This is a genomic window from Dermabacter sp. HSID17554 (assembly GCF_003989295.1).
Classification (GTDB): domain Bacteria; phylum Actinomycetota; class Actinomycetes; order Actinomycetales; family Dermabacteraceae; genus Dermabacter; species Dermabacter vaginalis.
On record NZ_RBLW01000002.1, the window covers coordinates 458336 to 573678 of the forward strand.

97 protein-coding genes and 3 tRNA genes (2 of these 100 running past the window's edge) are annotated in these 115343 nt (G+C 64.2%); 65 read left to right on the top strand and 35 right to left on the bottom strand.

Annotation, left to right across the window (positions count from 1 at the left end):
• Both D8M36_RS05130 and D8M36_RS05135 read left to right on the top strand, forming a co-directional pair.
• A protein-coding gene (locus D8M36_RS05130) for a DEAD/DEAH box helicase (RefSeq protein WP_126847232.1) crosses the window boundary here: on the top strand, positions 1 to 6604 show its 3' portion. Its footprint begins 140 nt before the window's first position; the window shows 6604 of its 6744 coding nt (coding positions 141–6744); its start codon lies off the left edge, out of view; the stop codon is at positions 6602 to 6604.
• Entirely contained in the window at positions 6601 to 8898 is a 2298-nt protein-coding gene (locus D8M36_RS05135) for a UvrD-helicase domain-containing protein (protein ID WP_126847234.1), read from the top strand. The genes D8M36_RS05130 and D8M36_RS05135 overlap by 4 nt, the downstream gene beginning before the upstream one ends.
• Before the next feature lie 2 nt (positions 8899 to 8900).
• On the opposite strand, the gene D8M36_RS05140 is transcribed toward D8M36_RS05135, so the two are convergent.
• From D8M36_RS05140 to D8M36_RS10480, 6 genes are all read right to left on the bottom strand, one after another.
• Positions 8901 to 9581 carry a response regulator gene (locus tag D8M36_RS05140; protein ID WP_061211627.1) on the bottom strand — a complete coding sequence of 227 codons (681 nt, stop codon included), beginning with the start codon at positions 9579 to 9581 and terminating at the stop codon, positions 8901 to 8903.
• Complete coding sequence (locus tag D8M36_RS05145; RefSeq protein ID WP_126847236.1) at positions 9578 to 12142, bottom strand: DUF4118 domain-containing protein; 2565 nt, start codon at positions 12140 to 12142, stop codon at positions 9578 to 9580. Before D8M36_RS05145 ends, D8M36_RS05140 begins: the two co-directional genes overlap by 4 nt.
• Position 12143: 1 nt before the next feature.
• A complete protein-coding gene (locus D8M36_RS05150; protein WP_126847238.1) occupies positions 12144 to 12731 on the bottom strand; it encodes a potassium-transporting ATPase subunit C in 588 nt (195 codons plus the stop codon).
• Positions 12732 to 12823: 92 nt separating this feature from the next.
• Positions 12824 to 14911, bottom strand: a complete 2088-nt coding sequence (gene kdpB / locus D8M36_RS05155) for a potassium-transporting ATPase subunit KdpB (protein ID WP_126847240.1) — start codon at positions 14909 to 14911, stop codon at positions 12824 to 12826.
• The gene (gene kdpA, locus D8M36_RS05160; RefSeq protein WP_126847242.1) at positions 14908 to 16545 is read right to left on the bottom strand and encodes a potassium-transporting ATPase subunit KdpA; all 1638 of its coding nucleotides are present in this window, start codon (positions 16543 to 16545) and stop codon (positions 14908 to 14910) included. The genes kdpB and kdpA overlap by 4 nt, the downstream gene beginning before the upstream one ends.
• Before the next feature lie 2 nt (positions 16546 to 16547).
• Complete coding sequence (locus D8M36_RS10480; RefSeq protein ID WP_082628504.1) at positions 16548 to 16673, bottom strand: potassium-transporting ATPase subunit F; 126 nt, start codon at positions 16671 to 16673, stop codon at positions 16548 to 16550.
• Positions 16674 to 17020: 347 nt separating this feature from the next.
• Here D8M36_RS10480 and D8M36_RS05170 point away from each other — a divergent pair.
• The 4 genes from D8M36_RS05170 (at position 17021) to pabB (ending at position 21164) form a co-directional block, all read left to right on the top strand.
• Positions 17021 to 17093: transfer RNA gene (locus D8M36_RS05170), tRNA-Lys, on the top strand.
• 671 nt (positions 17094 to 17764) lie between these two features.
• Positions 17765 to 18043 (top strand): hypothetical protein, encoded by a 279-nt coding sequence (locus tag D8M36_RS05175; protein WP_126847244.1) that lies wholly within the window; start codon positions 17765 to 17767, stop codon positions 18041 to 18043.
• Between the two features lie 116 nt (positions 18044 to 18159).
• Complete coding sequence (locus D8M36_RS05180) at positions 18160 to 18999, top strand: aminotransferase class IV (RefSeq protein ID WP_126847246.1); 840 nt, start codon at positions 18160 to 18162, stop codon at positions 18997 to 18999.
• Positions 18996 to 21164, top strand: a complete 2169-nt coding sequence (gene pabB / locus D8M36_RS05185; protein ID WP_126847248.1) for an aminodeoxychorismate synthase component I — start codon at positions 18996 to 18998, stop codon at positions 21162 to 21164. The genes D8M36_RS05180 and pabB overlap by 4 nt, the downstream gene beginning before the upstream one ends.
• 74 nt (positions 21165 to 21238) lie before the next feature.
• On the opposite strand, the gene D8M36_RS05190 is transcribed toward pabB, so the two are convergent.
• Both D8M36_RS05190 and D8M36_RS05195 read right to left on the bottom strand, forming a co-directional pair.
• Complete coding sequence (locus D8M36_RS05190) at positions 21239 to 22543, bottom strand: dicarboxylate/amino acid:cation symporter (protein ID WP_238638389.1); 1305 nt, start codon at positions 22541 to 22543, stop codon at positions 21239 to 21241.
• A 99-nt stretch (positions 22544 to 22642) separates the two neighbouring features.
• Positions 22643 to 23350, bottom strand: a complete 708-nt coding sequence (locus D8M36_RS05195) for an IMPACT family protein (protein WP_126847250.1) — start codon at positions 23348 to 23350, stop codon at positions 22643 to 22645.
• A 50-nt stretch (positions 23351 to 23400) separates the two neighbouring features.
• Between D8M36_RS05195 and D8M36_RS05200 the strand changes: the two genes are divergently transcribed.
• The gene (locus tag D8M36_RS05200; RefSeq protein WP_126847252.1) at positions 23401 to 24861 is read left to right on the top strand and encodes a mycothione reductase; all 1461 of its coding nucleotides are present in this window, start codon (positions 23401 to 23403) and stop codon (positions 24859 to 24861) included.
• A 35-nt stretch (positions 24862 to 24896) separates the two neighbouring features.
• Here the strand turns inward: D8M36_RS05200 and D8M36_RS05205 are convergent, their stop codons facing one another.
• Entirely contained in the window at positions 24897 to 26861 is a 1965-nt protein-coding gene (locus tag D8M36_RS05205) for an LCP family protein (protein WP_126847254.1), read from the bottom strand.
• A gap of 104 nt (positions 26862 to 26965) precedes the next feature.
• On the opposite strand from D8M36_RS05205, the gene galE reads away from it, so the two are divergent.
• Positions 26966 to 27931 (top strand): UDP-glucose 4-epimerase GalE, encoded by a 966-nt coding sequence (gene galE / locus D8M36_RS05210; RefSeq protein ID WP_126847256.1) that lies wholly within the window; start codon positions 26966 to 26968, stop codon positions 27929 to 27931.
• 177 nt (positions 27932 to 28108) lie between these two features.
• Here galE and D8M36_RS05215 read toward each other — a convergent pair whose 3' ends face one another.
• Positions 28109 to 28414, bottom strand: coding sequence for a PTS sugar transporter subunit IIB (locus D8M36_RS05215; RefSeq protein ID WP_126847258.1), 306 nt, complete (start codon positions 28412 to 28414; stop codon positions 28109 to 28111).
• On the bottom strand, positions 28414 to 28896 hold the full coding sequence (locus tag D8M36_RS05220) for a CarD family transcriptional regulator (protein ID WP_055089928.1): 483 nt from the start codon (positions 28894 to 28896) through the stop codon (positions 28414 to 28416). Before D8M36_RS05220 ends, D8M36_RS05215 begins: the two co-directional genes overlap by 1 nt.
• Before the next feature lie 232 nt (positions 28897 to 29128).
• Between D8M36_RS05220 and D8M36_RS05225 the strand changes: the two genes are divergently transcribed.
• The gene (locus D8M36_RS05225) at positions 29129 to 29614 is read left to right on the top strand and encodes a hypothetical protein (RefSeq protein WP_126847260.1); all 486 of its coding nucleotides are present in this window, start codon (positions 29129 to 29131) and stop codon (positions 29612 to 29614) included.
• Positions 29615 to 29776: 162 nt separating this feature from the next.
• Here D8M36_RS05225 and D8M36_RS05230 read toward each other — a convergent pair whose 3' ends face one another.
• Both D8M36_RS05230 and phoU read right to left on the bottom strand, forming a co-directional pair.
• Complete coding sequence (locus D8M36_RS05230; RefSeq protein WP_126847262.1) at positions 29777 to 30154, bottom strand: DUF4235 domain-containing protein; 378 nt, start codon at positions 30152 to 30154, stop codon at positions 29777 to 29779.
• A 761-nt stretch (positions 30155 to 30915) separates the two neighbouring features.
• Positions 30916 to 31593 (bottom strand): phosphate signaling complex protein PhoU, encoded by a 678-nt coding sequence (gene phoU, locus D8M36_RS05235; protein ID WP_126847264.1) that lies wholly within the window; start codon positions 31591 to 31593, stop codon positions 30916 to 30918.
• Positions 31594 to 31747: 154 nt separating this feature from the next.
• Here phoU and D8M36_RS05240 point away from each other — a divergent pair, with 154 nt between their 5' ends.
• The gene (locus tag D8M36_RS05240) at positions 31748 to 32923 is read left to right on the top strand and encodes a sensor histidine kinase (protein WP_126847266.1); all 1176 of its coding nucleotides are present in this window, start codon (positions 31748 to 31750) and stop codon (positions 32921 to 32923) included.
• Between the two features lie 5 nt (positions 32924 to 32928).
• Positions 32929 to 33639, top strand: coding sequence for a response regulator transcription factor (locus D8M36_RS05245; RefSeq protein WP_126847268.1), 711 nt, complete (start codon positions 32929 to 32931; stop codon positions 33637 to 33639).
• A 13-nt stretch (positions 33640 to 33652) separates the two neighbouring features.
• Here the strand turns inward: D8M36_RS05245 and trmB are convergent, their stop codons facing one another.
• The 5 genes from trmB to D8M36_RS05270 form a co-directional block, all read right to left on the bottom strand.
• The gene (gene trmB / locus D8M36_RS05250; RefSeq protein WP_126847270.1) at positions 33653 to 34456 is read right to left on the bottom strand and encodes a tRNA (guanosine(46)-N7)-methyltransferase TrmB; all 804 of its coding nucleotides are present in this window, start codon (positions 34454 to 34456) and stop codon (positions 33653 to 33655) included.
• On the bottom strand, positions 34449 to 34919 hold the full coding sequence (locus D8M36_RS05255) for a QcrA and Rieske domain-containing protein (protein ID WP_126847272.1): 471 nt from the start codon (positions 34917 to 34919) through the stop codon (positions 34449 to 34451). Before D8M36_RS05255 ends, trmB begins: the two co-directional genes overlap by 8 nt.
• Positions 34920 to 34993: 74 nt before the next feature.
• Positions 34994 to 37516: a glycoside hydrolase family 65 protein gene (locus D8M36_RS05260; protein WP_126847274.1), complete on the bottom strand. Its 2523-nt coding sequence runs from the start codon at positions 37514 to 37516 to the stop codon at positions 34994 to 34996.
• On the bottom strand, positions 37513 to 38271 hold the full coding sequence (locus D8M36_RS05265) for an HAD family hydrolase (RefSeq protein WP_126847276.1): 759 nt from the start codon (positions 38269 to 38271) through the stop codon (positions 37513 to 37515). The genes D8M36_RS05260 and D8M36_RS05265 overlap by 4 nt, the downstream gene beginning before the upstream one ends.
• Positions 38272 to 38350: 79 nt before the next feature.
• Positions 38351 to 39034 (bottom strand): NAD(P)H-binding protein, encoded by a 684-nt coding sequence (locus tag D8M36_RS05270; protein ID WP_126847278.1) that lies wholly within the window; start codon positions 39032 to 39034, stop codon positions 38351 to 38353.
• Between the two features lie 98 nt (positions 39035 to 39132).
• Between D8M36_RS05270 and D8M36_RS05275 the strand changes: the two genes are divergently transcribed.
• The 7 genes from D8M36_RS05275 (at position 39133) to D8M36_RS05305 (ending at position 52406) form a co-directional block, all read left to right on the top strand.
• Entirely contained in the window at positions 39133 to 40503 is a 1371-nt protein-coding gene (locus D8M36_RS05275; RefSeq protein WP_161970210.1) for an MFS transporter, read from the top strand.
• Positions 40504 to 40604: 101 nt separating this feature from the next.
• The gene (gene lepB, locus D8M36_RS05280; RefSeq protein ID WP_126847282.1) at positions 40605 to 41378 is read left to right on the top strand and encodes a signal peptidase I; all 774 of its coding nucleotides are present in this window, start codon (positions 40605 to 40607) and stop codon (positions 41376 to 41378) included.
• A 201-nt stretch (positions 41379 to 41579) separates the two neighbouring features.
• Positions 41580 to 43286 carry an isopeptide-forming domain-containing fimbrial protein gene (locus tag D8M36_RS05285; protein ID WP_126847284.1) on the top strand — a complete coding sequence of 569 codons (1707 nt, stop codon included), beginning with the start codon at positions 41580 to 41582 and terminating at the stop codon, positions 43284 to 43286.
• A gap of 14 nt (positions 43287 to 43300) precedes the next feature.
• Positions 43301 to 44212, top strand: a complete 912-nt coding sequence (locus D8M36_RS05290) for a class C sortase (protein ID WP_126847285.1) — start codon at positions 43301 to 43303, stop codon at positions 44210 to 44212.
• Positions 44209 to 45330 (top strand): Cna B-type domain-containing protein, encoded by a 1122-nt coding sequence (locus tag D8M36_RS05295; RefSeq protein ID WP_126847287.1) that lies wholly within the window; start codon positions 44209 to 44211, stop codon positions 45328 to 45330. Before D8M36_RS05290 ends, D8M36_RS05295 begins: the two co-directional genes overlap by 4 nt.
• Positions 45323 to 51784 (top strand): prealbumin-like fold domain-containing protein, encoded by a 6462-nt coding sequence (locus tag D8M36_RS05300; RefSeq protein WP_126847289.1) that lies wholly within the window; start codon positions 45323 to 45325, stop codon positions 51782 to 51784. Before D8M36_RS05295 ends, D8M36_RS05300 begins: the two co-directional genes overlap by 8 nt.
• 4 nt (positions 51785 to 51788) lie before the next feature.
• The gene (locus D8M36_RS05305) at positions 51789 to 52406 is read left to right on the top strand and encodes a sortase (protein ID WP_126847291.1); all 618 of its coding nucleotides are present in this window, start codon (positions 51789 to 51791) and stop codon (positions 52404 to 52406) included.
• Positions 52407 to 52414: 8 nt separating this feature from the next.
• Here D8M36_RS05305 and D8M36_RS05310 read toward each other — a convergent pair whose 3' ends face one another.
• The 3 genes from D8M36_RS05310 to D8M36_RS05320 form a co-directional block, all read right to left on the bottom strand.
• Entirely contained in the window at positions 52415 to 53158 is a 744-nt protein-coding gene (locus tag D8M36_RS05310; RefSeq protein WP_126847293.1) for an ABC transporter permease, read from the bottom strand.
• On the bottom strand, positions 53155 to 54054 hold the full coding sequence (locus D8M36_RS05315; protein WP_126847295.1) for an ABC transporter ATP-binding protein: 900 nt from the start codon (positions 54052 to 54054) through the stop codon (positions 53155 to 53157). Before D8M36_RS05315 ends, D8M36_RS05310 begins: the two co-directional genes overlap by 4 nt.
• Positions 54055 to 54309: 255 nt before the next feature.
• Positions 54310 to 54383, bottom strand: a tRNA-Gly gene (locus tag D8M36_RS05320).
• 187 nt (positions 54384 to 54570) lie between these two features.
• Here D8M36_RS05320 and D8M36_RS05325 point away from each other — a divergent pair.
• From D8M36_RS05325 to D8M36_RS05355, 7 genes are all read left to right on the top strand, one after another.
• Positions 54571 to 54644 (top strand) — tRNA-Pro (locus D8M36_RS05325).
• A 74-nt stretch (positions 54645 to 54718) separates the two neighbouring features.
• Complete coding sequence (gene tig / locus D8M36_RS05330) at positions 54719 to 56251, top strand: trigger factor (protein WP_161970211.1); 1533 nt, start codon at positions 54719 to 54721, stop codon at positions 56249 to 56251.
• A gap of 102 nt (positions 56252 to 56353) precedes the next feature.
• Entirely contained in the window at positions 56354 to 57601 is a 1248-nt protein-coding gene (locus tag D8M36_RS05335) for an alpha-amylase family glycosyl hydrolase (protein ID WP_126847299.1), read from the top strand.
• A gap of 137 nt (positions 57602 to 57738) precedes the next feature.
• Positions 57739 to 58323, top strand: coding sequence for an ATP-dependent Clp protease proteolytic subunit (locus D8M36_RS05340; RefSeq protein ID WP_065248815.1), 585 nt, complete (start codon positions 57739 to 57741; stop codon positions 58321 to 58323).
• 27 nt (positions 58324 to 58350) lie between these two features.
• The gene (locus tag D8M36_RS05345) at positions 58351 to 59007 is read left to right on the top strand and encodes an ATP-dependent Clp protease proteolytic subunit (RefSeq protein WP_126847301.1); all 657 of its coding nucleotides are present in this window, start codon (positions 58351 to 58353) and stop codon (positions 59005 to 59007) included.
• A 134-nt stretch (positions 59008 to 59141) separates the two neighbouring features.
• Positions 59142 to 60446 carry an ATP-dependent Clp protease ATP-binding subunit ClpX gene (gene clpX / locus D8M36_RS05350; protein WP_065248296.1) on the top strand — a complete coding sequence of 435 codons (1305 nt, stop codon included), beginning with the start codon at positions 59142 to 59144 and terminating at the stop codon, positions 60444 to 60446.
• Positions 60447 to 60498: 52 nt separating this feature from the next.
• On the top strand, positions 60499 to 60843 hold the full coding sequence (locus tag D8M36_RS05355; RefSeq protein WP_126847303.1) for a chorismate mutase: 345 nt from the start codon (positions 60499 to 60501) through the stop codon (positions 60841 to 60843).
• A 104-nt stretch (positions 60844 to 60947) separates the two neighbouring features.
• On the opposite strand, the gene D8M36_RS05360 is transcribed toward D8M36_RS05355, so the two are convergent.
• The 7 genes from D8M36_RS05360 to valS form a co-directional block, all read right to left on the bottom strand.
• On the bottom strand, positions 60948 to 61562 hold the full coding sequence (locus D8M36_RS05360; RefSeq protein WP_126847305.1) for a sarcosine oxidase subunit gamma: 615 nt from the start codon (positions 61560 to 61562) through the stop codon (positions 60948 to 60950).
• Positions 61555 to 64524, bottom strand: coding sequence for a 2Fe-2S iron-sulfur cluster-binding protein (locus D8M36_RS05365; RefSeq protein ID WP_164497572.1), 2970 nt, complete (start codon positions 64522 to 64524; stop codon positions 61555 to 61557). Before D8M36_RS05365 ends, D8M36_RS05360 begins: the two co-directional genes overlap by 8 nt.
• 2 nt (positions 64525 to 64526) lie before the next feature.
• Positions 64527 to 64844 (bottom strand): sarcosine oxidase subunit delta, encoded by a 318-nt coding sequence (locus D8M36_RS05370; RefSeq protein WP_126847309.1) that lies wholly within the window; start codon positions 64842 to 64844, stop codon positions 64527 to 64529.
• Positions 64845 to 64868: 24 nt separating this feature from the next.
• Positions 64869 to 66086 (bottom strand): sarcosine oxidase subunit beta family protein, encoded by a 1218-nt coding sequence (locus tag D8M36_RS05375; protein WP_126847311.1) that lies wholly within the window; start codon positions 66084 to 66086, stop codon positions 64869 to 64871.
• Between the two features lie 220 nt (positions 66087 to 66306).
• Positions 66307 to 66618 carry a type II toxin-antitoxin system PemK/MazF family toxin gene (locus tag D8M36_RS05380; RefSeq protein ID WP_074298159.1) on the bottom strand — a complete coding sequence of 104 codons (312 nt, stop codon included), beginning with the start codon at positions 66616 to 66618 and terminating at the stop codon, positions 66307 to 66309.
• Positions 66615 to 66938: a hypothetical protein gene (locus D8M36_RS05385; protein WP_065248284.1), complete on the bottom strand. Its 324-nt coding sequence runs from the start codon at positions 66936 to 66938 to the stop codon at positions 66615 to 66617. The genes D8M36_RS05380 and D8M36_RS05385 overlap by 4 nt, the downstream gene beginning before the upstream one ends.
• Positions 66939 to 67106: 168 nt before the next feature.
• Positions 67107 to 69779 carry a valine--tRNA ligase gene (valS, locus tag D8M36_RS05390; protein ID WP_126847313.1) on the bottom strand — a complete coding sequence of 891 codons (2673 nt, stop codon included), beginning with the start codon at positions 69777 to 69779 and terminating at the stop codon, positions 67107 to 67109.
• Positions 69780 to 69976: 197 nt separating this feature from the next.
• Between valS and D8M36_RS05395 the strand changes: the two genes are divergently transcribed.
• From D8M36_RS05395 to D8M36_RS10335, 4 genes are all read left to right on the top strand, one after another.
• Positions 69977 to 71284: a PAS domain-containing protein gene (locus D8M36_RS05395; protein ID WP_126847314.1), complete on the top strand. Its 1308-nt coding sequence runs from the start codon at positions 69977 to 69979 to the stop codon at positions 71282 to 71284.
• Positions 71284 to 72066: an SDR family oxidoreductase gene (locus D8M36_RS05400; protein WP_126847414.1), complete on the top strand. Its 783-nt coding sequence runs from the start codon at positions 71284 to 71286 to the stop codon at positions 72064 to 72066. The genes D8M36_RS05395 and D8M36_RS05400 overlap by 1 nt, the downstream gene beginning before the upstream one ends.
• Positions 72063 to 72704, top strand: a complete 642-nt coding sequence (locus D8M36_RS10330; protein WP_238638390.1) for an ABC transporter transmembrane domain-containing protein — start codon at positions 72063 to 72065, stop codon at positions 72702 to 72704. Before D8M36_RS05400 ends, D8M36_RS10330 begins: the two co-directional genes overlap by 4 nt.
• Before the next feature lie 117 nt (positions 72705 to 72821).
• Complete coding sequence (locus D8M36_RS10335; RefSeq protein ID WP_238638391.1) at positions 72822 to 73850, top strand: ABC transporter ATP-binding protein; 1029 nt, start codon at positions 72822 to 72824, stop codon at positions 73848 to 73850.
• Positions 73851 to 73855: 5 nt separating this feature from the next.
• Here D8M36_RS10335 and D8M36_RS05410 read toward each other — a convergent pair whose 3' ends face one another.
• From D8M36_RS05410 to D8M36_RS05420, 3 genes are all read right to left on the bottom strand, one after another.
• Entirely contained in the window at positions 73856 to 74131 is a 276-nt protein-coding gene (locus D8M36_RS05410) for a 2Fe-2S iron-sulfur cluster-binding protein (protein WP_074298151.1), read from the bottom strand.
• A gap of 62 nt (positions 74132 to 74193) precedes the next feature.
• On the bottom strand, positions 74194 to 74859 hold the full coding sequence (locus D8M36_RS05415; protein WP_126847316.1) for a LuxR C-terminal-related transcriptional regulator: 666 nt from the start codon (positions 74857 to 74859) through the stop codon (positions 74194 to 74196).
• A complete protein-coding gene (locus tag D8M36_RS05420) occupies positions 74852 to 76261 on the bottom strand; it encodes an ATP-binding protein (protein WP_126847318.1) in 1410 nt (469 codons plus the stop codon). The genes D8M36_RS05415 and D8M36_RS05420 overlap by 8 nt, the downstream gene beginning before the upstream one ends.
• Before the next feature lie 14 nt (positions 76262 to 76275).
• Here D8M36_RS05420 and D8M36_RS05425 point away from each other — a divergent pair, with 14 nt between their 5' ends.
• The 3 genes from D8M36_RS05425 to ileS all read left to right on the top strand — a co-directional run bounded on the left by D8M36_RS05425 (position 76276) and on the right by ileS (position 81492).
• Positions 76276 to 77709 carry a PspC domain-containing protein gene (locus tag D8M36_RS05425; RefSeq protein ID WP_126847320.1) on the top strand — a complete coding sequence of 478 codons (1434 nt, stop codon included), beginning with the start codon at positions 76276 to 76278 and terminating at the stop codon, positions 77707 to 77709.
• The gene (locus D8M36_RS05430) at positions 77706 to 77930 is read left to right on the top strand and encodes a hypothetical protein (protein WP_126847322.1); all 225 of its coding nucleotides are present in this window, start codon (positions 77706 to 77708) and stop codon (positions 77928 to 77930) included. The genes D8M36_RS05425 and D8M36_RS05430 overlap by 4 nt, the downstream gene beginning before the upstream one ends.
• A gap of 262 nt (positions 77931 to 78192) precedes the next feature.
• Positions 78193 to 81492 (top strand): isoleucine--tRNA ligase, encoded by a 3300-nt coding sequence (ileS, locus tag D8M36_RS05435; protein WP_126847323.1) that lies wholly within the window; start codon positions 78193 to 78195, stop codon positions 81490 to 81492.
• Here the strand turns inward: ileS and D8M36_RS05440 are convergent.
• Positions 81489 to 83066 carry a WXG100 family type VII secretion target gene (locus D8M36_RS05440; RefSeq protein ID WP_126847325.1) on the bottom strand — a complete coding sequence of 526 codons (1578 nt, stop codon included), beginning with the start codon at positions 83064 to 83066 and terminating at the stop codon, positions 81489 to 81491. The genes ileS and D8M36_RS05440 overlap by 4 nt on opposite strands.
• A 253-nt stretch (positions 83067 to 83319) precedes the next feature.
• On the opposite strand from D8M36_RS05440, the gene D8M36_RS05445 reads away from it, so the two are divergent.
• From D8M36_RS05445 to trmD, 12 genes are all read left to right on the top strand, one after another.
• Positions 83320 to 84687 carry a bifunctional folylpolyglutamate synthase/dihydrofolate synthase gene (locus D8M36_RS05445; RefSeq protein WP_126847327.1) on the top strand — a complete coding sequence of 456 codons (1368 nt, stop codon included), beginning with the start codon at positions 83320 to 83322 and terminating at the stop codon, positions 84685 to 84687.
• 5 nt (positions 84688 to 84692) lie between these two features.
• Positions 84693 to 85091 carry a DUF4233 domain-containing protein gene (locus D8M36_RS05450; protein WP_082738765.1) on the top strand — a complete coding sequence of 133 codons (399 nt, stop codon included), beginning with the start codon at positions 84693 to 84695 and terminating at the stop codon, positions 85089 to 85091.
• A gap of 10 nt (positions 85092 to 85101) precedes the next feature.
• Positions 85102 to 85530, top strand: a complete 429-nt coding sequence (gene ndk / locus D8M36_RS05455; protein ID WP_065248271.1) for a nucleoside-diphosphate kinase — start codon at positions 85102 to 85104, stop codon at positions 85528 to 85530.
• Between the two features lie 117 nt (positions 85531 to 85647).
• The gene (locus D8M36_RS05460; RefSeq protein WP_126847329.1) at positions 85648 to 85938 is read left to right on the top strand and encodes a hypothetical protein; all 291 of its coding nucleotides are present in this window, start codon (positions 85648 to 85650) and stop codon (positions 85936 to 85938) included.
• A gap of 120 nt (positions 85939 to 86058) precedes the next feature.
• A complete protein-coding gene (gene ftsY / locus D8M36_RS05465; RefSeq protein WP_126847331.1) occupies positions 86059 to 87621 on the top strand; it encodes a signal recognition particle-docking protein FtsY in 1563 nt (520 codons plus the stop codon).
• A gap of 138 nt (positions 87622 to 87759) precedes the next feature.
• Positions 87760 to 89349 carry a signal recognition particle protein gene (ffh, locus tag D8M36_RS05470; RefSeq protein ID WP_065248268.1) on the top strand — a complete coding sequence of 530 codons (1590 nt, stop codon included), beginning with the start codon at positions 87760 to 87762 and terminating at the stop codon, positions 89347 to 89349.
• Positions 89350 to 89354: 5 nt separating this feature from the next.
• The gene (locus D8M36_RS05475) at positions 89355 to 89990 is read left to right on the top strand and encodes a hypothetical protein (RefSeq protein ID WP_126847333.1); all 636 of its coding nucleotides are present in this window, start codon (positions 89355 to 89357) and stop codon (positions 89988 to 89990) included.
• Positions 89991 to 90211: 221 nt separating this feature from the next.
• Positions 90212 to 90712 (top strand): 30S ribosomal protein S16, encoded by a 501-nt coding sequence (rpsP, locus tag D8M36_RS05480; protein WP_065248266.1) that lies wholly within the window; start codon positions 90212 to 90214, stop codon positions 90710 to 90712.
• A 2-nt stretch (positions 90713 to 90714) separates the two neighbouring features.
• Positions 90715 to 90957 carry an RNA-binding protein gene (locus tag D8M36_RS05485; RefSeq protein ID WP_074298123.1) on the top strand — a complete coding sequence of 81 codons (243 nt, stop codon included), beginning with the start codon at positions 90715 to 90717 and terminating at the stop codon, positions 90955 to 90957.
• An 87-nt stretch (positions 90958 to 91044) separates the two neighbouring features.
• Positions 91045 to 91959, top strand: coding sequence for a hypothetical protein (locus D8M36_RS05490; RefSeq protein WP_074298121.1), 915 nt, complete (start codon positions 91045 to 91047; stop codon positions 91957 to 91959).
• Positions 91952 to 92518 carry a ribosome maturation factor RimM gene (gene rimM / locus D8M36_RS05495; protein ID WP_274542643.1) on the top strand — a complete coding sequence of 189 codons (567 nt, stop codon included), beginning with the start codon at positions 91952 to 91954 and terminating at the stop codon, positions 92516 to 92518. Before D8M36_RS05490 ends, rimM begins: the two co-directional genes overlap by 8 nt.
• Before the next feature lie 6 nt (positions 92519 to 92524).
• The gene (gene trmD / locus D8M36_RS05500; RefSeq protein WP_126847339.1) at positions 92525 to 93283 is read left to right on the top strand and encodes a tRNA (guanosine(37)-N1)-methyltransferase TrmD; all 759 of its coding nucleotides are present in this window, start codon (positions 92525 to 92527) and stop codon (positions 93281 to 93283) included.
• On the opposite strand, the gene D8M36_RS05505 is transcribed toward trmD, so the two are convergent.
• A complete protein-coding gene (locus D8M36_RS05505) occupies positions 93280 to 93906 on the bottom strand; it encodes a hypothetical protein (RefSeq protein ID WP_065248261.1) in 627 nt (208 codons plus the stop codon). The genes trmD and D8M36_RS05505 overlap by 4 nt on opposite strands.
• A gap of 282 nt (positions 93907 to 94188) precedes the next feature.
• On the opposite strand from D8M36_RS05505, the gene rplS reads away from it, so the two are divergent.
• The 11 genes from rplS to D8M36_RS05560 all read left to right on the top strand — a co-directional run bounded on the left by rplS (position 94189) and on the right by D8M36_RS05560 (position 103880).
• Entirely contained in the window at positions 94189 to 94539 is a 351-nt protein-coding gene (gene rplS, locus D8M36_RS05510; protein ID WP_065248260.1) for a 50S ribosomal protein L19, read from the top strand.
• A 50-nt stretch (positions 94540 to 94589) separates the two neighbouring features.
• Entirely contained in the window at positions 94590 to 95117 is a 528-nt protein-coding gene (lepB, locus tag D8M36_RS05515; protein WP_342342900.1) for a signal peptidase I, read from the top strand.
• Positions 95118 to 95127: 10 nt separating this feature from the next.
• Positions 95128 to 95982, top strand: a complete 855-nt coding sequence (lepB, locus tag D8M36_RS05520) for a signal peptidase I (RefSeq protein ID WP_126847341.1) — start codon at positions 95128 to 95130, stop codon at positions 95980 to 95982.
• A gap of 5 nt (positions 95983 to 95987) precedes the next feature.
• Entirely contained in the window at positions 95988 to 96761 is a 774-nt protein-coding gene (locus tag D8M36_RS05525; protein ID WP_223845762.1) for a ribonuclease HII, read from the top strand.
• Positions 96762 to 96830: 69 nt separating this feature from the next.
• On the top strand, positions 96831 to 97130 hold the full coding sequence (locus D8M36_RS05530; RefSeq protein ID WP_065248257.1) for a DUF2469 family protein: 300 nt from the start codon (positions 96831 to 96833) through the stop codon (positions 97128 to 97130).
• A gap of 104 nt (positions 97131 to 97234) precedes the next feature.
• Entirely contained in the window at positions 97235 to 97633 is a 399-nt protein-coding gene (locus D8M36_RS05535; RefSeq protein WP_126847343.1) for a YraN family protein, read from the top strand.
• Positions 97630 to 99177, top strand: coding sequence for a YifB family Mg chelatase-like AAA ATPase (locus D8M36_RS05540; RefSeq protein ID WP_126847344.1), 1548 nt, complete (start codon positions 97630 to 97632; stop codon positions 99175 to 99177). The genes D8M36_RS05535 and D8M36_RS05540 overlap by 4 nt, the downstream gene beginning before the upstream one ends.
• Positions 99174 to 100511 carry a DNA-processing protein DprA gene (locus D8M36_RS05545; RefSeq protein ID WP_126847346.1) on the top strand — a complete coding sequence of 446 codons (1338 nt, stop codon included), beginning with the start codon at positions 99174 to 99176 and terminating at the stop codon, positions 100509 to 100511. The genes D8M36_RS05540 and D8M36_RS05545 overlap by 4 nt, the downstream gene beginning before the upstream one ends.
• Positions 100512 to 100583: 72 nt before the next feature.
• Positions 100584 to 101066, top strand: coding sequence for a MarR family winged helix-turn-helix transcriptional regulator (locus tag D8M36_RS05550; protein ID WP_126847348.1), 483 nt, complete (start codon positions 100584 to 100586; stop codon positions 101064 to 101066).
• Positions 101067 to 101127: 61 nt separating this feature from the next.
• Entirely contained in the window at positions 101128 to 102444 is a 1317-nt protein-coding gene (locus D8M36_RS05555) for an MFS transporter (protein ID WP_126847350.1), read from the top strand.
• 434 nt (positions 102445 to 102878) lie between these two features.
• The gene (locus D8M36_RS05560) at positions 102879 to 103880 is read left to right on the top strand and encodes a tyrosine recombinase XerC (RefSeq protein WP_126847352.1); all 1002 of its coding nucleotides are present in this window, start codon (positions 102879 to 102881) and stop codon (positions 103878 to 103880) included.
• A gap of 117 nt (positions 103881 to 103997) precedes the next feature.
• Here D8M36_RS05560 and D8M36_RS05565 read toward each other — a convergent pair whose 3' ends face one another.
• Positions 103998 to 104633, bottom strand: a complete 636-nt coding sequence (locus D8M36_RS05565; RefSeq protein ID WP_238638393.1) for a M23 family metallopeptidase — start codon at positions 104631 to 104633, stop codon at positions 103998 to 104000.
• Positions 104634 to 105012: 379 nt separating this feature from the next.
• On the opposite strand from D8M36_RS05565, the gene rpsB reads away from it, so the two are divergent.
• From rpsB to D8M36_RS05610, 9 genes are all read left to right on the top strand, one after another.
• Complete coding sequence (gene rpsB, locus D8M36_RS05570) at positions 105013 to 105909, top strand: 30S ribosomal protein S2 (RefSeq protein WP_126847354.1); 897 nt, start codon at positions 105013 to 105015, stop codon at positions 105907 to 105909.
• Between the two features lie 50 nt (positions 105910 to 105959).
• Positions 105960 to 106784, top strand: a complete 825-nt coding sequence (gene tsf, locus D8M36_RS05575) for a translation elongation factor Ts (RefSeq protein WP_065248249.1) — start codon at positions 105960 to 105962, stop codon at positions 106782 to 106784.
• Positions 106785 to 106946: 162 nt separating this feature from the next.
• Positions 106947 to 107711 carry a UMP kinase gene (gene pyrH, locus D8M36_RS05580; protein WP_065248248.1) on the top strand — a complete coding sequence of 255 codons (765 nt, stop codon included), beginning with the start codon at positions 106947 to 106949 and terminating at the stop codon, positions 107709 to 107711.
• 50 nt (positions 107712 to 107761) lie between these two features.
• On the top strand, positions 107762 to 108328 hold the full coding sequence (gene frr, locus D8M36_RS05585; RefSeq protein WP_065248247.1) for a ribosome recycling factor: 567 nt from the start codon (positions 107762 to 107764) through the stop codon (positions 108326 to 108328).
• Between the two features lie 21 nt (positions 108329 to 108349).
• Complete coding sequence (locus tag D8M36_RS05590) at positions 108350 to 109345, top strand: phosphatidate cytidylyltransferase (protein ID WP_238638394.1); 996 nt, start codon at positions 108350 to 108352, stop codon at positions 109343 to 109345.
• Positions 109338 to 110603, top strand: coding sequence for a 23S rRNA (adenine(2503)-C(2))-methyltransferase RlmN (gene rlmN / locus D8M36_RS05595; protein WP_126847356.1), 1266 nt, complete (start codon positions 109338 to 109340; stop codon positions 110601 to 110603). Before D8M36_RS05590 ends, rlmN begins: the two co-directional genes overlap by 8 nt.
• A gap of 121 nt (positions 110604 to 110724) precedes the next feature.
• The gene (locus D8M36_RS05600) at positions 110725 to 111273 is read left to right on the top strand and encodes a DivIVA domain-containing protein (protein ID WP_126847358.1); all 549 of its coding nucleotides are present in this window, start codon (positions 110725 to 110727) and stop codon (positions 111271 to 111273) included.
• Positions 111273 to 112610 carry a M50 family metallopeptidase gene (locus D8M36_RS05605; protein ID WP_126847425.1) on the top strand — a complete coding sequence of 446 codons (1338 nt, stop codon included), beginning with the start codon at positions 111273 to 111275 and terminating at the stop codon, positions 112608 to 112610. The genes D8M36_RS05600 and D8M36_RS05605 overlap by 1 nt, the downstream gene beginning before the upstream one ends.
• Entirely contained in the window at positions 112607 to 113476 is an 870-nt protein-coding gene (locus D8M36_RS05610; protein ID WP_126847359.1) for a GNAT family N-acetyltransferase, read from the top strand. Before D8M36_RS05605 ends, D8M36_RS05610 begins: the two co-directional genes overlap by 4 nt.
• Here D8M36_RS05610 and D8M36_RS05615 read toward each other — a convergent pair.
• Positions 113473 to 114225 (bottom strand): GTP pyrophosphokinase, encoded by a 753-nt coding sequence (locus tag D8M36_RS05615; protein WP_126847361.1) that lies wholly within the window; start codon positions 114223 to 114225, stop codon positions 113473 to 113475. The genes D8M36_RS05610 and D8M36_RS05615 overlap by 4 nt on opposite strands.
• Positions 114226 to 114370: 145 nt before the next feature.
• On the opposite strand from D8M36_RS05615, the gene D8M36_RS05620 reads away from it, so the two are divergent.
• A protein-coding gene (locus D8M36_RS05620; protein WP_126847363.1) for a proline--tRNA ligase crosses the window boundary here: on the top strand, positions 114371 to 115343 show its 5' portion. Its footprint extends 794 nt past the window's final position; 973 of the gene's 1767 nt are visible here — the first part of the coding sequence; it begins with the start codon at positions 114371 to 114373; the stop codon falls past the right edge of the window.

The window sequence follows — 115343 nt, forward strand, 5'->3', positions numbered from 1 at the left end:
CTTCGATGGCCCCTACGTGCGCACACGCCTGCCCTTCGTTAGGGCCGAAGAAGCGCCCGTACCGCCACTTCCCACGCTCCCCGCGTGGTTCACCCCGTATGCCCACCAGGCTGCAGCCTTCGCGCGCCTCTCCACGAACTCCGCACTCGACGGCGCGCGAGACAAGCATGGCTTCCGCCTCCCCGCACCCACCCTCGTCACCACCGGAACGGGCTCCGGAAAAACCGAATCATTCCTCTTTCCAATCCTCGACCACGCCGTCCGCGCGCGCGAGGCCGCACGCAAAGAGGGCAGAAACGCGGGCGGCGTCAAGGCGCTCATTCTCTACCCCATGAACGCCCTCGCGAACGACCAGGCGGCGCGCCTCGCGAAAACCATCACGAGCAACCCCGCCTACGGCGAGGTCACGGCCGCGCTCTACACGGGCGAAGCCTCCGTGACCTCTCGCACCCAGGTCGATGCCGAAGGACTCATCACCGAGCGCAACACGATCCGCTCCGAAGCCCCTGACATCCTCCTCACCAACTACAAAATGCTCGACCAGCTGCTGCTTCGCGAAGCCGACCGCGAGCTGTGGGCGGCAAGCGCCGAAACCCTGCGCTACGTGGTGCTTGACGAATTCCACACCTACGATGGCGCGCAGGGCACCGACGTCGCAATGCTCCTGCGCCGCCTGCGCCTTCTGCTGAACCGCCTCGCACCCGGCGCGGTCCACTACGCCCCCGTCGCGACCTCGGCAACCCTCGGCGATGGCGATGCCGGTGACTCGATGCTTACCTTCGCCACCGCCGTGTTCGGCGAGAGCATCGAGGCTTCTGCGGTCGTGGGCGAGAGCCGCCAAAGCCTCGAGGAATTCGGGCAAGCGTCGGAACTGAGGCTGCGCGCCCTTACCGAGCAGGTGCGCCCCACCCGGCCCGGCGCCGAGGCCGTGCGCGAACTCGCGCGCACCTACCTCCACCCAAACTCCGATCGAAGCCCAGAAGACCTCACGCGCGCCGTGCTGAACGCCCTATGGAGCACGGACGGTGACCTCGAAAGCTTCGCCCGCGCCCACGACCTGAGTGAGGCGGACCTCCTCACCGCCCACCCCCTCGTGCGGGCAATCCTCGACCACACACGCGAAGCCCAACCCACGCGAGCCCTCGCCGAGCGGCTCCTGCCCACGCTCGCCCCCAACACACGCCTCCAGCACGATGCGCTTACCCTCCTCCTTGCCGCCCTCAGCCACGTGCGCGCACAGCTGAGCCAGGGCGATCCCGCGAACCGCAACGCATTTCCCACCCTCGAAATCCACACGTGGATCCGCGAAGTGAGCCGCATCAATCGCGTTGTGGCGACCGCCCCGCACTTCGCGTGGGGCGATGACCGCGGTCGCGTGAGCAACGACGAACTCGAAGGAACCCTGCAACTACCCGCAATCTTCTGCCGCCACTGCGGACGCTCCGGCTGGGCCACGCGCGTCACCAAAGCAAGCAACGCCTTCGAAAGCGACGTGAACAAGATCCGCCGCGCCTCCCTCGTGGGTGACGAGGGCTACCGCCCACTCCTCCTCGACACCCCCGACGCGCGCGGCACCGGCGATCCCTCCTCGATCGGCGCGAGGCTCTACCTCAACATCGAAACTCACACCCTCGAAATTACCGAACCCGACGACGCGAGCGACGAAGACTCGGGCGCGATCATCCCCGTTCTCACCTACGGCGGCGCCAAGGTGGGGGAGAGCGTGCGGAACTCGACGTGCCCCGCGTGCGAACAAGCCGAGGGAATCCGATTCGTGGGAAGCGCCGTGGCGACCTTGCTTTCGGTGTCCCTCACCTCGCTTTTCGGCTCGCGTGCCCTCGACGCGAACGAGAAAAAAGCTCTCGTGTTCACCGACTCTGTGCAAGATGCGGCCCACCGCGCGGGCTTCGTCGAATCGCGAAGCCACGCGATGACCTACCGCTCCGCGATCCTCGACGCGTTGACGAGCGAAAACGCCTCGATCGTCGAGATCTCCGAGCGCATGATCGCGCGTGCGAAAGCCCGCGACGACGGCGGCGCCGCGCGCTACCGACTGCTCCACCCCGAAATCGTCGATGCGAACGACGTGCGAGCCTTCTGGGCTGAGCATGCGCCGGGGAGCGGGCGGCGTTATAGCGAAAAACAGCGCGAGAGGGCCGAGCGAAAGGTCGCGAAACGACTCACGTTCGACCTTGCCCTCGAGTTCGGCCGCACGGGCCACGTGGGTCGCACCCTGCTCGTCACGGGCGCCGCGCACGCGGGCGTTGCCGTGAGCGATGACGAACTCGAAGCCGCGGCAGCGGTGGCGTTCGCGAAGAGCGGCGTGGGAGCGAGCGCCTTGATTGAGGGGTTCAAAAGTTTCGGCGGTACCCGCGAGCAGCGTGGGCGCGGCACATCACGCGAGGCGATGTGGGTGCGCGGCGTGCTCGAGCGTCTCCGGATTCGTGGCGCGATAAGCCACGAGTGGTACGAGAAGTTCCGCACGCGCGACGGCAAGCGGATCTGGATCTGGGGTAGGCGGCCCGAAAGTGCGATCATGCCAGCCTTCCCCAAGGGCCGCGGAGCCGCGGGTTTCCCGGCCTTCGGAGCGCTCGCGGAAAAGAGCGAATTCGACTCGGTCAGTAGTAGCCAAAGCTGGTACCTCGATTGGACGAGGCGGGCCCTTAAGCTATTTCGCCCAGAGGCGGCCTCGCTCGTGCGGCCACTCTTCGAAGCGCTCGCCGCGCACGGGATCCTCGATGCGGTGCGCGCCGAGCGTGGCGCGGTGACGTACGCGCTCGTGCCAGAGCGGCTCGTGGCGCGTCGAGCAGCTGCCGTCGAGCAGGGTGGTGAGACCCCGAGCCTCACGTGCACGACGTGCGGCGACACATTCCTCGGCCTCGAAGCGGCGCTTACGTCCTTCACCGGCGGGCCGTGCATGCGCGCCCGCTGCGCGGGAAACCTCGAGCCGAGCGCGATCGGTGAAAACTACTACCAGAGCCTTTACCTTTCCGACATGCGCCGCGTGATCGCGCGTGAACACACCTCCCTCCTCGAAACCGAGGAGCGCCTCGACTACGAGCAGAAGTTCAAGGAATCCGCCTCGAGCCCCGGCGCCCCCAATGTTCTCGTGGCGACGCCGACCCTCGAGATGGGTATCGACATCGGCGACCTCTCGACCGTCATGCTCGCCTCCGTGCCGCGCACCGTCGCGAGCTACCTTCAGCGCGTGGGCCGCGCCGGGCGCCTCACGGGCAACTCCCTCAACGTCACTTTCGTGCCCGTGCGCGGTGGGCTGAGCGCGTTTAGCAGCAACCCCCTCAGCATGATCAACGGCACCGTGCGCGCCCCCGGCGCCTACCTGAGCGCCGAAGAGATCCTGCGTCGCCAATACCTCGCCTTCCTCATGGACCTCCTCGCGGGCGATGCTCGCGTAGAAAAACCCGCCTACGGCAGCCCCGTGCTCGCGAAAACCGGGCCCGGATCGTTCCTCGGCGCCGTGATCGAAGTGGCGCGCGAGCGCGGTGAGCGGCGCGTTGAGGAATTCCTCAGCGCCTTTTCCGTGGCCGAGCGACCGTGGGAGGGCCTCACTGCCGAGGCACTCGACGCATTTCGCGCGTGGGCGCTTCCCGCGGATGGCAAGCACGGCCTCGAGGCGAGCATCAATAGCGCCGCGGAGCGCTGGAAGATGGAGCGCGAAGAGCTTGTGCGGCGCCGACAGAAACTCACCGAGAGCCTTGCGAGCCTCGAATCACTCGCGCTCGATACAGCCGAGCAAGCCGAGGAGAACAAGGCGCAGCTGAGCTCTGAGCTCTCCCTCCTCACGCTCGAAGAGGAAAAACTCGGGATCGCCTCTCCTGCTGAGGGGGAAGACGAGGAGCTCGATATCGAGGGCGAAAAGAAGCGCCTGCGCGGCCAATCCGGGCGCCTTCGCCGCGAAATCGCCGAGCTCGACCACAGCCACTGGATTAGCGTTCTCGAACGCTTCGGTCTCCTGCCGAACTACACGCTCGTGGACGACTCCGTGACGCTTGACGCAACCCTCATTTGGCAAGACGACAACAAGAAGTGGCGCCACGAAAACGAAACCTACGACCGTGCCGGAAGCGCGGCCCTGCGCGACCTTGCCCCAGAATCACGCTTCTACGTGCACGGCAAAGCCCTTACGATCGACACGATTGATCTCGGTACCGACGGCAGCAACCGCACGCGCGTGGCCGTGTGCCCGGACTGTTCGCACCAGGTACCAATCGAACAGTACGCTCCTGAAACATGCCCCGCGTGCGGGCAACCGGGCATTTCCGACGCGAGCCAGCACCTCACCGTCGTGGACCTTCGCAAGGTGTACTCGACCATGAAGCGCTCGCACGCCGTCATCTCCGATGCGGACGATGACCGTGCAATGAAACGCTACGAAGAGCGCATCCTTGTGGACGTCTCGAACGCCGAGATTCGCGACTCGTGGCACGAGACCGCGTTCGGTATGGGCTTCACCTTCTACCGCGCCGCGCGCCTTACGAGGCTGAACCTTGGCCAGCCCACCGAGGCCTCGGCGACCCTTACACTTGGAGGGCTCACCGCACCCGTTGAAGGGTTCGTGGTGTGTAGCGAATGCGGGCATGTGGACCCCGATACGAGCGACAACAAGCCCTCCGAGCACCAGGCGTGGTGCTCTCTGCGCCGCGAGCACAAAGGCAAGAACACGAGCATCGTTCTCGCGCGCGACATAGTGAGCGAAGCCGCCGCCCTGACCCTCCCCACGTTCCTTCGCCAGGAAAAACCCGATTCGGAGGAGCTTGCAGGCTTTGGCGCCGCACTTCTTCTCGGTATTGACCGCCTCTTCGGCGGAAGCATCGCGAACATCGCGATCGACATCGTGGGCGACCCCACCGGCGGGCCCGGCGAGAAAACCCCGGCGCTCCTCCTGCACGACACCGTTCCGGGCGGCACAGGGTATCTTGCCGAACTCGCGATTGCCCAGGGTGCGCGCCGTGTGCTCGAGGCAGCCCGCGAAGCCCTCGCAGAATGTGCGTGTGCCGACGGTTGCCCCGCGTGCATCGCCGCCTTCCCCGGAGGGCGCACCGCGCGCAAAACAAAGGTGCTCCTCACCCTCGAGAAAATCCTCCACGTGAGCGCCGAAGCCCCCGAGGGCACGGATTGGGCGATCAAGAATGGGCGCGAACGAGGAGGCCTTGCCGTCAAGGGCTTCAGCGGCGACTCGAAGTTTGAATCCCGCTTCCGCGCCCTCCTCGTGGAGGCATGGGAAAAGACCCCTGGCCTTCAGGTCACGAGCCGCTCCACCAATACGGGCGAAGAAGTGCGTATTACGACGCCTCAAACGGCATTCACGCTCAGTACCCGCACGCGCGTGGGCCCCGCCGAACCTGACTTTGTGCTCACATGGGGTGGAAGCGATATTCAGGGAATTGCCGTATTCACCGACGGCGAGCAATACCACGCGAGAGCCGCGCACAATCGCCTCGCCGATGATGCAGTGAAACGCCAGGCGCTGCGCGACATGAACTACTGGGTGCTCTCCTCCGCCTGGGACGACCTCGAGGAATTCGAAAAGACTCACGGTCTTAATCAAACCTCCGCTAACTCCTCGCGCACCCAGCGCGCAGCCACACAGCCGCCCTTCTTCATCAACAATGCCGTGCTGAGTGCGTGGGTGAACGCGCGGCAACTTCCGCCTGAGGCGACCACGCTCATCGGTGGCTCGGCGCTCGACATACTCTTCCACGTGGTCGCGAGCGGAAACCTCGACGTGCCCCGCGCCATGGGCAAAGTGATGCCGTTCCTCATGTCTAGCGGGACGGCATTCATCGAAAGCGACGTGAGCGGCTTCGAATCTGCCGCGAGAGCGTTGCTCGAGAGCAAGGAGCGAAGCAGCGAGGTCGTTGTGGAAAACCCGGCCCTCAACTCGGCGTTTTCCTCCGTGATCCGTAGGGGCGCGTTGCTTGCCTTTGCGACTCAACGAGCCGCCGAGGAGCGAAGCGGCATCATGGCCGTGCTCGACGATACGCCGAACGCCCTCGAAGAATCGGGCTTCAGCGAGCAGTGGCGCGCGTGGCTGCGCCTCTCGAACCTTGCGCAAACGATGCCGGAGCACGTGCGCTTCACGATGACCACAACGAGCCTGATCCGGGGCGATAGAGCGAAGGCAGGCGTCGGAACCGGGGCAGTAGCGGGTGCCGAATCCGCGGACCGCCGTGGTGCTCGCGCCGGAGAGCCGGGCGCTCCGGGCTCCGCCATCGCGCCCGTACCGGCCGATGCTTCGAGCGCTGCCCCCGCGCCCTCCCGTACCCCGTCGTCCACTCCATCCTCCGTCGCGCCCGTGCCCCCCGAGTGGCAGGAACTTCTCGATGAAGCCCTGACCGATACTGAGGGCCGTGTGCTTCGAGACCTCGCCACTCGCGGTGTTTCCCTCCCCGCGCAAGGTGAGGAAATCGAAGGCATCATCGTGGACCTTGCGTGGCTCGATGACGAGATCGCCTTCGTGGCCGATGAGCTCGACGCCGGGTCTCGTGCGGAACTCGAGCAGGCCGGCTGGCGTGTGATCGATGGAAGCGAAGACGACACCGCAGCTGCCCTGCTTCTCGCGTTGAAAGGTGAGCGCCCATGAGCTCGATGCTGTACATCCCGCCGACATTCTTTACGTCCGTACCGAAGCAGGTCTCGGCACAAACCACCGAAACCCTCCGCAAGCTCCAGGAATCTGCCGACCTGCCGGGCCTGCACGTCGAACCCATGCAACAGCCCGCCGACGCGCGTGTGCGCACAGTTCGAGTGAACGACCAATTTCGCATGGTCGTGTTCAAGATCGATAACCCCGACGGCGGCGAGCCCACGTGGATCCCCACGGGCGTGTACAACCACGACGACGCGATCAAAATTGCTCGCTCATCCGTGTGCACGCTCAACCCCGCGACAGGAATCCCTGAGATCCGGTCGAACGGGGACTCCGAAGCGGATTTCGAGGCGCGACTTCGCGCCCACACCGCGAAGCTTGAGGCACGGCACAAAGCCGAACTCGCCGCCGCGCGCTCACATATACCCGAAGGAACCGAGCACACCCCGCTCGAGCACTACGACGCCGCGCATCTCGTGAGCGACCTCGGCATCGATCACGACCTCGCCTACGCCGCCGTCAAAGCAAACGAAGCACAGCTCGAAGCGCTTATTGACGCCGCTGAAATTCCTTGGCAAGCCGAAGCGCTCCTCGCGCTCGCCGTGGGGGATCCGTTCGCCGTCGTTCTCGAACGATACTCGGCAGCGCCGGCCAATGAGGCGCGCAAGGAAGGCGAAGTGGCGTCGGACCGTGCTCTCCTCGAGGCCCTCGCAACCGACACCGCCCGCAGCAACTTTGCCGTGTTCACGAGCGATGACGACCTACAACGCGTGCTTGAGAGCGGCGACTTCGAGGCATGGCGGCTCTTCCTCCACCCCGAACAACGGCGCTACGTCACGCTTCACACAAACGGCCCCTACCGCCTCACGGGCGGCGCCGGAACCGGCAAAACCGTGGTGCTCGTGCACCGCACCGTGGAGCTCGCGCGTCGCAACCCCGAGGCGCGCATCATTGCGACGACCTTCACAACGAACCTTGCCGAACAGCTGCGCGCTCATATTCAGTCACTCGACCCCGACGTGCGCATCGCCGAAAATCTTGGCGATCCCGGCATCTTCATCGCCAACGTTGACCAGCTCGCGACCCACATTGTGCGGCCCGGCGCTGATCTCTCCGAGGCGATGCGCGAGGTTCTTGGTTGGTCGAGCGATGTTCCCCGCGTGCGCACCAATGAGAACGCCGCGTGGAGCGATGCGGTCGCGACCGCGAGCCTGCGGACACCGATCGAAGGCGTGCTTGAAGAAGTTCCGTTTCTCACCACCGAGTACGCGAGCGTGGTTCTCCCGTTCGCCCTTACGAGTGCCCACGAGTACATGCGCGCCTCGCGCAAGGGGCGTGGTGCCAAACTCGGCCGGAAGCAGCGCACGGCAATGTGGAACATCATCGAGGCATTTCGCGACAGCGGACAGCTTGCGGATGAGGTGACCTTCACCGAGCGCATCGCGATTGCTACACGCATGCTCGACCTGCACGCCGAAAAGAATGGTCGCGTTGCCGACCACGTGCTCGTTGACGAAACGCAAGACCTTGACCCCGTGCGCCTCATGTACTTGCGTGCACTCGTCGCCGAGGGGCCCGACGACATGTTCCTCGCGGGCGACGAACACCAGAGGATCTACTCGACCGCTGTGCGTCCGAGCCACTACGGCATCAACATTCGCGGGCGCTCGCGCCGCCTCCGGCTCAACTACCGCACCACAGCACAAAACCTCGACCTCGCGCTGTCAATCCTCGACGGCGGCGACTACTCGGGTGCCCTCGACAGCGATGAGGCGGGAAGCGATGAGCTCACGACGCGGCACGGCACCTATCGCTCCCTCATGCGCGGCCCCGCTCCCGAATTTTTCGGAGCCGAAACGCTGAGCGAGGAGTGCGACCATGTTGCACACGTTCTCCGGGCGTGGCTTGAGGACATGGGCGAGGACGAGCACGCAAGTCCCCGCATCGGCATTCTCACGCGTACAAAAACGCAGCGCGATAATCTCGTGCGCGCGCTCGAGGAACGCGATTTGCGCGTGCAGAACATTGATCGCGGCGGCTACCTCAACTCTCGGCCTGCGGTCATGACCCTCCACCGCTCCAAGGGCACCGAGTTTGAACGCGTGATCCTCTTCGGTATCGACGACCAGCACGTGCCTTACGCCGTGCGGGGATACAACTTCGATCCTGACGGGCACAATGAGGCGATGCTCCGCGAACGCTCCCTGCTGTACGTGGGGGCGACTCGAGCCCGCGAACGCCTCCTCGTCACCTGGACGAGGCAGCGCAGCGCCTACCTGCCGCGCTGACGCTAGCTGCCAAGCACGAAGCGGTGGCCGAGGCCCGGCTCGGTGAGGAAGTAGCGCGGGGCGGAGGAATCTTCCTCGAGTTTCTGGCGGATCTGCGACATGTAGACGCGCACGTAGCCGGCCTCGTTCGTGTATTCGGGGCCCCACACGTTCTCGAGCAGTTCGTCCTTGCGCACGAGCTGATTGGGGTGGCTCACGAGGTAGCTCACGATGCCCCACTCGTGCGGGGTGAGGCGCGCCGGCGTGCCGTTGACGGTCGCGGTTTTTGCAGCGAGGTCGATCGTGAGGCGCCCGTCGGTGGTGGTCACGACGGGGGAGGGGGAGCCCGACGTTCGCCGCCTGAGGTTGGCGCGCAAACGCGCAAGGAGCTCCCCGAGCGCGAAGGGTTTGGTCACGTAGTCATCGGCGCCGCGATCGAGCGCCTCGATCTTCGTGTGGGTTTCGTGGCGGGCGGTTACGACGATGATCGGGACGTCTGACCAGCCGCGGATCCCGTCGATGACGTCGAGCCCGCTCATGTGCGGGAGGCCGAGGTCGAGGAGAACGGCCTCGATTGGGTTGTCGGCGGCCATGACGAGCGCCTGCTCCCCGGTCGTTGCCGTGAGCACCTGGTATTTGCGGGCCGTGAGGTTCACGGTCATGGCCCTGGCCAGTGCCGGATCGTCCTCGACGATGAGAATCATGACGCGCTCCCAACGGTGGTGGTCTCGTGAGCGGGGGTAGGTGCACTGTCGGCGGCGGCTGGGGTGATCGTGAGCGGCAGTGACAGCACCATTGTGAGCCCACCTCCCGGAGTGTCGTCGGCGGTGAGGGTGCCGCCCACGCCTTCCGCGAGCCCGCGCGCGACCGCGGCGCCGAGGCCGAGCCCGTGGCTGTTCGTCGTGTCACCGAACCGCGTGAAGGGCGTGAACAGGCGCGCCTTGCTCTCCTCAGTGAGGCCGGGCCCGTAATCGATCACGCGAATGAGGATACGCTCGCCATCCTGTGTCGCGTCGATCGTGACTCCCGCGTCGGTGTGTTTGGCCGCGTTGCTGATGAGGTTTTCGAGCACGCGCTCCATGAGCGCCGCATCCGTCGTGATCGCCGGTAGCTCGCGCGGAACGCGCACCTCGAGCGAAGGCGGCACGAGGGAGGGGTCCATGTGGTGGAGGGTCTGGGCAACCAGCTCGGCGGGTCCGACGGTGACTACCTTAACCTCGAGCTTATTCGTGTGAATGCGCGACATATCCAGGAGGTCCGCGACGATCCGATCCAGCCTGTCCGAGGACGATTCGATCGTGCGCAGAAGCTCCACCTGGGCGTCGCGGGGAAGATCAACATCGTCGAGGAGGAGACCGGAGACGGCCGTTTTAATCGTCGCGAGCGGGGTGCGAAGGTCGTGCGAGACGGCCGTCAGAAGCGCCGTGCGCACGGAGTTCGCGGCCTCGAGCTGCCGGGCCTGCGTACGGGCCCGGTTGAGCTGCGCCTGGGTCATGAGGCTCACGAGCCGGCCCGAATAGGCCTCGAGGAGTTGCTGCTCGCTCGACGTGAGCGGGCGGCCAACGAGGGCGAGAACGTGCTGGTCGTCGAGCGAAAAGGCTTCGTCGGCGAGCGTGACCGATTCGATCGGGATGCCTACTTTGTACTCGGGCACGAGCGCCGTGCCCTCGACGGTGGCGAGGGCGACGCCATCCTGGCCGAACGTCGTGGCGATCTGTTCGAGGATCTGCTGGATCCCGATGCCGTCGCGGATCACGGAGCGGGCAAGCTCCGTCATGAGCTGCGCGTGCCGGCGCGCCTCCTGGGACTCGCGCTGGCGGCGCACAGCGCCATCGACGACCTGGGCGACGAGGACCGCGACGAGCACGAACACGATGAGCAGGAAGATGTTCTTCGGTTCCGTGATGGACAGCGTGTGCGTGGGCGCGGTGAAAAACCAGTTGAGCAAGAGCGCGCCGCCGATGGCGGTCGCGAGGGCCGGCCACAGGCCACCCACGAGCGCGACGACGACGGAGGCGAGCACGAAGCTCATGATCGCCGTGGACAGGTGCGCCGTGGGATCGCCGAGCGCGAGGTTCGCGAGGGTGACGACGATCGTAAGGACGGTCGCGAGTGCCCAGCCCGTCGCGAGCCGCGCGGGGGAGAGGCTCGTGGGCGGCGCGGGAGCCGACCAGTGCGTGGCGGGCGGGTCCACGGCGACGATATGCACGTCGATGTCGCCGGCACCGTCGATAATCGCGGCGCTCGTGGACCGCATGAGCAGCCGCTGGGCGAAGCCCTGACGCGAAGCGCCCACAACGAGCTGGCTCGCGTTCACGGTCGTGGCGAAATCGAGGAGCGTGCGCGGGACGTCATCGCCCGAAAGTACGTGCCACGAGCCGCCGAGAGATTCGGTAAGGGAGCGCGCCTCGCTCATCTGCTCGGGCGACATGCGCGGCGGGCCATCCGCCGCGAGGACGTGAACGACGAGGAGCTCGCGGCCGGCGATGCGCCCCGCGATGCGGCGGCCACGGCGAATGAGCGCGGCAGTCTTCGGGCCGCCGCCCACGGCCACGAGAATCCTCTCGCGCGCCGCCCACGGCTCCTTGATGCCCTCCTCGCTGCGGTACTTCTCGAGACCATCGTCGACCTGATCGGCGAGCCACAAAAGCGCGAGCTCGCGAAGCGCCGTGAGGTTCCCCTTGCGGAAGAACTTGCTGAGCGCCGCATCCACGGTCGCGGGTCCATACACCTGCCCCTGCCGCAGCCGCACGCGCAGCGCATCGGGGCTTAAGTCGATCAGCTCGACCTCCTCCGCTTCGCGAAGGACCGGATCGGGAATCGTCTCGTTTTGCACGTGGCCCGTAACGTTCGTGACCACGTCGTTGAGGGACTCGAGGTGCTGAATGTTCACGGTCGAGATGACATTGATGCCCGCATCGAGCAAGCGGTGAACATCCTGCCAGCGCTTCGCCGTCGTATCCTCGCCGTGCACGGTGTGAGCGAGCTCATCCACGAGAACGACGTCGGGCTTGCGCTCGATAATCGCCGGAACATCAAGTTCGTCATACGTCGAACCGCGATAGCTCACCCGCCGAGGCGGAATCACCGGCAGCCCCTCAAGCCTCGCGGCGGTCCCCGAACGTCCGTGGGTTTCAACGACGCCCACGACGACGTCCTCCCCGCCCTTCAGGCGGTCATGGGCCTCCTCGAGCATCGCGCAGGTCTTACCTACGCCGGGGGCAGCCCCCAGATACACCTTGAGTGCACCGCGCACCGTGTTCATGTCAGTCCTTCGCCGCAAGCAGGTCGAGGTTCAGCTCATTGACGTTGACGACCTCTTCACCTGCAAAGCCGAGGGTTCGACCCTGGGTGTGCTTCTTGACGAGCTGCGCAACAGCCGACCGCGAAAGCCCCGAGTTCTTCGCCACTCGTTCGATCTGGAGGTGAGCATACTCCGGGCTGATGTGTGGATCGAGACCGGAACTGCTCGCGGTCACCGCATCCGCGGGGACAACTGCCTCGTCAACACCGTTCTCGCGGGCGATAAGGGCGCGCTGCTCAGCGACCTGAGCGGTGATCTCCTCACCGACAGGGCTCAAGTTCGAGCCGCCCGAAGCCAAACCGTCGTAGTCGCCCGCCGACATCCGGGGGTGGAACAGGGCGGGATCCTTCGACGTGTCCTGAGCGATCAGGGACGACCCGACGGTGCGGCCATCGAGGCTCATCATGGAACCGTCGGCATTGTGAGCGAACGCCCGGCCCGCGACCCACACGGCCGCCGGATAAAACAGGCCAAGCACAACGAGAAGGGCAAGTAGAACGCGCGTGGAGCGCCACACGGCGGAGACGATGCCCGAGAGTGTCGAGTTCATGAGTTTTCCAATCGAGAGAAAAACGACAGTGGTGGTGGGGCCGAGCCGGAGAGGTCACTCAAAGCGTTGCCCTCGCGGCTCGGCCCTCATGGTTAGATCCCGGGAATGATGCTCACGACAAGGTCGATGAGCTTGATCCCGATGAACGGAACGATGAATCCGCCAAGGCCATAAATGAGCAGGTTGCGGCCGAGGAGCTGGTTCGCAGAACCCGGTCGATACTTCACGCCCTTGAGCGCGAGAGGAATGAGCGCAACGATGATGAGCGCGTTGAAGATCACGGCCGAGAGGATCGCCGACTCGGGTGAACTCAGGCGCATGACGTTGAGCAGATCGAGGCCGGGGAACACGCTCACGAACATCGCGGGAACGATCGCGAAATACTTCGCAACGTCGTTCGCGATCGAGAACGTCGTGAGAGCGCCGCGCGTGATGAGAAGCTGCTTGCCGATCTCAACAATCTCGATGAGCTTGGTCGGATCCGAATCGAGATCGACCATGTTGCTCGCTTCCTTCGCGGCCTGCGTGCCCGTATTCATGGCCACGCCGACGTCGGCCTGCGCAAGCGCCGGAGCGTCATTCGTGCCGTCACCGGTCATCGCGACCATGTTGCCGCCGCGCTGCTCACTGCGGATCAACGCGAGCTTATCCTCGGGCTTTGCGCCCGCGAGATAGTCGTCAACACCGGCCTCTTTCGCGATCGCACGCGCCGTCAGCTCGTTGTCGCCCGTAATCATGACGGTGCGAATGCCCATCTTGCGAAGGTGCGCGAAGCGCTCCGTCATGCCTTCCTTGATGACGTCCTTGAGGTGCAGGCTGCCGAGCACGCGGCGGGCCCCGGCCTTCTCTTCGGCCACGACAAGAGCCGTGCCACCGTCGGAAGAAATCTCCCGCACAGTGTCGTTGACATCCTCCGTGGCGGTCCCGCCCTTCGCGGCGACCCACTTGAGGATCTCGGAAGCCGCGCCCTTGACGATGCAGTGCTCGGGGGTGCGCTGCACGCCGCTCATGCGCGTTTCTGCGCTGAACGGGATGAACTCGGCGTTTCGATATTCGCTTTCGGGAATCGGGCCCACGCCCATGGTCGTCGTCGCGAACTCCACGATCGAACGACCCTCGGGGGTCTCGTCCGCGAGAGAGGACAGTAGCGCGCCGTAAGCCATCTCGTTCTCGCTCACGCCCTGGGCGGGAATGAACGCGCTCGCCTGGCGATCACCCACCGTGATCGTGCCGGTCTTGTCCAACAGCAGAGTCGTCACGTCGCCAGCGGCCTCGACCGCGCGGCCCGACGTCGCCATGATGTTGCGGCGCATGAGCCTATCCATGCCGGCGATACCGATCGCCGAAAGAAGCGCGCCGATCGTCGTGGGGATGAGGCACACGAGCAGGGCGATGAGAACCTCGATCGGCTGCTTCGCGCCCGCGTAATCGGCCATGGGGACGAGCGTCGCGACGACGAACAAGAAGATGAGCGTGAGCACCGAAAGGAACGCCGAAAGGGCGATCTCGTTCGGGGTCTTCTGCCGCTGCGCGCCCTCGACGAGGTCGATCATGCGGTCCACGAACGTGTTGCCCGGCTCCGAAGTGATGCGCACTTCGATCTCGTCCGAAAGGACGCGCGTGCCGCCCGTGACCGCCGAACGGTCGCCGCCGCTTTCGCGGATCACGGGAGCGGATTCACCCGTAATCGCAGACTCATCGACCGTCGCGGCGCCCATGACGACATCGCCATCGCCCGGGATCGTCTCGCCGGCACACACCACGACGATGTCGCCGGGGCGAAGATCCGCAGCGGGCACTTCCTCGATGCTTCCATCCTCGCGGCGCACGCGGCCCACGGCCGCTGTTTTCGCGGAACGGAGCGCATCGGCCTGCGCCTTACCTCGCCCCTCGGCAACGGCCTCGGCGAGGTTCGCGAACACGACCGTGAGGAACAGCCAGATCGCGAGCGAGAACACGAACACGCTCGGCTTGAAAAAGCCCACGATGATCGTGATGAGCGCGCCCATCTCGACGATAAACATGACGGGCGTGCGCACCATGTGCGCGGGGTTCAACTTGCGCAGCGCCTGCGGGAGCGCCTTGGCAAGAGAGCGCGGCGTGAAGCCTGATCCGGAATTCGCGGTCTTCTCCTCGTGAGGCTGCGAAGAAACGCGGTCGGTCACCTGTACCTGAGTCATTTCATGAGTCCTTCAGCAAGTGGTCCAAGAGCGAGCGTCGGAAGGAAGGACAGGCCGGTCACGATGAGCGCGATGCCGGCCATGACGCCTGCAAAGAGAGGTGTGTGAGTGCGCAGGGTGCCGCGGTTAGTCGCGACAACCTCCTTGGCGGCGAGCTTGCCCGCGAGCGCCACCACGAACAGCATCGGCAGGAAGCGGCCAAGCAACATGGCGAGGCCGAGCGCCACGTTGAAGAACGGCGTGTTCGCGTTGAGGCCCGCGAAGGCGGATCCGTTGTTGTTGGACGCCGACGTGAACGCGTACAGCACCTCGCTGAAGCCGTGGGGACCGCCGTTGGCGAGCGACGCCGCCGTCGACGGCAGGGCAATGGCGACCGCCGATCCCACGAGCACGAGCACGGGCACGACGAGGATGTACAGGCTCAGAAGCTTGACCTCGGTCGGGCCGATGCGTTTGCCCATGTAGACCGGCGTGCGGCCCACCATGAGCCCGCTGATGAACACGCTCATGATCGCGATGACGAGCATGCCGTACAGGCCGGAACCGACGCCGCCTGGCGCGATTTCACCGAGAAGCATGTTGAAAATCAACACGCCGCCCGAGATCGGCTCGTAGGAGGAATGCATCGAGTCCACGGCGCCCGTTGAGGTAAGCGTTGTCGCGGTCGCAAACAGGCTCGAACCGACGATCCCGAAGCGCGCCTCCTTGCCCTCCATCGCGGCGAGGTGATCGCCCGCGAAGTGAAGCTGGAGGGCGGTCGTGGCGGCGAGCGAACCGATCGCGAGAACAGCCATCGCGCCGAGAACGGCCCAGCCCTGACGCTTGTCGCCCACCATGATTCCGTAGGTGCGGGGGAGGGCGAACGGGATAAGCAGGATCAAGAAGATCTCGATGAGGTTCGTGAGGCCGTTCGGATTCTCGAACGGGTGCGCGGAGTTCGCGTTGAAGAAGCCGCCACCGTTCGTGCCGAGCTCCTTGATCGCTTCCTGGCTCGCGACGGGCCCGCCGGGGATGATCTGCGTTCCACCGGTGAGAGTGTGCACGTGTTGGGCGGCGTTGAAGTTCTGGATGGCGCCGCCGGCGATCAGAAGGATCGCGCCGATGAACGCGATCGGCAAAAGGATGCGGAAGTTACAGCGCACGAGGTCAACCCAGAAGTTGCCGAGCTTATCCGTGCCGTGGCGGGCAATACCGCGAATGATCACGATAGCCACGCAGATTCCGACGGCGGCCGAAATGAAGTTCTGGAACGACATGCCCAGCATCTGCGTGAGATGGGACATCGTCGTTTCGCCGCCATACGACTGCCAGTTCGTGTTGGTCACGAACGAGGTCGCCGTGTTCCACGCCTGCGTCTCTTCGACGGGGCCGAGGCCGTGTGCCATGGGCAGCCACTGCTGAACGCGCTGCAGGATGTAGAGGCCGAGCACACTCAGGAGAGAGACGGCGAGGATGTTTCGAAGGTAAATTCGCCACGAGTGCTCGCGGTCTGTTCGGATCCCCGCGAAGCGGTACACGAGCCGCTCCGGCCACAGGTGGCGCTCAGAGGTAAAGGTGCGCGCCATGTACGCGCCGAGCGGTCGATGCACCGCGACGAGTGCCGCGATGAGAACGAGGACTTGCACGAAAGCCATGACTACCCGAACCTTTCCGGTCGAATGAGTGCATAGGTCACGTAGACGATTGCGGCTGCGCAGATGAGCAGCCAGGCGATATCGAGGATGGTCACAGCAGGCTCACCGCCGATGCGAGGCCCAGGCATCCTCCGAAGAACACGGTCGTCAAAACGACAAACACAATGTCGAGCACGGTATGGCTCCTGAATGGTGCTGCCGGAAAACCTCCGGCGTAGCGGATCCGCACGCGGGGTACCCGGTGTGCGAAGTCGCTCGGTTGAGCGGCACTGCTATCGAACGTCGAGGTCGCCCGGGCCCGAATGAAAACTGACGCGTTCTTGACGCGGCGCCGATTTTTCCTGACACATTCTTGACACCACCTGGTCAGGGCTCACATTTTTGCCTGTTTCTCGCCGTGACCGTTCGTGAGATGCGCCCCGCGAACTTGGAGGCGGGGCGCGTGGCCGCTAAACTGTGGTAGTTCGAGTAACAGGGGCCTTTAGCTCAGTTGGTAGAGCATCGGACTTTTAATCCGCGGGTCGCGGGTTCGATCCCCGCAGGGCCCACTCGACGAAGGAGCGGGCGGCCCGGTCACAGCGACCGGGTCGCCCGTTTTCTGTGCTCGCCAGGTCTTGGTCGCCCGTTTTGAGCCGCCGTCCGTGCCCCGCTGCCGGCCTCTGCCGGCTACAGCCCCGCCCCGCCTCGCCTCCTGCCTCCGCCCTTCCTTGCCCCATCGTTCTCTTTCCTTTTCGCCGGCTTCCCGTCTCTGTTTATGAAGAATCTGTCGCATCCTGGCACTGCCGTCGCTTGGGTTGGCTGGTTTCTTCATAAAGTGCGACCGGCTGGGTCTGCTGCTGCCTTCTCCCGCCGCCAGCGCTCCGCCGGAGGGGGCACCGAATCGTGCGAGAGTACGGAGCAGTTCAAGCTCGGCGTGACTGTTCCGCGTATTCCTCGAACGCCTCGGGTACATCGCTGGCGTGACGGGCGACGTGAGGTGACGCCGCGGGGAACTTCCCATCTTTCGGACGGCGCTCAACTGGAGGCACAGTCGAGGATCTGCTCCTCATGACCATCCTTACGATCACTTTCTTCGAAAAGTGATCGTAAGACCAGCCGATGTCGTCACTTTCTGTGGATGCGGCGAGGTTCGGCAGATTCGCGAAAGGGGTTGCGCCCCGCGAAGTATTTTTTTATTGTTACCTAGGCCACACGTGGTGACGACTGAGAGGGAACTCCAATGATTAATTACGACCACCTTCGCGACAACGACGACTTCATGCGCGTGCTCTCGGCCATCCGGGAGCACTGCCTCGCCGGGGAGGACGAGATCGCCGAAAGAGAAGACATGGATTACGGAGTTGTTCGCGAGCACTACCACCTTGCGCAGGCGATCGTCGCCGAGGAAATCGATCACGGCATCGTCCACGACCCGTACGGCGCGAGTATCGCCCAGGGGTTCATGACCTGGCTGCGCACCGAGTACCCACAGGGAGCACAGGCCCAGAAGGAGGAGTAGCGAGCGCCGTCGCGGCCCACGCACGGGCGGGTGTACCTTTATCACTGCAGCCAGCAACAATGCCGCTAGCATCCCTTGCCTACCCGCCCGCGCGATCACTGTGAAGGAGCCCCGCCGTGCCACTCGTCGATTCCTTTCTCGTGAGGGACGGCCTCGCGGTGGCCCCGAGCGCGCACCGCGAGCGCATGCGCGAGTCGGCACACGAACTATGGGGCGCCGAGGTGGACCCGAGCGCGATCGACGAAGCCGTCGCGGCGGTCTACGCACAAGCCGCGCACACACTCGGGGGAGAGGCGGGCCTGTTCTTCCCCAAACTCACCCTCGAGCAGGTTGGCGGCGAGCTCCGATTCGATGTCAACGCGCGGCCAATCACGCAGTCTCGCCTCGAAACGACCGCGCACCTGATCGCCTATCCCGGCAGCGACGAACGCATGCACCCGCGCCTCAAAGGCCCCGACTTCGCGTGGCAAGAGGGCGTGCGGCAGTGGGCCGTGAAGAGCGGCGCAAGCGACGCCCTCGTGCGCGCACGCTCGGCGCGGGTGAGCAGCGCAGGCAAGTCCGACGGCCCCTCGCACCCCCTCGCCCCTCAACTCCACTACAGCGAAACCGCGTACGGGAGCGTCGCCCTGTGGTCGAACGGCGTGCTCGTCACCAGCATCGACACCGACCGCCTGCCGAGCATCACCGAACGCCTCATCGTGGAGATCGCGCGCGAGCGCGGCCACGAAACCCTCGCGGCTCCTCTCACCAAACAGCGCCTCCTTGAGGCCGACGCCGTGTGGCTTCTCAGTTCCCTGCACGGTGTGCGCGAGGCAAGCGTCGGACTTACGGACCTGCCTGCCCCGCGCGTGGCCGATACCTACGCCCCACCCCGCGGCCCCTTCGCGCCCGCCGCGCGGGATTTCCAGGCGGCATTGTGGGAGCGTGCCGAGCCTCTCCGGGAGCTTTGTGCATGAGCGTTCTTCTTCTCGACAACCACGACTCGTTCACGTTCAACATCGCGCACCTCGTTGCCGAAGCCTCGGGCAACCTGCCGAAAGTTGTACTCGCGAGCGCATCGTGCCCGAGCCTCGACGGCGTGAGCCACGTGATCATCGGCCCGGGCCCCGGCACCCCGCACAATCCAGGCGACCTCGGCTGTTCGCTCGACGTGTATCGCGAAGCCCTCGAGCGCGATATTCCCGTGCTCGGTATTTGCCTGGGCCTGCAACTCATGGCCGTCGCCCACGGCGGGCGCGTGGGAAGTGCGCCCACCCCCATGCACGGCCTCGAGGATGCGCTGCGCTTCATGGGTGCTGCCGCAAGCGACCCGGTGTTCGCCGACCTTCCACGTGAGCTGCGCATCGTGCGCTACCACTCGCTTGCGATCGATAAATGCCCGCGTGAACTGGAGGTACTTGGCACCACACCCGACGGCGCGATCCAAGCCGCGCGCCTGCGTGGGAAGAACGCGTGGGGTGTGCAGTTCCACCCCGAATCGATTCGCACCGAGGGCGGCCTTGACCTCATGCGCGCCTTCCTCAACGTGCGAGGCGGGGCCGACGCTTGCCCGGCTACCGTCGGGCCCGAAGAATCTACGGTGATGACCGGCCAGACTCCGGACCCGGCGGCGGGGCAACCTGGCTCGGTGCCAGCGACCCAATCCGGCCAGGCGCCCGCGACCCACACCCTGCTGCTAGGCAGCGAGGTGACGGTGAAAGACGTTTTCACCGAGGCCGAGGCGCTCTACCGCGACCTCTTCGCACCGCACGAACGGGCGGTGTGGCTCGACTCGGCAAGCGAGGATCACCGCTCGCGCTTTTCGATCATGGGCGCGTGCGACGGCCCAGGCTCGCACGTTTTCGAGTATCGAGTTCCCGAGGTGGAGCGCGTGGAAGGCGTTCCCGCGAAGGGCGGGTTCTTTGATGAACTTCGAAGCAAACTACGCCAAGTGCGGCTCGATGAGTGCGGGCAGCGCGCCGCGCAAAACCTCGGCGGTTTCGCCCTGGGGTATGTGGGCTACCTCGGCTACGGGCTCGGTGCCGAAACCCTCGGCCTCGAGCGCGAGCCTCGCGCGGGCACGGAAAGCGATGCTCACCTGGTGTTTCTCACGCGCGCGCTCGTGATCGACCACGATCGCGGAACGGCGCGGGCCGTGGCGCTCGCGGAGCTCGACGCCGGTGCGGGTCATCCCGGAACCGTGGGGGAGCAGCAATCGTGGATCGGCGAGACGACTCGGAACATGGTCAGCGTGCTCTCGGAAGCGAGAGAAGCACACGGGGGAAGTCGGGGCGACGAGGCGGAAGCTGGCGTCGGAACGGCACCCGCGCCCACCTACCGGCACGCCCCCGCCCACTACGCGACGCTCATCTCCCGCTGCCAGGAACTTATTCACGAAGGCGAAAGCTACGAACTGTGCCTCACGAACGAGGCTCATGTGCCGGGGGAGTTCGACCCGGTCGAGGTGTACTCGCGGCTCAGGCGCGTGGCGCGTGTGCCGTATGGCGCGCTTCTTCAATGTGGGAAGTGGAGCGTGGCAAGCGCGTCGCCCGAGAGGTTCCTCGAGGTGAGCGCCGCAGGTGAGGTCGAATCGCGCCCGATCAAGGGAACGGCGCCGCGCTCCGAAGATCCCGAGGAGGATGCGAGGCTGCGCGCCGAGCTCGCCTCAAGCCGCAAGGACCGAGCCGAAAATCTCATGATCGTCGACCTCGTGCGGCATGACCTTTCTCGTGTGTGCGAGGCCGGAAGCGTGAAGGTTCCACGCATCTACCAGGTCGAATCCTTCCCCACTGTGCACCAAATGATCTCGACCATCACCGGCAGACTCGCGACTGGCCGCACCGCGCTCGACGCGGTCGAAGCGGCCTTCCCCGGCGGCTCCATGACGGGCGCGCCGAAACTCCGCACGGTGCAGCTTCTTCGCGAACTCGAGGGCGGGCCGCGCGGCATCTACTCCGGGGCGATCGGCTGGATCTCGCCGAACGGGGCGGCATCGCTCAGCATCGTGATCCGCACGGCGGTGCTCGATGAAGCCCGTGCCCGATTCGGGGTGGGTGGTGCGATCACGCGCCTGAGCGATGCCGACGCCGAAATTAAGGAAACGTTCACGAAGGCCCGCACGGTGCGGGCAAGCCTCGCGTGAGCGGAGCGCGACACAAAAGAGGCGCGGCCGAAGCCGCGCCTCCAGTGAGGTGAAAGAAGAAACGAGGAAGCAAACTACGCCCGAGCGGATCCTCCCGAGACGCGCTCGGTCGATTCCTCCACGGGGCGCTCAGGCGCGTCGGTGGCCGCCTCCGCCTTAGCCCCAGCTTCCGCTTTCTCGGCATCGGCATCGGTATCGGCATCAGCATCATCGGTGACCTTGCCACCCGAGAGACGGTCCACGATCGCCGCGATCGCACCATCGCCCGTGACGTTCGTGGCGGTGCCGAACGAGTCGAGCGCCACGTAGAGGGCCACCATGAGGCCCACCTGCGATTCATTGAAGGCAAGCTGTTCGGCGAGAAGCGCCGAAGCCGTCACGATCGCGCCGCCGGGCACGCCGGGAGCGGCGATCATCGACACGCCGAGCATCGCCACGAAGCCGAGCAGGCTCGCGAAGCTGTAGTCGCCGTTCGTGGTCCACAGGATTGCGAAAGCGAACAGGGTGATCTTCACGGTCGAGCCGGAGAGGTGGATCGTGGCACACAGCGGGATTACGAAGTTTGACACGGGTTTCGACACGCCGGCATCCTCAGCGCAGCGAGTCGTCACGGGAATCGTCGCGGCACTCGAGCTTGTGCCAAGCGCGGTGGCGTAGGCGGGAAGCATCTTGCCGAGCATAACCAACGGGTTCCTGCCCTTGGCAACACCGGCCGCAGTGAATTGAAGAACGAGCATGATCGCCGTAAGCACGAAGGCGAGCACCACGATCGGGAGCATCTTCATGATGATGTCCCACACTTCTTTCTTCGCGGTCATGTTCTCGAAAATGGTGAAGATGTAGAGCGGTAGAAGTGGCACGATGATCTTCGAAATTGTCGTGTTCACGATCTCGCGCAGCTCGAGGAAACCCTCGTGAATGGTAGTGGCGCGCACCGCCACGATGCCCAGACCGATCACGAAGCTCGTGATGAGAGCCGTCATCACGCCAAAGATGGGATCCATGGCGATCTCGAAATACGGCTCGAAGCTCGTTTTCGGCTCGGTCACCCCGCCGAGCTGCGTGCTGCTCCCAAGCAGCGCCGGGAAGGCAAGGTAACCGGCGGCGATCGCGTAAGTGCCGGCCACGAGGGTGGAGCAGTAGGCGAGCGCGGCAGTCACGCCGAGCCACTTGCCGGCGCCTCTACCGAATTCGGAAATGGCGGGAGTGATCAGGCCGATGATGATGAGCGGAATGATGAAGCTCAGGAAGTTGCCGAAAAGCTTCGAGAACGTTGCCGCTCCTCGCGATAACCAATCGGGCGCCACGAGCCCCACGAGGATGCCAAGCACGATCGCGATGGCAATCTTCATCAACAGCGAATTCAGGACCTTTTTCATCAAGACTCCATTGTCAGCGGTGGGCGCGCGGTTCCGCGGCCTCCAAGCACTATAGGCCCGGCCGGGACTTTTCGCACACCTAGTACTGTTTTCATTGGTTTAAAATCCGGCTGGCACATCGGCGTAGGTGTATCCGACGCTTGCCGCGCCCACGGCGCCGCTCGAAAGTTCAGCGGCGGCACGCTCCAGGTCAGCGGCGGTTTCTACGCGATGCACGAAGCGGAGGGTGAGGCCACTCGCGGTGTAGTTGGCCCCCTCGATGCTCACGCCCTTGGCGTTGTCGGCCCAGGCACGGATCGAGGCCTCGAACGTGCCTGCGAGTTCGTAGCCGACCTCGAGGTCGGTGACTTGGCGAACGACTCTTTCGCGCACGAGCTTCTTCGCCGCGGCGGCATCGAGGGCATCGGTGACGGCGCTTCCGTAGGCGCGCACGAGGCCGCCCGCCCCGAGCTTGATGCCGCCGAAGTAGCGCGTCACCACCGCGAGGATGTTCGTCATGTGCCGCCCTCTCAGGGCCTGTGCCATGGGCATCCCGGCGGTGGAACTCGGTTCACCGTCGTCGTTGGAGCGCTGGAGGTGTACCGGCGTGCCGAGCGTGAGGGCCGTGCAGTGATGCCTCGCGTGTGGATGCAGTGCTCGGCGTTCGCGAATCAGGTGATCGGCCTCCTCGACCGTTTCAACGGGGGAGAGGTACGCGAGGAACCGGGACTTCGTGACCTCGAGTTCATGCTCGATAGGTGCCGTGAGCAGCAACATTCGTTCGCTCGCTTCAGGCATGGTCTCGAGAATCTCGTGCATGCTGGTCATTGTGTCACGGTGCGCGAACACTGCGTTCGGCGGCCCGTATCCTTGAGACCATGATCGCCCCAGAACACTTCGACATCGCCCTCATCGGCTCCGGCTCCGGCAATTCTTTCCCGGGACCCGAGTTCGCCGAGAAATCCATCGTCTACATCGACCGCGGCGTGGGCCCCGAAAACATCTTCGGTGGAACGTGCCTCAACCTCGGGTGCATTCCCACAAAGATGTTCGTGCACACGGCAAACATCGCCCAGAATGCCCGCCGTGAACACGCCGAGAAATTCGGGGTCGATGCTGAGCTCGGTGGCGTCGGATTCCCGGCCGTGCGCGAGCGAATCTTTAGCCGGATTGACCCGATCTCCCACGGGGGTGAGGAGTACCGCGCCGCCCACCCCGATAACGCGAATGTGACACTCCTCCGTGGCACCGCCCGCTTTGTGGCCCCGAAGCGCCTTGCCGTGGAAACCGACAACGGCACGCGCGAGATCACGGCCGACACGTTCCTTCTCGCGGCGGGCTCTCGTCCCGCGATTCCCGCCATTCCCGGGCTCCACGAGGCGACACCGCTCACGAGCGACACGCTCATGCGCCTTGAGGAGCTTCCCGAGTCAATCGCGATCCTCGGCTCGGGCGTGATCGCCCTCGAGTTCGCTCACATTCTCGACGCGTTCGGCGTGGACGTGCACCTCATTGCCCGTTCTGGAACCCTCCTTCGGGCCTTCGATGAGGACATCGCGCGCCGCATCACCGAGATCGCCTCCGCGCGCTACACCGTGCACCTCACCACCGCGACCACCGAGGTGCGCCGCACAGAAGAGGGGGTCGAGATTGACCTGCAACCGTCGGACCCCGCCGACGAGGCGGCCCGCACCCTCACCGTCGCCGACATTCTCGTGGCGACCGGCCGCACGCCCAACAGTGATCTGCTGGACGCCCCGGCCGGGGGCATCGGCGTCGATGATGCCGGCCGGGTCATGGTTGATGCCTGCCAGCGAGCTCTCGACCCGCGCGGCCAGGTGCTCGACGGGATCTACTCGATCGGCGACCTCAGCTCACCGGCGCAGCTCAAGCACGTCGCCAACCACGAACTGAAGGTTGCGCGTCACAACATCCTCAACCCGCACGATTTGCGCCGAAGCGACGACATGCCTATCCCCGCCGCCGTGTTCACCTCGCCACAGATCGCGACCGTGGGCATGAGCGAGCGCGAGGCGCGCGAGTGGGCGGCAACGACCGGGCGGGAGATCCAGGTGGCGCGCCAGGAATTTGCCGACGTCGCCTACGGGTGGGCGATGGAGCTTGAGGCACCGGGCGACTTCGTGAAGATCATCGCCGAGGCTGAGACCGGGCGGATCCTTGGCGCGCACATCATCGGCCCCGAGGCTGCGACGCTCATCCAGGTGCTCATCCAGGCGATGAGCTTTGGGCTAGATGCGCGCGACATCGCGACCAAGCAGTACTGGATTCACCCCGCCATGCCCGAAGTTATTGAAAACGCCCTGCTGCAGCTCGCCTAAGAGAGCCGCAGCAGGGCGCTATTCGCGGGTAGGGGTTAGCCCATCGGGTCTTCGTTGCCCGGCATGCACGGTGCAAGCGGATCCTGGTTAACAGTCGGGTTCTTGGTCTCGCCCGAGTCTGTCGAGTCATCGTCGCTTGAGTCGCCATCGGTGGTCGGCTCAAGCGGAAGCACGATCCGGATTCGCTGCGGCGCCGAATTGCGAGCACCTCCACCCACGCCCGTGCCGGAGCCCGCCTTGCCGCCCGGCTTCCCGCTCACGGGAACCTCGCCGTAGCCCGCCATCGAATCGTCAATCGACGCCTGCACCCACTTCTTGATGTACGGGTAGTCAGGGTTGCCCGAATGCGTCACGGTCGGGTTGATCGGATACGACTTGAAGCCACCCTTTTGGATGCGCTGTGCGAGATTCGCAAACGCCTCGACCTGACTGCGCGGGATGTCCGTTTCGATATTGCGCTCGGTTGCACCGATCAGCTTCGGGATGTTGAGCGCGAGCGAGGACACGTTCGCTTCTTCCGCGACGGTGCGCACGATGCGCTGCTGGCGGCAGTTGCGGTCGAAGTCGTTCGAGCCGTGGCGCGAGCGGGCGTACCACAGGGCGTGGAAACCGTCGAGATGCTGCCAGCCCTTCTTGACGTAACCCTCGACCTTCGACGCGCCGCCGCCGATTGGGATGTCGCGCTCCACTTCGATATCGACGCCGCCGATCGCATCCACGAGGTCGGCGAAGCCCTGAAGGTTCACCATCGCGTAGTAATCGACCTTGAGGCCAAGCGTTTCCTCGACGGCCATCGTGGTCGCGGTCAGGCCCGGGTTGTCGTCGCCCGGGAACAGATCGGGGCGCACGCCCTCGGCCCACGACCAGACCGCGTTAATGAGGTTCTGATCCTTACCGAAGTACGTGAAACCGTCGGGGAACTCCTCCGCCGGAGCCGAGCCCTTCGGGAAGCGCACGTACTGGAGGTTGCGGGGGATCGAAAACAGTGCCGTGCGGCCCGTTTTCGTATCGATCGAGGCGACCATGATCGTGTCGGGGCGCGTGCCCGTGCGGTCAGGGCCCGCATCCTGGCCTAGCAACATGATGTTCACGCGCTCGCGGTTCGCCCACGGATCCTTGCCTGGCGCGAGCTTGTGCGCCTCGGAGCCGGCGAACACCTTCGAGTTGCCGAGCAGCGCCTGGGTCGCATAGAGACTGTGCGCGGTGTACACGCCGGGAAGCGCCACGATGAGGGCGAGCGTGTAGGCGAGGGCTCGCGAGGCGTTGCGGGCGGGGCCGCGGAGCTTCTCGCGCACGTTGTGGAGCTGGTTCGTGACGAAGATCGTTGCCACCCACACCAGGGTGCCCACGGCAACAGCTGCGAGCGCGCCGATCACAATCGGGCGGCGCGTGCCGTAGCGGAACACAAGCGTTGTGGGGTCGCCGAAGGCGAGGAGCGCAGCAATCGCGCCAACAACGAGGATCACGATCGCCATGAGCGCAATGCCGAGCCCGCGCCACCTGGTGGGGATGAGGCCAAACCCGGGGAAAATGCTGCCGCTCGCCGTCCACACCGACGCGCGCGCGAGCGAGCCTTCCTCGAGGCTCGTGCGGCGGCCAATGCCGATGCTCGCGGGAGCCCCGGTAGGAATCGAATCGTCATTCTCGCGCGCCGCAGCGTTCTGGTGGTCACGCGGGCGCAGGTTCGGCAGCGGCTCGGTGCGCATCACGCCATCGCCGAGCGGGGTCACGGCCGCACCGGCGGCGAGGCGGGCACCGGAGCCCGGCTTCGCGGTTTCGGTAGCGGTTCCGACGGCAGCCTCGGCCCTCGTGCTACCGGGCTTCGGGAATTGAGAAGCCTGCCTGCGGGAGAGGTCGAATCCATGCTCCCGCTGCGCCTCCTCATGGCGCCTCTTGGCGTTTTTCTGTGCGATCGAATCGGCCTTGGTAGGCCTCACGTATCGGTGTCGACCCGCGCTGCGCTTAGGCAACGTGGGTTCGGGCGATTCTGGCACGGTCATGCTGGTCAGTTTACGGCGGGATTTTTCGAGTTTTTGGTTGCGGCGTGTGATTTGCGTAGAGATTTCGGGGAGGTTCGGCCGAGGCCAGTGCTTAGACTGGAGTCATGACGACTTTGGTTATTGGTGGCGCAGGTTACATTGGCGCACACGTTGTACAGCTTCTTCTCGAGCGCGGCGAGTCCGTCGCGGTTGTCGACGATCTCTCGACGGGCTTTCGCAACCGCATCGGCGATGCCCCGCTCATTGAGCAGGACGTCACCGCCGACGGTGCCGTTGAGGTTCTCGAGCGCGAGATGCGTGAGCGTGGCGTGAAAGCCGTGATTCACTTCGCGGCCCACAAGCAGGTGGGCGAATCCGTGGAAAAGCCTGAGATGTACTGGCACGACAACATCGGCGGCCTCGCGAACGTTCTCGACGCCGCCGCCCGCGCGGGCGTGCGCGATTTCGTGTTCAGTTCCTCCGCGGCCGTGTACGGCATGCCCGATGTCGACCTCGTGGATGAGGAACTCGAGTGCCGCCCCATCAACCCCTACGGCGCGACCAAGTACGTGGGCGAATGGATGCTTGCCGACGCCGAGCGCGCTCACGGCATGCGCACCGTCGCCCTGCGCTACTTCAACGTGGCCGGCGCCGGTTCCCCGGAACTCGCCGACACCCTCGTGATGAACCTCGTGCCGATCGTGCTCGATGCCCTCGAGAGTGGCAAAACCCCGAAGGTGTTTGGCAACGACTACAACACTCCCGACGGCACGTGCATCCGCGACTACGTGCACGTCGAGGACCTCGCCGACGCGCACGTCGCGGCCCTCGGCTACCTCGACAACGACGAGCGCGAGCACCGCGTCTTCAACGTGGGCACCGGCAAAGGCTCAAGCGTTCTCGAAGTGATCGACGCGATCGCCCGTGCCAAGGGCGTGGAGATCGAACCCGAAATGGCGCCGCGCCGCGCGGGCGACCCCGCTCGCCTCGTGTGCTCGACCGAGCGCATCGAGAACGCGCTCGGCTGGAAGAGCTCGAAAGATCTCGATGACATCGTGCGTTCGGCGGTCGAGGCGACGACCTGCCACTGAACTGGTGAATTTCTGATTGCTGAGGGCGGCGGCTCGCCACTGTGTGGGCCGCCGCCCTCCGTGTTTTTCGAACGCGACACGATGGGGGCGGGGCAGCCGTCGGACCGCGAAGCCCTCGCCAAGGCGCGCCCTTGAACCCACCGAAACTACGCGACGACCAGCCCGCGCGGCACAGGGCTAGGCCTGCGGATCCTCGCGGCGCGAGGTGAAGCCGAGCAACTCGTCGAGCGCCTCGAATGTCACGCTTGAATCTGTGCCGAGCAGAAGCGGCATGCCGCTTAGCTGCGGGATGCCAATCGAGGAAGGGATGGTGACCGTCGTGACGATCGCGTCGGCAGAAAACTGCGGCGAGAGCATATCCATCACGGTTGCCTGAGTAACGTTCAGGTCGATGCCGCGAGCGTCGTAGTGCGCTTCAATGCGTTTGCGGATCACCGACGAGGTGGCTACCCCGGCGCCGCACACAACCGCAATGTGTTTCATCAGGAGGCAAGAACCTCGTCGAGAATTTCCTCAGCGCGCTCTTGCGAGCAATCCTCGGCAAGCGCAAGCTCCGAGGTGAGGATCTGGCGGGCCTTCGAAAGCATCCGCTTTTCGCCGGCGCTCAGGCCACGATCCTGATCGCGGCGCCACAGGTCGCGCACAACTTCGGCAACCTTCTTGATGTCGCCCGAGGCGAGCTTTTCCACGTTCGCCTTGTAGCGGCGCGACCAGTTCGTGGGTTCCTCAACGTAGGGCTGGCGAAGCACCTCGAAAACCTCTTCGAGACCTTCCTGATCGACGACGTCGCGAACCCCCACCATGTCAACGTTTTCCGCCGGGACCTCGATCGTGAGATCACCCTGCGCGACCTTGAGCTTGAGGTACTTCTTCACCTTGCCCTTAATGGTGCGCTCGTTGACTTCTTCGATGAGTGCCGCACCGTGGTGCGGGTAGACGACCGTTTCGCCGACATTAAAGTTCATGAGTTGAGGTCCCTTTCGTCCGGCAGCCATTCTAACATTCGCTCGTGTGCTATATTTCGCCGCCGCAGAATTGGGCGGCGAGGGCGCCTTGTGGGGTAGTCTGTGAGGGAACTGCTAGCGCGGCGGCGCTCCTTCCGGGTGGGCTCTAAGTCCCGGCTGGATAGTCCCGCTTCGCGATGCACACCATTACGTCATCGATCATCACGTGACCTCACGAATCGCAGGAGCCAGAGTGAAACTTCGTCCCCTCTCCCGCGCTGCCGCGCTCATGGGCATTGCCGCTTTTAGTCTCAGCGGCTGCGCCTACTTCAACCCCATGCAGACCCACCACTTCTACCAGCCGGCCGAAGGTGCCCTGGTGAACTTCACCCCCGAGGGTGCCGCCCAGCCCATCGGTGTGCGCAACCTCCTCGCGGTGGAAGGCGCGAACGGTGTGCAGGTCACGGGCGCGGTGGTGAACCAGTCGTCGCAGGATTACACGGTTCGGTTGAACTTCGTTGAGGGGGCGAGCGGTAGCGCAAGCATCAACGTGCCTGCCGGCGAGACCGTCATGATCGGTGGCGAGGGGGCTGAGCCCATCGAGGTGACGACCTCGAAGAAGCCCGGCGACAACGTTCTCGTTGATGTCACGGTAGGCGAAGAGACGCAGCGCCTGACCGTGCAGCTGCTCGACGAATCACTCGAGTATCTCGCGCCCGAGGAACAGCAGGCGCAGTAAGCCTTTCGGCACTGACAAGCTGTGGCGGCCCCGCGGTGCGGGGCCTCCCGCTTTTAACGGTGGCAGCGTGTTGCTGCTGCCTGGGGCCCGAGGGCCGCGAGGTGCGGACAGCGTGAGGGCCCGACCCCACCGTGGGGGCCGGGCCCGAAAACAAGGGGCTGCTTAGCCGCGGTTCGCGCGCGGGCGACGCGCCACGAGACGCTCCGCACCCGACTGCGCGCCCTTCCTCGCAGCCTGCTGCAGCGCGGTAATCACCACGCCTGAAAGGATCGTGAACAGCGCGACCTTCCAGGCGTCGACGTCCTCGTATTCGCTCGTCATTTCCTTGAGCTCAGCTTTCGAGGCGCCGTCCTTCTTGGCCTGCTTCTTGCGTTCCTTGAGGTCCTTCTTGGCCTGCTTCTCGAACTTCGAGTCGGGAACTTCCTCATCGAAGGCGCGATGCCAGCCGGCAGCGAGCGCCTTCTTCGCGAGGATCGACGTGCCGATCCCGGCGACCGTCACGATAGCGCCGACCAAGGGATTGCTGGGCTTCGAGGGCATGGGAACTCCTGTCGCTTTTGATGCGGGTACCGCACCAGGCTACCGGGTGAGCCTGGAACCAGTTGGGATTCCGACGGTTGCCCGGCCACCGTCGGCCCTCCACCTGCTTACCTTTGTCGGCCCTCCACCTGCTTACCTTTTCTGTGCCATCCAAAGTGGTGATAAACCGCCACCTCGCGTTGAAAATTGCTGGTTCAGCGCCGTTTTTGACCACTTTCGTCGAGAAGGGGGTGAGGCGGGTGGAGCTGAGGGGGAGGGGGAGAGATGAGGTGGGGGTCAGAGGGGGTAGAGGTGAGTCTGGAGGCAGCTGGGATTCCGACGGCTGCCTGGCCACCGTCGGCCCTCCATCTGCTTACCTTTGTCGGCCCTCCACCTGCTTACCTTTTCTGTGACCTCCAAAGTGGTGATAAACCGCCACCTCGCGTTGAAAATTGGTGGATCAGTGCCGTTTTTCACCACTTTCGTCGAGAAGGGGGTGGGACAGAGGCGGCAGAGGTGAGGGAGGGGAGGAGTGGAGGTGAGGACTAGAGGTGAGGAGGTGTGGAGTAGAGGTGAGCTGAGGGGGTATTGGGGAGAGAGGAGGGTGGAGGGGAGTGGTGGCGGAAAAAAGGGGTGCAGCTAGAAAGGGTGGCAGCCAAAAAAAAAGGGGGAGGCAGCGAAATGCGGGGTCCCGGCTCGTGCCGGGACCCCGCCAAAGGAGAAGTGCGGCTTCGCGAAGGCTGCCTAGGCCCCTTGCGCCGCGTCAGCGAGAAAGCTGAAAATCAGAACTCGGTGACGTCCGTGTGGGGGGTGTGCGAGTCGAGCGCGTCGCCCGTCACGAGGAACACCACGCGGCGCGCCACCGAAACGGCGTGGTCGCCGAGGCGCTCGTAGAAGCGGGCGAGCAGCGCGAGATCCACTGATTCCTTCACGGAGTAGGAAGCATCATCGGCAGAAAGGGCGGCGTAGACCTCGTCCATCGCGCGGTCGAGGTTGTTGTCGCGCTCCTCAACGACGGCAGCGAGAGCAACGTCGTAAGTGTCGAGGACCTTGCCTGCATCCTTCACGGCGTTGAGGCTCAGATCGGCGAGGGTTTCAATGGCCGACTTCAGGTCTGCGGGGATGACCTCATTCGGGTGGCGGCGGCGCAGCACGAGAGCGATGTGGGCGGCGAGGTCGCCCATGCGCTCGAGCGAGGCGCTCATGCGGAGCGTGGCGACGACTGTGCGCAGGTCGGTGGCAACGGGCGACTGGGTCGCGAGAATGTCGACCGACTTCTCGTCGAGCTCGGCCTGGAGGTCGTCGATCTCCTGGTCGCGAACAATGACCTGTTCGGCGAGCGCGAGATCGCCGGTGAGCAGCGCCTTCGAGGCATCCTCAAGCGCGGTGGCCACAAGGGAGTTCATTTCCATCAGGCCCTCGCGCAGGACCTGAAGTTCATTCTGGAATGCGGCACGCATCGGATCGTCCTTTTCTCTAGAGGCAATACTGTGATCCCATCTTCCCGGCGAGAGGTGAATGTATGCAAACCTCAAGGTGAATAACCAGGAAACGAAAGTGGATTCGATGGGGTCGGGGCAAGCGTCGGAATGCGTGAGGCCGTACCCTTAGAGGGTGAATTCTGTTGCCCTCCTCATTGCCGCCGCCCTCTGCGGGCTCGTGGCGGGGGCCGTGGCGATGTACGCGGCGATGCGCGGCAGTACCCCCGCAACCGAGCCGCCGAAGCCGAGCATTGCGGAGCCGACCTCCGAGGTGCTGTCGATCCTCTCGAGCGCGTACGTGCTTCTTGATTCAAGTGGCGACGTGCTGCGCGCCTCGCCCCTCGCGTATAGCTACGGGCTCGTGCGCACCACGGGCGGCGACTACCCGAGGCTCGCGCACCGCGACCTCATCGATATCGTCACGCAGGTGTCGCGCCAGGGCGGTTTCCGCGAGCAGGTGCTCACGAACGCGAAGAACACGCGGTCCGATCAGAACACGCCCACCGTCGTGAGCGTGCGCGTGGGCGCCCTCAGTAGCTCGCGGCGCATCCTCGTGCTCGCCGACGACCTCTCGAAGCAGTCCCGCGTGGAGGAGACCCGGCGCGATTTCGTCGCAAACGTGTCCCACGAACTGAAAACTCCCGTGGGTGCACTCACGCTTCTCGCCGAAACAATGGAAGATGCCGCCGATGACCCCGAGGCCGTTCGACGCTTCGCGGGCCGCATGCAAACCGAGTCGCGGCGCCTTTCCCTCCTCGTGCAGGAAATCATTGAATTGTCGCGCGTGCAGGGCGCGCAATCTTTTGCCGACGCCTCCTCGGTGGACGTCGATTCCGTGATCGCGGAAGCGGTCGCCCTCAACCAGAACCTCGCCTCGGGCCACGGCATGACGATCCAGTCTGGCGGCACGCCGAACCTCGAGGTGTTCGGAAGCTCGACGATGCTCACCACGGCGCTTTCGAACCTCATCATGAACGCGATTACGTATTCACCGCCGAACACTCTCATCGGTGTGTCGACTCGCCGCCATAACGGTATGGTCGAGATTTCCGTGAAGGATGAGGGCATCGGCATTTCGCCCGAAAACATGGAGCGTATCTTTGAACGCTTCTATCGCGTGGATAAGGCTCGCTCGCGCGCGACCGGCGGCACCGGTCTCGGTTTGTCGATCGTGAAGCACATTGCGAGCAACCACGGTGGCGACGTCACAGTATGGTCGAAGGAGGGCTCGGGGTCGACGTTCACGCTTCGCATTCCCGAGCTCGCCGACGATTCACCCAGGGACCTGCCCGTTCACACAGGAGAATAGGAATCATGGCACGCATCCTCATTGTTGAAGACGAGGAGAGTTTCTCCGACGCGCTCAGCTACTCGCTGCGCAAGGAGGGATACGAGGTCGCTGTCGCGAACACGGGCGACCGTGGGCTCGCGGTGTTCCAGGTGCACGGCGCTGATCTCGTGCTTCTCGATCTCATGCTTCCCGGTATGAGCGGCACCGACGTGTGCCGCGAGATCCGTAAAACCTCGAGCGTTCCCGTCATCATGCTCACCGCGAAGGACGACGAGTTCGATAAGGTTCTCGGCCTCGAGCTCGGCGCCGATGACTACGTGACGAAGCCGTATTCTTCGCGTGAGCTTCTCGCCCGCATTAAGGCGGTGCTTCGCCGCGGCGAGCAGCAGAAGGCCACAAACCAGGAAGGCGACGAAGACGAGGCGGTTCTGACGGCCGGCGGCATCGAGATGAACGTTGACCGCCACGTGGTGCGCGTGCGGGGTGAAGACACGCCGCTGCCGCTCAAGGAATTTGAGCTGCTTGAGATCCTCCTGCGTAACGCCGATCGCGTGCTCACGCGCGGCCAGCTCATCGACCGCGTGTGGGGCTCGAACTACGTGGGCGACACGAAGACTCTTGACGTGCACATTAAGCGCTTGCGCGCGAAGATCGAGGTCAATCCGAAGAGCCCGGAACTCATCGTGACGGTGCGCGGCCTCGGTTACAAGTTCGAATCGCCCGCGGAGGCCTAACCAGCCGGCGCGTTTACGCCTTTTGGTAGGCGAACTCCCACACGAGCCGGCCCGCGGCGGTCGCTTTCTTCTCGAAGGCGGTGCGCACGCGCCCATCGAACCGAGGCGCGAACCCCACGCGCGGCATCGCCTCGCTCACCGGGTCCGAGGCCGTGCCCTCGGGCCGAGGCCCTTCGGGGTGCAGGTTCACGAGCAGCCCTTCGCGGGCGACGGTCTCGAAGGCGGCGTGTTGATGCTCGGCGTAGTCGGCCCAGTCGGTTGCGGTGCGGATGATTCCGCCCGGCTCGAGTAGCTCCGTGAGCACGCGCAAGAACTCGGGGGAGATGAGGCGGCGTTTGTGGTGCTTCGTTTTGTGCCACGGATCGGCGAAGAAGATCCACACTTCGCGGATCGACTCACGCCCGAGAAGCGTGGGGAGGGAGTTTTCGGCGTCGACCTCGAGCATTTTGACGTTGTGGGGGAGGCCGAGCCGTTCGAGGTGGAGCATCGTTTGGGCGAGGCCCGGCTTGTACACCTCGAGGGCGAGGAAGTTCTCGCCGGGGCGTGAAGCGGCAGCTGCGGCCACGCAATCGCCCTGACCGGAGCCGATCTCGACAATGAGCGGGTGACGGTTTCCGAACAGTTCCGGGACCGAGAGTCGCACCGAGGGATCAGCGAGGGTGGAGCGTGCCCCGCGGGGCACGTCCACGACGTACTGCTGCGCGTGCGCCTGCCACGCTCGCTCCTGGGCCGCATTGAGGCGGGAGCCGCGCCGCACGAAGCTCACGACCTCGCGCCGCACGCGCCCGTCGCTCGTCAGTTCAGGCCGCTCAGGCACGGGTGACCTTGCCGTTCGCCACGGTGAGCGCGACCTCCACGAGGGGCTCCTCGGCGGGGCCGCCCTTGACGTCACCCGTCTGGGAGTCGAACGTGGAATCGTGGCATGGGCAGTGCAGCACGGGCCCTTCGGGGTTGAGGGCGCAGCCCTGGTGCGTGCAGTACGCCTCGAAGCCGTGAAGGTCCTCGCCGCTTCCGCGCACAACGGCAACAAAGGCCCGCTGCCCGCCGAAGTTCACGATTGTCGTCTGGTTTTCGGGAAGGTCCTCGAGCGCCACTGCTCCCGACTCATCCACCTGCACTTCTTCGGCCTTGAGGCCACCGCGATCGGGCCCGCAGCCGGCGAGGGCGAGGGCGGCGGCGCCCGTGAGGCCGAGTGCACCGAGGTCGCGCCGCTTCACGCACGGCGGCAGCTCGCGGGTGGGCTCTGCGGGAAGGTCAGCACGGACGATGCGCGGTTTCATGGCTCTCTTTCGATGAAAAAACGGGGTCCGACGCCTGCCAAGCAACCGTCGGACCCCAATCTTAACCCCGCGACCTAGCCTTCGGTGCCCTCAATCGCCGCCTCGGGGTATTCCCACGGGGCGTTGGGGTCGGGCACGGTCGAGGTGATCACGGAGCCGTCGGCGCGCGTGTCGCCAACGTAGTGGGCTTCAAGGTGGCCGTCCTCGAGGAGGGGGCCCTGGCCGCGGAGCGCCACGCTCACGCCCGCGGTCGTGATGCGCACGGTTTTGCCGCGCACGCTCACGTCAAGCTCATCGCCTTCTTCGAGCACGAAGCTGATCTCGCCCTTCGTGATGCGCACGGTGAAGCGGCTTTCGCGGACGGTGAGGGGGAATTCGAGGGCGGGCCATTCGTCGGGAAGGCGTGGGTCGAAGCTGATGGCGCCGTCGTTGAAGCGCATGCCGCCGAACCCCGCGACGAGGCCGTTCCACACGCCGCCCGCGGAGGCGATGTGCACGCCGTCTTTCGTGTTTTTGTGGAGGTCGGCGAGGTCCACGTAGAGGCCCGTGAGGAAGTAGTCGAGGGCGAGGTCTTGGTGGCCCACTTCGGCGGCCATGATCGATTGGACGACTGCCGAGAGGGTTGAGTCGCCCGTGGTGATCGGGTCGTAGTATTCGAAGTTCGCCTTTTTGTGTTCGGTTGTGAACTCGGCGCTGCGCAGGTAGGTGGCGAGCACAACGTCGGCCTGTTTGATGACCTGGAAGCGGTAGATCACGAGCGGGTGGTAGTTGAGCAGGAGCGGGAATTTTTCGGGCGGGGTGGCTTTGATATCCCACACTTCGCGGTCGAGGAAGCGGTCGTCCTGCGGGTGGATGCCCATCGTTTCGTCGAACTCGATGTACATGCCTTCGGCGCACGCTTGCCATTCGTCGATCTCGCGCTCGTCGAGGTCGATCTTCTGCACCAGCGCGCGGTAGGTTTCGGGGAGGCGTTCGCGCAGGTCACGCAGTGTGCGGGCGGCCCGCTCGAGGTTGTATTTCGCCATGACGTTCGTGAACAGGTTGTTGTTGACGACCGTCGTGTATTCGTCGGGGCCGGTCACGCCGTGGATGTGGAAGGTGCGATCGCCGTTTGTGCGCCAGAAGCCGAGATCGGCCCACATGCGCGCCGTTTCGGCGAGAACTTCGGCGCCCTGGAGGTCCAGGAAGCTCGTGTCGCCCGTGATGTCGTTGTAGGTGGCGAAGGCCCACGCGATGTCGGCATCGATGTGGTACTGCGCGGTTCCTGCCGCGTAGTACGCGCTCGCCTCGTCGCCGTTAATGGTGCGCCACGGGAAGAGGGCGCCGCGTTGGTTGAGCTCGCGGGCCCTCTCGCGCGCGGCATCGAGCAGATTGACGCGGAAGCGCAGGGCGTTGCGCGCCCATTCGGGCGAGGTGAACGTGAGGAACGGGACCACGTAGATGTCGGTGTCCCAGAAGTAGTGGCCTTCGTAGCCGGAGCCGGTCATGCCTTTCGCCGGCACGCCGGCCTGGTCGGCTCGAGCGGCGGCCTGCGCGAGCTGGTAGATGCACCAGCGGCTCGCTTGCTGCACGGCGCTTTGCCCTTCGATGCGCACGTCGGAGCGCTGCCAGAAGCCTTCGAGGAACTCGCGTTGCGCCTCGTGGTAGTGCTCGAAGGCGTGCTTGTGCACGCGGTCGAGCGTGCGGCGGCAGCGGTCCTGAAGCTCACGCACGGGTACGCCCGCCGCGTAGTGGTAGGCCACGGCCTTCTTGACGAGGAATTTTTCGCCTTCGGGCAGTTCGCCGCGCATGATGAAGCGGCCCATGTCGTCGTCGATTTTGACGAGGCTCTGGAAGCCGATTTCGGTGTCCACTTCGTGGTCGGCGGCAACGCCAATACCGATTCCGGAGTGAGCGGTGCGGTAGCCCATGAGCACGCGGTCGCCGGAGGCGTGGTTGTCCTCTGGCACGAGCACGCGCGTATCAAACGACGTGGTTTGCCGCGGATCGTGCTTGTTTTCACCAGCGAGCGGGGCGGTGGCGGGCGCGGCATCGAGGTCGAGATCCTGGCGGTTGATGATCTGTGAGGAGATGGCGATAGGGGCGCTGCCCTTGACCATCTCGACCTCGAGGGACATGAGCGCAAGGTGGCGGTCGGTGAAGCTCACCATGCGGCTCGAGCGCACGCGCACGTGGGCGCCGCTCGGGGTGCGCCACAGCAGGTCGCGGCGCAGCACGCCTTCGCGAAAGTCGATCCAGCGCTTGTATTCGAGCAGGTCGCTTGTGGAAACGTTGAGCGGTTCATCGTCCACGTACAGCTTGATGACGGTCGAATCGGGCGCGTTGACGATGGTCTGCCCGGTTTTCGCAAAGCCGAAGGCGTTTTCGGCGTGCTTGATGGGCCAGGTTTCGTGGAAGCCATTGAGGAACGTGCCGTGGCTTGCCACGTCGCGGCCTTCTTCGGGGGTGCCGCGCATGCCGAGGTAGCCGTTCGCGGTCGCGAAGATCGTTTCGAGGAAGCCGAGCTTGGCGCCGGGGCGCGCCTCGACGAGCTGCCATTCATTGACGGGCAGGTGGACCCTGTCCATGGGGTCGGCGGAAACTTTGTGGAGGCTCATGCCAGCTCCTTGAGGTCGTCGACGACGATGGTGGCACCGGCTTCCGCGAGAGCCTCTTGGCCCACACCGCGGTTAACGCCGATCACAGCGCCGAAGTTGCCGGCGGCGCCGGCCTGCACGCCGCTTGTGGCATCTTCGAGCACCACGGCCTTTTCGGCGGGCACACCCACGAGTTTCGCACCGTAGAGGTAGGTGTCGGGTGCGGGCTTGCCGGGGATGGAGTTTTCGGCGGCGACGTTGCCGTCCACGATCACCTCGAAGCGTTCGAGGAGACCCGCGGCCTTGAGCACGGTGCGGGCATTCTTCGAGCTGGACACGATCGCGACTTTCGCGGTTTCGGGAAGGGAATCGAGGAAGGCGAGCGTGCCGGGGTAGGGCTCCACGCCTTCCTGTTCGAGGATCTCGAGCACGAGGGCGTTCTTGCGGTTGCCGAGCCCGCACACGGTCATCGCGGCGGGGGCATCCTCGGGCGTGCCCTCGGGAAGTTCGATGCCGCGCGAGGCGAGGAAGCTCCTCACGCCGTCGTAGCGGGGTTTGCCATCCACGTACGTGAAGTAGTCCATGTCGGTGTATTTGGCCTGGCCCTCGTAGTCCACGAGCACTTGGTTGAACATGCGGGACCATGCGCGCATGTGCACGTCGGCGGTGGGGGTCACGACCCCGTCGAGGTCAAAGAGGTAGGCATCGAAGTCGGCCGCGTTGAAGGAAGCGGCGGGCTGAAGATTCTGGGGTGCGTTTGTCGCGTTCTCAGTCACGGCACCACGATAGGGGCACGGCCTGGATGGCGCTGCACAGTTCCTCATGGGGGCCGGGATTTTTGACTTTTCTCTCGACTCAGCCTTCGCTCAGCACGTCTTCGGCGCCGATCGAGGAATCGGTGCGGGCGGAAAAGATCGCGCGGGCGGCGTTCGCGGCGGTGATTTCGGCGCTCGCGGTGGGGGCGTAGGCGGCGGGGGTTCGGGTGACGGTGGCGGGACCGGGGGCCACGAGGATCGGCGGGTGCACAAGCAGGGTGGTGCTCAGGCCCGAGCGCCGCACGAGCTCGAGGGCGCGGCGGGCAGCCAGGAGGCCGGGGTCCGGGGTTCCGACGCTTGCCCACGCCTTCTTTGCTCTTTCGGTGAGGGGGCGCTCTCGGCGGGGAGCTTCGGCATCGCGCGTGCCATGAACGGTGTAGGCGAGGGCATCGAGGGGCGCTGCCGCGATGAGCCGCCTCACGCCTGCGCGCCGCATCGCGCGGATTGTTCGGGTGGTGAGGGCTTCGGCCTCTTTGTTGTTCTCGATGACGAGCAGGAGGGCGCTCGTGCCGCCGAGCGTGAGGGCGTACTCGCCAAGGTCGTGGGGGATTGCCTCGTAGCTGATCGCGCGTGAAAATCGTGTGAGGTTTTCCGGGTGGGCGCTCAGGGCCTTAACCTCGCCGTTTCCTTTGAGGGCGAGGTAGGACTCGCTCACGAGGGCGTCGCCGAGTGCACTTGCGGCGTCGACGATCGTGAGAACTTCGCGGTGCTCGGGTGTGCTCATGGCAGAATCTTTCTGCGCGGCCGTGCCGCGCGGGCGGGAAGCGCGAGAATGCGGCGCGAGGGCCGCTTCGTGGCGAGTCTATGAAAGAAGGAGCGGGTGTGGCGAAAAACGAGCCTCACACGCCGCACCTCGGCCGCGGCAGCTCCGAAGCCGCCGCGGCGCTCAGGCCTCTCATTCTTCCCGTGTATGTGCCTACGGCGCTGCAGTTCTCGGGCAACGCCGCAATCTTGCCGATCCTCCCGCTCATCGCGATCCGTATGGGCTTTTCCGTGTCGGGCGCCGCGGCCCTCGGCCTCATCGCGGGCATCCTTTCGGTCGTGGGCACCGTTCCCGCCGGCAAGCTCATGGCGCGCGTGGGGGAGCGCCGTGCGATCCTCGCGACGGGGGCCTTGCTCATCGTGCTCAACCTCGGTCTCGGGGCGGTTGTGGGGGATGCGCTCGCGGGCTCGCCTTCCGCGTGGCACAGATGGGTGCTGATTGGCGCGCTCGTGGTGCAGGGCGCGTGCATGATCGTGTGGAATCTTGGCCGCCAGGCTTACCTTGGCACTCACCTTCCGCCGCGCGTGCGCGCTCGGGGCATGACCTCCTTCGGCGGCGCGGTGCGCATCGGTGAGATTCTCGGTCCGCTTCTCTCCTCGGCAGTGCTGTGGGTGGGGCACGCCCCGTGGGTGTTCTACCTCTATTCCCTGCTTGTGGCGGTCGCGGTGTGGTGCGTGTGGGCGCGCATGCTCGAGGGCGATGCGTCGCCGGGAGAGAAAGTGTCCGACGCTCGCCCGGCAATCGTCGGACCTGAAGGCGGTGAGGCGAAGCCCGCCGCCGTGGAAAAACCTCGCGAACCCGAGACCGTGACCGGAGCCCTTGGGCGCCAACTGACGTTTCGGGACATGCTGCGTGTGGCGCTCGGGGTGTTGCCGCTTGCCGCGGCGCGCACGAATCGGCCGATCATCGTGCCGCTCATGGCGGTGGCGATGGGGCTCACGGAGAAGGACGTCACGCTCATCTTCGGCACTGCTGCCGCGATTGAGATTCTGCTGTTTTACCCGGCGGGCGTGATCATGGATCGCTGGGGGAGGGTCGCGGCGATCGTGCCGTGCATGAGCATCCTTGGGCTTGGTTTTGCGCTCGCGGCGCCGTTTGCGCTCGGTGAGGCGGGCCTTTCGGCTGGTGGTGCCGGGTTTGCGGTGCTGCTTGTCGCCCAGATTGTTGCGGGGATTGGCAACGGGCTCGGGTCGGGGATCATGATGACCCTCGGGATCGATCTTTCCAATAGCGCGACGCGCACGCGCGACCTTGCCCGCTGGAACACGCTCATGGGTGCGGGGCGGCTTTCGGCGCCTCTTCTCGTGTCGCTGGTGACGCTCGCGTTGCCCGTGGGGTGGGCGGCTTTGCTCACGTCGGGGCTCCTGTGGGGTGGGGCCGCATGGCTGCATCGCGTGCTTCCCGAGTACGCGCCCGTGAAGTTACCGTGACTCGCGCCAAGCGGCGCACTCGCCTGCGCGCACTCCCGCGCCTCGCATGGTTATTCTTATAGCTACCACGCAATCGGAGACACTGGAGAGGGAAGGCGCGCATGGCGACTCATCGCGGCTCAGCGAATGCCAACGAGCCTCGCCCCGATCTCGGTAACAATGCAGTTGAGAATAAGCCGAAGGGGAAGCGCCGCGCGCCGGCCCCGAAAGTGAATGAAGAGAAGCCGGCTGCCGGGGGCGATGCGTCCGAGCCACACCGCAAAGGTAAGCGTGCTGCGGCGCCTGCCGAGACCGTCGGTGAGACCAGCTCGGAGCCCGCGAATCAGAGCGCGAAGGGCGCAAGCGAGGCCCCGCGCAAAGCCCGCTCCCGCTGGAAAATCCTCGGCCGCGTGCTCGAAGTTGCCGTGGTCACGGCCGCCGTGGGCATCCTTATTTCCACCTTCTTCCTTTCCGTGCTGCAAATACGCGGCACGTCCATGGAGCCGACTTTCCATGACGGCGACCTCGCGGTTGCGACGCATTCAAAGAGCCTCGAAACCGGCGATATCGTGGCCTTTTACTACAACAACAAGGTTCTGCTCAAACGTGTGGTGGGCTTCCCGGGGGACTGGATCGACTTCGCGGAGGATGGCCGCGTGATCGTGAACGGCGAGAAGCTCGACGAGAGCTACGTGCTCGATCCCGGCGAGGGCGGCAACGTGGACATCACCTTCCCGTATCAGGTTCCCGAAGGTCGCTACTTCGTGCTTGGCGATCACCGCAGCACGTCGATCGATTCACGCTCAGAGCACCTCGGCACCGTTGCCGAGGATCAAGTCCTGGGAACCGTGAAAGCCGTCGTGTGGCCGCTGACTCATGTGACGTGGGTCGACTAAAACGGTTGTCATTCGGACAGTTGCATAACAATTCGATAAATATTTGCTGAACAATTAGCCTCGCGGTAACTCTGGGTATAACCTCGAAATGCTCTGCCGCGAGTGGCCGTGCGTAATAGCCCCCGCCCCGGTGAGCGTGACCTTTCGATATCCCCGCGCGCACGAGGCGTGTGCGCTTACGACAGATAGGAAAAGAACCACATGTTTACGCATGCTCACCGCAACGTGGCGAAGGGAGGCCTGCTCACCGTTCTCGTCGCACTCTTCGCGGCGCTCGCTGTGCTCGTCTCGCCCCTCGCCCACGCTGCTCCCGTCGGTAATGACGAGGATCCGGCCATCACGATCAAGTCCAAGCAGCACGACCAGGACCTCGCCGCCTACCAGATCTTTAAGGGCCAGCAGTCGCCGCTTCCCGAAGAGGGCGCAGACCCGACCGAGCCGACCGGCCTCACGATGATCTCGTGGGGCGAGGGCATCGATAAGGGCGGGCTCCTCAAGGAGCTTGGCGACTCGACTGATCCGGCGTTCGCGGCCATCACCGGCGAAGAAAACGCTGCCGAGCTCGCCGCGAAGTTCTCCGGCCTCACCGGGGCGGATGCCACCAAGCTTTCGAAGATCGTTGCGAAGCACATCGTGCGCGACGGCTCGTACGCCCCGGTAGACTTCACCCTCACGCCGTCGGAGACCGAAAAGGGCATTTACGAGTACACGGCGAAGACCGTGGATGCTGGCTACTACGTTGTGGTGGACCGGGACCCGGCGAACGTCACGGCTGCCACCTCCCCGATCCTCAAGGTCGTGGGTCCGGTGACCGTTGACGTGAAGACCTCGGTCCCCAGCCACGACAAGCAGGTCGAGGAAAACTCCACCGGCGAGCCCGGTGAGACCGCCGACTACAACATCGGCGACGACGTGCCCTTCGTTCTCCACGGCACGCTTCCCTCGAACTACGCCGACTTCGACACCTACAAGTACGGCTTCCGCGACACCCTCTCCAAGGCTTTCGACGACCCGCAGAACGTTGAGGTTTTCGTTGACGGTAAGAAGATCACCGAAGGCTTCACGGTTTCCGCAGTGAAGCCGGCTTCGGACACCGAGGGCCACTATGCGGGCGGCAAGACCTTCTCCGTGGACTTTGCTGACCTCAAGAAGGCTGCCCCGAACGCCACCGCTGATTCGAAGATCGACGTCAAGTACACGGCAAAGCTTAACGACAAGGCCGCGATCGACGACAAGGGCAATGGCAACAAGTCGCTTGTCTACTTCCAGAAGAGCGCCCTTGAGGGCGAAGGCGACCACGAAGGCGAGACCCTCGAGGATCACACCTGGGTGTTCACCTACACCGTTGAGAACACCAAGGTTGATCAGTGGACCGGAGACAAGCTTTCCGGTGCTGAGTTCGTGCTGACCCGCGGCTTCACCTACAAGAAGGACGGCTCGCTTGACTCGAGCGAGAACGGCGAATTCGCCATCCTCGACAAAAACGAGAAGGTCACCGGCTGGACCACGAACCAGGACGAAGCGACCACCGTCAAGACCAAGGCTGATGCCCCATTCTCCTTCAAGGGTCTCGATGCCGGTAACTACGCCCTTCGCGAGACGAAGGCACCGACCGGCTACCAGCTCCCGGCGAACGACATGCGCTTCGGCATCAGCGCTAAGCACCAGGAAGACGAGAACGGCAAGGGCGAGCTCACGGAGCTTTCCCTCGCGACCGTTGACGGCAAGGGAGCCCCTGGTGACCTCCAGACTGCGACCATGAAGCAGAACGTCACCAACTCCTCCGGCTCGGACCTTCCGTCAACCGGTGGCATGGGTACGGTGCTGTTCACCGCAGGCGGCCTCGCAGTGATGCTGCTTGCTGGCTTCGGCATCGTTGCTCGCAACCGCAAGCGCGCTGAGGCCTGAGAGTCTCATTGCGCATGAGTGAGAATGTCGCTCAGGATTCTCGCCCGGCACCTGCCGGGCGGGAATCCCGCGCACCCAAGAAGCGAAAGCGCTGGCCTGATCTTCTTCTCGCAGGCGTTTTCCTTCTTGGGCTCGGCATTCTGCTCTACCCACCCATCAGTGACTACTGGAACTCCCTCAACCAGGGCCGTGCGATCGCGCGCTACGACGACACCGTGGCGCACATGAGCGCGGACGACTTCACGCAAATCTGGCGCGACGTTGACACCTACAACGAGGGCCTCCGCAATTCCACCGCGGGCTTCCACCTCAGTGACGACCAGCTCGCCGAGTACAACTCGCTGCTCAACCCCGCGGGCACAGGAATGATGGGCCACATCGAAATCCCCAAGATCGGTGTTGACCTGCCGGTCTACCACACCGTGGAAGATCCGGTGCTTCAAGCCGGCGTGGGTCACATTCCCGGCTCTTCGCTTCCCGGCGGCGGCGAAGGAACCCACGTAGCCCTTTCCGGGCATCGCGGCCTTCCCACTTCTACGCTTTTCACCAACCTCGACAAAATGAGCGAAGGCGACGTGTTCGTGCTCCACACGCTCGACCGCAACCTCGCCTACCAAGTCGACCAGATCCGTGTCGTCGAACCGCACGAAGTTCAGGACCTCGAGATCGTCGACGGGCAAGACTACGTCACCCTCATCACGTGCACGCCGTACGCGATCAACACGCATCGCCTCCTCGTGCGTGGCCACCGAGTGGACTACGTCGAATCCCAATACCTTCCCGCGGACGCCGTGCGCATGGACCCGGTCCTCGTGTCCATGTTCGTGTCCGTCCCCATTCTCATCTGCCTGGGCGCGCTTTACGTGATGCACTCACGCCGCAAGCGCACCCGCGCCACGACCTCACGCGAGGGGAACGCCTCATGACCATCCTCCAGCGCGCCATAACCGGCGCCGCCTCACGCTTCGCGCGCCTCGGCGCCCTTGGGCTCCTCGCCCTTGCGCTCGTGCTCGCCCTAGCTCCCCTCACCGCGCCGGCTCATGCCGACGGTGGCAACGCCGCCATCGACCTCGGACAGGTAGACGAGACCCGCGACTCCTCCCTCACCCTCGAGCTTCACCGCGCGAACGGGGAAGCAATTGAGGGCGTGCAAGCGTCGGCCTACCGCGTTGCCGAAGCGAAACGCGGCCTCCCCGCCGCACCCGGCTACGCCGCGCTGCTCGAGCGCACCGGATGGGCAGAGGTGACCCGAACCGGGGACCTCACGCAGGGCACCTGGACCACTCTCGCCCGCACCCTCGCCGACTACGTGACCACCTCCGGAAAAACCCCCGATGCTGCCGGCGCAACCGATCATGCTGGAGTGTTCCGCGCCGAACACCTCACGCCCGGCGTGTACCTCGTGGTGCTCGAGGATCGCGTTCGCGAAACGGCACGCAACACCGAAACTCTCACCTTCACCCCCGCGCTCGTGTCGATCCCCGCACGCGACGCCGAAGGGCAGATCACCTACGACGTCGTGGTGAAGCCCAAGTTCAACGCGAGCACGAAGCCACGCCCGCGCGAATACCGCGTGGTCAAGCACTGGAGCGACCGCGGCGCCGAAAAACAGCGCCCCGCGAGCATCTCCGTGGACCTCTTCAAAAACGGTGCGCTCGCCGAAACCGTGACCCTTAGCTCCGCGAACAACTGGAGCTACACGTGGAGCGACGCCAGCGGTGCCGAGTGGACCGCCGTCGAAAAACTCGACGGACTCACCTACACCGTGACCAACACCCGCGAAGGCGCAACGTTCCTCATCACGAACACCCTCACGCCCGGCGAAACGCCCACCCCGACCCCGGAGCCGACGCCCTCCACGACGCCGGAACCGACCCCAACCCCCACGCCGAAAAAGACACCGCTGCCACGCACGGGCTTCGACCCCAGCACCTACTGGCTGAGCGCCGCACTCCTTGGCACTCTCGGCATCACCATGCTCGCCCTGAGCGCACCGCGCCCTCAGCGAGCACGCACCGCACGGAAGGGAGCGCACAATGACTAACGCGCGACACCAAGCAGAGCAGCGCAGCACCTGGCGCTCCATCACCGCCTTCCTTGCGGCATGTACCCTCATGCTCACCATGCTCGGGCTCACGCAGCCGTCCTTCTCCGTGGACGGAGCAAACGCTGACGCCGTTGGCGTGGGGGAGTGCACCGCCGGAAGCGGCGCCGTGATGCACAACCTCACTGACGGCGACATTTCCATCGAGGTCATCGATCAGCGCACCGGCGCTGAGAAGAACGAAGAGACGATCAAGACCGACGCCATCGTCAAGAAGGTCTCGCAGCGTTGGAGCGGCGAGGGCTACGGGCAGCGGTTCGGCATCTCGAACACGACCGCGAACGACGACCGCACCTTCCGCATCTACTTTGAGTTTGCGAATGCGAAGCAGGGCGAAACTGAGCTCCCATATCTCGTTGCGGGCGACTCCAAGACCAAGCTCGAGGTTGGCGAAACCTACTACCAGCAGCGTGAAGCGCAGAAGAATAAGTACACGCTGAAGAAGGCCGACGGCAACGGACTCGTGTACTACATCGAGGTGCCCGCTGCCGAGGTTGGCGAAACGTTCGCGCTCGATGTGCAAGCCGCGTATCCCGCGAAATCCGCGGGAGGCACCCTCAAGTCGTGGGTGGAAGAACTGACGTCCGAGCAGCTCAAGGCGCGTGGTGCGAAGGCGAGCGCTCCCGAGTGCGGCGTGCATCAAGCGACGTGGGGCGTGGATCGAACCGAGTACAACGCGAAGAAGGTGCTGCTCGATTCCACTCAAGCCGCGAACTACACCACGAAGAAGACGTGGGGCGACACCACCGATCCAAGTTTGGCGTACGACGCGAAGAGCGGCCGATACTACATCCACAACCTTCGCTACCTCATCCACAACGAGCGTGATGACGCGACTCTCGCCGGGAACGTTGACGAGAAGAACAAGAACGCCTGGAAGGGCGATGTCGGCGAAGATCCTGCCGTGGAGATGGTGTACAAGGACACCTTCACCGTTCCCGAAGGCTTTGAGATCAACCCCGACATCGTGAAGAAGCTGGGTTCCAAACTCAGTGGCGGCCAGAAGTCGAATGGCACAGGATTCGATTGGTTTACTACCGAATACCCCGGCCAGAGCAATGGGTATGCGTATTTCAACACCCTGGTCGCCGGCGGTACGCCCGTGCTCACGGTGTATAACCCTGGCGATCACAACGAAAACGGCAAATTCAGGTACGAATTCTCGAAAGATTTCCGGACCATCACCATCACGATGCCGCACGCGCCCACCACTCCCACTACGAGGGTTGATGGCCCCGCATTTCGCGTGAAGTTTGCGGACAACGTGCTCGTGAAGAGTGGGGATCAGGCTCCGGATAGCTCATTCAAAGTAGAGATTGCCAACCACCTGGACGTGACGACGAAATACCGCCACAGCGCGGAGAGAGCGACCAAGGCTGACGCGCCGGCCACGATCCGTGCAAAAGGTGTCGAGCCCAAAGTTTCAAAGTCGCACGACAGCAACAAGCAGTACTTCCGCGGTGACCCCATCGACTTCACCATCACTGCTGAAAACCAGGGCACCGCGCCCTGGAAGGTCAACGAGGGTCGTGAAGACGAGGGCAAAATCGTCGACGCCCTCCCGAAGGCGTTTTACGTGACGCCCGCGCAGATGGTCGAGATGTTCAAAGCCGACGGTGGCGACGCCCTCACCATCGACATCAAGAATGTAGAAGTGTGCACGGCCACCGTCGCCGGCCGAACCGGCACGTCGGGGGGTAGCGTCACCCCGTCGGCGCAGACGTCGGAAGACTGCGTCAAATCCCAGAGCCATAACTTCACGGTGACGAAGAAGGCCGATGGCACACTCACCGTCAAGCGCGACGGCGCCGCTCCCACCACGGTGAAAGCGACGGAAGCGGCGCTCTCGAAGGCGCTCGGGACATTGATCGTCACGCCAAAAACCACCTACACCCTCACCTGGGCCCTGCCGAACGGCACGATCAACGGTGGCGAAAAAATCCAGCGCGTGGTGAAGGCCACCGTCAAGGACCACTTCATGGCGGGCGATCTCACTGCTGAGGATGCGACGAACACCGTGCACCTCGGCAAGGACGTGCCAGACGTCGCGAAGATTGAGAACGCGATCGAGCTCTCCAAGCATGCGTTCGTGAACGGTAGCGAAGTGACCAGTAATGGCACCGAGATTCCCGCTGGCACCGTCGTGGACTACTCCTTGACGCTCGAACGTAAGGGCGGGCAGGCGACGTACGATTCAGTGCCCCTCATCGACGATCTCACCGGTGCCCAGGTGCTGCTGGCAGAGGTCGATCTGAACAAGGCGCTTGCGGGAAAGGGCTTGCCCACCATGGAGGTGGAGGGCACTCAGTACTACGTGCTGAGCAAGCCAGGCACCTATCAAGGCGTGCGGTTCCGCGCCGAGGAGAAAGCCGGCGGACGCACGACGGAGAAGATCTTCGTGGCCGATCGCGTCAAGATCACGGACCTTGGCGACAAGGGAGTCCAGACCAACACCTACTGGTACATCGCCTCGCAGGATTTCCAGAACCCGTCGGTAATTTCCGTGCGCTACAAGGCGGTCACCGATCCGAAAGTCGCGGGGTACAAGAACGCAGGGGTGAAACGCGACGACGTGATCAACGTTGGACGTGGGGGGCACCGCGACTTCCAGGCCAGCGATTCGAAGACGTTCAATATCTCGAAGCTCGGCTCTGACAAGCGCATCGTGACGGACAAGAAGAACGTCACCAACCTGAGCGACGACGCAACGGTGCAGCAGAGCAAGATCTCCGACGGAGAGACAGTCACCTACCGGGTGAGCCTCTCGCAGTTCGGCGAGCAGCCATATACCGTCACCGGTAAGGACATCTACGACGCCCTGCCGAAGAGTCTCAAGGGCAGCCCCTGGTCCAAGGCGAACGTGCACATTGAGTTCCCTGAACAGAACACTGTGAAGGTGGAGCACGGCAGCCTCAAGAGCTGGAGCATCACGAACAAGAACCCTGTCGATCAGAAGGCTGATGACACGCAGCAGTACATCGTGTGGGGCGAGGACCTGAAGCTCAGCGTCACCGGCAATGTGTACTGGTACGTGACGCTTACCTTCCCTGCGGGCGATCAGTGGCAGGAGTATGTGGGGGCGTACAGCTCCGAGACGCTGTACAACACCTGGTACGTGAAGGACGCGAAGTCGCAGGTTTCGCACTACCTCGAGAGCGGGCTTCAGGCCACGTTGCAAAAGGGCGTCTCGTCCACCGGTTCCTACGGCACTGCGAAACCCTTTACCTCGATCTGCAAGGTTTCGCCGAGCGGCGGAACATCCTGTTCCGGCAGCTCCAATCCGAAAGACAAGGTGCTGCAAGTAGACGGAAGCAAGGACGGCCGCACGAGCTACGAGGACCAGAGCGGGTTCGTCATGTACTACGCCGTGCTCCACAACGACGGTGCGTCGCGCATCTACCTCAACGACATCGAGGACGTGCTGCCCGAGGGCTTCACCTTCGGCGGATCCGACGCAACAAAGTCATATGTGAGCGGATCTTCTCACAACCTCGTGTTCCCCACCGAACAGGATCGAATGAACTCCTGGAACTGGGTGGCTGACGCCTCCAAGGTGCCGGTTTCCGTTTCCGGCACCTCGTCGAAACCCAAGATCGGCACCGTTCACGCGAGCACGGACCCGAGTAGCCCGCGTAAGGTGAGGTTCCAGATTGACAACTCTGGTGAGGGCTCCAACCTCTCCTACGACAAGGCCAAGCAGAAGTACTACCTCAACGCAGGCGAAACCCTCGCGTTCCGATACTTCGCCCTTGTGGACGACAAGAGCAAGCTCACGAATGTCGCCACCAACTGGGTGGGTATGCCGCACGACGGCGGCATGGCGAACCCCATGAGCGTCAATCCTGACGTCACGATTACCAGCAACGCCTTCAAAAAGAACCCGCTGAACGACGGTACTCGCGACGTGGTCGACGGTGCAGGCGCCGCCAAGCTCGGCATGAGTGGCAAAGACGGCGAGCAGTGGCTTGTGTCCACAGTCGACGTGCAGCGCAAGCTTTTCGTTCCCGGGGTGACCAAGCAGGTCACCGCGAAATCAGCGCTCGGTAAACGCGTGGATGGGCCTGAGTACGCGGGCTACGAAGACACGCTGGAGTGGACGGTCACCGGCCATAACGATTCGACGGTGCCGATCTCCGACTATGTGATGTCAGATGTGCTCGATGAGCACTACGAATTCACCGGCCCCGTGCAGTTCCATACCGAGGATGCCAACGGTAAGAAGAGCACTGGGAGCTATGACACCACTCTCTTCACTTTCGGGAAATGGAGCACCGATAGCAACGGCAAGAAATCGGTGAAGATCACCTATACGGCACCGTACTTCAGCGAGGTCACGACTACGTTGACCGTCGATGGAAAGGCGCAGGTCCTGAAGTACCCCGCCAACTTCCTGCACCCGCAGATCTATGTTTCGCTCAGCTCGGTGCCGGAGGGCGGTGGCGTGCGCCTCGACGTCCGCGCACCCATCGACAGCGAAGGCGTGCGCCCGCCGGGTCGCGGCAACGCGTTCTCCGGGATGCCGCTCGAGCCCGGCGGAAAGGCCGTGCTTGTCGTGAACGGCAAGCGGAAGGCGAGCGCCAAGCAGGACTATCGCGTCGCGTTCAACACCGGCTATCTGACGCCCCTGTCGAAGGACTGGGATCCGCGGGCTGTAGAGCACGGCTCCGTGACGAAGCAGACGGTCAAGGCCGCAGAGGAGTACTTGAAGTACAACAGCTACGGCACCCCGCAATCGGCGCCCAAGGTGTACCAGGATCAGCCATCGGTACAGTCGGTGGCCCAGATTCCGATTGCGGATGACCTGTTCACCAAGTCGATTGAGCGGGTCGTCGAGGTCGCGGATGCTGACAACGATGCGACGTCGGTAAGCGACCCGAACTACATCACGCTTCCCTCGAAGGACTCGGTGTTCCGTTACGAGATGAACGTGACGAACAAGAAGAGCGAGCCCATCAACAAGATGGTGCTCATCAACAACCTTCCGCAGATGGACGACCAGTACACGTTTGCGACGGCGCCCGAACGCCTGAGTGAATTCAAGACTGCCTTTGGCGATCAGCTGAACCTCAAGGTGGAACTCGTTGACAAGGACGGCAACGTCCTGCGTGCGATTGACCCGTCGAAGTACAGCATCGATTTTTCTAAAAAAACAGGTTTCACCGACGAGGATTGGGCCGGGAGCACCGCCTCTGGTGCGTGGTTGTCTAAGCCCGCTGATATGAGCTCCATGCGTTCCATGCGCATCAGCCTTGCTGATGATGCGGGCGTCATCCCCGGCAACGGCACCCTCCGTGTGAGCTTCGATTCGAAGATTCCCGACGATGCCGATGCGAAGCCCGGAGAGATTGCGTGGAATACCTTCGGCTACCGCTACCTCGCACCGGGATCCAGCACCCTCACGCTGTCGTCCATCCCGCTCAAGGTGGGCGTGCGCATCCCGTCGGCACCCACGCTCGCGAAAGTGCTCGTCGATGAAAAGGGAGCGCCGCGTACGGCTGCGGGTGATTCGACGTACCAGTTCCTCGTCTATTCCGGGCAGGCGCTGACGCCGGCGCAGCTCGAGGGCAAGAGCCTCGCGCAGGCGCTTGCCGACGAGAAGCGCCAGGTGGCCCTCGTCGAGCGGACCGTTGCCAAGGGCGAAACCGCATCCAAGGCGTTGCCGATCTTGCCCGGAACGACGTTCCAGTACGACGCTAAGGCCAAGGCTTGGAAGCCCACGGATACCAAGTGGCAGTGGGAAGACAAGGCGCAGTACACCCTCGTCGAGATTGCTGCGAGCGACGGCTCCGAGCTTGCGCGCATTGAACAGGCTGTGCCCGAGAGTGAGCCGCGCGTGACCGGCAACCACACGACGTTCACCTACCGCAAAGCCGAAAATCCGGAGTTTACCGCGGTGAACCGTAACGGCCAGTGGGCCGCGTCAATCCGCAAGCTTGATGGCGGCAACTGCACCACGGACACAGAATGCGCCCCGCTCGAAGGCGCGACCTTCGGTCTTCTCACGCCGAACAAAGCCGAGAGCGACAAGGTCAAAGCCACGCTTCCCGAATCGTTCAAAAACCAGATCATCAAGGACGGCGAGACGCGCTACTATCCCTTGAAGGTCGTGACGACCGACAGGAACGGTCACGCCGACCTCCCGGGGCTCAAAGAGGACTCGTACTGGGTGATGGAGCTTTCCGCACCCGCGGGCTACACCAAGAGCGACGATTTCCGGAAGATCAGCAAACCCGAAGCGGGAGCTGCCGCTCCCGTGGTCACGGTCAAGAACTTCCCGAATTACGAGCTGCCCGATTCCGGCGGCGACGGCTTCCGCCCGGGCTACGCTCTCGCGGGGCTGCTGATCGCGGGCGCGATCGGCGGGCTCTACTGGAGGAGGCGTTCGGTACGCTAAACAGGTGACCTCGAGACCCCGCACCAGAGCGAAGGTTCTGCTGCGCGTACTCCTCGCCGCAGGCGCGATCCTCGCGATCGCCCTCGTCGCAAGGGCCTACGTGCAGCAGAACCGCGATCTCGAGAGCGCCCACGGCGACCTCGCCAAGCTCGATGCGCTCATCCCCACCGAGCGCACGAGCGCCAACGTCGTTCCCGAAGGCGAAAGCACGCCGAGCCCCGTCGTCAACATTGACGGCCAAGACTACGTCGGAATCCTCGAGATCCCCTCCCTGGACGTGCGCCTCCCGATCACCGCGAGCTGGCGCCCCGAAAGCCCCCGCCCCGGCGCCTACGCCGGCGTGCTCGAGCGCGGCACACTCGCGATTGGCGGGCCGAACACGGCCGGGCAACTGGGGCGGCTCACCGAAACGTCCGACGGTGACCGGTTCACCATTACCGACGTGACCGGCAGAGTGTTCACCTTCGAAGTTGCCACAATCGAGACGGTCAAAAGCGATGAGAAGGCAAAAATCCTCGAGAAGGTCGAACCGTGGGACGTGTCGCTCTTCGCCGACACGTTCAGCGGGCAAGAAATCAGGGTACTTCGCGGGACCGCCGTGCCAGTGTTCAATGAAAACTAGCTGCGGGTTTACTTCCAGCGGAAGAACCGGTGGGCAAGCGGCAGCAAAATAGCCGACGCCACCAGCAAATACACGCAGCCAAGTCCCGCGTCGCCCCACGTGCCAAGATCAATAAGTGGCTTGCTGAGCGCCACACGCATCTGGAAAAACGGCGTGTACGGCGCAATGTTCTGCACCCACCTTGGGAGAAGCTCAATTGGCATCATCGCCCCGCCCGCATAGCCGAGGGGAACAATGATGAGGTTCGCGAGCATCGACACCGCTGCGAGGGACGGCACGAAAACTGCGAGAAGCACGCCAAGGAAATAGAACGTGAGATAGCCGAGTGCGAGCGGCACGATTCCGAGCGGAGCCCACGGGGAAAGTTCCATGCCAATCCACGGCGTGACCGCAAGAGCAATAAGCAATACAGCTTGAATAAGTGCAAGGCACGCCCCCACGAGCGCCTGCGCGAGAAGAATCGACCCCGTGGAGAGCGGAAAAGCGCGAAGCACCTGCACCATGCCATTTTCACGCCACTGCGCGATATGCAAAGCACCCGCAAAAATCCCCACGTACGCCACGCCAAAACCCAGCACGTTGACACAAATCGGCGACACAAAATCCATGCCGGGAAGTTCCGGCATCGTGCCAAACGCGCGCACCAAAACCACGAGAAGCGCGAGCGGAAAAACGAACGACATGATAATCGTTGACGTGTCGCGAAGGTCAGTCTTGAGCAACACCCGGCTCAGTGAACGCACCGTTTTCATCGCGAAATCTCCCTCCCCGTCACCGAGAAAAACACGTCCTCGAGAGTTCCCTGACTCACCACTGCACCCGCCGTCTCAATGCCGTTGCGGGTCAAGAGAGCAAAAGCCGAAGCTGCGTCATCGGTGCGCACCAGGAGAGCGTCGGACCCCTTCTCGACCCCCGAAAACAGAGCCCGCACCTGCTGCTCCTGGTGCAGGGCGCCCGGCAAAAGCACCGTGGTGCCAAGATTCGCCTTCGTGATGAGGGAGCGCGGCGAATCCGTCACGAGCACGTGGCCCTGATCGAGAATCGACACCACATCGCACAAGCGCTCCGCCTCCTCGAGGTAGTGCGTCGTGTACAGCACCGTCATTGTGCCGAACTCCGTGTCCCGCAGCAGCTCCACGAGCGACTTACGCGCGGCCGGATCGAGCCCCGCCGTGGGCTCATCCAGAAAAAGCACCTCCGGGCGATGCACGAGAGCCGAGGCGAGCGCGAGGCGCTGCCGCTCACCACCCGAAAGTTTCGTGCAACGCGTGTGTGCCGCAGCCGTAAGATTGAGCGCCTCGAGAACCTCATCAACATACGCCGAAGGAACATCGAAAATACTCGCGACAGCCCGCACATGCTCCACAAGAGTCATCTTCGTGAAAAACGCCGGAGACTGATGCTGAATACCGATCCGCCGAAGCAACTGCGGATCGCGCGGCCAAGGATTCGAATCGAGAAGCCGAACCGTGCCCGACGTGGCCTTGCGGAAACCCACGAGCGTATCGAACAGCGTTGTTTTGCCCGCCCCATTCGAGCCGATAATCCCGTGGAAGGCACCTTTCTCAACATCGAGGTTGAGATCCTTTAAAATACGTTTCTCGCCGATCGTGACGGTGAGTTCGCGTGCACAAACAGCGGTGGCCATCGCTCGGCCTTTCTCGCGTAGCAACGGGGGTGATCTAAGTCTAAGAGCCGGCGCCGTGTGCGGGGAGGGACCTCCCGCCCCACGGGAATTGCATAGGGGCTGCGGGGGTTTGGGGAGGCGTGACGGGTTTGACGCCGAATGATGTGAAGCGGGCAGGGTGCGGGCGTGGCGCCGACCGAGGTGCGCAGTTGAAGGCGATAGGAGAGCTAAGCGTGGGTGAAACCCCCACAACCTCTATGCAATTCGAGAAGGAAGTGGAGCGGACGACGGGAATCGAACCCGCGTAATCAGTTTGGAAGACTGAGGCTCTACCATTGAGCTACGTCCGCGAAAAGCGCTCGAAGCGCTTCAGGGATCCATCTTGCCACATACTGCGCCATGCCCCAAGGCGAGTACGGGCCGGGGCGCGCATGTATCTCGTCACATCACGCGAGCGATGCCCGAGCGCCCTCAGGTGGAGGCGGGTAAACTTGGTGGGGTTGCCTCATCGGCCTTCGATGGCCGCACGGCCTCGACCGGGATGTAGCTCAGCTTGGTAGAGCGTCCGCTTTGGGAGCGGAAGGTCGCAGGTTCAAATCCTGTCATCCCGACGTCGCAGGGGCCGCCTCACGGCGCCCCGGTTACCGACTTTGAAATACGAGAACTACCACGAGGAGACTTGCACGTGAAGACTGCAGTCGAGAAGCTGAGCGCCACCCGCGTGAAGCTCAACGTTGAGGTTCCTTTCGAGGAACTGAAGCCCGCGATCGATCAGGCCGCGAAGAAGATTGCCAAGGATGTGCAGCTTCCCGGCTTCCGCAAGGGCAAGGTTCCTACGTCGCTCATCGAGCAGCGTTTCGGTAAGCCCGCGATCATCCAGGAAGCCGTGAACGACGCGCTTCCGGGCTACTACCAGCAGGCTGCGGCCGAGGCCGAGCTCAAGCCGGCGGGCCGCCCCGAGGTTGAGGTCACGGAAGTTCCGGGCCTCGACGGCTCGGAAGAGGGCAACCTTGTTTTCGTGATCGAGCAGGATGTGCGCCCCGAAATCGAACTGCCCACCTTCGCTGACCTCGAGGTGGAGATCGAAGAGCCCACGGTTGACGACGACGCCGTGGACGTGCGCCTCACCGCGCTGCGTGAGCGCTTCGGCACCCTCAAGGGCGTGGACCGCCCCGCCGAAGATGGCGACTTCGTGTCGATCGACATGGTCGCGAAGATCGATGACGAGCAGATCGACACCGTCGAAGGCGTGTCGTACAACATCGGCGAGGGCAACATGCTCGACGGCCTCGACGAGGCCCTCATTGGCCTCTCGGCTGGCGAGACCACGACCTTCGCGTCGAAGCTCGCCGGTGGCGACCGCGCCGGCGAGGAAGCACAGATCACCGTGACCGCGCAGAGCGTGAAGGTGCGCGAGCTTCCCGAGGCTGACGATGAATTCGCCGAACTCGCTTCCGAATTCGACACCATCGACGAGCTCAAGGCCGATCTCAAGGCGCAGGCAGAGAAGGACGCCGAGGGCAACCGCGTGGCGCTCGCCCGTAACGCGCTCATCGAAAAGCTCCTCGAGGACATCGAGGTCGAGGTTCCCGAGCAGCTCGTGAAGGACGAGATCGAGGCGCACCTCGAAAACGAGGGCAAGAGCGCTGACGATCCGCACGGCGAGGAAATCAAGGACGACACGGTCAAGGCGATCCGTGCGCAGTTCCTCCTCGACGCGATCCTCGAAACGCGCGAGGTTGAGGTGGGCCAGGAAGACCTCATGAGCTTCATGTCCCAGATGGCCGCGCAGTACGGCATGGACCCGAACACGTTCCTCCAGGCTGTCGCCCAGGGCGGCCAGCTCGAACAGATCTTCGGCGAGGTGCAGCGTTCGAAGGCTCTCGATGATGTGCTCGCCGAGGTGACCGTCAAGTCGACCGAGGGCAAGGTTCTGGACCTGGGCCTTTCGAAGGGCAAGGAGTCCGACGCTTCCTCGGCTGACGAGGATGCTAAGGCTGAGGGTGAGAAGAAGCCGGCCGCCAAGAAGGCCGCTGCCAAGAAGCCCGCCGCGAAGAAGACGACCGAAAAGAAGTCCGCGGACAAGAAGACCGCTGAGAAGAAGCCGGCCGCCAAGAAGGCCCCGGCGAAGAAAGCTCCGGCCAAGAAGGCCCCTGCGAAGAAGGCGACCACGAAGAAGGCCGCTGAAAAGACCGAGGACAAGGGCGAGGATAAGTAAATCCCGCACCACTCCTAGTGGGGCGGCCCCTCTTCGCGAAAGCGAGGGTGGGGCCGCTACCCTTTTAAAAGCGCGCGGCGCCGCGCGAAGAAGGAGGCAGTTATGGCTTGGATCGATCACGCCCTGTGGTGGCACGTGTACCCGCTTGGTTTCACGGATGCCCCGATTCGCGAGGGTGATTCGCGCACGGGCCGAGGGTTTGACCACCTCACGAGCTGGCTTGACTACGTGCAGGAACTCGGCCTCAACGGCATCGCGCTTGGCCCGATCTTCGCCTCCAAAACCCACGGCTACGACACCCTCGACTACCTGAGGATCGACCCGCGCCTTGGCGACGACGCCGCTTTCGATCGCTTCCTTGCCGCGTGCAAAAAGCGGGGGATCCGCGTGCTCCTCGACGGCGTGTTTTCGCACGTCTCGACCGATTTCGCGCCGCTTCGCCGCGAACTCGAAAATCCCGCTGCCGACGCGAGCGGCCGCGAATTCGACATCGACATGCACGCCGAGGGCGGCCCGGCACCGCGCGTGTGGGAAGGGCACGGGGAGCTTGCTCGCTTCAACCACGACAGTGCGGCTGCAAAGGACCGCATCGAGCACGTGATGCGTTTCTGGCTCGAGCGAGGGATCGATGGCTGGCGCCTCGATGCCGCCTACTCGGTTCCTCCGAGTTTCTGGAGTGACATCATCCCCGGCCTTCGCCGTGACTTCCCCGAAGCGTTCTTCTTCGCGGAAATCATCCACGGCGACTATGCCGCATTCGTGAAAGATGCCGGAGTTGATTCCGCGACCGAGTACGAGCTGTGGAAGGCGATCTACTCGAGCATCGAGCAGAAGAATCTGTTCGAGCTCGAATGGACCCTTGGCCGCCACAACGGATTCCTCGAGCACTTCCTGCCGCTGACGTTCGTGGGCAACCACGACACGAGCCGCATCGCGAGCGTACTCGGTGCCAACGGCGCGCTCACGGCCCACGCGATCCTCTACACACTCGGTGGCACCCCAGCCCTCTATTACGGGGATGAACAGGCCTTCCGCGGCATTAAGGAAGAGCGCGTTGGGGGAGACGATGACGTGCGCCAGGCCTTCCCCGATTCCCCACGCGACTTCTTTGGCGAAGGGCCCGCGATGCGTGAGGCGATCGCCGGGCTCATCGGCGTGCGCCGCGCCGAGCCGTGGCTCGTGACCGCCCGCACCGAGGTCCTCGACATCGCAAACGAAAAAATGACGTATCGCGCGCACGAAAATGGAGGAGAGCGCTTCCTCGACGTCGAGATCACCCTCGACGAAAGCCCCCGCGCGACCATTCGTGAGGCGGGCGGCGACGTGCTGTGGTCCCAGCCGCAGCTGTAGCGAGGCAAGCGTCGGAACTGCGCCCCTGGCGAACAGGGCCGCCAAGCACCCTCACGCTCGCTAAGGTTGAAGGGTACGAAACCTCAAGATACAAGGAGTGCACCGTGACTCAGCACAGCGTGAACGCGGCCGGTGAAATGCCGCTTGGCCTCGATGACAACGTGTACCAGCGGCTCCTGCGCGAGCGCATCGTGTGGCTCGGTTCGGATGTTCGCGACGATAACGCGAACGCGATCTGCGCGAAGCTGCTCCTGCTCGCCGCGGAAGATCCGGAGAAGGACATCTTCCTCTACATCAACAGCCCCGGCGGTTCGATTACCGCGGGCATGGCGATCTACGACACGATGCAGTACATCAAGCCGGATGTCGTGACGGTCGCGATGGGCATGGCAGCCTCGATGGGCCAGTTCCTGCTGAGCTCCGGCACCCCCGGTAAGCGCTTCGCGACGCCCCACACGCGCATCCTCATGCACCAGCCGCTCGGTGGCCTTGGTGGCACCGCCTCGGAGATCAAGATCCAGGCCGATCTGATCCTCTCGATGAAGCAGCAGATGGCCGAGATCACGGCCGAGCAGACCGGTAAGAGCGTCGAGCAGATCATTGCCGATGGCGACCGCGACCACTGGTTCACCGCCCCCGAAGCCCTCGAATACGGCTTCATCGACCGGATCGTCTCCGCAGCCGGCGACGTGACCGGCGACGGCGGCATGGACGAGAACTGACGCGGCGAAACCTCAAAGGAGTACACCATGACTTTCGAACCCTCCATGAAGGCCGGCCACATGCCGAGCGCGCGCTACGTGCTGCCCACCTACGAAGAACGCACGGCCTACGGCTTCAAGCGCCAGGACCCGTACGCGAAGCTGTTCGAGGATCGCATCATCTTCCTCGGCGTCCAGGTGGACGATGCCTCCGCGGACGACGTGATGGCGCAGCTGCTCGTGCTTGAATCGCAGGATCCGGATCGCGACATCACGCTCTACATCAACAGCCCCGGCGGGTCGTTCACGGCGCTCACCGCGATCTACGACACGATGCAGTACATCAAGCCTGATGTGACGACCGTGTGCCTCGGCCAGGCGGCTTCCGCTGCCGCGGTGTTGCTCGCGGCCGGGGCTCCCGGCAAGCGCCTTGCCCTCCCGAACGCCCGTATCCTCATCCACCAGCCGGCCATGGGCGGCCAGGGTGGCGGCCAGGCTTCCGATATCGAGATCCAAGCCAATGAAATTCTCCGCATGCGCGAGTGGCTCGAGGATACCCTCGCCCACCACTCGGGCCGCGACCGCGGCGAGATCCACCGTGACATCGAGCGCGACAAGATTCTCACCGCACAGGGCGCTCTCGAGTACGGCCTGATCGACCAGGTTCTCGCCCGCCGTAGCGAGCAGGACCAGATCGGCCAGTAATCGCGCTACGCGCATGAAACGGCCGGGGAGGTGCGCCACAGCGACACACGCTTGTGGGTGTGCCTCCCCGTTTCGTTGCCTCGCGGCGGCTAGTGTGGCAAGCGCCCGAAAACTTCCCCGGGAAGGACTCCTCCATGGCACAGATTGGTGATTCGAGCGAGATTTACAAGTGCTCGTTCTGCGGAAAGTCGCAAAAGCAGGTTGAGCGGCTCATCTCCGGACCCCACGTGTACATTTGCGAAGAATGCATCGAGCTGTGCAACGAGATCATCGCTGAGGAGACCGAGGCTGCCGAGAAGAAGGAAGAGCAAGCCAAGGAGCTCGAGCTCCCTAAACCCAACGAGATTTTCGACTTCCTCGAGACCCACATCGTGGGTCAGGAAACCGCGAAGCGGGCCCTTTCGGTTGCCGTGTACAACCACTACAAGCGCGTGCGCGCGAGTGAAACGAAAGATTCGGGTATTGGCACGGACATCGACGAGGTCGAGGTCGCGAAGTCGAACGTGCTCGTTGTGGGCCCCACGGGCTGCGGAAAAACGTACCTCGCGCAGACCCTCGCGAAGCTCCTCGACGTGCCGTTCGCGATGGCTGATGCGACCGCCCTCACCGAGGCCGGTTACGTGGGCGAGGATGTTGAGAATGTTCTTCTCAAACTCCTCCAGGCCGCGGACTGGGACGTCAAGCGCGCCGAGCGGGGCATCATCTACATCGACGAGATCGACAAGATCGGCCGCAAGGCAGAGAACCCGTCGATCACGCGCGACGTCTCAGGCGAAGGCGTGCAGCAGGGCCTGCTCAAGATCCTCGAGGGCACCGTCTCGGCCGTTCCTCCGCAGGGCGGGCGCAAGCATCCGCAGCAGGACTACGTCCAGATCGACACGACCAACGTGCTGTTCATTGTGGCGGGCGCATTCGCGGGTATCGAGGACATCATCAGCAACCGCACCGGAAAACGCGGCATTGGCTTCGGCAGCCAGCTTCACACCCCGCTCGACGAGCAGGAAATCTACGCGAAGCTCCTTCCCGAGGACCTCCTGAAATTCGGGCTCATCCCCGAATTCATTGGCCGCCTTCCCGTGCTGACCTCCGTGACGAACCTCGACCGCGAGGACCTCACGCGCATTCTCATCGAGCCGAAGAACGCGCTCGTGAAGCAGTACCAAAAGATGTTTGCCCTCGACGAGGTCGAGCTCGATTTCGAACCGCTCGCCCTTGAGGCCATTGCGGATCGCGCTCTTGAGCGTGGTACGGGTGCGCGCGGCCTGCGCGCAATCATGGAGGAAATCCTCCAGCCGGTCATGTTCGAGGTGCCCTCGCGCGAGGATGTCGTCAAGATCGTGATTACCGAGGCGGTCGTGACCGAAGGCCGCGAGCCGCTCATGCTCACGCGCGCTGACTCGAGTGAGGCCGGCGAGAAGAAGCGCCGCCGTAGCGCCTAGTTTTCTCGTCGACACGCTTTACTCGTGCCGCCCGGCCTGCAAGGCTTAGCGCATGAACGATACTCCCGCGACGCCGAGCGCCGGCGCCCACGTCACCAACGAACACATCGCCCGCGCTCGCAAGCTCCTCGGCCAGCACCGCCAATCAATTGACAACATTGATGCGGCCCTCGTGCATCTGCTCGCTGAACGCTTCAAGTTCACGAAGGCCGTCGGGGCACTCAAGGCTGAGCACGGCCTACCCGCTGGCGATCCGGATCGTGAAAAGCACCAGGTCGAGCGCCTCACGCGCCTCGCCGAAGAATCCGGGCTCGACCCGGTGTTCACGCAGCGCTTCCTCAATTTTCTCGTGACCGAGGTGATCCGCCACCACGAGCAGATCGCGGCGGAGAAGTAGCGCCGCGCTCTCCGCACGGAACGGCCGAGCACCAGCGCGCGCACAAGAAAGGGGACCGCCCTGCGCCCAGCGCGCGAAGCGGCCCCACTCGTGCACACTGGGCGCTAGAAAACCTCGCTTTGGCGGTACTCCGCCATCGCATCAATGATCCAGCGCGCCACGAAATCGGCGAAGCTCGCGCGCGGGTAGAGGCGCCACACATTCTGCTCCACGCGGTGCAAAAGGATCGGCACGTGCGCCAGCTGGGTCGCGACCGCACGACCCGCGGGGAACTCACGCGGGTGAAGATCCGCGTTGCAGCCCTTCTCGAGAAGCTCCTCGCTGGCGCGGCCAGAAAGCTCAAACACGGTGCGATTCGCGGAAAGATCCACGGCGTGCCCCGGCAATCCTTCGAGAGAGGCCTCGAGGTCAGCCGCGGCTGCCTGAGTCGTATCGGAGGGATCGACGTACAGGAATTCGTCGGGCGAAAGCCACAAAACGTGACTGGCGTCGGAACTTCCCGTCACCTCGCCAACCCGCGAAGGAAGCGCAAAGCCGAGCACGCTCTCAAGCGCCCTCGCGCTTTCGCTTCCGGGCTTCGCGCGAAGCCCCACCTGAAGAGGCGAATCAAGCTCCGTGAGTGCCACCGAGCGCGGGCCGCACACGCGCGCCGCCTCCATCTCACCCGCGAGATGCGCGGCGGGCGTGACGCGGAATTCTTTCAACTGAGCGTTAGCCATCGCGGCGCTCTCCTTCCGGATCAAACAGGCACAGGGGCCCAATTTCTACATCGACGAGGCGGCCATCCACGGGGCTCGAAATGATCTCACCTTCGCGCTCGCGACCGCGCTCGATGAGCGCGAGACCAAAGGTGCGGCCGAGCGCCACCGAGTCGTAGCTCGAGGTTACGAAGCCGATGTCCTCGATTTGCCCATCACCCGGCAGCAGGGGAGTCGTGGCGTCAGCGTCACGAACCGTGAGATCCGTGCCCTTTTCCACGAGCTGCGCGCCTTCACGAAGGCGAAGCCGGCGGTCCACGGGCAGAACCGTCACGAGGTGACGCCGATCCTCCGCCGCGGTGTGGGCCCTCGCAAACGACCGCTTGCCGAGGAACTCCTCCTTCTTCTTCGACACGACCCAGCTCATGCCCGCATCCTGCGGCGTGACCGTGCCGTCCGTGTCCTGACCCACGATGATGAAGCCCTTCTCCGCGCGCAGAACGTGCATCGTTTCCGTGCCGTACGGTGTGATGCCAAATTCGCGCCCGGCCTCCTCGACGGCCTCCCACACGGCGAGACCGTAGTAGGCCTCCACATTGATCTCGAAACAGAGCTCTCCCGAGAACGAGATGCGGCACACGCGCGCCGGAATCCCGCTTTCGAGAGTCGTGTCGCGAAACGCCATGAACGGGAAGCCCTTGGCGGAAACATCGATGTTCGGAACCACTTTTTCGATCACGGCGCGTGACTTCGGGCCCGCGACCGTGATCGTCGCATACTGCTCCGTGACCGACGTGAACGTCACGTCGAGCTCGGGCCACTCCGTTTGCGAATATTCCTCGAGGTGGTCGAGAACCTTCGCGGCCCCCGACGAGGTGGTGGTCATGAGGAAGCGATCCTCCGCGAGCCTCATCGTCACGCCATCGTCGAAGATCATGCCGTCAGGCGTGCACATCACGCCGTAGCGCCCCATGCCCACCTTGAGAAGACGGAACGAATTCGTGTACACGCGGTCGAGGAATTCCGCCGCGTCCTTCCCGCGAATCTCGATCTTGCCGAGTGTGGTGCCGTCCATGAAACCCACGGACTCGCGTACCGCCGCGCACTCGCGGCGCACCGCTGCGTCCATCGATTCCGCTCCCTGCGGGTAGTACCAGGGGCGCTTCCATTGGCCCACGTCCTCGAACTTTGCGCCGTGGGCGAGGTGCCACGGGTGGATCGACGTGAGGCGCGCGGGGTCGAAGAGGTCGCCGCGCTCACGGCCCGCAATGACCGCGAAGGACACGGGGGAGTAGGGCGCGCGGTAGTTCGAGACGCCCACTTTCTCGAGGTCATCTTCGCCGAGTGCCGCCGCGAGGATTGCCATTGCGTTCACGCCCGAAGTTTTGCCCTGATCGTTGGCCGTGCCAATCGACGTGTAGCGCTTGATGTGCTCGATGCTGTGCATGCCCGCCCCGTAGGCGCGCATGACCTCGGCAACGGCCTGGTCGCGCTGGAGATCCACGAAGTGCTCGTTCCACTCACCCGGCTCGCCCTCCTCCGCGGGCACGAGCCACACGGGCTGCACGGGGGAGCGGTCAAGGGGCAGTGCGGTTCCGACGCTTGCCTTGGCAACCTCGCGCTTCAGTTTCCCGGCGTTGAAGCCCTTATTTTCGGCGGCGGCCTCGCGGGCCTCGATCCCCACGCGGTGGCCTGCCTCGAGGGCATCGTCGAGCGCAAATTTGCCGGTGAGGGCGCCCGCGTGGTGCTGGTGGGCAACGGGGGAGACGGGCACGAAGCCCGCGATGTCCGTGTTCCACGTGGTCTTTCCCTGGCGGTGGGTGTGGAGGTGAACGGTGGGGCTGTATCCGCCCGAGACGGCGAGGAGATCGCCCTCGATGCGGCGTGCTTCGCCCGTGAGCTCGGCGTTGGTATCGAGTCCGCGCACGGTGACGGCACTCAGGAGCCCGCCCTCGCCCGCGTCGGTATCGACTACGGCGGAGCCCGCGTAGAGGGCCGCGCCGATCTCGTGCGCGATTTTCTCGCAGTGCTCGGGCACGCGGCTCCGTGCATCGATGATCGCGGTGACCTTCGCCCCGGCCGCCGAGAGGTCGAGCGCACTCTCATAGCCCGCGTCGTTGGTGGTAAACAGCGCCGCTCGGCGGCCCGGCAGCGCGCCGTAGCGGTTGAGGTAGGTGCTCACGGCCGAGGCGAGCATGATGCCCGGGCGGTCGTTGTTCTTGAACACGAGCGGCCGCTCGAGAGCGCCGGTCGCAAGAATGACCTCCGCGGCGCGGAACTGCCACATGCGCTGGCGCGACACTCCGGGGCGCTTGGCACGTGGAAGGTGATCGGTGCGGTTTTCGACCGCGATTACGTAGTTTGCGTCGTAGCAACCGAAGGCGCTCGTGCGCGGAAGGTACGTGAAGTCGCTGTTCTTTTCGAGCTTCTCGATTTCGGTGCGTGCCCATTCGGGGCCGCTGACGCCATCGATCTCGACATCGCGCGCCGAGAGAAGTGAGCCGCCGGGTACGGGCTGGTCGTCGATAAGCACGATCCTGCACTGGCCTGCGAGGGCCGAGCGCGCAGCGGCAATGCCCGCGGGGCCCGCACCCACGATGAGCACGTCCACGTGGCGGTGCTTGTGGTCGTAGAGTGCCGGATCGGGACGCGGATCGAGTGCGCCCTGGCCGGAAACGAAAAGGGTCTCGAGGCCGGGCGTGGCCGGAACCGTTGTGACGGGGAGCATCGTCTCGTCGATATCGTGCGCGTCGCGTGCACGCACCGTGATGAGGCCGTTCGGCTCCTCGATTCCCGCCGCGAAGATTCCGCGTGGGCGGTGGCGGTACATCGATTCGGCCGTGTGGATCCGCCCGGAGGCGATGAGGGCCGAGGCAACCGTGTCGCCCTCGAAAGCCTCGATCTCCACGCCATCCACCGTGATCGAGAAGGGCTCGCCCTTTTCAAGGCCGTGCCGAGGGGAATGCTCGGGGGATAGTCGCATGCTCACTTGGTCTCTCCCATCGTGTGGGCGGCCTCGTTGCCGCCGTCAAGCTCGGGGCGTTTCTCGCCAACCGGATAAAACGCGAGGAACTCGTGGGTTGCCGTATCGCGCAGGGCGTTGAACCATTTGCGGCAGCCGCCCGAGTGCAGCCATCGCTCGGCGTACTCACCTTTGGGATTCGAGCGGTAGAACAGGTAGTGGGCCCATTCGGCGTCGCTCAACTCCGCGGTTTTCTCGGGGTAGGCCACGTGGGCCTCGCCGCCGTAGTGGAACTCGATCTCGTCGCGGTCGCCGCAGTGGGGGCACGTGAGAAGAAGCATCGTTGGTCTCTCTTTCGCCGTGGGTTAGTGAGCGACGGCAGCGGCGCCGTGCTCGTCGATCAGGTGGCCGGTCGTGAACCGCTCAAGGGAGAACGGCTCATTCAATTCGTGGGGGCGGTCGTTTGCGACCGTGTAGGCGAAGGTCCAGCCGCATGCGGGGGTGGCCTTGAAGCCGCCCGTGCCCCACCCGCAGTTGATGTACACGCCTTCGACGTCGCACAGCGACATGATGGGGGAGGCATCGAGCGTGACGTCCACGATCCCGCCCCACGTGCGCAGAAGGTGCGCGCGCGAGAACACGGGAAACAGCTCGATCGAGGCGGCGATCTGCTCGGAGACCACGTGGAACGAGCCGCGCTGAGCGTAGCCGTTGTATTGGTCAATTCCCGCGCCCATGACGAGTTCACCCTTGTGTGCCTGGGACACGTACATGTGCACGTGGTTGCTCATGACGACCGTGGGATGCACGGGCTCGAAAAGCTCCGAGACGAGGGCCTGGAGCGGATGCGACTGAGTGGGCACGCGCACCCCGAGTTGATCCGTGAGGGTCGTGGTGTGGCCCGCGGCCGCAAGCGCGATCTTGGGGGCGAGGATCTTTCCGCGAGTGGTCTCTACGCCGATGGCGCGGCCACCGTCGGAAAGAACCTTCGTGACCTCGCAGTTTTGGATGATGTCCACGCCGAGCTCATTGCACTTGCGCGCGTAGCCCCACGCGACCCAGTCGTGTTTCGCGATGCCCGCGCGCGGCTGGTAGGTCGCGCCCATAACCGGGTAGCGCACGTTGTCGCTGATGTTGAGGATCGGGCACACTTCTTTGACCTGCTCGGGCGTGAGCCACTCGGCGTCCACGCCGTTGAGCTTGTTCGCCTCGACTCTTCGCACCGATTCGCGCACGTCGCCGAGCGTGTGCGCAAGATTGAGCACGCCGCGCTGCGAAAAGAACATCTCGTACTCGAGTTCCTCGGTGAGGCCTTCCCAGAGCTTCATCGCATGCTCGTAGATCGCCGCGGATTCGTTCCACAGGTAGTTCGACCGGATGATCGTGGTGTTGCGGGCCATGTTGCCGCCCGCGAGCCACCCCTTTTCAAGCAGGGCGATGTTGGTCATCCCGTGGTTTTTTGCGAGGTAATACGCGGTGGCGAGTCCGTGACCGCCGCCGCCCACGACGATCGCGTCGTAGGTTTTCTTCGGGTCCGGGTTATCCCACAGGAAATCGGGGTGTTGAGGGAGTTCTTCCGCCACGGGGGCCTCCTAGGTTCTCGTCATTGAGAAAACGACTGGGCGTCATTTCCACGGAAGGTATTGGTGTCGATCCTAGAGAGAGACCAAAGGGCAGTCAAGCGATCAGTGCAACCGGGTTGCTTTTGTGGCAACACATGGGAGTCTTCGTGAGAGTGTTCGTATGGTGGCCGGCCGTACTGGCCAGGGGCGTTGGACCACAGCGCCCCCGCTGCGGCACGAGTCACCTTAGGGCCAGTGCGGCGCGTAAGCCGCGGTCAACGAGCTGAATTGTGTGGAGTGAGAGCGCGCCACCGTGGCGGAGTACCTCGTCTTCATCAATCGTTTCGAGATCGTCGCATAGTACTCGGCCCACGAGGGGATCGTACGAGCTGAGTTTCACGATGCTCTCGAGCGGGGGTTTTTCGGATGTCGTTATTCGGGCGACGATCGCACTCTTCAGGGCTCGGTTGCGTGCATTGTTGGAAACGACGAGAAAGGGCTTTTCTCCGTATCCCAGGTCTACCCAGTAAATATTCCCGCGAGTGAGGGTCATTCGGTGCCTGCTTCGGCTCGTCGTCTCGCACGCTCATGACGGCGCTTACGCCCGTGGTCTGCGGCAGCCCGATCCTCTTCGTTAAGTGTCGCCGCGTAGGCGGCGTAACCGGAGGCGTTTGCAGTTTCCTGCACCTTGTCGCGTGCAACGTTCAGAAGAGTGCTCAGTGCCTGAGCCTCAGAAAGGTGGTCGGGTAGCGGGCCTACGAGCGCTTCAACTGCTTCGCGAGCGGGGGTGCCAGGAGTGCGTATATCCCGGGTGAAAGTGGACATTTCTGCATCAACCGGAACGCTTTTTCGGGAGAGAGTGCTGGTGCTCATGTCAACAGCGTAACGCACATGCAGCATGATCTGCAGCAGTAAATGCTGCACGGTTGAGGAGTGTGATGATAGGCGAAAGGCCCCGAGAGCCACGGAGGAGCGAGGTCCTGCCGTGCCCGTCGGGGCCCTTGTGTTAATCGGCTCTGTGGTTTTGCGGCCGGTCCGCGCCTATTTCTTCTTCGCGGGCGGCTCGCCGAGCTCAACCTTCGAGAGCGTGATCGCGCCATCGGTCGAGGGCTCGAGCGTGAGCTCCTCGATCGAACCGAGCGCGCACACGTCGAAGCGCACGCTCTCGAACTGCGCGAGCGCCGCCTCGGGGAGTGCGAGGTGGGCGCGGAGCATCGGGGTCTTCTGCGAGACCTTCGCATCGCTCTTGACCTTGCGCACCGAGATGATCGCCTCGCTCACGATGCGCAGGAGCGATTCGTCCTGGCCCGCAGCGGCTTTCGCGAGCGGAGCGGAGGTGGGCCACGCCTGCGCATGCACCGAGCCCTCACGCCACCAGCTCCACACCTCGTCGGTCGCGAACGGGAGGTACGGAGCGAAAAGACGCAGCAGGGTCTCGAGCGCAATCTGGAGCGCCGCGCGTGCCGAAGCCGCGGGGCCTTCGCCCGCAGCGCCGTGTGCGCGGTTCTTCACGAGCTCGATGTAGTCATCGCAGAACGTCCAGAAGAACGGCTCGATGACTTCGATCGCGCGCGCGTAGTCGAGTTTCGCCATCGCCGCACTCGCTTGGTCCACGACACTCGCGAGAGAGGCGAGCATCGCGCGGTCGAGCGGTTCGGTCACGGCAGCCGGGTCGGCGGGGAGGGTGCCCTCCGGGTCCGACGCCACCTCGCCAAAACCGAGCGCGAACTTCGAGGCGTTGAGGATCTTGATCGCGAGGCGGCGGCCGATCTTCATCTGGCCCTCTTCGAAAGCCGTATCCGCACCCTGGCGGGCGCGTGCAGCCCAATAGCGCACGCCATCCGAGCCATACTTCTCGAGCAGGTCGATTGGCGTGACGACGTTGCCCTTCGACTTCGACATCTTCTTGCGGTCCGGATCGAGGATCCACCCGTTGATGCTCGCGCCCTGCCACGGAAGCGAATCGGTCAGCAGGTGCGAGCGCACGACCGTGCTGAACAGCCACGTGCGGATGATGTCGTGGCCCTGCGGGCGAAGATCCATCGGGTAGACCTTCTCGAACAGGTCGGAGTCATTGAGCCAACCGGTCGCGAGAAGCGGCGTGAGCGAGCTCGTCGCCCACGTGTCGAACACGTCCGGATCAGCCGTGAAGCCGTTTGGCTGATCGCGCTGAGAATCCTCGAAGCCCTCGGGCGCATCGAGGGTGGGATCCAAGGGGAGGCGATCCTCCGCGGGCACGAGCACGCGGTCATAATCGATCTCGCCGCGCTCATCGAGGCCGTACCACACGGGGATCGGCACGCCGAAGTAGCGCTGGCGGCTCACGAGCCAGTCACCCGTGAGGTTCTCGACCCAGTTGCGGTAGCGCGAGGCCATGAATTCCGGATACCAGGTGAGGTCGTCGCCGCGCTTCAGCAGCGCCGTGCGCAAAGTGCCGTCGGCCTCATCGCGCCCACCGTTCGTGATGTACCACTGGCGGCTCGTGACGTACTCGAGGGGTTTATCGCCCTTCTCGTAGAACTTGACAGGGTGGGTGATCTTCTTCGGCTCGCCCACCATGTCGCCCGTCTCGGTGACCATCTCGACGACGCGCTTTTGCGCGCTGAACACGGTGAGGCCTGCGAGTTCGGCGTAGCGCTCGCGGCCTGCCTCGCTCGTGATCCACGGGGCGTCCTCGAGGAAGCGGCCATCGCGGCCGATCACGGCGCGCGTGGGAAGGTCGAGTTCGCGCCACCAGATCACGTCGGTCGCATCGCCGAACGTACAGATCATCGCGATGCCGGCGCCCTTATCGGCCTGCGCGAGCGGGTGCGCGAGAACCGGCACCTCAACCTCGAAGAGTGGCGAGAGCACCTTCGTGCCGAACAGAGGCTTGTAGCGCTCGTCGTCAGGGTGGGCGACGAGGGCAACGCACGCGGGAAGAAGCTCCGGGCGGGTCGTCTCGATGAACACCTTTTCGCCATTATCCACGCGTGTAAAGCCCAGGCGGTGGTAGGCGCCCTCGCGATCGTGGTCTTCCTGCTCGGCCTGCGCGACCGCGGTGCGGAACGTGACGTCCCACGGGGTGGGCGCTTCGGCCTGGTAGGCCTGGCCGTTCTTCAGGTGAGTGAGGAAGGCCTTCTGGCTCACGGCGCGGGAGTTGTCGTCAATCGTTTGATAGCGAAGGTTCCAATCGACCGAAAGGCCGAGGGTGCGGAACGTGTGCTCGAACGCCTTCTCATCTTCCGTTGCCAGCTCGAGGCACAGCTCGATGAAGTTCTTGCGGCTGATCGGCATTTGGTTCTGCGGCTTTGAAGTCTTCGCGTTACCGCCCCGGTGCGGCGGCTCAAAGTTCTCGACGTACGGAAGGCTCGGATCGCAGCGCACGCCGAAGTAATTCTGCACGCGGCGCTCCGTGGGCAGGCCGTTATCGTCCCAGCCCATCGGGTAGAACACGTCCTTGCCGGCCATGCGTTGGAACCGTGCGAGGATATCGGCCTGCGTGTACGCAAACACGTGACCGATGTGCAGCGAGCCCGAAGCGGTGGGCGGGGGAGTGTCGATCGAGAAGACCTTCTCGCGGCTCGTCTCGCGGTTAAACGCGTACACCTTCGCGCTTTCCCACTCGGCATCCCACTTGCCCTCGAGACCATCGAGGCTCGGGCGGTCGGGAATTGCGGGGCTCATCGGTTGGGCGGTCGAGTCGTGACCTGCGTCGTGGCTGTTTTCGCTCATGCGCTCATTGTTTCACGCATGCACGCATCGGTGGTGCTACGGGGGCGTGAGATGCCCCAACGAGAAGCGCTGAAAAGGGCAGTCTCACGCTGGGCCCTTTGTGCCTTGTAGGCCTCTAGGCGCGGCATACTATAGGGGCGAGCCGGCGTCGGACACCCGCGCCCGGCCCCCACGACGCCCGCAAGCGGAAGGTTCCCATGAAGCGCCCCGACCCCACCGGCCACGCACTTGAGTTTGAGGCGGGTGAGCTGTTCTTTTCCACGACCGACGAGCGCGGCCACATCGACAAGGCCAACGACGTGTTCGTGCGGCTCTCGCGCTACGAGGCGAACCAGCTCAAGGGTGCTCCGCACAACATCATTCGCCACCCCGACATGCCCTCTGGCGTTTTCCGCCTGCTCTGGGAGTCGGTGGAAAAGGGCCAGCCGTTCGCGGGGTACATTCGCAACCTTTCAGCCGACGGTAGCCACTACGACGTCTTTGCCACGGTCACCCCACTTCCCGAAGGCGGGTACCTCTCGGTGCGTTCGAAGCCGATGAGCACCGCGACTTTCGACGACGTGTTCGAGGCCTACGCGGTTATCGTCGCCGAAGAAAATAAGCTGCGCGAGCAGGGAAGGAGCGCGCGCGAGGTTGCGGGCGTGGGCGCGAAGCTCGTGGACAACGCCGTGCGCGATCTCGGCTACGACGGCTACGACATGTTCCAGCGCAAGGCGCTCCTTCGCGAGGTCATGCTGCGCGAGGAGGCTCTCGAAGGCACCCTCGGTATGGTCGTCACCAATACGATCGACCTCATCGTGCGCGCTGCCCTCGGCATCCACGCTGAGGTGAGTGTGCTGTCGTTCGATCAGGAGACCCTCGAAACAATCGCGAGCTACACCGACTCGGTTCTGCGCCGCATCCGCAACGACATCGACCTTCAGGCCGCCGCCGAGCTCGGCCTGTGGGACTCGAGCGACAACGCCCTGCGCCCGCGGCTCAACTCCCTCACGGGCGAGCTTTCGACCCTTGCAGCGCTCTCGCGCGAAACCCAGTTCCAGATTTCCCTCGCCCGCCTCCAGGCCGCGATGGTCACGCAGTTTGCGGACGAGCGCTTCGAGATCGAGGAGCCGGCCGCGCGCGCCGAGGCCAATAGTGCGATCCGCGACCTCGTTTCCGCGCTCCTCGCGGATCTTGACGTCATGCTCCAGCACATTGGCTCACTCCACGTCGCGATTCACCGAGCTCGAACCTCGATCGACAGCGTGAGCGCGAAGATGCATGAGCGGCGTGAGCTCGTGGATAACTTCCTCGACGAATCCTTCGAGCAGGGCACGGATCTCTCCGAGCGTGCCGAGGCACTTGAACCCCACTTCAGTCAGTCGGTGATCGACGCCGACGTTGCGCTCTCGAGGCTCGAACGCCTCGCGAAAGCGCTGCACGACTTTGACGCCGAATATGATGCGGCGCCGCTCGAGCGCATGCGCGAGCAGCTCCTCGAAGCCCTTGAAAACACGGAGGTGTGATGGATATGCCTTGGCGAGAGACACGGACGGCGGTCGTGACTGGCGCGAGCTCTGGAATTGGGCGCGCCACGGCGCTTCGTCTCTACGAGGAGGGGTACCGCATTCTTGCGATTGCCCGCCGGCGCGAGCGACTCGAGGATCTCGCGCGCATGGTGAACGACCCCGAGATGTTTGCTGTTCTCGCCTGCGACGTGAGTGTTGACGGCGACGTCGCGCGCGTGGCTGAGTACGTTGAGCGCGAGTTCGCCGGAAAACTCACGACGCTGTGCAATATCGCTGGCGGCGCGCTCGGCGTCGAGCAGGTCGCCGACGCCGCCTTCGACAAGTGGGAGGGCATGTTCCGCTCGAACGTGATCGGCGCGGGCCGCGTGACAAAGGCGCTCCTTCCCGCACTCGAGGCAAGCGGTCACGGCGACGTCGTGTTCCTGACCTCGACCGCGAGTCAAGCAGCGTACGAAGGCGGATCCGGCTACAACGCCGCGAAGGCTGGCGAGCACATGATCGCCTCTGCACTCAGGCTTGAGCTTGCGGGCAAGCCGATCCGCGTCATCGAAATTGCTCCCGGGCTCGTGCGAACCGAAGAATTCAGCCTCACGCGCCTCGGCGGTGACCAGGCCGCCGCCGACAAGGTCTACGAAGGTGTGGAGAAGCCGCTCACGGCCGACGACGTCGCCGACGTCATCGCGTATTCCGTCAATCTTCCGCACCACGTGAATCTCGACCTCGTGACGCTGCGGCCGCTCGCGCAAGCGGCGCAGCACAAGCTTATTCGCACCACGTGAGGCCACTCGAGCTCCCCGACACGGGACTCAGCGACGGCCAAAAGGTCGAAACGACACGCATCCTCGCGCTCTTTTCCCCGCACCGGGGAACGCTTGTCATCGTTCTCGCCCTCATCGCGCTCGGCGCCCTCACCGGTGTGATCTCGCCGTTCCTCGTGCGCGAGATCGTCGATGTTGCCCTGCCCGAAGGCGACGTTGCGCTTCTTGCCTGGTGCGCTTTTGGCATGATCGCCGTGTACGTTGCGGGGGCGATCTTCACGGTGCTGCAATCCTTCCTCTCGACCCGCGTGGGGCAGGCCATCATGCACGACCTGCGAGTGCGGGTTTTTGCGCACCTCCAGCGCATGGGCCTGCCGTTCTTCACCTCGACGCGGACCGGCGAGATTCAGTCACGCATCTTTAACGACATCGGCGCCATGCAGTCGGTCGTCACGAACGTTGCCACCCAAATCGTCTCGGCGAGCGCCACGATCCTCATGAGCGCGATCGCGATGATCGCGATGGACTGGAGGCTCTTCCTTTTTTCGCTCGTCACCACACCGATCGCGTCGGTCCTGAATCGACGTGTGGGCAAGCGGCGCCGGGCACTCGTCAAGCGTCGGCAAGAAGCCGCCGCCGATCTCTCCGCCCACATTTAAGAGTCCCTTTCCGTCTCCGGAATCCTGCTGTCAACGACCCTTGGTCGCTCCGAACCGATCATCGAAGCGTTCGACAACGAATCGCGCGACCTTTCGCGTCTTGAAGTCGAATCGGAAATGGCGGGCCGCTGGATGCAAGGCCTCTACTCCGTGCTCCTATGGATCATCCCGGCCCTCACCTACCTCATTGGCGGGGTGCTCTTCATTCGGGGCATTGGGGATCTCACGATTGGTACGCTCGTGGCCTTCGTGGCAATGCAAACGACGCTTTTCCCGCAGCTCAACACCCTTTTGCGCGTCGCAACCCAGGTGCGCGCGAGCCTTGCGCTGTTCACGCGCGTGTTCGAATACCTCGATCTCGAGATCCCCATCAAAGAAGCGGAAGAGGCGCAAACCTTCCCCGGCGGGCGCGCCCGCGGTCACGTGAGTTTTGAGGACGTGCACTTCGCGTACCCGGGCGCGGAGCGCGACACGATCGCAGGAGTGGCGTTTGAGGTGCCTCGCGGCACGCACACGGCGATTGTGGGCAGCACGGGAAGTGGGAAAACGACTCTCGGCTACCTCCTCTCACGGCTCTACGACGTGAGCTCGGGGAGGGTCCTGATCGACGGCATCGACGTGCGGGAGTTGACGCTCGACTCGCTCGCGGGCGCCGTCGGAGTGGTCACGCAAGAGACCTACCTGCTCCACGCGAGCATTGCCGACAACCTGCGGTTCGTAAAGCCCGACGCCAGCGAAGCCGACATGGTGCGGGCCTGCGAAATGGCGCAAATCCACGCCCACATCGAGGCGCTCCCGCACGGCTACAACACGATCGTGGGGGAGCGAGGATACCGATTCTCGGGAGGGGAAAAGCAGCGCCTCGCGATCGCGCGAACGATCCTTCGCGACCCGCCCATTCTGCTTCTCGACGAAGCCACGAGCGCGCTTGACACCGTGACCGAGCGCGCCATGGGAGGGGCGCTGCGCAGTCTCAGCGAGGGGCGCACGACGATCTCGATCGCGCACAGACTCTCGACCGTGCGCGATGCCGATCAGATTCTCGTGGTGAAGGCGGGGCGCATTTGCGAGCGCGGCACCTTCGATCAGTTGCGTGCCGCGGGCGGCGAGTTTAGCCGCCTCGCGACGGGTGGGCGGCAGGCGTAAGGCTCTTAGGCCTCCACCTCGATGTGGCCCACGCCGCGGTCGACGCAGCACGCAATGCGCGTGCCGTGCTCCTCTTCCTCGAGGTACTCGTTCTCGTATTCGACCTCGCCGCTCACGAGAGGGACGACGCACGTGCCGCACGTGCCTCCCTCACACGAATACTTCATGGGAACGCCGGCATCGAGAAGCGCCTGGAGGAGCGACGTGTCTTCGTCAACCTCAACGGTCACGTTGGACTTGGTTGCGGTGGCGGTGAACGGTTCCTTATCGAAGAGGCCCACGGAAAATCTCCTTGTTGCGAAGCATCATGAGGGATGAACGCCCTCAAGCATGACACACAAGCCTAAATCACGCGCTTCTCGCGCGCCCAGCGGGAGAGCTCGTAGCGGTTCGTGAGCTGAAGTTTCTTGAGCACGTTCGAGACGTGGGTTTCGATCGTGCGATCCGAAATGAAGAGCGCCGATGCTGCCTCGCGGTACGTGTGGCCGCGCGCGATGAGCTTCATGACTTCCTGCTCGCGCGGGCTCAGCAGATCCATCTCGCTTGGGATCGACGGTGCCTGGCCGCGAAAGGCATCGAGCACGAAGCCTGCAAGGCGAGGCGAAAACACCGCATCGCCCTCGGCGATCTTGTGGAGTGCCGCCGCGAGTTCTTCGCCGGTCGTGGACTTCGTGACGTAGCCGCGTGCACCCGCGCGAATCACGGCGATCACGTCCTCCTCGGCATCCGAAACCGAGAGGGCGAGGCAACGCACTGGCTCTCCCGTTTCCGTCGTGAGTGACTCGAGGGTCTCGGCGACCTCCGCACCGCCGCCACCGTTGCCACCCGGAAGGTGCACGTCGAGGAGCACCACGCTCGGGCGCAACTCGCGCGCCTTTTCGATGGCTTCCTCCACGGTGAGGGCGATCCCCACGATCTCGATGCCCCCGAGCCGGCTGAGTTCCTCGCTCACCCCCGAGGCGAAGATCCGGTGGTCATCGACCACGAGCACGCGAACGTTCTCAGCCATGGCGTTCCTTTTCCTGTCTCTCGAGCACGAGGGTCACTTCGCAGCCGCCACCGATCGCGCCTCGCACACTCGCGAAGCCGCCAGCACGGGCCATGCGTCCAAGGATAGACTCGCGCACCCCGAGGCGCCCCTCAGGGATCGCGTTCATGTCGAAGCCGTCGCCGCGGTCGCGCACGAACACTTCGATATTTTCCCCCGCGGCATCGAGGAACACCTGCACACCCACCTTGCCGTGGCGCGCAGCATTGCTCGCGGCCTCGCGAAGGGCGAGAAGGAGCGGCTGGTACCCCTTTGCGAAGGGCGCATCGCCCACGCAGACAACCTCGATCGGCACCTCATTCACTCGTTCGGTCTCTTGCGCAATGCGGGTGACGGCTTCGCGAAGGGTGAGCGGCGCGGCGTGCGAGGCGCGCGGGGTTGCGTACGGCGGTGCGGAGGAAGGAGTGATGTTCCCGTACAGCCAGCGGCGAAGCTCAGTTTCCTGTTGGCGCGCGAGGTGCTTCATGCGCTCTGGCGGGGTTGATTCGCGCTGGATCACGGTGAGGGTTTGGAGCACCGAATCGTGAAGGTGCGAGGCGATTTCCGCCTGGTGATCGGCGAGGGCGCGCTCGCGGGACTCTTCGCGCATGCCCGCCCACAGTCGCCTGGCCCACGGCACCACGAGGATCGAGGCGAGAAGGAGCGAGAAGAGGGTTGCCGCGGCGGTGATGCCCATCGCGCGCACGCCAAGGAGTGCACCGACGATCACGAGAGCCCCGCCCACGAGGAGGAGCCCCCCGAGGAGAACGGCGCCCGTCACGGCGAGGGGAAGGCTCGAGACCCGCCCCGTCCAGCGGGCCATGTCGACGCTCGAGAGCGGGAGCGTGCCTAGCGCAATACCGGCGGAGAGGATGCCAGCGCCGATCGCCACCGGAACCTCGGTATGCAGATCGGGAACGAGTGCGGGCAGGGCCCCAACGCTCACGATCGCGACCGAGGCCCCCACGATCCCCGCGAGGATTGTCCACCGCACGGCCGTCCCGAACGGCGTGTGGCCGCTTGCGAGTGTGAGGGAGGCCTGGCGGAGTGCGGGCTTTCCGCGCACGGGTGCATGTGACAGCTCGGCGAGAACCTCGCGCTCGTGCTCGCGGTCAAGGGGAAGCGCCCACCACGCGAGAACGTACACGAGCATGACGCTTCCGCCGATACCGAGGAGCGCATACAGCGCAAGGGGGGCAAGGTGCAGAAGGAACGTTGCGGGAAGAACGCACGCAAGAGCGAGGCCACCGAGCGTGAAGAAGGCGCGAATGGCGCCCACTGGAACACCCATGGCTTTCGCGAGCGCGGCGCACACGCCCGTGAGCTCCGCGCCGGCACGTTCGCGTGTCCACGCGCTGGCGCTCGGCTGGAGAAGTTCGCTCATGCGACCATAGTGGCATGACATCCCCCTCGGCGCACCGCGAGCCACCTCGCGAGGCTGAGCGCCCCGACCGCACGATCAAGGCGCTCGCGACCGCGCAAGCAGCATCCGATGCAACGACGTTCGCGCTTCGCTACGGGCTTGCGCGACGCCCAGGCGAAGGTCTCGCCGCGGGCGTGTGCACAGCGCTTGCCCACGCGTACGGGCTTCCCGTGCGGCTCGTGCGCGTGTGGACTCTTGCGCTCGTACTCCTTGGCCCGGGCCTGTTCGTCTACCTCGTGTTCTACCTCGCGCTTCCGCGCCCGGAACGCACGCGTGCGCGAGGCGGCGCCGATATTCGCACGAGCGTAGAAGAAGCCCGGTACGACACTCCCGCTCGCGCGATCATTCGCCGCCGTCCCCAGCCGGGAGATCTCATCGTGGCGCTCCTCGCGCTCCCCGCACTCGCGCTAGGCGTCGCGATCGGGTGGGCGTACGTCGCCTACGCTCCGATCGTCCTCGCCTTCCTCGTTCCCATCAGCCTCGTGCTCGGCGTGATCGTCGTGTGGGGCGGGTGGCGCGCCAGCCGAGCGCGCACGACCTACCTGTTCATGCGCCTCGCTGAGCAAGCCGGCATCATTGATCAGCGCCAAGCACTGCGCACCCTTGCGCGACTTCGACGTGAAGCCCCCGGCGCGTGGGGAGTGGAGGGCGACCTGTTCGGCCCGGGAGCGCATGGTGCCCACGCTGCGCCACGGTTGCGCGGCCGCACCGTTTTGTGGCTCTTTGCCGTCTTCATTTTCCTCGGGGTCGCCGTATTCTCGCTCGTGAGCTACCTTCCGGGCCTTTTCCCGGCGCTCAACCCAAACGGCCCGCTCGAGGTCATCCCGCGCGTAGGCGTGGGCGCCGCGGCGATCGCGCTCGCCTCGGGAACGGTGCTTATCATCGCGGGAGCGCGAGGCAAACGAAGCCGGCAAATCCTTGCCTTCGGCCTCGCCTCCCTCTTCGTCTTTTCCGTGTCGGTGGCGTGGGTGCGCCTCACCGATTCGCGAGGCAACACCCCGATCTACATGAGCGTCGATGAATTCCAGCCGGGCTCCTATCTCGAATGCACGCCCGGCGGGATCCGCGAATGGTCGCGCCCCGTCGTCATTGACCTGAGCGAACTCGGCGAGCCGCCAACGGATGAAGAGGCACGCGGCACATGGGCGGTGGCAAATGGCGAGCCGGATCCGTTGCTCGTGGACCTCTCGCTCACGATCATGTGCAATCGACCCGTTGGCAACATCGAAGTGATTTTGCCCGAAGAGGATTGGCGCGTGAACTCGACCCTCGCGTCGACCCTCGGCACCACCACAAACTCCGAAGCGAAGGGCTACAGCAGGTGGGATCCCTCGCACGTGACGATCCAGATCGACGGCCGCACGATCTTCGGTGATGTCACCTACGTGCGCGAAGGAGCGGACCGATGAAACGAGATTCCACGACATTCGCCCTCGGGATTTTCCTCGTCGCGATGACCGCCTTTCTTGCCCTCGTGCTCATTCTCGGCGGGGCGATACCCTCGTGGGTCACCGCCGCGGGGATCATCGTGATCCTGTGCGTGTGCATGCTGCTCAGCTCCTTCGACAGGCCGCGGCCCTCGGGGAGCGACGGCGATCACGAAAGCGAGCCTGACGCTCCCACCTCGTGATACTTTTGATCTCAAACGGCGTCGATCCGGCCATCACCGGGAAGCCGCGGGAAGAACAGCAAGCGTCGGAATGAACACGCTCCACGCCGCCAAGTAGAACCCGCCGGGACCAGCCCGTGACAGCTGAGGAATAAGTGAGCGCACGGCGAAGCTCCGCGAGCCGCGCGCTAACCGAGGTGGTACCGCGCTCCGTGCGCCCTCGGGCCCGAAGACCAAACAGCAGGTCGTGGCCCCGGGCCACGCACAACGCCGAGGAGCGCGCATGGCATACCCCAAGAACGGTAAGAGCCTCACGAGTTCGCCGAACCTTCCGAAGCTCGAGGAAGAGGTGCTCGCCTTCTGGAAGGAAGACGACACGTTCGCCGAGTCCATTCGCCGCCGCGAAGGCGCCGAGGAATTCGTGTTTTATGACGGCCCGCCTTTCGCGAACGGCCTTCCGCACTACGGCCACCTTCTCACCGGCTACGCGAAGGACGTTGTGCCGCGCTACCGCACCATGCGTGGCAACCTCGTGGAGCGTCGTTTCGGCTGGGACACGCACGGCCTTCCCGCCGAACTCGCGGCGATGGAAGAGCTCGGCCTCACCGAGAAGCGCGAAATCGAGGACATGGGCGTCAAGGCGTTCAACAACGCGGCGCGCGGCTCGGTTCTCACCTACGCAAACGAATGGATCGACTACGTGACGCGCCAGGCGCGCTGGGTCGATTTCGAGAATGACTATAAGACGCTCGACGTGACGTTCATGGAGTCCGTTCTGTGGGCGTTCAAGCAGCTTTACGACAAGGACCGTGCGTACGAGGGCTACAAGGTTCTCCCGTACTGCTGGGTCGACCAGACCCCGCTCAGCAGCCACGAATTGCGCATGGACGACGACGTGTACAAGGACCGCCAGGACGCCTCGGTCGTCGTGACGTTCCCGCTCGCGGGCCAGAAGGCTGCCGAGCTTGGCCTCGAGGGCGTGACAGCGCTCGCGTGGACGACGACCCCGTGGACCCTCCCCACGAACTTTTCGCTCGCGGTGGGGCCGGAAGTGGAGTACGTGACGGTTCCGGCTGGCCCGAACGGCAGTGCCGACGGCACCCCCGCTGGCGGTGCGACCTATCTGCTCGCGAAGGACCTCGCTGGCGCCTTCGCAAAGGAGCTCGGCTACGACAGCGCGGATGACGTTCTCGCGGCTCTTGGCGAGCGCACCTACCAGGGCGCCGAACTCGAATACGTCGAGTACACGCCACTGTGGGACGTGTACGCGAAAGACCGCGAAAAGTGGGGCCTTGAGAACGCGTGGATCATCACCGTCGCCGACTACGTGTCAACGAGCGATGGTACGGGCGTTGTGCACCAGGCGACCGCCTACGGTGAGGACGACCAGAAGATCAACGCTGAATACGGCATCCCGGTCGTGGTGAGTGTTGACGAGGGCGCGAAGTTCCTCGAGACCTTCCGCGGCACCGCACTCGATTCGATCGTGGGCCTGCAGGTGTTCGAGGCGAACCGCCCCCTCATTCGCCTCCTCCAAAGCGATGGCCGGCTCTTCCAGGAGAAGAGCTACGTGCACAGCTACCCGCACTGCTGGCGCTGCCGCAACCCCCTCATCTACAAGGCCGTGGGTTCGTGGTTTGTGAAGGTTGCCGATCAGCGCGAGCGCATGCTCGAGCTGAACCAGGAGATTAACTGGGTTCCCGGCAACGTCAAGAACGGACAGTTCGGCAAGTGGCTCGAGGGCGCACGCGACTGGGCGATCTCCCGTAACCGCTACTGGGGTACGCCGATCCCCGTGTGGAAGAGCGACGATCCGAACTACCCGCGCATCGAGGTGTACGGTTCGCTCGCCGAGATTGAGGAAGCCTTTGGTGAGCTTCCCCGCGACGAGAATGGTGAGGTCAACCTCCACCGCCCGTACATCGACGACCTCACGCGCCCGAACCCCGATGATCCGACGGGCAGGTCGACCATGCGCCGCATCGAAGACATCTTCGACGTGTGGTTCGACTCGGGTTCGATGCCGTTTGCGCAGGTCCACTATCCGTTCGAGAACCAGGAATGGTTCGATTCGCACAATCCGGCGGACTTCATCGTCGAATACATCGGCCAGACCCGCGGCTGGTTCTACGTCATGCACGTGCTTTCGACCGCGCTGTTTGACCGCCCGGCGTTCAAGAACGTGATTTGCCACGGCATCGTGCTTGGCGACGACGGCAACAAGATGTCGAAGTCGCTCAGGAACTACCCGGACGTGCGCGAGATGTATGAGGCCTACGGTGCCGACGCGATGCGCTGGTTCCTCATGACCTCCCCGATCCTCCGCGGCGGCAACCTCATTGTCGCGGAGAGCAACATCCGCGACGCCGTGCGCACCGCGGTTCTTCCGCTGTGGAACACGTGGTACTTCCTCGCCCTGTACGCCAATGCGGCGGGGGAGAAGGATGCCGACGGCCGCCCCACCGGCTACGAGGCCAAGGTGCGCTACGACTCCGATGACGTCATGGACCGCTACCTCCTTGCCCGCACGGGTCAGCTTGTGCGTGAGGTGCAGACCTGCCTCGACGAGCTGAGGGTTGCCGATGCCGGCGAGGCGATTGCGCAGTACCTCGATGCCCTCACAAACTGGTATGTGCGCCGTTCGCGCGAGCGTTTTTGGGAGGGCGATGGAGCGGCGATCGACACGCTGCGCACGTGCCTCGAGACTCTCGTGCAGGTGGCGGCGCCGCTTCTCCCGCTCGTGACCGAGGAAATCTATCGCGAGCTCACGGGTGAGCGCAGTGTGCACCTCACCGATTGGCCCGATGCCTCTCTGTTCCCCGTGGACGATTCCCTCGTTGAGGAAATGGAGACCGTGCGGCGAGTGGCATCGCAGGGCAACGCGCTGCGCAAGAAGGAGGGGCTGCGTGCCCGCCTTCCGCTCGCGGAGCTCACCGTCGTTGCCGCCGATGCCGCACGCCTCGAGCCTTTTGTCGACATCGTGCGCGATGAGCTCAACGTCAAGGCCGTGCGCCTGCTCGATGTGGCGAGTGAAGAAGCCGGAAAGATGGGCGTCGAGCAGCGCTTGAGCGTGAATGCGCGTGCCGCCGGCCCACGCCTTGGCAAGGATGTGCAGCGCGCGATCAAGGGCGCGAAGAGCGGCGACTGGAGCGTCGCCGAAGACGGCACCGTGACCTCGGGCGGTCTCGACCTTGTCGAGGGCGAGTACACGCTCGACCTTGTTGCGGGCGAGAGCTCGGAGGCGGAAGGCCGTTCGATCGGGGTTTTGCGCGGTGGCGACTTCATCGTTCTCGACACGCGCGTGAGCCCCGAGCTCGAGGCCGAAGGCCTTGCGCGCGACGTCGTGCGCGTTGTGCAGTCGGCGCGCCGCGAAGCGGGCTTCGAGGTTTCGGACCGCATTGCGCTCGGCGTTGCGGGATCCGAGAGTGTTCTCGAGGCCGTGCGCGCGTTCGAGACCCTCGTTGCCCACGAGGTTCTCGCGACGAGCGTTGCCTATGGCGAGAGTGCGCTCGCGGGTGCGGATTTCACGACCGAGGAAAAGGTCACGGGGGCGAGCGTCACCGTGCAGGTGAAGCGCGCCTAACGCCACCTGTCGAGAAACTCCTCCGGTGACGGGGGCATCGAGCGATCGGTGCCCCCGTCATCGTGCGTGGCGCCATCTGCGCTGGCGTTTTCGGGGGTGCGCACGAACTGCACGTTCGTGTCGTCAATCAGAGTGAGGCCTTCGCCCATATAGAGACCGTCGAGGTCTTCTTTCACCTCGAGCAGCTCGGGGTTCAATCCTTGCTGCGCGAGAACAGTGGGGTAATAACCGTAATGCGGGTTGATCGAGCCGTCGGGGAGGCGCTCCATCGAGTCGTGAGCGGCGCCCAGATCGTAGCCCGGCAACTTCACGTCCACCGGTGCTTGCCCCGGTTGGAAAAAGGAGACTCCGGTGTTGAGACCCGCGTCGTGGTCCGTCGCGGGGGTGAGGTCAATGTTGGTGACCTGCGGTGAATGTGGGCGGCCTAGTCCACCGAGATCGAGGAGCGGAACGGGGTCGACCGTAAAGGAGATGCCAGAGCGCGAGGGGCCACCAAGGATGCTTTCCGCGTATGTTCGCAGCCCCTGCTTGTGCGCGATAGCGAAGACCTTGGTGTTCGACTGTGCGGGCGTGAAGGCGTCGACCGGGGAGCCGTACGTGATGACGTTCGTGACGTTGTAGCCGTCTTGGCCGTTAAAGTCGGATCGCGACGCGAGCGATGCCGCCGCGAGACCTCCCTGCGAGTGGCCGACGAGCATGAGGTTCGCGCCCTTGGGAACGCCCGCGGCTTCGAGCGCGGCGCGCGCGTTCTTCATCGTCGTGACGTCCATGCCCGCCATGATCCCCAGGTTTGACGCCCAATCGCGCGAGTTGCCCGCGGTTCCATCCCACGCCTTTTCTTTCTCCATGGCGATTTGGGTGGGAGGCATGTACAGGACATAGGTTTCTTCTCCCGCGGCGGTGCGAAAGTGCTGCACGCGGTAGTTCTCGCGATTTTCACCCGCGCCGCGTGCGTGGCGTGCCTCCTCGGTGAATTCGAGGAGGTCCGCGAGCTCGCGCGGTGGGTGCGAATCTCGGTAGGCGGAGATGCCCACGAGCGTGCTCGGCCGCGTCGTGGGGGTCACCTCGAAGTGAGGGTTGAGGAACCAGGTTTTCCCTGTGCTGCTCAAATACTTCATAGCGGCAAGTGCAGTCAGGCCAACGGTGGGGTTGAACGTGTGGGTGTTCTCTGTGCCGATTCCTCGTACGCGACGCGACGTGAGGCCGAGAAGATCGCGCGCGCGAGCGCCCTGGGCGGCAAGAATGCCAAGACCGAACATGTTTGCCTGCGCAGCTCCCGCAAGAGCGAGGGGAGATGCTCCGGCGCCGCTGACCACGGCACCGCCCTGGCTGGACGCCAAATCTTGCTCGAGGGCGCTGCTCTCAAGTGTGTGGGCGAGGGAAAAGAGCTGGGAGATCACCGCGTGGACCTGCGGAGCAAAGACGCCTGCCATGCGCGCGCGAAAGGCTTCCGCATCGGCGCCTTCCCACGGGACCGCGCCCGCTTCCTCTTTCACGTGGCCTGCCTCGGTGTTCAGGCGCCCCGCGAGCTCATCGAGCGCGTGAGCTGCTCCGCGCACCTGCGCGGTGTCCATTCCCAAAAAATTCCCCACGCCGTTTCCCCTTCGTGCATTCCCCGAAACGCGGCAACAGCCGGTGCCGTGCCCTGCTCTTGAGCGTAGGCAAGCGTCGGAAAGTGAAGCCCCACGATCAGCCTCCTCGGGGATCACCGTGAGGTGTGGAGCACGAGCCGGGCCTTGCGCACGCCGCCCACGCCCGCGCCGAGGGCGTACGCCACTACACTGAAGGCCACGGACCACCGGCGCGAAAGGCAGAGTGAAGCAGTCCATGGCACGGCCCAGCGGCATCGAGCACAGTGAGGCATTCACGAAGGTGTGGGCGGATCTTCAATCGCGCGCCCCCGAAAACGAGATCGAACCGAGTCTTACCCGCATCGAACGTCTCCTCGAACTCATGGGGCACCCCGAGCGCGCCTACCGCACGCTCCACATCGCCGGCACGAACGGTAAAACCTCTACGGCACGCATCGCCGAGGCCCTCCTCATCGAGGCGGGGCTTCGCACGGGCCGCCTCACGAGCCCCCACATGCACACCCCCACGGAGCGCATCGCGCTCGATGGCGAACCCATAAGCGAAGAAGGATTCGTGCAGGCCTACGAGGACGTGCTCCCATTCGCCGAAGCAGTTGATCGCGAGTATGCCGCAACGGGCGTGCGAATCAGCATGTTCGAATACCTCACGGCGATGCAGTTCCAAGCGTTCGCGAGCGCTCCCGTGGATGTTGCCATCGTGGAAGTCGGACTCGGTGGCCGGTGGGACGCGACCAACGTCATCGACCCCGATGCCACCGTGATCACCCCCATTGCCCTCGACCACCAGGATTACCTCGGCGACACGATCGAGGAAATCGCGGGGGAGAAGGCCGGGATCCTTAAAGAGGGTGCACTCGCGATCATCGCGGCTCAGCCGTTCCCCGGCGCGCTCGACGTCCTTAAAAACCGTTGCGCTGAACTCGGCGTGACCGCCGCAATCGAGGGGGAGCAGATTGGCGTCATTGATCGCGTCCCCGCAGTCGGCGGGCAGATGATCGCCGTGCAGTCCATCGCCGCGCGCTACGAAGAGATCTTCGTTCCGCTTCTCGGCGCTCATCAGGCCCACAACGCTCTTCTCGCGGTCGCCGCGGCGGAAGCGATTCTCACCGGCGGCGATGCCCCGCTCGATGGTGAACTCGTGCGCGCGGGACTCGAGCGCGTGACCTCCCCGGGCCGCGCCGAAGTCGTGCGCCAGGCACCCACGATCCTCGTTGACGCCGCGCACAACCCCGCAGGTGCCGAAGTGCTCGTTGAAACCGTACGCGAGAGCTTCCGGTTCACGCGCACCGTGGGCATCGTGGGCATCCTCAAGGAGAAAGACGCGAGCGAAATCCTCGCGATCCTCGAACCACTCTTCGACATCGTCGTGATCACCGAGAGCACTTCGCCGCGTGCGATCCCCACGGATCTGCTGGCGATGGAAGCACGAGATATTTTCGGAGATGAGGAGCGCGTGATCGAATGCGCGAGCCTGCCCGATGCGATCCAGGCAGCGGTGGACGCTGCTGAACAGGGCGGGGATGATTTCTCGGGCATCGTGGCCACAGGCTCGATCACGCTCGCCGCTGAAGTACGCCAGCTTCTTGGCCGGGTAGGGGAGTGAGGAACGTGGACATCACCCCCTCCACCCGCAAGTCGGGCGCGCAGCGCATGCTGTGCGCGACGATCCTTGCCTGCGAAGCCTTCGTGGCGCTTTTCGGTGGTCTCGTCGCACACGGCCTCGCGCCTGACACACGTCTCGTGAGTTGGATTCTTGCTCTCGTTCTGCTCGTCGTATTCATTCTCGCGGCGCGCTTGCTCTCGAAGGGCCAGGCCTGGCCCTACTGGTTCGGCCTCGCGCTCCAAGCGCCGCTCATTCTTTTTGGACTCTTCGTGCCCGCCATGTACGTCGTCGGCGCATTCTTCGCGGTGCTCTACTGGCTCGGTGTGGTCAAGGGACGCCAGCTCGACCGCGAGAAGGACGCGATCGATCGCCGTGTCCTGGGAGATGATGCCGCCGCACGCTAAGGTGAGAGGCATGACACAAGAACGCACGCTCATCCTTCTCAAGCCTGACGCTGTGAAGCGTCAGTTGCGCGGCGAAATCATTCGTCGCATCGAGCAAAAGGGGTACACCATCCTTGCGCTCGATCAACGCACCGCGAGCCACGAGGAACTCACGGCGCACTACGCTGAGCACGAAGGCAAGCCGTTTTTTCCTCCCATGCTCGAGTTCATGAGCTCGGGTCCGCTCGTCGCACTCGTCGTCGCAGGCGATGAATGCATCGCGGGGATGCGCTCGCTCATGGGGGCAACGCAGCCGACGCAGGCGGCCCCTGGCACGATTCGCGGTGACCTCGGTCGTGCATGGGATAAGCCCGTGATTGAGAACCTCATCCACGGCTCTGATTCACCCGAATCTGCCGCTCGGGAAATCGGCATCTGGTTCCCTTCGCTCGCCGCGTGAATCGCGGTTAACGCGAAGCGACGCTCGGGCGTCTATATCGCGAAAAACACACGCAGCTTTGGGACTCGCGGGCCAAATTGGCGATTTTTCGAGTAAAGATGAGGCAAAATATTGGGCATGGGACCTGTCATCCTCTTTATGCTCGTGGCCGTCGCGCTCGCCGCGGGTCTTATCGCGGTCGTCGTGATGGCGCAGAAGAACACCGGCAATGCTCCCTCGCGCAAGAAGGGTTCCTCGAAAGCCGTGAGCCGCACCCCCTCGGCATCGATGCGGGCGAGTGTTCCCGTGCAAGCCTGGCCCCTTCGTGAAGGTGAAAAGCGCGCCGCTACCGAATCGCGCGAGAGCCGGGCAAATGTGCACGAGGGCGAGGGTGAAGCTGAGCGAGAGCCGCTTCGTCTCGCGTCCTGAGGCCCCCGCTCGCCTCTCCCCACGTTTCTCGACCCGCGCCCCGCGCGGGTCGTTTCCGTACAATGGCGAGGAAATCTTTTGCCGCGCGCTTCCTCGTGCGCGGGTGTTTAAGGAGGGCCGATGGACTTAAACGAACTGATCTTGACCCTCGCCGCGAGCGGCGGCGGGATCGCCGTCATCGCTGCGGGACTGTGGGCGCTCACGCGGCCGTCGGGAACCGACACTGACAAGGACGCCCCGAAGGACGCCCCTGAGAAGGGTGCGAAGGGCGAGGAGAAAAAGCCTTCGAGGCCCGAGCGCCCGGCGGCCCCCACGTGGGGAGACACGCTTTCGGCGCCCGCCAAAAAGCCGGCTCGCGAAAAGGAGGGCGAGGAAGGGGAGACTTCCGACGCTTCCAAGGCTCCCACCGCGCCCGAAGGCTCGCACGAGGCGGCTCCGCAGGCGTCAGACACGCATGAGCCAGCAACCACCGCGCGCGCTGAATCGGTCGCACCAGCCGAGCCATCCGAGTCTGGTGTACGAGAGCCGGCCGCTGAGCCGGCAGTCGTGGAGCCCGCCGAAAAGGTCGACTCCGCCGCCCCCGCCGCACAAGCTGAGTCGGTCGCACCAGCCGAGCCCGCGCAGCCAGCCGAGCCGGTCCCAGCCGAGAGTGCTGCGCCCGCCGAGCCCGTCGCGCCTTCCGCGCCATCCGAGGAGCCCGCGCCCGGGACCGAGCCCCAGGCCGCCGTTGAAACGCCCGAGCCGACCGCCGATCGCATGGTGCGCCTTCGCGAGCGCCTCCAGCGCTCCGGCGCGATTGGCCGCGGCATCCTCGCGCTGCTCACGAGCGGTGAGATCGACATGGATACGTGGGACGAGATCGAGGAGACCCTCCTCATGGCTGATCTCGGCCCGGACGCCACAGATGAACTCATGGACGCGCTTCGTGAGCGTGTGCAAGTGCTCAACACAAAGGATCCCGATGCGGTCCGCGAGGTGCTTCGCGAGGAGCTCGTGAAGCTCGTGAACCCCGATCTCGACCGTCGTCTCGCGGCGAGCGCGATCGAAGCGCCCGATGGCTCGATGGTGCCGAGCGTCGTCATGATGGTGGGCGTCAATGGCACCGGAAAAACCACGACGACCGGCAAGTTTGGTCGCGTGCTCATCGCTGAGGGGCGCACGGTGCTCTTCGGCGCGGCCGATACCTTCCGCGCCGCGGCTGCCGATCAGCTCCAAACGTGGGGCGAACGCGTGGGCGTGACGACCGTGCGAAGCGAGCGCGAGAATGCCGACCCGGCCTCCGTCGCCTTCGACGCCGTTCAAGCGGGAATCGAGCAGGGGGTGGACGTCGTGGTGATCGATACCGCCGGCCGCCTCCAGAACAAGAAGGGCCTCATGGACGAGCTCGGCAAGATCCGCCGTGTCGCGTCGAAGGCCCTCAAGGGTGCCGAGATCCAGGAGGTCATCCTCGTTCTCGATGCGACGACCGGTCAAAACGGCATGCAGCAAGCGCGCGTGTTTGCGGAGGCCGTGAATGTCACGGGTATCGCGCTCACGAAGCTTGACGGCACCGCGAAGGGCGGCATCGTCGTCAACGTCCAGCGTGAGCTCGGCGTGCCCGTGAAACTCGTGGGTCTCGGCGAAGGCATGGATGACCTCACGCCGTTCGATCCCTACGGGTTCGTGGACGCCCTTCTCGAGTAGTTACCCTCACCTCTTTCACGCGAGCCGGAGGGCGCCCGCCCCGTTACAATGGGTGCGCTCCGGCTCGCGAGGTGCGCCCCCACGGGTGCGCGCCGTCACCTTGCTCGCCGCCCCAATTTTTCCCGAGGCTAATTTTTCGTGTTTGACAATCTCTCCGATCGCATCAGTAAAACCCTCAAGGGCCTGCGTGGCCAGGGCCGCCTTACCGAGGCTGATATCGACAAGACCGTGCGCGAGATTCGCCGCGCACTGCTCGATGCGGACGTTGCCGTTCCCGTCGTGCGGCAGTTTGCGTCGCGCGTGCGTGAGCGCGCCCTCGGCGCAGAAGTGTCGAAGGCCCTGAACCCCGCTCAACAGGTCGTGAAGATCGTCCACGCCGAACTCGTGGAGATTCTCGGTGGCGCGACCGGCCAGCTCCAGTTTGCGAAGAACCCGCCGACCGTCATCATGCTCGCGGGCCTCCAGGGCGCCGGTAAAACGACCCTCGCAGGAAAGCTCGCGAAACACCTCAAAGAGGAGGGGCACACGCCGCTCCTCGTCGCCTCCGACCTCCAGCGTCCGAACGCCGTCAACCAGCTCCAGATCGTCGGTGAGCGTGCGGGCGTCAAGGTCTTCGCTCCCGAGCCCGGCAACGGCGTGGGCGATCCCGTCGTCGTTGCCCTCGATGGCGTGGCGACCGCGGCACGAGAGCAGTACGACGTCGTCATCGTCGATACCGCGGGCCGCCTCGGTGTCGATGAAGAAATGATGCAGCAGGCGCGCGACATCCGCGACGCTGTGGAGCCTCACAACATTCTCTTCGTGGTCGACGCGATGATCGGTCAGGACGCGGCGCGCGTCGCCGAGGCCTTCCGCGACGGCGTAGGCTTCACCGGCGTCGTGCTGTCGAAGCTCGATGGCGATGCGCGAGGTGGCGCGGCTCTCTCCGTCACGGGCATCACCGACCGCCCCATCCTCTTTGCCTCGACCGGCGAGGCCCTCGGCGATTTCGAGCGCTTCCATCCGGACCGCATGGCGAGCCGTATTCTCGACATGGGCGATGTGCTCACCCTCATCGAGCAGGCCGAAAAGCGCATGGATCGCGAGGAGGCCGAGAAGGTCGCCTCGAAGCTTGCGCAGGGCGAAGAATTCAACCTCAACGACTTCATGTCGATGCTCCAGCAGATCAAATCTATGGGCTCGATGAAGAAGATGCTCGGCATGATGCCGAATATGCGCCAGTACAAGCAGGCCATCGATCAGTTCGACGATTCGATGATCACGCGTATCGAAGCCATGGTGCAGTCGATGACCCCGTTCGAGCGCGCGAACCCCAAGGAAATCAACGGTTCTCGCCGTGCACGCATCGCGAAGGGCTCCGGCACGACCGTGACCGAAGTGAACCGGCTCCTCGATCAGTTCAAGCAAATGCAGAAGATGATGGGCTCGGTGGGCCGAGGCATGGCCGGCGGCGGAGCGATGGGCGCCCCGGGCATGGGCTTTGGCAAGAAGTCCCGCGGGCGCATGCAGTCACCGAAGAAAAACAAGAAGAAATCCCGCTCGGGCAACCCTGCGAAGCGCGCAGCCGAAGAAAAAGCCTGGGCCGAGCAGCAAGCACAGAAAAAGGGTGCGGCGTTCGGCGGCGGTGCCTTCGGTGGCACGGGGCAGGGGGCCGACGCCGCCTCGGATCTGTCGAACCTTGATATGAACCAGCTCCCGCCCGAACTGCGAAAGATGCTCGGAAAGTAGCGCACATGTCCACCGTCACGACCGGCAGTCTTCCCGCCCTCACATCGGGGCTTCGATTCCCTACCTCGAAGCGCGGTGCGCGCTACTGCATCGAGGATGTCGATCGCTTCCTCGACACGCTCGATGAAGAACTCGTGCTCACCGAGGGGGATGTTGCGCGCTCGCTGGCTCTTGCCGAGAGCATCGAAGGGCAAACGTTTCCGCGCGTGGGGTTTATGCGCGAGGGCTACCAGGTCGCGGCGGTTGACGAAGCGCTCGAAGCGATCGTGCGTGAACTGCGCGCCGATCCGCTAAGCGAGCAGAACGCCCTCGTGATCGGTGTGGAGGACTTCCTTGGCGCACACCGACCGCTCACGTGGGAGGCGGCGCAGGCCGGTGCCGTGGGTGGAAGCGTGAAGCTCTATGAGCGCGCGAGTGTGGAAGAAGCACTCGCCGAGTTTCGCGCGATCGCGAAGGCCGGTGACACGCACGAGACGCACCGCAAATTGCGAGACTTTCGCGCGAGACTGAACCTCGTGAGGCTCGGCGATTGGGAGACCGGTGCGGGGGCCGACGGCGAGGGGTATCCCGCGTTCGCCGTCGATCGGTTCTTTGCCCTCAGTATCTCTGACTATTGCTCCGCGCCGCTTTCAGGCGAGTAACGAGCGGGGCGCGGCCACCGTCGGGCCCATAACTGTGCCCGGAGGCACACCCAACGGCCTTTCGCCGAGGGGGCGGTTTCAGGCATAATTGACGCTTGTATGTGCCCGCTCCGGAGCCCTCTACCCGGCCGGGCGCGTCCAGCCGAGAAACGCGCAGCTTATGTTGACCCCACGGGCAGCGCGAATCTCACCCATTCTTATGCAGAAGGAGAGACAGCCTCGTGGCCGTCAAAATTCGTCTTAAGCGCATGGGCAAGGTCCATGCACCGGTTTACCGCATCGTTGTTGTCGACTCGCGCAAGAAGCGCGACGGCGCCGTGATCGAAGAGATCGGCAAGTACAACCCGAACGAGCAGCCCTCGTTCATGGAGATCGACTCGGAGCGCGCGCAGTACTGGCTCGGCGTTGGTGCTCAGACGAGCAACCAGGTCGCCGCGATCCTCAAGGTCACTGGCGAATGGGCGAAGTTCAAGGGCGAAGAGGGCACCGAAGGCACCCTCAAGACCAAGGAAGCCAAGCTCAGCGCCGAGGAGCGCATCGCTGCCGCCGATAAGGCCGCCGCCGAGAAGCGCGAAGAGGTCAAGGCCGCCAAGGAAAAGGCCGAGGCCGAAGCTGCCGCTGAGAAGGAAGCCGCCGAGGCTGCCGAGAACGCCGAGTCCTCCGAGGAGTCGGCTGAGGGCACCGAAGCCGAGACTTCCGAAGAGACCACCGAAGAGGCCTGAGCATGAGTGCTCGCGCCGAAGCTCTCGCGCACCTCGTGTGCGGGATCGTCGACAACCCCGATGACGTGCGCGTCAAGGAGAAGTCGACCCGCCGTGGGCCACTTCTCGAAGTGCGCGTTCACCCCGATGACCTCGGGCGCGTGATCGGGCGTTCGGGCCGCACCGCCCGCGCGCTGCGCACCGTGACCACGGCACTGTCCGACGACGACATTCGCGTGGACATCGTGGACACCGACAAGCGCTAACGGTGACAATGCACCTTGAGGCGGCAGCAACGCTACAGTGTGGCGCGGCTGCCGCCTTTTCTTATGAGACCCGTGAGTGAGGACCCCATGACGCTCTCCCGAATTCTTCGCCCGTTTGCCGCCTTCGGCGCGGCAGCCCTTCTTGTGCTCGGTGCAGCCGGGTGCGATGCCATTGGTCAGAAGGGTGGCGAGCCCGCCGATGGCAGCACCGTGAAAGTCACGAAGGTCGGGGCCAAAAAGCCGAAGACCGATCCCGCGACCGAGTATGCGTGCACGCAGTTCTTCGGCGACCCCGACTACGTCTCACCCGAGTATTTCCAGGCGATCGCCATGGGGGCGAGCGCGCTCGAGATCGGCGGCACGAACGAGTACCTGTTCCAGAGTGCCGCCGAAGAGCTGCGCGGTACGTTCGAGGAATCCACCGAAGACGTGAAGGGGGCCGCAGACGCGGTCGCCGACTGGATCGAAACGGAATCCGCGAAGGGGAAGGACGCTGATACCGACGCCTTCAAGGGAGCGCTCGAGGGGCTTGCCTCGGCGTGCGCGCCGATGTCCGTTCACGCAACCTGGGCGAGCGGCGGCGGGGAGAAGGGGAAGAAACCCGCAAAGCTCGTGTGCGCTGAGCTCGCGACGAAGCCGCAACTGTTCACCGAGTACCGCAACGGCAACGTGTTCACCTCGAACTCCTTCAAGGCCGTGGGTTTTTACGGGAAGCACGTTCCGGAATCTGACCTTCCCAAGGTGCGGAACCTCAACGATCTCCTCCAAAACGAGATTGACAACGTTGATGACGAGGGCGTGAAGAACGCCCTGATCGAGGTGCAAGAGCCGTTCCGCTCCGTGCTTGACGGCGACCGTGATTCGAGCGGTTCGCGCAAGAAGCTTGATGGCTTCGGTGCCGCCTGCGAGGCTGCGGGCTACGAGGGCGCCGTGGACCTTCCCGCGGAGGATCCGGGCGAGACGGGTGAAGGCACCGAGGGAGGTGAGCTCGCCGGTGAATAGGAATGTCACGGTAGTCGTGGGCACGATCGGCAAGGCACACGGTCTCAAGGGCGAGGTGTCGCTCATGGTGCGCACGGATATCCCCGAGGAGCGTCTCGTGAGGGGCGCCGAGTTTGACGTGGATGGCCCTGAGGGGGTGCCCGCACGGCTCACCCTCACCTCAACCCGCACTCAGCAGGGACGCTGGTACGCCAAATTCGCGGAAATTCCCAACCGCACCGTTGCTGAGAGCCTCCGCGGCGCCGATCTCACGCTTGAGCTCGACCGCGAAGAAGAGTTCGAAGAGGACCCCGATGCCTGGTATCCCGAGGAGCTCAAAGGCCTCGAGGTGCGCACGGAAGACGGTCGGGTACTCGGCACCGTGATCGGTCTCGACCACTATCCCGCGCAGGACGTTCTGCTCGTCCGCGGGGGCGACGGGCGCCGCATCATGCTTCCGTTTGTTGAGGAACTCGTGCCCGAGGTCGACATCGACAACGGTTTTGTGCTGGCCGACCCGCCCGGAGGGCTCTTTGACCCCGAAAACGCGCTGAGTGAGCGCGACGGGGCGGAAGGCTAGGGCTTCGTGCGCATCGACGTCATCACGATCTTCCCCGAGTACCTTGCTCCGCTCGAACTCTCCCTCATCGGCAAGGCCCGCAAGGATGGGCTCGTGGATCTGCGCCTGCATAACCTGCGCGACTACACCCATGATCGCCACCACACGGTTGATGACACTCCCGTGGGCGGAGGCGCCGGCATGGTGATGAAGCCCGAGCCGTGGGCGGAAGCGTTTGCGGATGTGCTCGGCTCGGCGGAGAGGGAGTCCGACGGCGCCCTCACGTCACCGCTCGTGATTTTCCCTAATCCCGCGGGTGAACCGTTTACGCAGCGCGCCGCCGAGCAACGCAGTGAGGAGCCGTGGCTCATCTTCGCGTGCGGTCGCTACGAAGGCATCGACGAGCGCGTGTACGAATACCTTGGTGATCAGGGGGTGCGGGTCGCGCTCAGCTCACTTGGAGACTACGTGCTCAACGGTGGTGAGGTCGCGGTACTCGCGATGACCGAAGCGATCGTGCGGCTCGTGCCGGGCGTGCTCGGCAACCCGGAATCGATCATCGAGGAATCTCACACGAGCGGGCTGCTCGAGTACCCGCTTTATACGAAGCCCGCGAGCTGGACTTCGCCCGACGAGGTGCAGCGTGACGTGCCCGAGGTGCTCTTGAGTGGCCACCACGCGCGCATTGACGAGTGGCGGCGTGAGCGGTCCCTCGAACGCACGGCCGAGCGGCGGCCGGATCTTCTCGAGGGCCGTGCACTCCCCGGGGAGGCGGGCTCTCGTTAGCCTTCTTCGTGCTCTTCGCTCGGGTGTTGTGCCGCGCCGAGGTGACGGGCGAGGCGGCGCGTGGTGAACGGCCAGTAGAAGGCCGCGAAGGCGACTGCTGCGAGGCCGAATGCGCAGCCGATGTCGAGGAAAATGCGCGGCCAGAAGCCGCTCGTCATGAAAGCGTGGACCGCGCAGGCAAGGGACGCGAGCACAGCGAGGAAGCCGACCCCCAGGAGAACGGCGTTGAGAGGCTTGGCCTTCTCGCGGTGAGCTTTCGCCACCTTTGCCGATTCGGGTGTCGGCTCGACGTGTCCTTCCTCGACCGCCTCGAGCACCCCGTGGCGCTTTCGCGGCACCACGAAGTGCACCACGAGTCCCGCGATCACAAGGATGAGCGCGACGGCGAGTCCCACGATTGTCGCGAGTGCGGGATCCTCCGCGGTCCATGGGAGGAGGGCGAGGGTCCAGAAAAGCGCTGCGGGTGCGAGCAGTACAAGCACGAACGAGACGAGGTTTGAGACGTGCTCCTTGGTGGAGTGTTCGACGAATTTTCGGGCCTCCGCGCGCGTGAGGCCTTCGCTCGCGGTGGCTCGGCGCGATCCTCGACGCTGGTCGGCATCGCGGTTGTCTTTCTCGCTCACGTGAGGCTCCTTTCGTGCGATCAAGCTCGCATCCTTTGTCGCGGCATATCTTATTGCGTGCTGCTTAGAGCAGTGGCAGAATGGATGACCGTGCGTGTTGCGCCGTCACCTGCCTCGGGGGGTTGCGGCACGAGGCAACAGGGCAGATCCGTCGCCACCGGAATGGCGGCCAGAGGCCCGGCACACTTTGAATGATTCACAGACGACCTCGGCGGGCTTGTTCCGCCGCCAGGGGGTAAACCATTCGCCGTCCGACCCGGGGCGGGAGGCAGGAGAAAACTCATGCAGAAGTTCGATGAACTCGATGCGGCTCACCTCAAGAGCGACGTTCCCGATTTCCGTGCTGGCGACAACGTCAAGGTGCACGTGAAGGTTGTCGAAGGTAACCGTTCGCGTATCCAGGTGTTCCAGGGCTACGTGATCGCCCGCAAGGGTGGCGGCATCAAGGAAACCTTCCGCGTTCGCAAGGTGTCGTTCGGCGTTGGTGTCGAGCGCGTGTTCCCGGTTCACGCCCCGACGATCGACAAAATCGAGGTTGTGTCCCGCGGTGACGTTCGCCGTGCAAAGCTTTACTACCTGCGCGGCCTCACCGGCAAGAAGGCTCGTATCCGCGAGAAGCGCGAGCACTCCTGATTCGCGCTTTGCCGTCCCAATCTCAGCCGCGGCGATCGCCCCTCGTGTGGGTGATCGCCGCGGCTTTATGCGTGGTGTTTCTCGCCGTGTTTGGGGTGCGGCATTTCGTTGCCGAGACCTACCACGTGCCGAGCGGTTCGATGGCTCCCACGCTCGAGTCGGGGGAGTACATCCTCGTGGACCGTACGACGCGAGGCACCGCTACGCGCGGAAGCGTTGTGGTGTTTGACGGTGAGGGGTATTTCGGCGGTTCTTCCCGCTACTGGGTGAAGCGCGTGATCGGCGTGGGTGGCGACCGCGTACGCTGCTGCACCGATGACGGCCAACTCGAGGTCAACGGCCACCCCCTCGACGAGCCCTACCTCCCGGCTTCCCTCTCGCGTGCAAGCGCGATTGACTTCGATGTTGCCGTGCCCGAGGGGCGAATGTTTCTCCTTGGTGATTCTCGCAACGACTCCTCCGATTCGCGCAACCACCTTGGCGATCCCGGCGGAGGAATGGTGCCAGTGGAGCGCACGCGGGGGCACGTGACGCGTGTCGTGTGGCCCCTCACCGTTGCGCGAGAGATCTCCCACTAGACTGGAACAGATGTCTGAGCACGATAACTTCGCCGCCGCGGCTCCCGAGCAGGGAGAACCATCGACTGCCTCCCGCGCCGTCGATGCCGTCGAGGTGCCCACGCATCGGGCTGCCGGAAACGCGCGTGAGAGAAGGGGCGGGGCTCTCGCGACCGTGCTCGACTGGACCATCACGATCGTCGTGGCACTCGTCGTGGCCGTGCTCATTAAAACCTTCCTCGTGCAGCCGTTCTTCATTCCTTCGGCTTCGATGCACCCAACCCTCATGGAGGACGACAAGATCCTCGTCTCCAAGCTCCACCCGGGAGTTCTCGATCTTCACCGAGGCGACGTCATCGTTTTCCAAGATCCGGGTCATTGGGTGGGCGGCAACTCCGATAGGCCTCTCACAACCGGCCAGCAGGTGTCGAAGGCCCTCAGCTACGTGGGCCTCGCCCCCGACCCCACCGAGAATCACCTCGTCAAACGCTTGATCGGCACGGGCGGCGACCGCATCGTGTGTAAGGAGCGCGGCGGCTCGATGACGGTCAACGGCATCGAGCTCAACGAAACGTACATTGTTCCCGGCAATGGTGCCTGCCAGGTGTCTTTCGACGTCACGGTTCCCCAGGGAAAGCTGTGGGTCATGGGCGATAACCGTTTCAATAGCGCCGACTCTTCCGAACACTACGCGCGTGGCGAAGACCCCTTCGTCGATGAATCAAAGGTCACGGGCAAGGCGGTTCTGCTGTTCCTCCCGTTCGATCGATGGAGCACGCTCAAGGAGGGCGAGAAGGTTTTCGAGAAAGTGAACAGCGCCGAGAGCTCGGCAAGCGTCAGAACGGGGCGAACGAACAGCCTCACGCACCACGCGCTCGCCGCGTGATGCCTATGCCGAGCCCCACTGCGACCCCCGAGCGCGAACTGCAACGTGCGCAAGCCTTCTTTGATGCGCACCCCGATGCCGCTTCGTGCGCGGTCATCGGTCTTGACGAGGTTGGGCGCGGTGCGCTCGCCGGCCCGGTTGCGGTGGGGGCCTTCGCCCTTCGGTGCGAACGAGCTCAAGGCGCGGTTCCGACGCCTGCCGAGCTTCCGCCCGGACTCAAAGACTCAAAGCTCCTCAGCCCAAAAAGGCGTGAGGCGGCCTTTGCCGCTCTCGTGGGAGAGGGGCGCTCAATTCCCCTTCCGCTCGGCCCGACTTGCCCGTGCGGCAGTGTGAGCTGCCCAGCCGCCGTCGGAACCGCGCGCGCCCGGGAAATTGATGAGCACGGTATTTCCAGGGCTCTCACGCTCGCGGCGAATCGGGCGCTCGAGGCCGTACGCGAGGTACTCGATGTGCCGCTTGCCGGCGTCATTCTCGACGGGAACGTTGACTACGTGACGCGCGGACTCGCGGCGCCGCTCAGCTGCCCGCTGGACGTCGTGATTAAGGCCGACCAAACGTGCGCCGCCGTTGCAGCCGCGAGCATCCTCGCGAAGGTCGCGCGGGATCGGCACATGGCCGCGCTTGATGCTGAAGCACCCGGGTACGGCTGGGCGGGTAATAAAGGTTATGGTTCGAAGGCTCACCGCGAGGCGATCGTGCGGCTTGGCCTCCACGCCGAGCATCGCTCGAGCTGGAACCTCGTGCCCGCCGAGCAGCAAGTACTCGACCTGCCGCTGTAATCTTGAGACTCGTGGAAGCCGCGCGCTTCCGCATGAGTACACGACCTTCGACGTGAGGGAGAGAGCAACATGAACGTGCATGATCTCGACGCCTACGAGGCCGACATGGAGCTCCAGCTCTATCGCGAATACCGCGATGTCGTGGGAACCTACGCCTACCGCGTCGAGACCGAGCGCCGGCTTTATCTCGCGAACCAGGTCGACGTGCACGTTCAGCACGCGGGCGGCGAGGTATTTTACGAACTGAACCTCGCCGATGCATGGGTGTGGGATGTGCACCGCACTTCGCGATTCGTGCGCACCGTTCGTGTACTGACGTTTAAAGACGTCAACGTTGAAGAGCTCGAAAAGCCCGCGTTCGACATCTAAGAAGTCGACCGCAAAGGGGTGGCTCGCGCCCCACAGCGCTCGTCCGTCCACAAGTCGCAAGGTGGCCCCTGACACTGACGCGGGTATTCGGCATCGTGTGAGGCATGACGATCACGACAGGAGTCGACACCCGCGGTGCCGATAAGCTCCCCACCAAGAAACTCGGCAACCTCGGCGAGGACATCGCCGCCGATATCCTCGCGCGTTCGGGCTACGAAATTCTCGAACGGAACTTTCGCACGCGCCACGGCGAAATCGATATCGTCGCCCGAGAGGGTGACACCCTCGTGTTTGTCGAAGTCAAAACGCGGCGAAGCCTCGTGATGGGCTCTGCCGTGGGCGCGGTCGATGCGCGCAAAGTGCGCAAGCTTCGCACGATGATCGGCGCCTACTTCCTCGAGCGAAGCCCCCGGCATTCCCAGGTGCGACTCGATGCTTTCGGTGTGTTCGTGATGCCCGGAGGGTTCGTCGAGGTCACACATCTCAAGGCGGTCGGAGCATGAGCGTCGCGCGTGTACTGGGCATGAGCCTGTGGGGACTTGAAGGGCGCATTGTCGAGGTCGAATGCGAAATTAGTCGGGGGCTTCCCGCATTTGTGATCGTGGGACTTCCCGATTCCTCGACCCTCCAGGCGCGCGAGCGCGTCAAGAGCGCGTGTGCCAATGCCGGCCACGCCGTGGGGGAGAAGAAGGTCACCGTGAATCTCTCGCCGGCGTGGATGAAAAAGAGCGGCTCGGGATTCGACCTGCCGATAGCCGTCGCGACCCTCGCCGCGAAGGGTGTTCTCCCGCCGGGCAACCTCGAGAGCACATTGTTCGTCGCCGAGCTTGCCCTGGACGGCAGCCTCCGGCCGGTTCCGGGGATTTTGCCCGCCGTGCTCGCGGCGGAAAAGAGTGGGGTGCGGCGCGTCGTCGTGGCCGCGGCCAATGCTGAAGAAGCGCGGCTCGTGCCCGGTATTGAGGTTCGATCGGCGCGGCACCTAGGGGAGGTCATCGTGGGCTTCGGCGGTAAAGCCGAATGGTCGCGGCGCGCGCTCTTTGACGTGCCGGAACGCGAGGAGAGGGATGAGGGTGAGGATCCGGACATCGAGCGAGAACGCCTCGACTTCCTCGATGTCAAGGGGCAAAAGCGCGGGCGCGAGGCGGCAGAGGTTGCCGCGGCAGGCGGGCATCACATGCTCCTACTCGGGCCGCCCGGTGCGGGCAAAAGCATGATCGCCTCACGTCTGCCCAGCATCCTTCCTCCGCTCGAGGCCCAACGCGCCCTCGAATTAAGCGCGCTTTCCTCGATCGCGGGAGACTTCGATGCCACACGCGGCCTCGTGCGCGAGGCGCCGTTCATCGCGCCGCATCACACGTCAAGCGTCGCCTCCATCATTGGCGGCGGCAGTAATCTCGCAAGCCCCGGGGCGGTCTCGCGCGCCCACGGGGGAGTGCTGTTCCTCGACGAAGCGCCCGAATTTGCGCCGAAAGTTCTCGAGTCGCTCCGGGAAGTGCTTGAAACGGGAGAGGTGTCTCTTCATCGCACGCGTGGAGTCGCCACCTACCCAGCCGCGTTTCAGTTGGTGCTTGCGGCGAACCCCTGCCCGTGTGGAAACGCCGATGCGCGCGGCGACCGATGCCGCTGCACGTCCATGCAGCGCCGCCGCTACATGGCGAGGCTCTCGGGCCCAATTGTTGATCGCCTCGACCTTCGCCTCAGGCTTGCACCCGTACGCACGCTCAGCGGCGCATCGCGCGAGGAATCGAGTGCCGACATCCGCGAGAGAGTATGCGCGGCCCGAGAGGCGCAAAATCGGCGCCTCGACGGCAGCGGTTACGTCGTGAATGCCCAGCTGAGTGGCCGTTTTCTCGACCAAGAGATGCCGCTTGAGCAGAGCGATGAGGCAATCTTGGTGCGCGCCGTTGAACGAGGGCGTCTCACGATGAGGGGCCGCGATCGCGTGCGGCGAGTCGCGTGGACTCTCGCCGACCTTGCCGGTGCTCCTCGGCCCACGAGCGCGCATGTTGCTTCGGCCCTCGAGCTTCGAGGGGAGGATGCCGCATGAGCGCTGGGCACGTGGGAGAGCATCGTGTAGGGGCATCACCGGGGTATTTTTGGCAGCCGAGCGCAGTTCCCGCGGATGGTGCGGAGGCTGAAGCCGATCGTCGTGCAAGAGCGGTGTGGAGCGCCCTCGCCGAATCCACCGATGCGGCCGCTCGATATTTGTGGCTTGCGCGAGGTCCGGTGGAAGCCCTGAGCCTCGCACTCGAGGGGACGATACGCGAAATCGCCAATGTACTAGAGGAGGCGGCAGCCGATCCGGAGGCCGAGAGGCTCCACGTGACGGCCGCTCACGAATCAATGAGGATCCGCAACGCGCGCCAGGCTGCCGAGCGCGCGAAGGCAGCGTGGTCCGAACGTGCGGGAGAAGCACGAAATGTCCTCGAACGGTCAAGGGAAAGCGGCATCTCGCTCGTGCGCCCAGGTGAGGTTGGCTGGGTCTCTGGGCTTACTAAGCTTGGAATTAACGCCCCCTTTGCGCTGTGGCACGCGGGAAGCCGTGGCGGGTTGGAGGAGCGGAAGGCTGTGGCGCTCGTGGGGTCGCGCGGCGCGACTCGATACGGGACGAGCGTCGCCTACGATTTCGCAGCGGCACTCGCGGAGCACGGAGTACGCGTGGTTTCCGGCGGCGCGCTCGGGATCGATGCAGCGGCGCACTCGGGCGCCCTCGCTGCCCGAAGCGTGCACGAAGGAGGTGGCGGCACCGCCGCTTTCCTCGCGGGTGGGCTCGACGAATACTACCCGCGGGCAAACGCCGCACTCCTTACGCGAGTTCGGGGTGAGGGAGGGCTCTTTTCCGAAGCCCCCATTGGAGCGCGGCCTACCAGGTGGCGCTTTCTTTCGCGTAATCGCCTCATTGCGGCGGCAAGTGAGGCCACGGTCGTGGTCGAGGCGGCGTGGCGCTCGGGTGCGCTTTCTACCGCAGCGCACGCCGATGCTCTCTCGCTTCCCGTAGGTGCCGTCCCTGGGCCCGTGACTTCGGCCGAAAGCAGCGGGTGTCATCGCCTCATTGCCGAACGAGGGGCACAGCTGCTCTCACGGGTCGAGGACATCGAACTCATGATTTCCGGAGCATCCGGGGTCGCGGGATCCGTCGGAGCCGAAAACCCCGCCGATGCTAGCGGCGCGCTGCCGCTTGATGTCGAGCTTCTCGGGCCCCTCGATCGCCTCGTTTTTGATGGAATCCCGCGGTTTTCCTCAATTGGGGTGCGGGAGCTTGCTACGCAGTGCGCGCTTGATCGCGAGCAGGTCCGCGCGAGTCTCGCACGCCTCGAACTGCTTGGGCTCGCGGAGAACTCGGGTCACAGCGTGCGCCGCTTGGATGTGAAGAGCGCCTAGACCGGCGGCGGTGCGACCTTTCTTACGTAAGCGACGTTGAGAAGATACTTAGGCTGCCTATATAGTGAGGCTATGCAAAAAGGGGATTTCGACGGGCGTGAAGCCGGCGCTGCGAGCGATGATTCGCTCGACGAACTGGCGAATACCCTCGTGGCGAACGGGCTTCGCTTCAGCCGTGCCGCAGGGCGTAGCGCAGGAGGAAACCGTTCGCTCATTTCGGTGCGCGTTCTCGCAAACCTTCGGCATGGAGGTCCTCTTCGCGTGGGCGAACTCGCCGCACGCGAGTCGGTTTCGCAACCGACGATGACGGGGATTGTCAATCGCCTGGCGGCCGATGACCTCGTCGAACGGCGCTCGGACGCGAGCGATGCTCGTGCAAGCGTCATCGCACTCACGAACGCGGGCATGGCCGAACTTGAGCGCTCTCGCGCTGCCTCGGCCGAATCCGTACGCCCCGCGCTCGACGCGCTCGAAGCGGAAGATCTCCGCACCCTTGAACGCGCGGCGGTGCTTCTTGGTGACCTCGCCGAGATTCTCGTTCGCCGCGACCGCTAATCACCATTCTCCCCGTGCGCATCCACGCGCCCGAAAATCGTCAGATTGGAGTTTTATTCGAATGTCCGTTGCTGCCCCCGAGCACGCTCGCGTACACGACCAAGGTGCTCACGCGCCGCAAGCGCCGAAGCCCGAGAAGGCGCCCTCGATCCTGCATCAGCCCGTGGCCGTGTGGGCGATCGCCTTCGCCTGCATGGTTTCCTTTATGGGGATCGGCCTTGTGGATCCGATCCTTCCGGCGATTAGCCGCGAGCTCCACGCGAGCCCCTCGCAAACGATGCTGCTCTTCACGAGCTACCTGATTGTCACCTCGATTGCGATGTTCTTCAGCGGGTTCATCTCGAGCAGGCTTGGGGTGAAACGCACCCTGATCACGGGCCTCCTCCTCATCGTGCTGTTCGCGGCACTCGCGGGAACAGCGGGAAGCGTTGACGCGATCATCGGATTCCGCGCTGGATGGGGGCTCGGTAACGCCCTGTTCATTTCAACCGCACTCGCGGCGATCGTGGGTGCCGCTTCGGGTGGATCGGGCCAAGCGATCATCCTGTACGAGGCCGCGCTCGGTGTGGGGATGGCCGTGGGGCCGCTCGCCGGTGGTGCCCTTGGGTCGATCTCGTGGCGCATGCCATTTTTCGGCACAGCCGCACTCATGGCGATCGGCCTGATCGCCATCATCGTCCTTTTGCCGAAGCCCGCCGCCCAGCCCACCAAGGCCTCGCTCGGCGCGGGCTTTGCGGCGCTGAGTCGCCCACCGCTCTTGCTTCTGAGCGCCGCCGCGCTGTGCTACAACTTCGGCTTCTTCACGCTTCTTGCGTACTCGCCCTACCCTCTCGAGGCTGCGGCGCATTCGGCCGGAATTGAGTTTGGCGCGCATGAGCTCGGGCTTGTGTTCTTCGGGTGGGGCCTTGCCCTCGCACTCACCTCGGTTCTCGCTGCTCCGCGCCTCACGAGGCGCTTCGGGCTCATCCCGGTGTTGACGGCGACTCTCGCGCTTCTCGCGGCGTGCCTCGTGACCATGGCGCTCGGCGCGGATCGCCTTCCCCTTCTCGTCACTGCCGTCGTTGTGGCGGGCCTGTTCCTCGGTATTCTCAACACCGCCCTCACCGAGGCGGTCATGGAAGCCACCGATCTCCCGCGAAGCATTGCAAGCTCAACCTACTCGGGCGTGCGCTTCCTCGGTGGTGCGATCGCCCCGGCGGTTTCGGGTTCGATTGCGGATGCGCTCGGTGCCGGCGGCCCCTACTGGTTCGCGGCAGTGGCGATCCTCATGTCGATTGTGATCCTCGTGAGCGGCCACAAGCTCCTCACGCGAGTGACAACGCCACACACCACTCAGCAAGAAGAGGCCTCGGCCATCACTGCTGGCGACGAGGTTTAAGGCGCTCACTCGTGCCTTAATCTGGACCTGCCCCCTCGCGACGAAACACCTCTGCCCCCGGCTCCTTGCGAGTCCATAGCGGAGGTGTTTCGTCATGAACGCGAGCGCCTCAGCGCAGAATGCTCTTTTCCTCCACCAGTTTCGTCCATGCGCGTCCGAAGCCAAGGTGATCGGCGGCATTGACGGCGAAAAGTAGCAGTACAACAACGACTACAAGAATGCGGAGGATGTCGGCGATCGGGCCGGCCTAGCTTGCGGCGTGTGACGAGGAAGTAGATGTGGCACTCATGGCGGCTCCTTGAGCGTGGAACAATCTGTTCATGCTTAACGTGTGGTCATCTAGGTGGGTGAAAATGGGACTAAGAAACTAGAAAACTTGAAGCGGTTGGCGAGGGCGTTCGAGGGTTCAACGGGGCGCGTGCCACACTGGAGCTATGACCCCCACACGTGAAACGCGGACGCCTCGATCGGCCCGCGCGCTCCTCATCGCCGAAGGCGATGCAGAAGTTCTTGAACGCTACGAGCGGCATCTTCGTTTTGAGCGCGCGCGCAGCGAGCACACGATTCGGGGCTACCTTTCCGACGCGGTTTCCCTACTCGAATTTACGTTCCAAGAGAGCGCGGAGAGTGAGAAGCGAGGGGCGCGAGACCTGACAATCCAGGACCTGCGCGCGTGGCTCGCGGCAAGGGCCGAGGCCGGCCATAGCCCCACGACCCTGGCGCGCGGAGCCGCGGCTGCACGCACGTTCACTGCGTGGTTGCGTGAAGCGGGTCTCGTGGAGCTTGATCCAGGCAGACGCTTGCGGGCCCCCAAGCGTGGGCGCACCCTCCCGCACGTCATCAGTGCCGCTCAGGCGCGTGACATCCTCGAGGAAGCGGAGAGTGCTGCGCACGAGAAGGCCGTTGGGTTACAAGGTTCGCCCGAGGTCGATCCCATGCGCGTGCGCGATGCGGCCATCCTGGAGGTGCTCTATTCCTCCGGCTTGCGAGTCTCGGAGCTGTGCGCGCTCAATCTTGCGAGCGTGGATCGCCAGAATCGCACGCTGCGCGTGATCGGCAAGGGGAACAAGGAGCGGATTGTGCCGCTTGGGGCGCCCGCGCTCAACGCCATTGATCGGTGGGAGAGTATCGCGAGGTCGAGCTTCGTGCGCGACGAGCACGAGGCGCTCTTCCTAGGCGCGCGCGGAGGTCGCATCAACGATCGTGCGGTGAGGACCGTCGTCGACCGAGCCGCCCGAGAAGGAGGCCTTGAAGGGCACATCTCTCCGCATACGTGGCGACATAGTGCCGCGACGCACCTCATGGAAGGGGGTGCGGATCTGCGCAGTGTTCAGGATTTGCTGGGGCACTCCTCGCTCCAAACGACGCAGATCTACACGCACGTATCTGCCGAGCGCCTCAAGGAGGCCGTCAAGCAAGCGCATCCCCGAGCCTAAGGGGGGAGCGCGACGTCGGGCGACGTCACTTCGCGGTGGAGCGCGGGAAACGGCCAGCTCCCCTCGAAGGCGTGGAGCTGCCGCGGAGATAGACGTGGGGTGCGGTGGTGTGCGGCCCTACGCGACTGGCAGAAGAACGCTTGGCCCACGCCCCTCGAGAAGCGGCAGTGGGTCCAGATAGTCCTTCCCTCGTTTGGCACCGAGGTGTACGCATCCGGCCTCACAGTGGGCGTACTCCGACGGTTGCTCGATCACCCCGATGAGCTGCCCTTCTCTCACGGCATCTCCTTTGGAGACCGAGGCGAGAACCGGCTCGTACGTCGAAGTGAGCCCGTTGCCGTGGAGGATCGCGATCACGGGTTTGCCCGCGACCTTCCCCGCGAAAGTCACGGTGCCGCTCTCCACGGCTCGAACCTCGAGGGCGCCACCGGCGATGTCGAGGCCGCGGTGCCCCGGCCCGTATCGATGCGCGGGTGCTTCGAAGAAGCGCACCACCTCGTGGGCGGGGCCCACGGGCCAGGCCCACATGCCCTCGTGGGCGCTCGAGTCAAGCAGCGGTGGTGGCTCCGGTGAAGCGAGCGCCTCGAGGGCCAAGGCTGCGCGGTGAGCACGATTGATGATCGCGCTCACGCGCTCCTGCGGGAAGTCCTCTTCACCCGTGCCGTGAGCGGGCGCGAACGCGAGGGCGCCCGCGCCGATGAGGAGCATGAGAATCACGAGAACGCGGGTGCCGAATCTGATGGAGATATGCATGCCTCAAGCACACCGTGCTCTCGTGCGGGTGCCAAGGGGGAGTGCTCATGCTGTGGAAACGCGAGGGGTGTGCAGTGTGAGGCGCGGACTCGCTCACACGTCCCTCAAGATTCGTGCGGGAGTCAGGTTCGCTGTATTAGAGTTGCCGTAGCACTCGCATGCGCGGGTGACTTCGCGCGCCCACTCGCGCGCGCGTGCCATCGTTCCACAACTCTCCCGTGAGGGAAGTGGCGGCACAAACGCAGGGCGCTAGGGCGAGCCGGCAACCGTCGGCCCGTAATAAACGAGAACAGGCTTTGCGCGAGAACCCCATCGAACCCACGCCACATGCGCGTGAGCGAGGCGGGCGAGCCCAGAGCCCAGAAAGGTAGTTACGACCATGGCAGTTGTGACACTCCGCCAGCTCCTCGAGAGCGGCGTCCACTTTGGTCACCAGACCCGCCGTTGGAACCCGAAGATGAAGCGTTTCATCCTCACTGAGCGCAACGGCATCTACATCATCGACCTTCAGCAGTCGCTTACCTACATCGATCAGGCTTACGACTTCGTCAAGGAGACCGTTGCCCACGGTGGCACGATCCTCTTCGTTGGCACGAAGAAGCAGGCTCAGGAGTCGATCCAGGAGCAGGCCACCCGCGTGGGCATGCCCTACGTGAACCAGCGCTGGCTCGGCGGCATGCTGACCAACCTCCAGACCGTCTCCGGCCGCGTCGACCGCCTCAAGGAACTCGAGCAGATCGACTTCGAGGATGTTGCCGGCTCGCAGTGGACCAAGAAGGAACTTCTCATGATGCGCCGTGAGAAGGAGAAGCTCGAAAAGACCCTCGGCGGCATCCGTGACATGAGCAAGGCCCCCTCGGCCGTGTGGATCGTGGACACCAAGAAGGAGCACCTCGCCGTTGACGAGGCCACCAAGCTTGGTATCCCGATCGTCGCGATCCTCGATACGAACGCTGACCCAGACGAGGTTCAGTACCCCATCCCGGGCAACGATGACGCGATCCGCGCCGTGACCCTCCTGACCCGCGTGGTAGCTGATGCCGCTGCCGCTGGTCTCCAGGAGCGCCACGCGAAGCAGACCCAGGGCGAGAAGAACGTTTCGGCTGTTGACGCCGAGCCGCTCGCCGAGTGGGAACAGGAACTGCTCAAGCAGTCCGAGGTCCAGCAGCAGGAGGCCGATAAGGCCGAAGGCACCACCGAGGCCAAGGCCGAGGAAAGCGCCGAGACCCCCGCTGCCGAGGACAAGGCTGCCGAAGCAGCCTCCGAAGAAGCCTGATTTTTCGACTATCACTGTTCGCTCCCACAACCATTTAGAGGAGACAGATAATGGCTAACTACACGGCAGCAGACATCAAGGACATTCGCGAGAAGACCGGCGCGGGCATGCTCGACGTCAAGAAGGCTCTCGACGAGGCGAACGGCGACCACGAGAAGGCCGTCGAAATCATCCGCGTCAAGGGCCTCAAGGGCATCGCCAAGCGCGAGGGTCGCGCCGCATCGGAGGGCCTCGTCGCCGCCGATGTGCGCGACGTCGAGGGCGGCCAGCTCGGCACGCTCGTGGAGATCAACTCGGAGACCGACTTCGTGGCGAAGAACGCCAAGTTCATCGCTCTCGGTGACGAGGCCGTTGCGGCCGCCGTCGAGTCGGGTGCCTCGACCCCCGAGGAGCTCGCTGAGACCTCCTTCGGTGAGGCTCTCACCAACGCTGGTGCGACCATGGGCGAGAAGATCCTCGTTCGCCGCATCGGCCGCGTCCAGGGTGAGGTCGTGACCAACTACATGCACCGCACCAACAAGGACCTCCCGCCCCAGGTTGGCGTGCTCGTCGCCACCGACAAGGCCGGTGCCGAGGTTGCACGCGACGTGGCGATGCACATCGCTGCGTACTCGCCCCTCTACCTCACCCGCGAGGACGTTCCCGCGGATGTCGTGGAGAACGAGCGCCGCATTGCCGAGGACACCGCGAAGAACGAGGGCAAGCCTGAGAAGGCTCTCCCGAAGATCGTTGAGGGCCGTATGAACGGCTTCTTCAAGGAAAACGTTCTTCTCGACCAGCCCTTCGCGAAGGATCCGAAGCAGAGCGTTGGCAAGGTTGTTGAGGCCGCTGGTGGCAAGGTCACCGGTTTCGTGCGCTTCCGCGTGGGCAACTGATTTTTCCGACGCTTGCCATAGCGTCAACGCGAGGGCTTACACCGATCGGTGTGAGCCCTCGCTTCTTTTTGGTCTTGTCACACGGGGACCTTCCCCACAGCGGTGAACGATGCGCGGCCGGTAGACTGAGACCCCGAGAACCCGCTCTCGGAAGGAATGTTGATGAGTACCGATCCCGATCCCATCACGTCGTCGATTCCCACGATTGAACCGAAAGAGGGAACGCGCCGCGTGCTCCTCAAGCTTTCGGGCGAAGCTTTCGGTGGGGGCCGTGTGGGCGTTGATCCCGATGTGGTCTCGAGTATTGCGCAAGAAATTTCCGAGGGTGTTGCCTCGGGCGTCGAGTGTGCGATTGTGGTGGGCGGAGGCAACTTCTTCCGCGGCGCTGAGCTGAGCCAGCGAGGCATGGATCGCCGTCGCGCTGACTACATGGGCATGCTCGGCACCGTCATGAACTGTCTCGCGCTCCAGGACTTCCTCGAGCAGGCGGGTACCTCCACGCGCGTGCAGACTGCCATCACGATGGGGCAGGTCGCCGAACCGTATCTCCCACTTCGCGCCGTGCGCCATCTCGAAAAGGGGCGCGTGGTGATCTTTGGTGCTGGCGCCGGTATGCCGTACTTCTCGACCGACACGGTCGCCGTGCAGCGTGCCCTCGAAATTGGTTGCCACGAGGTGCTCATGGCGAAGAACGGCGTGGACGGTGTGTACACGGCGGATCCGAAGAAGGATCCAAGCGCCACGAAGCTCGAGCATCTGACGTACAAGGATGCGCTGCGCGAGGGACTGCGCGTTGTCGACTCGACGGCCTTCAGCCTGTGTATGGACAACAAGCAGCAGATGATGGTCTTCGGTCTCGAGCCTTCGGGCAATATCACGAAGGCTATGCGCGGTGACCGTATCGGCACCGTGGTGACGGGCGACTAAGATACCCTTACCAGGCGAGACGTTTAATAAATCGGAAGGAACCGAGAGACATGAGCGAGGACACCGCAAGCATCCTCAAGGAAGCCGAAAAGAAGATGGCGAAGTCGGTCGAGGTCACGAAGGAAGAGTTCACCGCGATCCGCACGGGCCGCGCGAGTGCCGCGATGTTCCAGGGCATCACCGCCGACTATTACGGGACCCCCACGCCGCTCAACCAGCTTGCGGCGTTCCAGTTCCCTGAAGCCCGCACCGTGATCGTCACACCGTACGACAAGGGCGCGATGGCAGAGATTGAGGAGTCGCTTCGCGAATCTGATCTCGGCGTGAACCCTACGAACAACGGCGACAACCTGCGTATCGTGCTTCCTGCCCTCACCGAGGAGCGCCGTAAGGACTACACGAAGCTCGCGAAGACCAAGGCCGAGGATGGCCGTATTGCGATTCGCGGTTCGCGCGGCCACGCGAAGAAGGCCATTGAGAAGCTCGTGAAGGACAAGGAGATCGGCGAAGACGAAGGCACCCGCGCCGAGAAGGAGCTCGAGGTTCTCACGAAGAAGTACACCGAGCAGGTGGATGTCGCCCTCGAAGCGAAGGAAGAAGAGCTGCTCACCGTTTGAGCGGCCTTTGCTCAGTTATTCGTGAACACACGTCACGGTCGTCGACGCGCCGTGCCTGGCAATGTGCCGGGCGCGGCCGTTGCCGTATCTGAAAGTGCTTCACCGGAGGTGCCCCTCGCGCCTTCCGCAACTCTCGTGAGCGAGGAGCGGCTCGTCGCGGAGGTTTCTGAACGGCCCGCTCCGACCCACTCCCGAACATCGCGCGCGGGGCGGGATCTGCCTGCCGCGATCGCCGTAGGCCTCGCCCTCGTAGCCGTGTTATTCGGATGCCTGTACGTGCTCCCGATCCTGTTCACACCCGTCGTGGCGATCGCCGTCGTGATCGCCACTCTCGAAGTGGCGAATGCTCTTGAAGGGGCACGCTTGCGTGTCCCCGCCATCCCGCTCCTTGTCGCGAGTGTGGGCGTTGTCGTCTCGGCGTGGCAGTACGGGGCCTCGGGCCTTCTTGTGTCGACGATCGTGGGCGCGCTCGTCCTCATTGTGTGGCGCACAACCGAGGCGACTGGCCTCATGGCGCTGCGCGATACGGTTGCGGGAATTTTCGCGCTTTTGTGGGTGCCGTTCATGGCCAGTTTCACGATCCTGCTTATGGCGCAGCCGAACGGGGCGAACAAGGTGATGTTTGCCCTCGTTGTGCCGATCATGAACGATACCTGCGGCTACGCGGTAGGCGTGCTCTTCGGCAAGCATCCGATGGCGCCGAGTATTAGCCCGAAGAAGTCGTGGGAGGGCTTTGTGGGCTCCCTCGCGGGCGGCATCGCCGCCGCAGGCCTCATTGGTCACATGTGGCTGCCTGAGATTGGTGTGTGGTGGGCGCTCGCGTTCGGCGCCGTCATGGTCGTGGTTTCGACCATCGGCGATCTGAGTGAGTCCCTTTTGAAGCGCGACCTTCGCCTCAAAGATATGGGGCAACTGCTTCCGGGGCACGGCGGCATGATGGATCGCCTCGATTCCATGCTTCTCACTGCCCCGACCTTGTTCATTCTTCTCGCGATTGTGGAGGCCATCAGTGGTTGAGAAACCCACCCCGAAACTTGATGTGGCGAAGGACCTTTCGCGCGAGGTGGTCAAGGGCGAGCCCGTTCGGCTCGCTCCGGGCCAGCTTCAGCTGCGTCCTTCGCGTCGTGGCAAGCCACCCGCACACCTCGCGGACCTGACTCTCGACGAGCGGGTGGAGGCGGTCAAGGACATGGGGCTTTCGGCCTTCCGCGCGAAGCAGCTCTCGACGCACTATTTTGAGCACTTCACGACTGATCCCGAGGACATGACGGACCTTCCGAAGGGCGATAGGGCGGCACTCGTTGAACGATTCTTCCCAACTCTTCTCACGAAGGTGTCGCAGCAAAGTGCCGATCAGGGGATGACCCAGAAGTTCCTGTGGCGTCTCTTCGACGGTTCGCTTGTGGAGTCTGTGCTGATGCGCTACTCGAATCGTGTGACGCTGTGTATTTCGTCGGAGGCCGGCTGCGGCATGAACTGCCCGTTCTGTGCGACCGGCCAAATGGGTCTCACGAGGAATCTTTCAGCTGCGGAAATTCTCGAGCAGGTGCGCATCGCGAACCTGCTCCTTTCGCGCGGCGAGCTCCCCGGTGGCGAGGGGCGCGTGTCCAACATCGTGTTCATGGGCATGGGGGAGCCGCTCGCGAACTACCGCGCCGTGGCAACGACGTGCCAGCGTCTCAACGCCCCCGCACCCGAAGGCTTTGGGATGGGAGCGCGCCACATCACCGTGTCGACCGTTGGCCTCGCACCCGCCGTGCGCAAGCTCGTGAAGGAGGAGATTCCGGTGACGCTCGCGGTTTCTCTCCACGCACCGGATGACGAACTGCGTAATGAGCTCGTGCCGATCAATCAGCGCTTCGATGTTGACGACATTCTCGACGCGGCGTGGGAGTACTTCGAGGCGACGGGGCGACGCGTTTCGATCGAGTACGCGCTTATTCGCGACATCAACGACCAGGCAGAACGCGCGGAGCTTCTCGCGAAGCGTCTCATCGCGCGCGGCGGCGCTCACTGGGTGCACGTCAACCCCATCCCGCTTAACCCTGTCAAGGGTTCGAAGTGGACGGCGTCGGATCCGTGGGTTGAGCGCACGTTCGTGGAAACTCTGCGCGAGCATGGGATTTCGGCAACGATCCGCGATACGCGCGGAAGCGATATCGACGGTGCGTGCGGGCAGCTTGCGGCGACCGTGGTCGAGACCGATGCGCGCCGTGAGGACCGTGAGGCTCGCGTCGCGAGGGTTGAGGAGATCGCGCGCGGCACCGGCGCGTGATTTTGGGGTCCGACGCTTGCCCGCCTTTCGCCTCTCCAGGCACTACAGTGGTGGAGGGGCGGTCTACCACTCGCCCCGGATGTGTCGCGTGAGCATCCCCGTTGAGGGAGGGAGCAAGTAGATGAGTACCGCTTTTCAGCGTGCCGGGCGTTTCGCCTTTGGCTACAACGTTGAGGAGGTCGACGAATTCCTGCGTCGCGCGCGTGCGGCGTACGAGGGGCGCGACGGCTCCTTCCAGCCTGCCGACGTCATTACGGCGAAGTTCTCGACCGTGCGAGGCGGATACGACATGCTCGCCGTCGACGAGGCTCTCGACCGGCTCTCGGATGCCTTCGCTCTTCAGTATCGCGATGAAGCGATCGAGCGCGATGGTGAAGAAGCGTGGATTGCGGCCCTCACCGAACGCGCGGAGGTTCTCCAGGAGCGTCTCTCGCGCCCCGCTGGTGAGCGTTTCCGCCCTGCGGGTCAGGGTGAGCGGGCCTATGACCGCGAGGACGTCGATCACCTGTGCGACCAGCTCCATGCGTATTTCACCGATGGCTTCGCCATGAGCGTGGATGATGTGCGCCGGGCGGCGTTCCGCGCTCGCAAAGGCGCCGATGGTTACCAGGAGGCGGTCGTTGACGTCTACCTCGATCACGTTGCTGACGTGATGGCCTCCGTTCCGTGATGATCCTTTTGTATGTGCTCGGCATCTGTTTGATGGTTGCCGGGCTCGGGCTCTCGATCGCCCTCCACGAGATCGGGCACCTCGTTCCAGCGAAGCGTTTCGGCGTGCGTGTCACCCAGTACATGATCGGGTTTGGCCCCACTCTTTTTTCGCGTGTGAAGGGCGAGACCGAGTACGGGATCAAGGCGATCCCACTCGGCGGCTACATTCGCATGATCGGAATGTTTCCCCCGCACAAGGGCGAGGATCCGAACGTGATCCGCGAGGATTCGACGGGCTTTTTCCAACAGATGAGCGAGGAAGCGAAGGAGTGGGACTCGAGCCAGTACTCGGCCGACGATCGCCACCGCACGTTCGTGTCCTTGAGCGCTCCGAAGAAGCTCGTCGTGATGCTTGGCGGGCCCACGATGAACCTCCTTATTTCGATCGTTCTCACCGCGATCGTGCTGAGCGGCTTTGGGCTGCCAAACGTGACCTCGGAAGTGGACGCGGTGTCACGGTGCGTCGTTCCCGCGACCGCGCCCAAGGATGCGTCCTGCGAGGGGATGCCCGAGGCGCCCGCGTACGCGGCGGGTATCCGCCCCGGTGACGTGATTACGTCGGTAGACGGGACCGAGGTCGCGAACTTTCACGCCATGAGCACGCTCATCCGGGAGCATCCGAACGAAAGCATCGAGATCGGCCTTGTGCGTGACGGCAGGGAGATGGTCGTGAAGGCTACCCCCGTGGCGAACGAGGTAGTCGCACGGGATGCGGAGGGTGCGCCGGTGAAGAAGGCCGACGGTACCTACGCCACGGTCGAGGCCGGATTCCTTGGCGTGACCGGCACGCAAGAACTCACGCCGAGGCCACTTACCGAGGTCCCAGGAGCCGTATGGGAGCAGTTCACGGGTACCGCGAAGGTTGTCGTGACGTTGCCCGTGCGTGTATGGGACATCGGCAAGGCTGTCTTCAGTAGCGAAGAACGCGACCAAAACGGCCCCATGGGCGTTGTGGGAGTGAGCAGGCTCGCGGGAGAGATCGTCTCTCATGACTCGCCGAGCTTCTCGCTCAAGGAGAAAGCCTGGACATTCCTCTCGATGCTCGGCTCGCTCAACATGGCCCTTTTCGTGTTCAACCTCGTGCCGCTCATGCCGCTCGATGGCGGCCATGTTGCTTCCGCACTCTACGAGGCGGCCCGCCGCCGCCTCGCGAAGCTACGCGGCAAGCCTGATCCCGGTCCAGTTGATGCTTCGCGCATGCTGCCCGTCACGAACGTGATCGCACTAGCCTTTATCCTCATGAGCGTGCTGCTGATCTATGCCGACATCGTGAAGCCGGTGACCCTGTTCCGGTGAGTCCACTTTCCACCCTTTGGCGGAGGCGCCCCGCGGATCTCCATCCCCTTGACGGGGAATGGCTCCGCCCCGCGCGCGAAGCCATGCAGCGCGAAGCGCACGTGAGCACTCTCGCCTCGGCGCGGTTTGAGGAACTCGTGGCCGTTGGCCGCAGCGGCTCCGAGTTCACGGTTCTCGTGCACGGCACACACCTCAGAGGAATCCTTTGGCACGGTGTGAGCGCGAGCGTTCTCGCCCCCGAGTCGTTCGACGCCATCGACCGCCTTGCTCGGCATGCACTCGCACTTTCCACGCGCTATTCCTCGATCGTGGCAGAGCGCAGTATCGCCATGCACATGTGGCAGGTGATGCGCGAGGGGATGCCCCGCGAGCGCGAGGTACGAGGCCACCAGCCGCTGCTCGAATATTCCGCCGGGCAAACGTCGGAACCCACCCCCACCACGGTGGCGGCCGCCAAGCCACGTGACCTGCCCCGCGTGTTCCCCGCCTCCGTGGCAATGTTTCGTGAGGAGGTGGGAACGGATCCGTGTCGCGGCGATGGCGGCCGGGGGTATCGCGCGCGTGTAGAGCATTTACTTCACGAAGGGCGAACCTACATTGCGTGCGACGGGGAGCGGGTCGTGTTCAAGGCTGATCTTGGCGCGCTCTTTGGTGGTGTCGCGCAAATACACGGTGTGTGGATCGATCCCGCCTATCGCGGTAGGGGGCTCGCCGCACCGTTCATGAGGGAGACCGCTGAGCTCATTCGTCGCGATCATGCTCCGCGCGTGACGCTCTACGTGAACTCGTTTAATACGCGGGCGAGGCGAGCGTATGAGCGCGCGGGCTTCATTCCGATAGGGGAACTCGCGACGGTTCTTTACTAGGCGTTGTCGCGGGTGGGCAGTGAGGGGCCCTCGATCTGGTCGCGCACGATCCCCATTTGTTCGTCGAGGCTTGCGGCAGTGGCGGCGATCTGGACGAGCTTTGCGCGCATCTCGGCGGGCAACTCACCCTTGTATTTGTACTTGAGTTCGTGTTCGGCGCTCGCCCAAAAGTCCATGGCGATCGTGCGGATTTGCACCTCAATCGGTACATCGATCGTGCGCGTCGAGAGGAACACGGGAACCTCGAGAATGAGGTGGAGGGAACGGTAGCCGCTTGGCTTGACGTTCGCGATGTAGTCCTTCTCCTCGAGAAGGGTGATGTCGGGTTGCGAAGCAAGCGCGTGGGCGACGAGGTAGCAATCTTGCACATAGCTGCAGGTAATGCGCGCCCCACCGATATCGCGGATGCGGTGGCGAATCTCCTCGAGATCTGGCGGGCACCCGGTGCGAGCGAGTTTGCCGAGCAGCGAATCCATGGACTTGACGCGCGTTTTCACGTGCTCGATGGGGTTGTGTGGGGTCGTGACATCCCACTCGCCCGAGAGAATTTCGATCTTCGTGAGGATTTCCTTCAGGCCGAACTCGTAGGGCATGAGGAATCCCTCGAGTTTCTCGCGAACGATTTGCATGAGCCGGTCGGCATCGCCTTCGATCTCTTCGCGCAGCGTTTCTCCCTCGCCGATGAGGGCCCGCAAGTACGCGATTGAGGGCGACGGTGCGATACCCGAAAGCGTGAGCGGCTCAGACATTTCGACCTTCCCGTGGTGATGAGTGACACTCCACGATACGCGGTGCGTCCTGGGATATCACGGGGTGTGCGCGGTGCGCGCACTACACTGTGAGAGCCTGAGGAATTCGCCTCAAAAACCCCTGTTGCCAGGAGGACAACGCCCCATGCTTCGCATGTCATCGAGCTTCATTCGCACGCTTCGAGAGGACCCGGCCGAAGCCGAGTTCGCGAGCCACAAACTGCTCGTGCGCGCCGGCTACATTCGCCGCACGGCCCCCGGTATTTACACGTGGCTTCCGCTGGGACTCAAGGTCCTTCGGAAGGTCGAAGCGATCGTGCGCGAAGAGATGGATGCGGCCGGCAGCCACGAGATTCTCTTCCCCGCGCTTCTTCCGCGCGAGCCGTACGAGGAAACGAACCGCTGGAGCGAATACGGCGATAACCTCTTCCGGCTCAAGGACCGCAAGGGCGCCGACATGCTTCTCGGCCCCACCCACGAGGAAATGTTTACCCTCGCGGTGAAAGATCTCTTCACGTCCTACAAGGACCTGCCGATCTCCCTCTATCAGGTGCAAACGAAGTACCGCGATGAGGCTCGCCCGCGTGCGGGTCTTCTGCGCGTTCGCGAGTTCGTGATGAAAGACGCCTACAGCTTTGACATCAACGACGAGGGCCTCGAGCGCTCCTACATGATCATGCGCGAGGCCTACCAGCGTGTGTTCGAGCGCCTCGGACTCGAGATCGTCATCGCTAAGGCCGATGCGGGTGCGATGGGTGGTTCACGCTCCGAGGAGTTCCTTCATCCGACCCCCGTAGGCGAGGATACGTTCGCGCTCAGTCCCGCGGGTTACGCGGCTAACGTGGAGGCCGTGACGACGGTCGCCGGTGAAGCGCTCGATGCGGAGGCCATTTCAGCACTCCCTGCCGCTCGCGAGATCGAGACGCCCGGTGCCACGACGATCGACGCACTCGTGCGGTTCCTCAACGAGAACGCGCCGCGAGAAGACTCTCGAGCCTGGGAAGCGACCGACACCCTCAAGGCGCTCGTGTACATCGAAAAGACCCCCGAAGGTGAAGAATCCCCGTTGCTGATCATGATCCCCGGTGATCGCCAGGCGGATGAGAAGCGCTTCGAGA

Excerpts from the sequence above, each read along its gene's own strand:
- D8M36_RS05135 (WP_126847234.1), top strand. The coding sequence starts at position 6,601 with ATGAGCTCGATGCTGTACATCCCGCCGACATTCTTTACGTCCGTACCG.
- D8M36_RS05140 (WP_061211627.1), bottom strand. The coding sequence starts at position 9,581 with ATGATTCTCATCGTCGAGGACGATCCGGCACTGGCCAGGGCCATGACC.
- D8M36_RS05145 (WP_126847236.1), bottom strand. The coding sequence starts at position 12,142 with ATGAACACGGTGCGCGGTGCACTCAAGGTGTATCTGGGGGCTGCCCCC.
- D8M36_RS05150 (WP_126847238.1), bottom strand. The coding sequence starts at position 12,731 with ATGAACTCGACACTCTCGGGCATCGTCTCCGCCGTGTGGCGCTCCACG.
- kdpB (WP_126847240.1), bottom strand. The coding sequence starts at position 14,911 with ATGACTCAGGTACAGGTGACCGACCGCGTTTCTTCGCAGCCTCACGAG.
- kdpA (WP_126847242.1), bottom strand. The coding sequence starts at position 16,545 with ATGGCTTTCGTGCAAGTCCTCGTTCTCATCGCGGCACTCGTCGCGGTG.
- D8M36_RS10480 (WP_082628504.1), bottom strand. The coding sequence starts at position 16,673 with ATGCCTGGGCCTCGCATCGGCGGTGAGCCTGCTGTGACCATCCTCGAT.
- D8M36_RS05175 (WP_126847244.1), top strand. The coding sequence starts at position 17,765 with ATGATTAATTACGACCACCTTCGCGACAACGACGACTTCATGCGCGTG.
- pabB (WP_126847248.1), top strand. The coding sequence starts at position 18,996 with ATGAGCGTTCTTCTTCTCGACAACCACGACTCGTTCACGTTCAACATC.
- D8M36_RS05190 (WP_238638389.1), bottom strand. The coding sequence starts at position 22,543 with ATGAAAAAGGTCCTGAATTCGCTGTTGATGAAGATTGCCATCGCGATC.
- D8M36_RS05195 (WP_126847250.1), bottom strand. The coding sequence starts at position 23,350 with ATGACCAGCATGCACGAGATTCTCGAGACCATGCCTGAAGCGAGCGAA.
- D8M36_RS05200 (WP_126847252.1), top strand. The coding sequence starts at position 23,401 with ATGATCGCCCCAGAACACTTCGACATCGCCCTCATCGGCTCCGGCTCC.
- D8M36_RS05205 (WP_126847254.1), bottom strand. The coding sequence starts at position 26,861 with ATGACCGTGCCAGAATCGCCCGAACCCACGTTGCCTAAGCGCAGCGCG.
- galE (WP_126847256.1), top strand. The coding sequence starts at position 26,966 with ATGACGACTTTGGTTATTGGTGGCGCAGGTTACATTGGCGCACACGTT.
- D8M36_RS05215 (WP_126847258.1), bottom strand. The coding sequence starts at position 28,414 with ATGAAACACATTGCGGTTGTGTGCGGCGCCGGGGTAGCCACCTCGTCG.
- D8M36_RS05220 (WP_055089928.1), bottom strand. The coding sequence starts at position 28,896 with ATGAACTTTAATGTCGGCGAAACGGTCGTCTACCCGCACCACGGTGCG.
- D8M36_RS05230 (WP_126847262.1), bottom strand. The coding sequence starts at position 30,154 with ATGCCCTCGAAGCCCAGCAATCCCTTGGTCGGCGCTATCGTGACGGTC.
- phoU (WP_126847264.1), bottom strand. The coding sequence starts at position 31,593 with ATGCGTGCCGCATTCCAGAATGAACTTCAGGTCCTGCGCGAGGGCCTG.
- D8M36_RS05245 (WP_126847268.1), top strand. The coding sequence starts at position 32,929 with ATGGCACGCATCCTCATTGTTGAAGACGAGGAGAGTTTCTCCGACGCG.
- D8M36_RS05255 (WP_126847272.1), bottom strand. The coding sequence starts at position 34,919 with ATGAAACCGCGCATCGTCCGTGCTGACCTTCCCGCAGAGCCCACCCGC.
- D8M36_RS05260 (WP_126847274.1), bottom strand. The coding sequence starts at position 37,516 with ATGAGCCTCCACAAAGTTTCCGCCGACCCCATGGACAGGGTCCACCTG.
- D8M36_RS05270 (WP_126847278.1), bottom strand. The coding sequence starts at position 39,034 with ATGAGCACACCCGAGCACCGCGAAGTTCTCACGATCGTCGACGCCGCA.
- lepB (WP_126847282.1), top strand. The coding sequence starts at position 40,605 with ATGGCGACTCATCGCGGCTCAGCGAATGCCAACGAGCCTCGCCCCGAT.
- D8M36_RS05285 (WP_126847284.1), top strand. The coding sequence starts at position 41,580 with ATGTTTACGCATGCTCACCGCAACGTGGCGAAGGGAGGCCTGCTCACC.
- D8M36_RS05290 (WP_126847285.1), top strand. The coding sequence starts at position 43,301 with ATGAGTGAGAATGTCGCTCAGGATTCTCGCCCGGCACCTGCCGGGCGG.
- D8M36_RS05295 (WP_126847287.1), top strand. The coding sequence starts at position 44,209 with ATGACCATCCTCCAGCGCGCCATAACCGGCGCCGCCTCACGCTTCGCG.
- D8M36_RS05300 (WP_126847289.1), top strand. The coding sequence starts at position 45,323 with ATGACTAACGCGCGACACCAAGCAGAGCAGCGCAGCACCTGGCGCTCC.
- D8M36_RS05310 (WP_126847293.1), bottom strand. The coding sequence starts at position 53,158 with ATGAAAACGGTGCGTTCACTGAGCCGGGTGTTGCTCAAGACTGACCTT.
- D8M36_RS05315 (WP_126847295.1), bottom strand. The coding sequence starts at position 54,054 with ATGGCCACCGCTGTTTGTGCACGCGAACTCACCGTCACGATCGGCGAG.
- D8M36_RS05335 (WP_126847299.1), top strand. The coding sequence starts at position 56,354 with ATGGCTTGGATCGATCACGCCCTGTGGTGGCACGTGTACCCGCTTGGT.
- D8M36_RS05340 (WP_065248815.1), top strand. The coding sequence starts at position 57,739 with ATGCCGCTTGGCCTCGATGACAACGTGTACCAGCGGCTCCTGCGCGAG.
- D8M36_RS05345 (WP_126847301.1), top strand. The coding sequence starts at position 58,351 with ATGACTTTCGAACCCTCCATGAAGGCCGGCCACATGCCGAGCGCGCGC.
- clpX (WP_065248296.1), top strand. The coding sequence starts at position 59,142 with ATGGCACAGATTGGTGATTCGAGCGAGATTTACAAGTGCTCGTTCTGC.
- D8M36_RS05355 (WP_126847303.1), top strand. The coding sequence starts at position 60,499 with ATGAACGATACTCCCGCGACGCCGAGCGCCGGCGCCCACGTCACCAAC.
- D8M36_RS05360 (WP_126847305.1), bottom strand. The coding sequence starts at position 61,562 with ATGGCTAACGCTCAGTTGAAAGAATTCCGCGTCACGCCCGCCGCGCAT.
- D8M36_RS05365 (WP_164497572.1), bottom strand. The coding sequence starts at position 64,524 with ATGCGACTATCCCCCGAGCATTCCCCTCGGCACGGCCTTGAAAAGGGC.
- D8M36_RS05370 (WP_126847309.1), bottom strand. The coding sequence starts at position 64,844 with ATGCTTCTTCTCACGTGCCCCCACTGCGGCGACCGCGACGAGATCGAG.
- D8M36_RS05380 (WP_074298159.1), bottom strand. The coding sequence starts at position 66,618 with ATGACCCTCACTCGCGGGAATATTTACTGGGTAGACCTGGGATACGGA.
- D8M36_RS05385 (WP_065248284.1), bottom strand. The coding sequence starts at position 66,938 with ATGAGCACCAGCACTCTCTCCCGAAAAAGCGTTCCGGTTGATGCAGAA.
- valS (WP_126847313.1), bottom strand. The coding sequence starts at position 69,779 with ATGAGCGAAAACAGCCACGACGCAGGTCACGACTCGACCGCCCAACCG.
- D8M36_RS05395 (WP_126847314.1), top strand. The coding sequence starts at position 69,977 with ATGAAGCGCCCCGACCCCACCGGCCACGCACTTGAGTTTGAGGCGGGT.
- D8M36_RS05400 (WP_126847414.1), top strand. The coding sequence starts at position 71,284 with ATGGATATGCCTTGGCGAGAGACACGGACGGCGGTCGTGACTGGCGCG.
- D8M36_RS10335 (WP_238638391.1), top strand. The coding sequence starts at position 72,822 with ATGGCGGGCCGCTGGATGCAAGGCCTCTACTCCGTGCTCCTATGGATC.
- D8M36_RS05415 (WP_126847316.1), bottom strand. The coding sequence starts at position 74,859 with ATGGCTGAGAACGTTCGCGTGCTCGTGGTCGATGACCACCGGATCTTC.
- D8M36_RS05420 (WP_126847318.1), bottom strand. The coding sequence starts at position 76,261 with ATGAGCGAACTTCTCCAGCCGAGCGCCAGCGCGTGGACACGCGAACGT.
- D8M36_RS05425 (WP_126847320.1), top strand. The coding sequence starts at position 76,276 with ATGACATCCCCCTCGGCGCACCGCGAGCCACCTCGCGAGGCTGAGCGC.
- D8M36_RS05430 (WP_126847322.1), top strand. The coding sequence starts at position 77,706 with ATGAAACGAGATTCCACGACATTCGCCCTCGGGATTTTCCTCGTCGCG.
- ileS (WP_126847323.1), top strand. The coding sequence starts at position 78,193 with ATGGCATACCCCAAGAACGGTAAGAGCCTCACGAGTTCGCCGAACCTT.
- D8M36_RS05440 (WP_126847325.1), bottom strand. The coding sequence starts at position 83,066 with ATGGACACCGCGCAGGTGCGCGGAGCAGCTCACGCGCTCGATGAGCTC.
- D8M36_RS05445 (WP_126847327.1), top strand. The coding sequence starts at position 83,320 with ATGGCACGGCCCAGCGGCATCGAGCACAGTGAGGCATTCACGAAGGTG.
- ndk (WP_065248271.1), top strand. The coding sequence starts at position 85,102 with ATGACACAAGAACGCACGCTCATCCTTCTCAAGCCTGACGCTGTGAAG.
- D8M36_RS05460 (WP_126847329.1), top strand. The coding sequence starts at position 85,648 with ATGGGACCTGTCATCCTCTTTATGCTCGTGGCCGTCGCGCTCGCCGCG.
- ftsY (WP_126847331.1), top strand. The coding sequence starts at position 86,059 with ATGGACTTAAACGAACTGATCTTGACCCTCGCCGCGAGCGGCGGCGGG.
- D8M36_RS05475 (WP_126847333.1), top strand. The coding sequence starts at position 89,355 with ATGTCCACCGTCACGACCGGCAGTCTTCCCGCCCTCACATCGGGGCTT.
- D8M36_RS05485 (WP_074298123.1), top strand. The coding sequence starts at position 90,715 with ATGAGTGCTCGCGCCGAAGCTCTCGCGCACCTCGTGTGCGGGATCGTC.
- D8M36_RS05490 (WP_074298121.1), top strand. The coding sequence starts at position 91,045 with ATGACGCTCTCCCGAATTCTTCGCCCGTTTGCCGCCTTCGGCGCGGCA.
- rplS (WP_065248260.1), top strand. The coding sequence starts at position 94,189 with ATGCAGAAGTTCGATGAACTCGATGCGGCTCACCTCAAGAGCGACGTT.
- lepB (WP_126847341.1), top strand. The coding sequence starts at position 95,128 with ATGTCTGAGCACGATAACTTCGCCGCCGCGGCTCCCGAGCAGGGAGAA.
- D8M36_RS05525 (WP_223845762.1), top strand. The coding sequence starts at position 95,988 with ATGCCGAGCCCCACTGCGACCCCCGAGCGCGAACTGCAACGTGCGCAA.
- D8M36_RS05530 (WP_065248257.1), top strand. The coding sequence starts at position 96,831 with ATGAACGTGCATGATCTCGACGCCTACGAGGCCGACATGGAGCTCCAG.
- D8M36_RS05535 (WP_126847343.1), top strand. The coding sequence starts at position 97,235 with ATGACGATCACGACAGGAGTCGACACCCGCGGTGCCGATAAGCTCCCC.
- D8M36_RS05540 (WP_126847344.1), top strand. The coding sequence starts at position 97,630 with ATGAGCGTCGCGCGTGTACTGGGCATGAGCCTGTGGGGACTTGAAGGG.
- D8M36_RS05545 (WP_126847346.1), top strand. The coding sequence starts at position 99,174 with ATGAGCGCTGGGCACGTGGGAGAGCATCGTGTAGGGGCATCACCGGGG.
- D8M36_RS05550 (WP_126847348.1), top strand. The coding sequence starts at position 100,584 with ATGCAAAAAGGGGATTTCGACGGGCGTGAAGCCGGCGCTGCGAGCGAT.
- D8M36_RS05555 (WP_126847350.1), top strand. The coding sequence starts at position 101,128 with ATGTCCGTTGCTGCCCCCGAGCACGCTCGCGTACACGACCAAGGTGCT.
- D8M36_RS05560 (WP_126847352.1), top strand. The coding sequence starts at position 102,879 with ATGACCCCCACACGTGAAACGCGGACGCCTCGATCGGCCCGCGCGCTC.
- D8M36_RS05565 (WP_238638393.1), bottom strand. The coding sequence starts at position 104,633 with ATGCATATCTCCATCAGATTCGGCACCCGCGTTCTCGTGATTCTCATG.
- rpsB (WP_126847354.1), top strand. The coding sequence starts at position 105,013 with ATGGCAGTTGTGACACTCCGCCAGCTCCTCGAGAGCGGCGTCCACTTT.
- tsf (WP_065248249.1), top strand. The coding sequence starts at position 105,960 with ATGGCTAACTACACGGCAGCAGACATCAAGGACATTCGCGAGAAGACC.
- pyrH (WP_065248248.1), top strand. The coding sequence starts at position 106,947 with ATGAGTACCGATCCCGATCCCATCACGTCGTCGATTCCCACGATTGAA.
- frr (WP_065248247.1), top strand. The coding sequence starts at position 107,762 with ATGAGCGAGGACACCGCAAGCATCCTCAAGGAAGCCGAAAAGAAGATG.
- D8M36_RS05600 (WP_126847358.1), top strand. The coding sequence starts at position 110,725 with ATGAGTACCGCTTTTCAGCGTGCCGGGCGTTTCGCCTTTGGCTACAAC.
- D8M36_RS05605 (WP_126847425.1), top strand. The coding sequence starts at position 111,273 with ATGATCCTTTTGTATGTGCTCGGCATCTGTTTGATGGTTGCCGGGCTC.
- D8M36_RS05615 (WP_126847361.1), bottom strand. The coding sequence starts at position 114,225 with ATGTCTGAGCCGCTCACGCTTTCGGGTATCGCACCGTCGCCCTCAATC.